The sequence below is a fragment of the Actinokineospora sp. NBRC 105648 genome (assembly GCF_030269645.1).
Taxonomy (GTDB): Bacteria; Actinomycetota; Actinomycetes; order Mycobacteriales; family Pseudonocardiaceae; genus Actinokineospora.
On sequence record NZ_BSTR01000014.1, the window covers coordinates 55,969 to 144,202 of the forward strand.

Annotated in this window: 84 protein-coding genes and 1 riboswitch (1 of these 85 cut by a window edge); of the genes, 58 read left to right on the top strand and 26 right to left on the bottom strand. The window is 72.0% G+C overall.

Annotated elements, in window-relative coordinates:
* From QSK30_RS15115 to QSK30_RS15190, 17 genes are all read left to right on the top strand, one after another.
* Nucleotides 1-233, top strand: the 3' portion of a protein-coding gene (locus QSK30_RS15115) for a phage tail protein (protein WP_285503331.1). The gene continues 229 nt to the left of window position 1, outside the view; 233 of the gene's 462 nt are visible here — the last part of the coding sequence; the start codon falls outside the window, past its left edge; the stop codon is at nucleotides 231-233.
* Entirely contained in the window at nucleotides 230-616 is a 387-nt protein-coding gene (locus QSK30_RS15120) for a phage tail assembly protein (RefSeq protein WP_285503332.1), read from the top strand. The genes QSK30_RS15115 and QSK30_RS15120 overlap by 4 nt, the downstream gene beginning before the upstream one ends.
* Nucleotides 613-777, top strand: a complete 165-nt coding sequence (locus QSK30_RS36880; RefSeq protein WP_352231578.1) for a DUF6760 family protein — start codon at nucleotides 613-615, stop codon at nucleotides 775-777. Before QSK30_RS15120 ends, QSK30_RS36880 begins: the two co-directional genes overlap by 4 nt.
* A gap of 1,427 nt (nucleotides 778-2,204) precedes the next feature.
* A complete protein-coding gene (locus QSK30_RS15125) occupies nucleotides 2,205-3,383 on the top strand; it encodes an eCIS core domain-containing protein (RefSeq protein ID WP_285503334.1) in 1,179 nt (392 codons plus the stop codon).
* Between the two features lie 8 nt (nucleotides 3,384-3,391).
* Nucleotides 3,392-3,856 carry a phage tail protein gene (locus QSK30_RS15130; RefSeq protein ID WP_285503336.1) on the top strand — a complete coding sequence of 155 codons (465 nt, stop codon included), beginning with the start codon at nucleotides 3,392-3,394 and terminating at the stop codon, nucleotides 3,854-3,856.
* Nucleotides 3,857-3,865: 9 nt separating this feature from the next.
* Nucleotides 3,866-4,324, top strand: a complete 459-nt coding sequence (locus tag QSK30_RS15135) for a phage tail protein (RefSeq protein ID WP_285503337.1) — start codon at nucleotides 3,866-3,868, stop codon at nucleotides 4,322-4,324.
* A gap of 10 nt (nucleotides 4,325-4,334) precedes the next feature.
* Nucleotides 4,335-5,117: a LysM peptidoglycan-binding domain-containing protein gene (locus QSK30_RS15140; RefSeq protein ID WP_285503340.1), complete on the top strand. Its 783-nt coding sequence runs from the start codon at nucleotides 4,335-4,337 to the stop codon at nucleotides 5,115-5,117.
* On the top strand, nucleotides 5,117-7,060 hold the full coding sequence (locus QSK30_RS15145; protein ID WP_285503342.1) for a phage baseplate assembly protein V: 1,944 nt from the start codon (nucleotides 5,117-5,119) through the stop codon (nucleotides 7,058-7,060). Before QSK30_RS15140 ends, QSK30_RS15145 begins: the two co-directional genes overlap by 1 nt.
* A 9-nt stretch (nucleotides 7,061-7,069) precedes the next feature.
* Nucleotides 7,070-7,477, top strand: coding sequence for a GPW/gp25 family protein (locus tag QSK30_RS15150; RefSeq protein WP_285503344.1), 408 nt, complete (start codon nucleotides 7,070-7,072; stop codon nucleotides 7,475-7,477).
* Nucleotides 7,477-9,438 (top strand): putative baseplate assembly protein, encoded by a 1,962-nt coding sequence (locus QSK30_RS15155; RefSeq protein ID WP_285503346.1) that lies wholly within the window; start codon nucleotides 7,477-7,479, stop codon nucleotides 9,436-9,438. The genes QSK30_RS15150 and QSK30_RS15155 overlap by 1 nt, the downstream gene beginning before the upstream one ends.
* Nucleotides 9,438-9,974 carry a phage tail protein gene (locus QSK30_RS15160; RefSeq protein WP_285503347.1) on the top strand — a complete coding sequence of 179 codons (537 nt, stop codon included), beginning with the start codon at nucleotides 9,438-9,440 and terminating at the stop codon, nucleotides 9,972-9,974. Before QSK30_RS15155 ends, QSK30_RS15160 begins: the two co-directional genes overlap by 1 nt.
* 1,367 nt (nucleotides 9,975-11,341) lie before the next feature.
* A complete protein-coding gene (locus QSK30_RS15165; RefSeq protein ID WP_285503350.1) occupies nucleotides 11,342-12,250 on the top strand; it encodes a zinc ribbon domain-containing protein in 909 nt (302 codons plus the stop codon).
* A 95-nt stretch (nucleotides 12,251-12,345) separates the two neighbouring features.
* The gene (locus tag QSK30_RS15170) at nucleotides 12,346-12,660 is read left to right on the top strand and encodes a hypothetical protein (protein WP_285503352.1); all 315 of its coding nucleotides are present in this window, start codon (nucleotides 12,346-12,348) and stop codon (nucleotides 12,658-12,660) included.
* Nucleotides 12,657-13,568: an FAD:protein FMN transferase gene (locus QSK30_RS15175; RefSeq protein WP_285503354.1), complete on the top strand. Its 912-nt coding sequence runs from the start codon at nucleotides 12,657-12,659 to the stop codon at nucleotides 13,566-13,568. The genes QSK30_RS15170 and QSK30_RS15175 overlap by 4 nt, the downstream gene beginning before the upstream one ends.
* Nucleotides 13,568-14,086, top strand: a complete 519-nt coding sequence (locus QSK30_RS15180) for a ferric reductase-like transmembrane domain-containing protein (protein ID WP_285503355.1) — start codon at nucleotides 13,568-13,570, stop codon at nucleotides 14,084-14,086. Before QSK30_RS15175 ends, QSK30_RS15180 begins: the two co-directional genes overlap by 1 nt.
* A complete protein-coding gene (locus tag QSK30_RS15185) occupies nucleotides 14,083-15,135 on the top strand; it encodes an NADH-ubiquinone oxidoreductase-F iron-sulfur binding region domain-containing protein (RefSeq protein WP_285503356.1) in 1,053 nt (350 codons plus the stop codon). Before QSK30_RS15180 ends, QSK30_RS15185 begins: the two co-directional genes overlap by 4 nt.
* Nucleotides 15,132-15,326 (top strand): ferredoxin, encoded by a 195-nt coding sequence (locus tag QSK30_RS15190; protein ID WP_285503357.1) that lies wholly within the window; start codon nucleotides 15,132-15,134, stop codon nucleotides 15,324-15,326. Before QSK30_RS15185 ends, QSK30_RS15190 begins: the two co-directional genes overlap by 4 nt.
* Here QSK30_RS15190 and QSK30_RS15195 read toward each other — a convergent pair.
* A complete protein-coding gene (locus QSK30_RS15195) occupies nucleotides 15,323-17,962 on the bottom strand; it encodes a choice-of-anchor D domain-containing protein (protein ID WP_285503358.1) in 2,640 nt (879 codons plus the stop codon). The two genes, QSK30_RS15190 and QSK30_RS15195, sit on opposite strands and share 4 nt — an antisense overlap.
* A gap of 184 nt (nucleotides 17,963-18,146) precedes the next feature.
* On the opposite strand from QSK30_RS15195, the gene QSK30_RS15200 reads away from it, so the two are divergent.
* Nucleotides 18,147-19,469: a COG1470 family protein gene (locus QSK30_RS15200; RefSeq protein ID WP_285503359.1), complete on the top strand. Its 1,323-nt coding sequence runs from the start codon at nucleotides 18,147-18,149 to the stop codon at nucleotides 19,467-19,469.
* 230 nt (nucleotides 19,470-19,699) lie between these two features.
* On the opposite strand, the gene QSK30_RS15205 is transcribed toward QSK30_RS15200, so the two are convergent.
* The 3 genes from QSK30_RS15205 to QSK30_RS15215 form a co-directional block, all read right to left on the bottom strand.
* Nucleotides 19,700-20,332, bottom strand: coding sequence for a helix-turn-helix transcriptional regulator (locus tag QSK30_RS15205; RefSeq protein ID WP_285503360.1), 633 nt, complete (start codon nucleotides 20,330-20,332; stop codon nucleotides 19,700-19,702).
* Between the two features lie 128 nt (nucleotides 20,333-20,460).
* Complete coding sequence (locus QSK30_RS15210) at nucleotides 20,461-21,105, bottom strand: response regulator (RefSeq protein ID WP_285503445.1); 645 nt, start codon at nucleotides 21,103-21,105, stop codon at nucleotides 20,461-20,463.
* 5 nt (nucleotides 21,106-21,110) lie between these two features.
* Nucleotides 21,111-23,363 carry a sensor histidine kinase gene (locus QSK30_RS15215; RefSeq protein WP_285503361.1) on the bottom strand — a complete coding sequence of 751 codons (2,253 nt, stop codon included), beginning with the start codon at nucleotides 23,361-23,363 and terminating at the stop codon, nucleotides 21,111-21,113.
* A gap of 335 nt (nucleotides 23,364-23,698) precedes the next feature.
* Here QSK30_RS15215 and QSK30_RS15220 point away from each other — a divergent pair, with 335 nt between their 5' ends.
* Nucleotides 23,699-24,172, top strand: coding sequence for an NUDIX hydrolase (locus QSK30_RS15220; protein ID WP_285503362.1), 474 nt, complete (start codon nucleotides 23,699-23,701; stop codon nucleotides 24,170-24,172).
* A gap of 40 nt (nucleotides 24,173-24,212) precedes the next feature.
* On the opposite strand, the gene QSK30_RS15225 is transcribed toward QSK30_RS15220, so the two are convergent.
* Nucleotides 24,213-25,673 carry a hypothetical protein gene (locus QSK30_RS15225; RefSeq protein ID WP_285503363.1) on the bottom strand — a complete coding sequence of 487 codons (1,461 nt, stop codon included), beginning with the start codon at nucleotides 25,671-25,673 and terminating at the stop codon, nucleotides 24,213-24,215.
* A gap of 328 nt (nucleotides 25,674-26,001) precedes the next feature.
* Nucleotides 26,002-26,631, bottom strand: coding sequence for a TetR/AcrR family transcriptional regulator (locus tag QSK30_RS15230; RefSeq protein WP_285503364.1), 630 nt, complete (start codon nucleotides 26,629-26,631; stop codon nucleotides 26,002-26,004).
* Nucleotides 26,632-26,768: 137 nt separating this feature from the next.
* Between QSK30_RS15230 and QSK30_RS15235 the strand changes: the two genes are divergently transcribed.
* From QSK30_RS15235 to QSK30_RS15255, 5 genes are all read left to right on the top strand, one after another.
* A complete protein-coding gene (locus QSK30_RS15235) occupies nucleotides 26,769-27,890 on the top strand; it encodes an acyl-CoA dehydrogenase family protein (RefSeq protein WP_285503446.1) in 1,122 nt (373 codons plus the stop codon).
* A gap of 36 nt (nucleotides 27,891-27,926) precedes the next feature.
* A complete protein-coding gene (locus QSK30_RS15240; RefSeq protein ID WP_285503366.1) occupies nucleotides 27,927-29,057 on the top strand; it encodes a CaiB/BaiF CoA transferase family protein in 1,131 nt (376 codons plus the stop codon).
* 423 nt (nucleotides 29,058-29,480) lie between these two features.
* The gene (locus QSK30_RS15245) at nucleotides 29,481-29,642 is read left to right on the top strand and encodes a hypothetical protein (protein WP_285503368.1); all 162 of its coding nucleotides are present in this window, start codon (nucleotides 29,481-29,483) and stop codon (nucleotides 29,640-29,642) included.
* A gap of 270 nt (nucleotides 29,643-29,912) precedes the next feature.
* Complete coding sequence (locus tag QSK30_RS15250; protein WP_285503369.1) at nucleotides 29,913-30,404, top strand: helix-turn-helix transcriptional regulator; 492 nt, start codon at nucleotides 29,913-29,915, stop codon at nucleotides 30,402-30,404.
* A gap of 89 nt (nucleotides 30,405-30,493) precedes the next feature.
* Nucleotides 30,494-31,309, top strand: a complete 816-nt coding sequence (locus tag QSK30_RS15255; RefSeq protein ID WP_285503371.1) for a lytic transglycosylase domain-containing protein — start codon at nucleotides 30,494-30,496, stop codon at nucleotides 31,307-31,309.
* 375 nt (nucleotides 31,310-31,684) lie between these two features.
* Here the strand turns inward: QSK30_RS15255 and QSK30_RS15260 are convergent, their stop codons facing one another.
* The gene (locus QSK30_RS15260) at nucleotides 31,685-32,491 is read right to left on the bottom strand and encodes a nitroreductase/quinone reductase family protein (protein WP_285503372.1); all 807 of its coding nucleotides are present in this window, start codon (nucleotides 32,489-32,491) and stop codon (nucleotides 31,685-31,687) included.
* A gap of 203 nt (nucleotides 32,492-32,694) precedes the next feature.
* Between QSK30_RS15260 and QSK30_RS15265 the strand changes: the two genes are divergently transcribed.
* The 3 genes from QSK30_RS15265 (at nucleotide 32,695) to QSK30_RS15275 (ending at nucleotide 34,589) form a co-directional block, all read left to right on the top strand.
* Nucleotides 32,695-33,048: a hypothetical protein gene (locus QSK30_RS15265; protein ID WP_285503373.1), complete on the top strand. Its 354-nt coding sequence runs from the start codon at nucleotides 32,695-32,697 to the stop codon at nucleotides 33,046-33,048.
* On the top strand, nucleotides 33,045-33,398 hold the full coding sequence (locus tag QSK30_RS15270) for a DUF3817 domain-containing protein (protein WP_285503374.1): 354 nt from the start codon (nucleotides 33,045-33,047) through the stop codon (nucleotides 33,396-33,398). The genes QSK30_RS15265 and QSK30_RS15270 overlap by 4 nt, the downstream gene beginning before the upstream one ends.
* Nucleotides 33,399-33,467: 69 nt before the next feature.
* Nucleotides 33,468-34,589 carry an NAD(P)/FAD-dependent oxidoreductase gene (locus QSK30_RS15275; protein ID WP_285503376.1) on the top strand — a complete coding sequence of 374 codons (1,122 nt, stop codon included), beginning with the start codon at nucleotides 33,468-33,470 and terminating at the stop codon, nucleotides 34,587-34,589.
* A gap of 56 nt (nucleotides 34,590-34,645) precedes the next feature.
* Here the strand turns inward: QSK30_RS15275 and QSK30_RS15280 are convergent, their stop codons facing one another.
* From QSK30_RS15280 to QSK30_RS15290, 3 genes are read right to left on the bottom strand one after another with little or no spacing between them, the layout of a single operon-like run.
* Nucleotides 34,646-35,500 carry a spermidine synthase gene (locus QSK30_RS15280; protein WP_285503378.1) on the bottom strand — a complete coding sequence of 285 codons (855 nt, stop codon included), beginning with the start codon at nucleotides 35,498-35,500 and terminating at the stop codon, nucleotides 34,646-34,648.
* Complete coding sequence (gene speD / locus QSK30_RS15285) at nucleotides 35,497-35,898, bottom strand: adenosylmethionine decarboxylase (protein ID WP_285503379.1); 402 nt, start codon at nucleotides 35,896-35,898, stop codon at nucleotides 35,497-35,499. The genes QSK30_RS15280 and speD overlap by 4 nt, the downstream gene beginning before the upstream one ends.
* A 23-nt stretch (nucleotides 35,899-35,921) precedes the next feature.
* Nucleotides 35,922-37,088: a type III PLP-dependent enzyme gene (locus QSK30_RS15290; RefSeq protein WP_285503380.1), complete on the bottom strand. Its 1,167-nt coding sequence runs from the start codon at nucleotides 37,086-37,088 to the stop codon at nucleotides 35,922-35,924.
* 99 nt (nucleotides 37,089-37,187) lie between these two features.
* Between QSK30_RS15290 and QSK30_RS15295 the strand changes: the two genes are divergently transcribed.
* The gene (locus QSK30_RS15295; RefSeq protein WP_285503382.1) at nucleotides 37,188-38,483 is read left to right on the top strand and encodes an MFS transporter; all 1,296 of its coding nucleotides are present in this window, start codon (nucleotides 37,188-37,190) and stop codon (nucleotides 38,481-38,483) included.
* Here the strand turns inward: QSK30_RS15295 and QSK30_RS15300 are convergent.
* Nucleotides 38,460-40,049 (bottom strand): monocarboxylic acid transporter, encoded by a 1,590-nt coding sequence (locus tag QSK30_RS15300; protein WP_285503384.1) that lies wholly within the window; start codon nucleotides 40,047-40,049, stop codon nucleotides 38,460-38,462. The genes QSK30_RS15295 and QSK30_RS15300 overlap by 24 nt on opposite strands.
* Complete coding sequence (locus tag QSK30_RS15305) at nucleotides 40,046-40,453, bottom strand: DUF485 domain-containing protein (RefSeq protein WP_285503389.1); 408 nt, start codon at nucleotides 40,451-40,453, stop codon at nucleotides 40,046-40,048. Before QSK30_RS15305 ends, QSK30_RS15300 begins: the two co-directional genes overlap by 4 nt.
* A gap of 773 nt (nucleotides 40,454-41,226) precedes the next feature.
* Here QSK30_RS15305 and QSK30_RS15310 point away from each other — a divergent pair.
* From QSK30_RS15310 to QSK30_RS15325, 4 genes are read left to right on the top strand one after another with little or no spacing between them, the layout of a single operon-like run.
* Nucleotides 41,227-44,466, top strand: coding sequence for a sensor histidine kinase (locus QSK30_RS15310; protein WP_285503390.1), 3,240 nt, complete (start codon nucleotides 41,227-41,229; stop codon nucleotides 44,464-44,466).
* 18 nt (nucleotides 44,467-44,484) lie between these two features.
* Nucleotides 44,485-44,925 carry a roadblock/LC7 domain-containing protein gene (locus tag QSK30_RS15315; RefSeq protein WP_285503391.1) on the top strand — a complete coding sequence of 147 codons (441 nt, stop codon included), beginning with the start codon at nucleotides 44,485-44,487 and terminating at the stop codon, nucleotides 44,923-44,925.
* A 7-nt stretch (nucleotides 44,926-44,932) separates the two neighbouring features.
* On the top strand, nucleotides 44,933-45,481 hold the full coding sequence (locus QSK30_RS15320; RefSeq protein WP_285503392.1) for a DUF742 domain-containing protein: 549 nt from the start codon (nucleotides 44,933-44,935) through the stop codon (nucleotides 45,479-45,481).
* Nucleotides 45,462-46,058, top strand: coding sequence for a GTP-binding protein (locus tag QSK30_RS15325; protein ID WP_285503393.1), 597 nt, complete (start codon nucleotides 45,462-45,464; stop codon nucleotides 46,056-46,058). Before QSK30_RS15320 ends, QSK30_RS15325 begins: the two co-directional genes overlap by 20 nt.
* A 14-nt stretch (nucleotides 46,059-46,072) precedes the next feature.
* On the opposite strand, the gene QSK30_RS15330 is transcribed toward QSK30_RS15325, so the two are convergent.
* Complete coding sequence (locus QSK30_RS15330; RefSeq protein ID WP_285503395.1) at nucleotides 46,073-46,492, bottom strand: hypothetical protein; 420 nt, start codon at nucleotides 46,490-46,492, stop codon at nucleotides 46,073-46,075.
* 150 nt (nucleotides 46,493-46,642) lie between these two features.
* Here QSK30_RS15330 and QSK30_RS15335 point away from each other — a divergent pair, with 150 nt between their 5' ends.
* Nucleotides 46,643-48,517 carry a hypothetical protein gene (locus QSK30_RS15335; RefSeq protein WP_285503397.1) on the top strand — a complete coding sequence of 625 codons (1,875 nt, stop codon included), beginning with the start codon at nucleotides 46,643-46,645 and terminating at the stop codon, nucleotides 48,515-48,517.
* 41 nt (nucleotides 48,518-48,558) lie between these two features.
* On the opposite strand, the gene QSK30_RS15340 is transcribed toward QSK30_RS15335, so the two are convergent.
* A complete protein-coding gene (locus tag QSK30_RS15340; protein ID WP_285503398.1) occupies nucleotides 48,559-49,185 on the bottom strand; it encodes a TetR/AcrR family transcriptional regulator in 627 nt (208 codons plus the stop codon).
* Nucleotides 49,186-49,292: 107 nt separating this feature from the next.
* Here QSK30_RS15340 and QSK30_RS15345 point away from each other — a divergent pair, with 107 nt between their 5' ends.
* The 14 genes from QSK30_RS15345 to QSK30_RS15410 all read left to right on the top strand — a co-directional run bounded on the left by QSK30_RS15345 (nucleotide 49,293) and on the right by QSK30_RS15410 (nucleotide 61,722).
* Nucleotides 49,293-50,444 (top strand): acyl-CoA dehydrogenase family protein, encoded by a 1,152-nt coding sequence (locus tag QSK30_RS15345; RefSeq protein ID WP_285503400.1) that lies wholly within the window; start codon nucleotides 49,293-49,295, stop codon nucleotides 50,442-50,444.
* A gap of 28 nt (nucleotides 50,445-50,472) precedes the next feature.
* Nucleotides 50,473-51,624 (top strand): acyl-CoA dehydrogenase family protein, encoded by a 1,152-nt coding sequence (locus QSK30_RS15350; protein WP_285503402.1) that lies wholly within the window; start codon nucleotides 50,473-50,475, stop codon nucleotides 51,622-51,624.
* Between the two features lie 27 nt (nucleotides 51,625-51,651).
* Nucleotides 51,652-52,731 carry a zinc-binding dehydrogenase gene (locus QSK30_RS15355; RefSeq protein WP_285503403.1) on the top strand — a complete coding sequence of 360 codons (1,080 nt, stop codon included), beginning with the start codon at nucleotides 51,652-51,654 and terminating at the stop codon, nucleotides 52,729-52,731.
* A 103-nt stretch (nucleotides 52,732-52,834) separates the two neighbouring features.
* Nucleotides 52,835-53,530, top strand: a complete 696-nt coding sequence (locus QSK30_RS15360) for an energy-coupling factor ABC transporter permease (RefSeq protein ID WP_285503405.1) — start codon at nucleotides 52,835-52,837, stop codon at nucleotides 53,528-53,530.
* Entirely contained in the window at nucleotides 53,527-53,874 is a 348-nt protein-coding gene (locus QSK30_RS15365) for a PDGLE domain-containing protein (protein WP_285503406.1), read from the top strand. The genes QSK30_RS15360 and QSK30_RS15365 overlap by 4 nt, the downstream gene beginning before the upstream one ends.
* Nucleotides 53,871-54,629 (top strand): cobalt ECF transporter T component CbiQ, encoded by a 759-nt coding sequence (gene cbiQ, locus QSK30_RS15370; protein WP_285503407.1) that lies wholly within the window; start codon nucleotides 53,871-53,873, stop codon nucleotides 54,627-54,629. Before QSK30_RS15365 ends, cbiQ begins: the two co-directional genes overlap by 4 nt.
* Complete coding sequence (locus QSK30_RS15375; protein ID WP_285503408.1) at nucleotides 54,629-55,390, top strand: energy-coupling factor ABC transporter ATP-binding protein; 762 nt, start codon at nucleotides 54,629-54,631, stop codon at nucleotides 55,388-55,390. Before cbiQ ends, QSK30_RS15375 begins: the two co-directional genes overlap by 1 nt.
* A gap of 31 nt (nucleotides 55,391-55,421) precedes the next feature.
* Nucleotides 55,422-55,515, top strand: a riboswitch (glycine riboswitch).
* 263 nt (nucleotides 55,516-55,778) lie between these two features.
* The gene (gene gcvT / locus QSK30_RS15380) at nucleotides 55,779-56,879 is read left to right on the top strand and encodes a glycine cleavage system aminomethyltransferase GcvT (RefSeq protein ID WP_285503410.1); all 1,101 of its coding nucleotides are present in this window, start codon (nucleotides 55,779-55,781) and stop codon (nucleotides 56,877-56,879) included.
* Nucleotides 56,880-56,898: 19 nt separating this feature from the next.
* Nucleotides 56,899-57,276: a glycine cleavage system protein GcvH gene (gcvH, locus tag QSK30_RS15385; RefSeq protein ID WP_285503411.1), complete on the top strand. Its 378-nt coding sequence runs from the start codon at nucleotides 56,899-56,901 to the stop codon at nucleotides 57,274-57,276.
* Nucleotide 57,277: 1 nt separating this feature from the next.
* Nucleotides 57,278-58,549, top strand: a complete 1,272-nt coding sequence (gene glyA / locus QSK30_RS15390; protein WP_285503413.1) for a serine hydroxymethyltransferase — start codon at nucleotides 57,278-57,280, stop codon at nucleotides 58,547-58,549.
* Between the two features lie 79 nt (nucleotides 58,550-58,628).
* The gene (locus QSK30_RS15395; RefSeq protein ID WP_285503447.1) at nucleotides 58,629-59,999 is read left to right on the top strand and encodes an L-serine ammonia-lyase; all 1,371 of its coding nucleotides are present in this window, start codon (nucleotides 58,629-58,631) and stop codon (nucleotides 59,997-59,999) included.
* A gap of 248 nt (nucleotides 60,000-60,247) precedes the next feature.
* The gene (locus QSK30_RS15400; protein ID WP_285503414.1) at nucleotides 60,248-60,688 is read left to right on the top strand and encodes a hypothetical protein; all 441 of its coding nucleotides are present in this window, start codon (nucleotides 60,248-60,250) and stop codon (nucleotides 60,686-60,688) included.
* 148 nt (nucleotides 60,689-60,836) lie between these two features.
* The gene (locus tag QSK30_RS15405; RefSeq protein ID WP_285503415.1) at nucleotides 60,837-61,262 is read left to right on the top strand and encodes a hypothetical protein; all 426 of its coding nucleotides are present in this window, start codon (nucleotides 60,837-60,839) and stop codon (nucleotides 61,260-61,262) included.
* Nucleotides 61,263-61,284: 22 nt separating this feature from the next.
* The gene (locus tag QSK30_RS15410) at nucleotides 61,285-61,722 is read left to right on the top strand and encodes a hypothetical protein (protein ID WP_285503417.1); all 438 of its coding nucleotides are present in this window, start codon (nucleotides 61,285-61,287) and stop codon (nucleotides 61,720-61,722) included.
* 4 nt (nucleotides 61,723-61,726) lie between these two features.
* Here QSK30_RS15410 and QSK30_RS15415 read toward each other — a convergent pair whose 3' ends face one another.
* Complete coding sequence (locus QSK30_RS15415; RefSeq protein ID WP_285503419.1) at nucleotides 61,727-61,933, bottom strand: hypothetical protein; 207 nt, start codon at nucleotides 61,931-61,933, stop codon at nucleotides 61,727-61,729.
* Nucleotides 61,934-62,749: 816 nt separating this feature from the next.
* On the opposite strand from QSK30_RS15415, the gene QSK30_RS15420 reads away from it, so the two are divergent.
* Entirely contained in the window at nucleotides 62,750-63,637 is an 888-nt protein-coding gene (locus QSK30_RS15420; protein ID WP_285503421.1) for a helix-turn-helix domain-containing protein, read from the top strand.
* Entirely contained in the window at nucleotides 63,634-63,903 is a 270-nt protein-coding gene (locus QSK30_RS15425; protein ID WP_285503422.1) for a DUF397 domain-containing protein, read from the top strand. The genes QSK30_RS15420 and QSK30_RS15425 overlap by 4 nt, the downstream gene beginning before the upstream one ends.
* Nucleotides 63,904-64,007: 104 nt before the next feature.
* Here QSK30_RS15425 and QSK30_RS15430 read toward each other — a convergent pair whose 3' ends face one another.
* The 5 genes from QSK30_RS15430 to QSK30_RS15450 all read right to left on the bottom strand — a co-directional run bounded on the left by QSK30_RS15430 (nucleotide 64,008) and on the right by QSK30_RS15450 (nucleotide 68,513).
* Entirely contained in the window at nucleotides 64,008-65,273 is a 1,266-nt protein-coding gene (locus QSK30_RS15430; protein WP_285503423.1) for an HNH endonuclease signature motif containing protein, read from the bottom strand.
* A 408-nt stretch (nucleotides 65,274-65,681) separates the two neighbouring features.
* Complete coding sequence (gene ku, locus QSK30_RS15435; RefSeq protein ID WP_285503449.1) at nucleotides 65,682-66,629, bottom strand: non-homologous end joining protein Ku; 948 nt, start codon at nucleotides 66,627-66,629, stop codon at nucleotides 65,682-65,684.
* A 62-nt stretch (nucleotides 66,630-66,691) separates the two neighbouring features.
* On the bottom strand, nucleotides 66,692-67,483 hold the full coding sequence (locus tag QSK30_RS15440) for a SigB/SigF/SigG family RNA polymerase sigma factor (RefSeq protein WP_285503425.1): 792 nt from the start codon (nucleotides 67,481-67,483) through the stop codon (nucleotides 66,692-66,694).
* Nucleotides 67,480-67,929 carry a hypothetical protein gene (locus QSK30_RS15445; RefSeq protein WP_285503427.1) on the bottom strand — a complete coding sequence of 150 codons (450 nt, stop codon included), beginning with the start codon at nucleotides 67,927-67,929 and terminating at the stop codon, nucleotides 67,480-67,482. The genes QSK30_RS15440 and QSK30_RS15445 overlap by 4 nt, the downstream gene beginning before the upstream one ends.
* 104 nt (nucleotides 67,930-68,033) lie before the next feature.
* A complete protein-coding gene (locus QSK30_RS15450) occupies nucleotides 68,034-68,513 on the bottom strand; it encodes an ANTAR domain-containing protein (RefSeq protein ID WP_285503429.1) in 480 nt (159 codons plus the stop codon).
* Nucleotides 68,514-68,896: 383 nt separating this feature from the next.
* On the opposite strand from QSK30_RS15450, the gene QSK30_RS15455 reads away from it, so the two are divergent.
* The 6 genes from QSK30_RS15455 to QSK30_RS15480 all read left to right on the top strand — a co-directional run bounded on the left by QSK30_RS15455 (nucleotide 68,897) and on the right by QSK30_RS15480 (nucleotide 75,602).
* A complete protein-coding gene (locus QSK30_RS15455) occupies nucleotides 68,897-69,193 on the top strand; it encodes an iron-sulfur cluster biosynthesis protein (RefSeq protein WP_285503430.1) in 297 nt (98 codons plus the stop codon).
* Between the two features lie 109 nt (nucleotides 69,194-69,302).
* Nucleotides 69,303-69,821, top strand: coding sequence for a hypothetical protein (locus tag QSK30_RS15460; RefSeq protein WP_285503431.1), 519 nt, complete (start codon nucleotides 69,303-69,305; stop codon nucleotides 69,819-69,821).
* A gap of 24 nt (nucleotides 69,822-69,845) precedes the next feature.
* Complete coding sequence (gene lpdA / locus QSK30_RS15465) at nucleotides 69,846-71,246, top strand: dihydrolipoyl dehydrogenase (protein ID WP_285503432.1); 1,401 nt, start codon at nucleotides 69,846-69,848, stop codon at nucleotides 71,244-71,246.
* A 150-nt stretch (nucleotides 71,247-71,396) separates the two neighbouring features.
* Nucleotides 71,397-71,861, top strand: a complete 465-nt coding sequence (locus QSK30_RS15470; protein ID WP_285503433.1) for a DUF7933 domain-containing protein — start codon at nucleotides 71,397-71,399, stop codon at nucleotides 71,859-71,861.
* A gap of 179 nt (nucleotides 71,862-72,040) precedes the next feature.
* A complete protein-coding gene (locus QSK30_RS15475; RefSeq protein WP_285503434.1) occupies nucleotides 72,041-73,672 on the top strand; it encodes a choice-of-anchor P family protein in 1,632 nt (543 codons plus the stop codon).
* A gap of 40 nt (nucleotides 73,673-73,712) precedes the next feature.
* Nucleotides 73,713-75,602, top strand: coding sequence for a tetratricopeptide repeat protein (locus QSK30_RS15480; RefSeq protein WP_285503450.1), 1,890 nt, complete (start codon nucleotides 73,713-73,715; stop codon nucleotides 75,600-75,602).
* Here the strand turns inward: QSK30_RS15480 and QSK30_RS15485 are convergent.
* The 3 genes from QSK30_RS15485 to gltB all read right to left on the bottom strand — a co-directional run bounded on the left by QSK30_RS15485 (nucleotide 75,596) and on the right by gltB (nucleotide 81,862).
* Nucleotides 75,596-75,766, bottom strand: a complete 171-nt coding sequence (locus tag QSK30_RS15485; RefSeq protein ID WP_285503435.1) for a hypothetical protein — start codon at nucleotides 75,764-75,766, stop codon at nucleotides 75,596-75,598. The two genes, QSK30_RS15480 and QSK30_RS15485, sit on opposite strands and share 7 nt — an antisense overlap.
* A gap of 119 nt (nucleotides 75,767-75,885) precedes the next feature.
* Entirely contained in the window at nucleotides 75,886-77,352 is a 1,467-nt protein-coding gene (locus QSK30_RS15490; protein ID WP_285503436.1) for a glutamate synthase subunit beta, read from the bottom strand.
* Nucleotides 77,345-81,862: a glutamate synthase large subunit gene (gltB, locus tag QSK30_RS15495; protein ID WP_285503437.1), complete on the bottom strand. Its 4,518-nt coding sequence runs from the start codon at nucleotides 81,860-81,862 to the stop codon at nucleotides 77,345-77,347. The genes QSK30_RS15490 and gltB overlap by 8 nt, the downstream gene beginning before the upstream one ends.
* A 487-nt stretch (nucleotides 81,863-82,349) precedes the next feature.
* Here gltB and QSK30_RS15500 point away from each other — a divergent pair, with 487 nt between their 5' ends.
* Nucleotides 82,350-82,790 carry an FxsA family protein gene (locus tag QSK30_RS15500; RefSeq protein WP_285503438.1) on the top strand — a complete coding sequence of 147 codons (441 nt, stop codon included), beginning with the start codon at nucleotides 82,350-82,352 and terminating at the stop codon, nucleotides 82,788-82,790.
* Nucleotides 82,791-82,847: 57 nt separating this feature from the next.
* Here the strand turns inward: QSK30_RS15500 and QSK30_RS15505 are convergent, their stop codons facing one another.
* Nucleotides 82,848-83,156: a hypothetical protein gene (locus QSK30_RS15505; RefSeq protein ID WP_285503439.1), complete on the bottom strand. Its 309-nt coding sequence runs from the start codon at nucleotides 83,154-83,156 to the stop codon at nucleotides 82,848-82,850.
* A 46-nt stretch (nucleotides 83,157-83,202) separates the two neighbouring features.
* Between QSK30_RS15505 and QSK30_RS15510 the strand changes: the two genes are divergently transcribed.
* Both QSK30_RS15510 and QSK30_RS15515 read left to right on the top strand, forming a co-directional pair.
* Entirely contained in the window at nucleotides 83,203-83,847 is a 645-nt protein-coding gene (locus tag QSK30_RS15510; RefSeq protein WP_285503441.1) for a TetR/AcrR family transcriptional regulator, read from the top strand.
* Nucleotides 83,848-83,952: 105 nt separating this feature from the next.
* Entirely contained in the window at nucleotides 83,953-84,489 is a 537-nt protein-coding gene (locus QSK30_RS15515) for a superoxide dismutase (protein WP_285503442.1), read from the top strand.
* 3 nt (nucleotides 84,490-84,492) lie between these two features.
* Here the strand turns inward: QSK30_RS15515 and QSK30_RS15520 are convergent, their stop codons facing one another.
* On the bottom strand, nucleotides 84,493-85,323 hold the full coding sequence (locus tag QSK30_RS15520; protein WP_285503443.1) for an NUDIX domain-containing protein: 831 nt from the start codon (nucleotides 85,321-85,323) through the stop codon (nucleotides 84,493-84,495).
* A 4-nt stretch (nucleotides 85,324-85,327) separates the two neighbouring features.
* On the bottom strand, nucleotides 85,328-87,829 hold the full coding sequence (locus QSK30_RS15525; protein WP_285503444.1) for a DEAD/DEAH box helicase: 2,502 nt from the start codon (nucleotides 87,827-87,829) through the stop codon (nucleotides 85,328-85,330).
* Nucleotides 87,830-88,234 lie beyond the last annotated feature (405 nt).

Here is an 88,234-nt window from a genome sequence, read left to right on the forward strand (position 1 = left end):
GCATGGAGCTGTGGGCCTGGCACGAGGCGGTGCTGATGGGCGACATCGTGGCGGCCCGCAAGAGCTGCTCGCTGATCATGTACGGCACCGACGGCAAACCGGTGGCGCGCTACCACCTGGAGCACGCCTGGCCGTCCAAGCTGGAGATCGGCGCGCTCAAGGCGGGCTCCAGCGAGGTGCTGATGGAGACGGTGACCATCGTCTCCGAGCGCATCCAGCGGGTGTCGGTGTGAGCGTGGACACCGGTCTGCGCACCGAGTACCCGTTCACCCTGCCCCGCGGCTACGTCGACGAGCACGGCACCGTCCACCGCACCGGCGTGATGCGCCTGGCCACCGCCCGCGACGAGATCACCACGCAGGCGGACCCGCGGTCGAAGCAGAACCCGGCCTACCTGACGGTGCTGCTGCTGGAGCGCACGGTCACCGCGCTGGGGGAGCTGGCGGCGGTGGACACCTTCGTGGTGGAGAACCTGTTCGCCTCGGACCTGGCGTTCCTGCAGGACCTGTACCGCCGGGTGAACTCGGAGGGGCACACCGAGGTGGCGGTCGGCTGCCCGCACTGCGGCAAGGAGTTCGCGGTCGACGTCGCCGGTGATGCGCCGGGGGAATCCTGAGGTACGCGACCGACCGGCTCTGGGAAGAGGTCGCGTACATCGCTTACTACCTGCACTGGACCTTCGAGTCCATCTTGGACCTGGAACACCCGGTGCGGGACCGGCTGATCACCGAGATCGGCCGGATCCACACCAGGCAGAACAACGGAGGGGACCCCTGATGCGCTGGCCGTTCCGTCACCGGCACCCCTCCGCACCCGCGACGCCCGCGGTGGGCAGTCCCGGGGTGGGCAGTCCTGCAGTGGGCAGTCCCACGGTGGACAACCCCGCGGTGAGCAGTGCCGTAGTGGACAACCCCGCGATGGGCGGTCTCGTGGCGGACAACCCTGCGGTGAACAACCCCGGGGTGGCCATCATGGCCGGGGGCGCCGCGGTCGCGGGTACCTCGACCGCGGCCGCCTCGGCAGGGAGCCCGTCGGCTGGCGCTGCCCCGACTGTCGGCGCCTCCGCGACATCCGCGAACCCTCGGCCGGATCCCGCTCCACCGGCCACTGGCGCGCCTGCGCGGCCGGGGCGGGACTGGGTCCTGGTCACCCCGCTGCGCCCGACGATCGCCGTCCGCGCCCCGCTGATCGTCCGGCGACCACCCCTGGGCCCACCCCTGCCCGGCGCCCGAACGGTGAGCCCGGCCTTGGTCGATCCAGCGGTCGGTCGGGTCGAGGGCCTGGTCACCGCTTACCCCGCCCCGAACCCCGCCGACGGCCCGGGCGACACCAGGGCAAGCGCGCCGACCCCGACCCTGCCCCCGCCGGTGACCCCGGCTCCGAACTCGACCTCGACCGCCGCCCCGCCCACGACCCCGGCTCGCACTTCCGCCTCAGCCCTGCCGCCGACCTCGGCTCCGGCTCGCACCTCTGCCCCAGCCCAGCCGCCGACCTCGACCGTGGCTGAGCCCCCACCCCGCACCGCGAGCCGATCTCCCGAGCCGCCTCAACCGTTCGTAGACCCAGTCCGGCTTACGGTCCCCAAGCCATCCGGGTCACCCGAGCGCGGCCCCGCCTCGACCCTCTCGCCCCCTGGTGCCGTCCGCCCGGTCGTCGAGCCGAGCGCTGGAGATCCCCGCACACCCACCCCGCTCACACACCCGACAGTCCCGGCGAGCTCCTCTTCACTCGCGAGCCCGCCCAGCGATGATCACCCCACCACCGCCGACCGGCCGCCGTCGATCGCGCCCACCAGTGATCACCCGGCCACCCACCCCACATCGCCCACCCCCGCAAGCGACCCCTCAGCCGATCACCCCTCAGCTGATCACCACGCCCCCAACACCCCCTCGGCGCGTCCCACCCCCGCAACCCCCAGCCCCTCGGCGGACACCGCTCCCCGCGCCACACCGCGGATTTCGACCCCCCACCCCCCTCAGGGCATCCCCCACCCTCCCTGGGGGGCGGCCCAAGCCCATCTTACCAAGGGGGACGCGCCGATCGGTCCGGCTGACAACCGCCTGTGGACAACTAAGCCACTAGTCCACAGGCCCACCAGGGAAACGGCCCCGGACCCGCGAAAGTTCACTGAGGCGAGTGACGAGTTCGTTGGGGCCGCGCGGGTCCCGGCGGAGCCGCACCGGGCGCCCGGCTGGATGCGGTACGTGCCCGAGTGGGTCACCCAGCAGCAGCCCGCCGAGCCCGCGCCGCCACCGGCTCCCATGCCCGCGCGCGGGTTCCAGCGGCCGTCGGTGGGGCAGACGCGCAAACTCGGCCTGGGCGCGCCGATCCCGCCCGACGCGGTGCCCCCGGGTCGGCCGCCGCCGGACCTGGTCGACGCCATGCGTGCCCGGCACAACATCGACGTCGCCGACGTCCCCGTGCACCGCGGTCCCCGGGTCGCCGAGGAGGCGCGGGTTCGCGGCGCCCGGGCGTTCGCTGCGGGCGGGGCGGTCTACCTCCCCGACAACGCCGCCCCCGGACTCCTTGCCCACGAACTCGTGCACGCTATCCAGCAGCGCAAGTTCGGCGCGTCCCTCCCGGCGGAGGACACGCCCGCGGGCCGCGCGCTCGAGGCCGAAGCGGTCGCCGCCGAACAACACCACCCGCACGCGGATGTCCGAACAGCACAGTCGACAGTGGACATCCAGGGCCCCGTGCAGCGCGCACCCCTGGCGCCGGAGAACTCCAAGTTCGAGCCGGCGGAGCGCGAAGAGGTCAGTCGCATCGCCGAGCACGAGGCGCGGGTCGTCGTGGAGGAGTGGACCAACCCGGTCCTCGCCCGCCAGCGCGAGGAGCAACCCCGCCAGGACCGCGACGAACGCAGGCGCGAACTGCAGGCCGAGGCACTCGATGAAGTCCGCGAGGAGAGCGCCGCCGGGGACGCGGGACCCACCGAGCTCACCGACGTCCAGCAGGAGCGCATCGAGCGCAGGCTCGACTACGAGGAGCAGACCAGGACCAGGCAGGTCCGGTCGCACTACGCGATCGCCGCCGGGTACACCAGGGCCGAGCAGGCCAGAGCAGAGCACACGGCGGCGCAAACCAGGGCCGAGGACTCCGGCAAGGACGACCGCGACGTCTTCGCCAAGATCGGCATCACCACCGCTGACTTCAAGGAGTCACTCGACCCCGACACCTGGTTCGAGCCGACCGGCCCCGACCAGATGCACGCCGACGCCGACACCCGCGCGCACGGCAGGCGCGGCGGCGGCGAGATCGACCTCGACCGGATCGACCTCGACGAGCTGTCCACCCGGCTCTACGACCGGTTGCGCAGCAGGCTCCGGCTGGAGCTCCTGATCGACCGTGAGCGGGCGGGCCTGCTCACCGACTTCCGTTAGGAGGCACCGTGCTCAGCGACAGCAGCAAGATCGGCCTGAGCAACCGGTTCGTGGTCGTCGTGCAGAACATGGAGAAGTACAACCTCGGCAGCTGGACCAAGGCCGAGGGCCTCGACGTCAGCTGGGACGTCGCCGAGTACCGCTCCGGCGACGGCGGCAACGACCGGTTCTACTTCCCCGGCAACACCAAGTACAACAACGTCAAGCTCTCCCGCGCGGTCTCCGACGAGACCACCGCGGTGCGCGACTGGCTGAACAAGAACTCCTGGGACCACAAGCTCTACGTCGGCACGATCAAGCTGCACACCTCGCTGTTCGACGACGGCGCGATCACCGAGTGGGAGCTGCGCGACGTGATCCCGGTCAAGTGGGCGATCACCACCATGGACGCGGGCGCCAGCCAGGTCGCCATCGAGACCCTCGAGCTGGCCCACCGCGGCTTCCTCGAGGACCAGCGCAGGCTCCCGGTCTAGGGCGCGGACATGGTCGCACTGCACAGCTTCGAGACGATGCTCGCCCTCACCACCCGGTTCCACGTCACCGTCGACGGGGTGGACCTCGGCGGCTGGGCCCGCTGCCAGGGGTTGCAGGTGAAGTTCAACCCGGAGGTGGTCAAGGAGGGCGGGAACTACCACTACGAGGCGATCCTGCCCGGCCAGATCCAGTACCCGAACGTCATCCTGGCCCGGGCGATGAACGCCACCGACACCGCCAAGGTGCAGGCCTGGCTGCGCGACCGCGCCGCGGAGTGGGTCGACGCGATGAGCAGCGGCGGCGGGGGGACGGCGCAGATCAAGCTGTTCGACGCGCGCGCGGGCGTGGTGGCCACCTGGTCGCTGCGCAACGTCTACCCGGCCACCTGGAAGGGCCCGGACCTCGACGCGATGACCATGGGGATCGCCACCGAGACCCTGGAGCTGGCGCACGAGGGATTCCTGTGAGGGGGACACGATGAGCATCTCCGCCGGATTCGCCGCCGGGGCGGGCGCCGACCTGGCCATCGGCGCCGGGATCGGCATCGCCGCGCTGGCCGGTGCCCGGGTCCCCGCCTCGCTGCGCTGCACGACCTTCCCGCACCTGGGTTTCGTGCCGTTCGACTTCAACCCCACCGACATCACCATCTCCCGGATGAGCCGCAGCGGCATCCGCGCCTCCCCGGGCGGCGGGCGCGGCACCACCGGGTCGACCAGCCAGACCACCAAGCAGGTCAAGGGCCCGGACATCACGCTGGCCAAGGTGATCTTCGAGGGGGCGACCACCAAGCTGCGCTGCGACACCCTGCTCGGCTGGATGTCGCCGGACGCGGGCTTCCTGGGGCAGCTGCTCGCCCTCACCGGGAACAACCTCAAGACCCAGCCGCCGCAGCTGACCTTCCAGTGGGGTCCGCCGATGATCGGCTTCATGTACACCGTGAAGCTGACCAAGTGCACGGTGAAGTACACCCGGTTCACCACCGCGGGCATCCCGGTGCGCGCCGAGGTCGGCCTCACCATGGAGGAGATCCCGACGCTGCTCGGCTCGCTGCCGCAGAACCCGACCTCCGGCGGCCAGGCGGGCAGGCGCAGGCACACGGTGGCCGCGGGGGAGACGCTGCAGTCGATCGCCACCGCCAACTACGGCAACCCCGGCGCCTGGCGGCGGATCGCCGAGGTCAACGGCATCCAAGATGCCGCGCGGGTGCGCCCCGGCACCACGGTGTACCTGCCCAACGCCCACGAGCTGAGGGGCGCCTGATGCCCGGCGGGCTGCTCGGCGGCGGCCCGACCTCCGCGCTGGTCTGGCCGGGGGTCAAGATCGGCTCGCCGATCGCGCTCCCGTTGTCCCCCCTGGTGTCGCCGTGCCTGATCCGGGCCGTGGTCGACACGCACCTGCACCTGCCGGACATGTTCGAGCTGACCTTCCACGACGAGGAGGGCACGGTCATCCCGGACGCGGGCCTCGACATCGGCACCGCCGTGGAGATCAGCGCGGGCCGCGCCGACAGCGACAGCACCACCTCGCTGATCAAGGGCGAGGTCACCTCGATCGAGGCCATCTGCCGCGACGGGCTCGTCTACTCCATCGTGCGTGGTTACGAGAAGGCGCACCGGTTGCAGCGCGCCAAGCGCACTCGCACGTTCGTCAAGATGCGCGACAGCGAGATCGCCGAGAAGGTCGCCAAGGGGGCCGGGCTGACTGTCGGCAAGGTCGACAAGACCTCCGTCGAGCACGAGCACCTGGCCCAGGTCGCGCAGACCGACTGGGAGTTCCTCACCCAGCGGGCCCGTGAGATCGGCTTCGAGACCGGTGTAGTGGGCGGGAAGTTCTTCTTCCGCAGGGCTTCCGGCCGCAAGGACGGCGGTGGCGGGATGCTCGACGCGATGGCGAGCGCGGCGGCCGGTTTCCTCGGTCTGGGCAGCGGGAAGCTCACCTTCAAGGACAACCTGCTGACGTTCCTGCCGCGGGTGTCCGCGGCGAACATCACCCCGGACGTGGAGGTCCGGGTCTGGGACCCCAAGGGCGCCCGGGTCGCGGTCGGGACCGCGGACGTGGCCACCGGCACGGCGACGATCGACGGCCAGGACCCGGCCGAGCTGGCGAACTCGTTCACCGACGGCCTGCTGCCGATCCCCAAACTCCCGGCCATACCGTCGATCCCGGGGTTGCCGAAGCTTGACTTCGGACTCCCGGCGAGCAACACCGCCTACCTCGTGGTCGACCGCCCGATCGCCGCGGGCGCCGCCGCGGACGCCGCCGCCGAGGAGGCCGCCAAGGGCTTGGCCGACCACGTCGCCAGCACGTTCGCCGAGGCCGAGGGGGACGCGCTGGGCGACCCGGCGCTGCAGGCCGGGGCCGAGGTGGAGATCGCGGGCGTGCCGGAGCGGTTCGCGGGCAAGTGGACGATCACCAACGCCCGGCACGTCTTCGACGCCGAGGAGGACGGCTACCACACCCGGTTCTGGGTCAGCGGGCGGCAGAACCGCAGTCTGCTCGGCCTCACCACCGGCGGCGCCAAGGCGCCGACGATGTCTGGGGTCGTGTGCGCGGTGGTCACCAACGTGGCGGACCCGGACAAGAAGGGCCGGGTGAAGGTCGCCCTGCCCTGGCTCGCGGCCAACTACGAGTCCGACTGGGCCCGGGTGGCCCACCCGGGCGCGGGCAGGCGCAGCGGGACGCTGTTCTCCCCCGAGGTCGGCGACGAGGTGCTGGTCGGCTTCGAGTTCGGCGACCCGCGCCGGCCGTATGTCCTGGGTGGACTGCTCAACGACAACACCTCGTTCGGGCACCTGGGTTCCGCGGTCACCGGGTCCGGTGTGGTCACCCAGCGCGGGCTCGCCACGCCCGCGGGCAACCGGTTGCTGTTCACCGACGACCTGCCGCCCGGGCCGCCGGGTGCGTTGCCGCCCACCAAGTCCACGATCGTGCTAGGCACCTCGGACGACAAGCTGGCGCTCACCATCGACCAGGTGGCGGGCACGGTCGCGCTCACCTGCAACCCGGCGCCGCCCGCGAGCCGCACCCCCGCGGGGGCGCTGACCATCGAATGCGGTGGCGCGGGCCAGATCACGATCAAGGCCGGGGTCGGCGGGATGAAGCTGGAGACCGACGGGCAGCTCGAGCTCACCGGCAAGCTCGGCGTGAAGGTGTCCAGTCCCGCGGTGACCGAGGTCAAGGGCTCGCTGCTCAAGCTCAACTAGGAGGGTCGGATGGCGCAGGACTTCGTCGGCGCGGGCTGGGCGTTCCCGCTCGGGGTCGGGCCGCAGGGCGGGATCTCCCTGGTGCGCCGGGAGGTGGAGCTGGAGCAGGCGATGCGGCTGATCCTGGCCACCTACCCCGGCGAGCGGCCGATGCGCCCGCAGTTCGGCAGCCGCATCCGCGACTTCGTGTTCCGGCCCGCCAACCTCGAGACGGTCGCCGAGCTGTCCCAGGAGGTGCGCGACGCGCTGCTGCGCTGGGAACCGCGGGTGGACGTCGAGGGGGTGCGGATCTCCCCGGACCCGGCCGACGGCAGCGTGCTCTACATCGACATCCAGTACCTGGTCAAGGACACCAACGACCGCCGCAACCTGGTGTTCCCGTTCTACACCATCCCCGAGGACGGGAGTGACTACTGATGGCCCTGCCCACGCCCAACCTCGACGACCGCCGGTTCCAGGACCTGGTCGACGACGCCAAGCGGATGGTGATGCTGCGCTGTCCGGAGTGGACCGACCACAACGTCTCCGACCCCGGCGTGACGCTGATCGAGACCTTCGCCTTCATGACCGACCAGCTGCTGTTCCGGCTCAACCAGGTGCCCGACCGGCTCTACGTCAAGTTCCTGGAGATGATCGGCCTGCGGCTGGTGCCGCCGACGCCCGCGCGGGTGCCGGTGACGTTCTGGCTGTCCGCGCCCGCGATCACGCCGGTCGGCATCGCCGCGGGCACCTCGGTGGCGACCCCGCGCGACGACACCTCGGCGGCGGTGGTGTTCAGCACCGGCGCCGACCTGCGGATCATCCCGTGCGCCCTGCGCCGGGTGGCGACCGCGCCGGTGTCGGCCGACGAGCTGGCCGACGAGGTCGTCGACCGGACCGACCAGGTCCGGATGGGGACGGCGTTCCCGGCGTTCTCGCCCGTCCCGGCGGTCGGGGAGGCCCTGCTGGTCGGGCTGACCGGCGCGGTGCCGCACTGCGTCGTGCGCGTGGACATCGCCTGCGAGGTGCGCGGCGTCGGTGTCCACCCGGAACACCCGCCGCTGGTGTGGGAGGCCTTCGACGGTGCCGACTGGCAGCCCTGCCGGGTCAGCGCTGATACGACGGGCGCGATCAACACCGACGGTCACGTGCTCGTGCACGTACCGGAGGGACACACCGCGGCGGTGCTCGGCGGTGAGAGCGCGGGCTGGCTGCGGGCGCGCGTGATCGAGGTCGACGAGGGTTTCCCGACCTACCACGAGACGCCGGTGATCACCTCGCTCGCGGCCTCGACCGTGGGCGCCACGGTGGACGCCTTCCACTGCGAGCTGGTCGAGGAGGAGGTGCTCGGTCAGTCAGAAGGTGTTCCGGGGCAACAGTTCCCGGTGGCGCAGCTGCCGGTCGTCGCCGGTGTGGACCCGGTGCTGGAGACCACCTCGGACGACGGTTGGAAGCCTTGGGAGCGGGTGTCGCACTTCGCGAACAGCCGCCCGGACGACCGGCACTACCTGCTGGACGGGGCGACCGGGACGGTCTACTTCGGACCGATCATCCGCGAGGTGGACGGCGGCCTGCGGCAGTACGGGGCGGTGCCGCCGCACCAGTGCGGGATCCGGCTCCGCCGCTACGCCGTCGGCGGCGGTCGGGTGGGCAACGTCGGCAAGGGCGCGATCCAGACGCTGCGATCGTCCATCCCGTTCGTGGCCCGGGTGGAGAACCTGGAGCCCGCGAGCGGCGGGGTCGACGGCGAGACCATCGAGCAGGCCAAGGCGCGCGGCCCGATCCTGCTGCGCACCCGCAGCCGCGCGGTCACCGCGGAGGACTACGAGGCGATCACCCGGGAGGCGGCCCCGGAGGTCGCCCGGGTGCGTTGCGTCACCGCGGGCGACGACGAGGTCGACGCCGGGTCGGTGCGGGTGCTGGTGGTGCCCTCGGCGTCCGCTGTGGACGGTCGGATCGAGTTCGCCGAGCTGGTGCCGGAGCGGGAGACGCTGGCGCGCATCAGCGACCGGCTCGACGAGGTGCGGCTGATCGGGACCCGGGTGCTGGTGTCGCCGCCGAAGTACCGCGGGGTGACGGTGGTGGCTCGGGTGATCGCCCGGCCCCGGGTCGACCGGGCGCGGGTGCGGGCCGAGGCGCTGGCGGCGCTGTACCGGCACCTGAACCCGATCAGCGGGGGAGTCGGCGGCACCGGCTGGCCGTTCGGGCGGCCGGTGCAGGCGGGCGACGTCTACGCGCTGCTGCAACGGGTTCGAGGGGTCGACATGGTCGAGGACGTGCGGTTGTTCGGCGCCAACCCGGTCACCGGTGAGCGCGGTGAGGAGACCCAGCGGCTCGAGGTGGACCGGCACAGCCTGGTGTTCTCCTACGAGCACCACGTCCGGGTGGAGGACAGCTGATGCGCGGTCTCACCCCGGGTCTGGCGACCGCGGCGCCGCTGCTGGCGATGTTGCCCGCGGTGTACCAGGAGGACCCGTTCACCGAGCGGTTCATCGCGGGCTTCGACGACGTGCTGGCACCGATCATGTCCACTTTGGACTGCATCGTGGACTACCTGGACCCGGCGCTGGCCCCGGAGGACTTCCTGGACTGGCTCGCCGGCTGGGTCGGCATCGAGCTCGACGACGGCTGGCCGGTCGAGCGGCGGCGGGCGGTGGTCGGCACGGCGGTCGAGATGTACCGGATGCGCGGCACCGTGGCGGGCCTGCGGGCGAACCTGGAGGTGCTGACCGGTGGCACCGCCGAGATAGCCGACAGCGGCGGCACGGCGTGGTCGCACGACCCCGAGGCACCGCTGCCCGGCGACGCGTACCCGCGGCTGGCGGTCCGGGTGCGGGTGGCCGACCCGGCCGCAGCGCCGCGGGACCTGGTCGAGAACGTGGTCGCCGCCGCCAAACCGGCCCACGTGGTACACCGAGTGGAGGTGGCCTCATGATCGTCTGCAAGACCTGCGCCTACCACAACGCCGACACGGACACGTTCTGCGGCAAGTGCGGCGCGTTCCTGGAGTGGACGGGGGAGAAGGTCGCCCCGGCGCCCGCGCCGGTGGTGGCGGAGGAAGAGGAGGAGCCACCGCCCAAGCGCGGGTTCCTGGCGAGGTTGCAGTCGGCGCTGTACCTGGACGTGGGCGACCGCCCCCCGGTGCAGACACCGCCGCGCCCGGGAGCCCCCGGCGCCACCCCGCCCCGCCCGGGTGCCGGGGGCCCGCCCGCGCCTCCCCGCCCCGGCGGTCCACCCGCCCCTCCAGCCCCGCCGCGTCCCGGCGGTCCACCCGCCCCTCCAGCACCACCGCGTCCCGGTGGACCTCCCGCCCCTCCGGCCCCGCCGCGCCCGGGTGGCCCACCCGCACCCCCCGCCCCGCCGCGCCCCGGTGGCTCTCCCGCCCCTCCGGCCCCGCCGCGTCCTGGTGGTGCACCGGCGCCTCCGGCCCCGCCACGCCCCGGAGGTCCACCGGCACCTCCAGCCCCGCTGCGTCCCGGTGGGCCTCCTGCCCCGCCCACGCCCCCGGCTCCGCCCGGCGCCGGTGGTCCGCCCGCACCTCCCGCTCCACCGAAGCCGCCCGCTCCGCCCAGCGCGGGTGGGCCTCCCGCCCCGCCCACACCACCGGCTCCGCCAAGCCCCGGCGGCCCGCCCGCGCCTCCTGGTCCGCCCGGCGCAGGTGGGAGCTCTGCCCCGCCGAAACCACCGGCTTCGCCTGGCGCAGGTGGAAACTCTGCCCCGCCCACACCGCCTGCTCTGCCCGGTGCCGGTGGCTCGTCCGCAGCTCCTGCCTCTTCCGCAGGTGGGCCATCTGCCCCGCCCAAGCCGCCCGCGCGACCCGGTGTTAGCGGTACACCCACATCTCCGGTTCCGCCGGGCTCGGGTGCGTCCTCGGCTCCTTCCACGTCTCCTGGACTGGTTGGCGCGGCCGGGTCTCCTGCTCCGTTCGGTGCGAGTGGCGCTCCCACGCCCCCGGCTTCTCCGCCCGGTAGCTCTGTCCCGCAGCGGCCGCCTAGCGCGGGCGGTTCCTTCGCGCCTTCGGCTCCGCCGCAGTCCCATGGCGCTGCCGCCCGACCTGTGCCGCCTGGTGCTGCCGGCTCCCTGGTTCCGCCCCAACCCTTGGCCCCGCCCGCGTTGCCGAAGCTCCCCACCTCCGGAGGGGCTGGTTCTACCCCCGCACCAGTTAGTCCTAATTCCGCACCAACTAGTTCTCCACCCGCACCCGCGGGTAACTCCGCGCCACCTAGCCTGCCCTCGGCGCAGGCGGATCGGGCCGCCTCGGGCGCCGTTCGGTCCGCTCACGCCGAGGTGCCCGCGCAGCGCGTGGCCTCGCCGGACCAGGTCGCCGCCGCGGGCGGGCTGGTGGAGGCCATCACCCCCGGACAGCCCGCGGCGGTCCTGCCGCAGGAGACGAAGCAGGCCCCGCCGGTCACCCGGAAGCGGCCGCCGACGCGCAAGCTCAAGCCCGGCGACCTCGTCTGCGGCGACTGCGGCGAGGGCAACCTGCCCACCCGCAAGTTCTGCAGCCGGTGCGGGTTCTCCCTCGCCGAGGCCGACATCGTCAAGACACCGTGGTGGCGGCGGCTGCTGCCGCGCACCGGGGCGAAGGTCCGCAAGTCGGGTGAGCGGCCCAAGGGCAGGCGCGGCAAGTCCAAGCTGGGACAGGCCGTCAGCGCGACCTTCCGGGTCCTCCGCCGAGTTGTGTCGGTGCTGCTGCTCGTGGGCGGCATCGTCTACGGCGTCTCCGGCGACTTCCGCGGCTGGGTAAACGCGCGCGCCGTCGCGGCCAAGCAGGGCGTCGAGCGGATGATCTTCCCGCAGTACACGCCCGTGTCGCCGGTGCAGGTCAGTGCCACCTCCGAGCTGCCGGACCACCCCGGCGCCCTGGCCGTCGACGGGTTGAGCAACACCTTCTGGGCCGCCCCGCGCGACGGTCCGGAGCCGACGGTCGTGCTGCGCTACGACCGGCCGGTCAGCCTCGCCCGCGCCATCGTGCGCACCGGTGCCCGGGACGAGTTCCAGACCCGGCACCGCGCCGAGCAGCTGCACCTGGTGTTCTCCACCGGCCGCACCGCCGACGTGACGCTCAAGGACAACCCCGACCCGCAGCAGGTGGACATCGAGAACGGGGCGGGCGTCGAGTGGGTGGAGATCCACGTGGTGAAGGTGTTCCAGAGCGTCAAGGGCACTGATGTCGCGGTGACCGAGATCGAGCTGTTCCAGGAGTCCTGACCCGGGGTGATCGCCCAGCCCGCGCCTACCTGGCTCACAGCGGTGCCACAGGGTCGCGGTGGACCGTTGCCGGTACGAGCTACCGGAGGGACACCATGGACGAGCGGGCACAGCGGGTGGCGTGGCGGGATCGGATGGGCAATCGGGTGGCACTGGTGACCGCCGGTGTCGCGGTCGGGGCCACGGCGCTCGCGGGCGTGGTCGGGGTCGCGATCTCGGCGAGCGCCGACTCCTCGGCTGGCACCGAGTCCTCCACCAGCGAGTCCTCCACCAGCGACAACAGCACCAGTGACAACAGCACCAGCGACTCCAGCACCACCGGCCAGGACGACACCGACTCGGGGCTGGCCGCCGACCAGGCGCCGTCGCGGGGCGGCGGGAGCGCGCACGTCGGGTCCGGTGGGTCGTGACCGCCCGGGCCGAGTTCCCCGTCTGGGGGACCACCGCCGTCGTCCTGGTCACCGACCCGGCCGACCTGCGGGTCGCCACCACCCTGCTGCGCGCCGAGTTGGCCGCGGTCGACGACGCGTGCAGCCGCTTCCGGCCCGACTCCGAGCTCGCCCGGCTGCCGCGCGGCCACGCCGTCGAGGTCAGCCCGCTGCTGGCCGAGGCGTTGGCGGTGGCCCTGCGCGCCGCCCAGCTCACCCAGGGGCTGGTCGACCCGACGGTCGGCGGCGCGCTGCACGGGCACGGCTACGACCGCGACTTCGCCGCGGTGCCCGCCGATGACCCGCGCCCGGCCGAGATCCGCCGAGTCCGCGGCTACCACCGAGTCCTACTCCAGGACCACAAGGTCCTGATCCCGCACAACGTCGAGATCGACCTGGGCGCCACCGCCAAGGCGCTCGCCGCCGACCGGGCGGCCAGGGCCATCGCGGAGCGCGTCGGGGGTGGTGTGCTCGTCTCCCTCGGCGGTGACCTGAGTGTCGCGGGGGCCGCGCCGGAGGGCGGTTGGCAGATCGCGGTCGGCGACGACCACCGCACCGCCGACCGCGCGCCGTGGGCCAGGGTCGCGCTGGGCGCCGGTGGCCTGGCCACCTCCAGCACCACCCGCCGCACCTGGCGGCGGGCCGGGCGGCAGGTGCACCACGTGATCGACCCGCGCACCGGACGCAGCGCCGAAGTGGTGTGGCGCACCGTGTCGGTGGCGGCGAAGTCCTGTGTGGACGCCAACACCGCGAGCACGGCGGCGATCGTCCTCGGTGCCCAGGCCCCCGCCTGGCTGGCCGACCGCAGGCTGCCCGCCCTGTTGGTCGCGGGCGACGGCGCGGTGCTCACCGTGGGCGACTGGCCCGCCCGGGACCGGGTGGTCGCCTGATGCTCTGGTACATCAGCCGCGCCACCGGTCTGGTGGCGCTGGGACTGCTCACCGCGACCCTGGTGCTCGGCCTGCTGACCGCGGGCAGGCTCGGCACCGTCCGCCTCCCGCGCTTCGCCGTGGGCGCCCTGCACCGCAACCTGTCCCTGCTCACCGTCGTGTTCCTCGTCGTGCACATCGCCTCGGCGGTGCTCGACGGCTACGTCGAGATCGCCTGGCTCGACGTCGTCCTGCCGTTCGCCTCGGTCTACCAGCCGTTCTGGGTCGGTCTCGGCGCGGTCGCGGTCGACCTGATGATCGCCGTGGTGGTCACCAGCCTGCTGCGCACCAGGATCCCGGCCCGCTGGTGGCGCCTGGTCCACCTCAGCGCCTACGCCCTGTGGCCGGTCGCGCTGCTGCACGGCTTCGGCATGGGCACCGCCGACACCGGCCTGGTGATCGCCTTCGACGTGGCCTGCCTGGCCGCCGTCGCGGTGGCGCTGACCTGGCGGGTCACCCGACTCCAGGGGGCACGATGACCACCCAGACCCAGACCACCCAGACCGCGGGCCGGTTGCTCACCCCGGGCCCCGACCACGCCACCCACGTGGCCGTGCACGGCGCGTTGCCAGGTCTGACCGCCGACACCGTCGAGGCCGCCGGTCTGCGCGGCCGCGGTGGCGCCGGGTTCCCGACCGCGCGCAAGCTGCGCAACCCGGCGGCGGTCGTCGTCGCGAACGGTTGCGAGGGCGATCCGGCGAGCGCCAAGGACAAGGTCCTGCTGGCCACCGCCCCGCACCTCGTGCTCGACGGTCTCCAGCTCGCCGCCGCGATGGTCGGCGCCCGCGAGGCTGTCCTGTGCGTGCACGACGCACGGACCGTCGCCAGGGCGGTCGCCGAGCACCCGTTCCCCGTGCGCGTCGTGCAGGTCCCGCCCCGCTACGTCGCCAGCGAGGAGACCGCGCTGGTCAACTTCCTGGCCACCGGGGACGCCCGCCCGACCGGCAAGCGACCGTTCGAGGGGCGCCGCAAGACGCTGGTCGACAACGTGGAGACGTTGGCCCAGCTGGCGGTCCTGGCCCGGGTCGGACCCGAGTCGTTCCGCCGGGACGAGTCCCGCCTGGTCACCGTCGACGGTCAGATCTGGGAGCTGCCCGCCGACGTGACCATCGGGGAAGCACTGCGCGCCGCGGGCCGTGACCCGAACGCACCCGCGCTCGTCGGCGGGTTCGGTGGCGAATGGCTCGCCGGCGCGGAACTGGTCCGGCTGAGCGCCGTCCCGGGCGTCGCCGCGATCCGGACACTGCGACGCGGCACGTGCGGCCTCGCCGAGACCGCCGCCATCCTGGGCTACCTGGCTGGGGAATCCGCACGGCAGTGCGGGCCATGCACGTTCGGCCTGCCCGCGATCGCCGCCGACTTCGCCGACCTGACCACCAGCCTGCCGCGCCTGCGCGCACGCCTGGGGATCATCCCCGGCCGCGGTGCGTGCGCCCACCCCGACGGCGCGACCCGGCTGGCCGAGAGCGCGCTGCGCGTCTTCGCCGCCGACGTCGCCGCCCACACGAAAGGCCGGTGCCTGGCATGACCACGCTCAAGGTGGACCCCCGAGCCTGCCGCGGGCACGGCGTCTGCGCGCAGCTGCTCCCCGAGGCCATCGACTTGGACGAGTGGGGTTACCCGATCGTCCGCGGGCCGGTACCGGACAGGCCCGCCCGCCGCACCGCCGCGGCCTGCCCCGCGCTGGCACTGCGCCTGCTGGCGGACCAACCCCGCTAGCCGCGGCCGACGAACTCGGCCGGGCTGACAGTGTTGATCACCACCAGCAACGGGCGCTCCGCGGCGATCGCCGTGGTGTCCACAGTGGCCACCACGGTCCGAGGTCCGATGGAGGCCTTGGGGAACACCAACAGCTGCGTGCTGAACCGGCCGTTCGCCCCGCTCACCACGGTGGCCGACCCCACCGTCTCGCGGAAGGTCAGCGTCACCGGTTTGCCCGGCGGGAAACCGGTTCCGGTGGCCGTGCTGACCCGTCCCGGTGAGATCACCGCGGGGTTCAGGTCCAGTGCGGGCTGCACAGCTTCCCCACGCACCGCGACCAAGTGCGGACCGCCCGGGGCCGTGCTGGTGAACGTCAGGATGCCCGGGCGGAACGACGGCGCGGCGGGAGCACTCGGTCCAGCGGGGGAGAAGCGCACCTGAACAGCGCACGTGCCCGCCGGCGGCACCGGTGCGCTCAGGCACGCGGTCGCGTCGACCGTGAAGTCAGGGGAGTCGGCGGTCGTGCCGGTCACCATCATCGGCGAACCGCCGTTGTTGCGCACGGTCAGGGGCAGCGCGGGACCGTCGGAGAGCATCAGCCTGGGGCCGAAGTCCAGCGGGTCCGGGCCCGCGGCGAACTCCGCGTTCGGCGGGATGACCGGTCGGGTGCTACCCGTGCCACTGAGGTCCACAGTGAACTCACGGCCGCCGCGGACCTTGATCACCAGTCGCGCGTCGCGGGCCCCCGCGACCGTCGGGGTGAACCGCACCGCCACCAGGCAGGTGCCGGTGACGTGCAGCACCGCGCCCGTGCAGGCGTCGGCACCGGTGCTGAAATCGTTGCCCTGCAACGATACCGACTCCACCGGGAGCGGACCGAAGCCGGTGTGGCGCACCGTGACCGTGCGGTTCACGGTGTCGCCGACGGTCGCGGTCCCGAAGGTGACCGGGTCCCCGGTCAGCCCCGGTTCGAAGGTGTGCACGAAGACGTCGTCCTCGAAGTAGGAGTCGTCGTCGGCGAGGTCGCTGGCCGAGGACTCGAACGCCACCCGGCCGCCATCGGCCGACAGCGAGGGTGCCGCCGAGTACAGCTCCGGGGTGCTGTCGCCCGGGCAGCGGTCGCCCTCCACCGGATCCACGTCGGGTGGGCAGTCGGTGTCGTGCGCCACCGAGGCCAGGGCGCCCGGCAGCCGGGCCGTTCCGCGCGCGCGGTCCACGACCAGGTCCCGCACCACGACCTGGCAGCGCACGCGGTTGTCGCGCGCATCGTCCACCGGCGGTACGGCACGCAGGCCCCCGGACGGTTGTAGGCACGAACCGTCGTATTCCGGCAGTGGCACGTCAGCGCCGTCGTGGGTGGCGGGGGCGTCGGTGACGAACGCCAGGTACCGCCCGTCGGCGGACAGCCCAGGGAGGTTCGCGTTGACCGGGTTCCCGGCGTTGTCGCGCGACACCAGCTCGGAATCCTTGGTACCAGGCGGAACCACGGCCTCGGGCCGCACGACGTAGATGTTGGGCTGATCGGTCTGCCGCGCCGCGACGAATGCGATCACCTTGCCGTCCGCGCTGATCGCGGGCCTGCGGTAGCGAACCGAGCCGTCGGTGTCGAGCACGGTGCCGTCGGCGTCGAAGTCCACCCGGGTGTTGGTGTTGGCGGCGACATCCGTGCGGATCACCGAGCGCCAGACGGTGTCCGTGTCAACGACACGGGAAACACCAGCCGAGACGACCAGCCTGCCATCAGCGGAGATGTCCGGGTCCACTTGGGACGACAGCGGAATGGTTGGGCTGTTTGGGGAAGCGGTCGAGAGCATGCGCACCGACGAGGCCACGCCATTGGTCAGGTCGGCGACGAACAGGTGTGGTCCGTAATCGCCGCTGGACGAGGTCTGCGACCACACGATCCGCGTCGCGTCCGCCGCCAGCCGGGGCCGGTCGGGCGAGGTGGGTCGGTCCTCGGGTCCCGGCACTGTCACCTGGGAGTACCGGTAGTCCATGGACCCGTCCGGTTTGCGCGCGTCGAACACGCCGTTCGGCGCCCGGTCGCACAGCAGCACGTCGTAGTGCGAGTAGGGGTCCGCCTCGATGATGTTGGTCGCCGCGGTGATGAACGCGACGAACCGGCCGTCCCGGGAGATCGTCGGCAACAGGCTCTCCCCGTCGGCCGCGGTCTCGCCGTAGACGACGGCGGGCTGCGCGAACGCGACAAGTCGTTTGCCGGCAAGGGGAATCGGCCCGGAGTCGCCCGACGGCGGCGAGGACGAGGTGGGTGGCGACGATGACGACGACGATGGCGGCGGCGACGATGATGATGGTGGCGAAGTGGGTGAGCTGCTCGGCGGGACCGTCGGCCGGGTGAGCTGCCCGCGGCTGATCAACACCGTCCGGCCGCGGGCGAGGTCGCGCACGAAGACGTTGCGCGTCTGCGGCCGGGTGGGCGAGTCCAACGGCGAGGTGCTGGTGAACACCACCGCCGTGCCGTCGAGTGACATGTCCTGGTCCGCGCCGCCGTTCGGCGACGGAGTGCCCGCGGTGTCGACGGAGGCGAGCACGGTCGACCCGGCTGCGGGAACCGCAGGCGCGGGGCCCGCCGCCACCAGTAGCGTGCCCACCCCCAGCACGGCGATCACGCTGACCACGACGGCACGGTGCACGGCGGCGACCTCCCCAACGCTGGACTTGCGCGTCCAGCCTAGGAAGCGCACCCTCGACCGGGGCCCGGCGCGCGGGTGGCGATCAGGACGCCGCCGCCCGCACGAAGGGGCAATCGGGGCTGCCCGCGCACGTACCCGTTCGCGGGGTCCGCCGGGGTGCCGGGGGCCGTGACACTGCGGTGTCATGGGAGCCACCACGTCGTTGGCAGGAAACGAGCTCGCGGTCACCCCCGGAGAGACCGCGACGACCGCTGTGCGGGTCAACAACTCCGGCACGCTCGTCGACCAGTTCACCGTGGACGTCGTCGGCGACGCCGCGGCCTGGGCGCGGGTCGAGCCCGCGGTCATCAACCTGCTACCGGGCACCGAGGCCGAGGTGTCAGTCACCTTCGCCCCACCCCGCGACGGCACGGTCCCCGCGGGCGCCGTCCCGTTCGGCGTGCGGGTGCTCTCCCGCGAGGACCCGGCGACCGGGTCGGTGGTGGAGGAGGGCGTCCTGGATGTCCTGGCCTACACCGACCTGCGCGTCGAACTGGTCCCCAAGACCCTCAAGGGCCGCTCCCGCGCGCGGGGCGAGCTGGTGGTCGACAACGCGGGCAACCACCCGCTGGCCGTGGAGATCGCGGTCGCCGACCCGGAGGACGAGCTCCGGCTGGACGTCGACCACCCGGCGCTGACCGTCGAGCCGGGCACGTCGGCGTTCCTGCGGCTGCGCGCCCGCCCGCACGACCGGTTCCTGCGCGGACCGGAACGCAGGCACCCGTTCCAGGTGACGGTCACCAGCGGCGAGGTCGCCCCGGTGACCGCCAACGGAACCGTTGTGCAGCACCAACTCCTGCCGAAGTGGCTGCTGCCCGCGCTGTTGTTCCTGCTGGCGCTGGCGATCGTCGCGGTGACGCTGTGGTTCACCGTGCTCAAACCGACGATCCAGTCGGCCGCGCGGGACTCGGCGGCCGAGGTGGTCAAGGCCGAGCAGGGCAAGCTGGAGACCAAGGCCGACAACGCGGAGAAGAAGGCGGCGGCGGCCGAACAGCGGGCCGCCTCGGCGGAGAAGAAGGTGGACGAGGGCGTCGGCGCCGGCACGGCGTCGACCACCCCGGCCCCGCCACCGGTGACCGCGGCGGGCGGGGTGGATGTCGCCAAGGGGCAAGCGTTTGACTTCCGCGTCACCACAGATCCGACCGCGACAGCCGACGGCGCCGCGTTCCCGGCGTTCAAGGCGCCCGCACCGGTGCCGGACGGCAAGACGCTGGTGATCACCGACCTGGTCCTGCAGAACCCGCGCGGTGACTCGGGAACCCTGCGCATCTTGCGCGGCGACCAGGTGCTGCTGGAGTTCGGCCTGAACAACTTCCGGGACGTCGATTACCACTACCTGGAGCCGCTCACGTTCCCGCCGGGGCAGGAGCTGAAGGTGGCGGTGAACTGCCAACTGCCCGGTGCGCCTGAACCGGCTACCGGCAAGTGCCGCCCGTCGGTGTCGTTCTCCGGTCGGATCGCCGGCTAGCCAGTTGGGAGTGGCAAGAAGCTGACCCGGCGAAGCCGCACCCGACCTCTCAACTGCTCGATGGGGTGGAGTGGCTTTGTTTGGGGAGAAAAGAGGCGCTAGCCTGGCCCAGGCGGTGGTGGGTATCCCTTTCCCACCCGCTCTACCCACGGCGCCTCTTTTCTTAGGGGCCCCAAACAAAGCCACTCCACCCCATCGAGCACACCCTCACGACCCAACGGGGCACACCGTCAGATCAAGCCCTCGCGCAGGGCGTAGGCGACGGCGTGGGAGCGGTTCCTGAGCTGGAACCTGTTGGTGACGTCGTGCAGGATCGACTTCACCGTGCGCTGCGAGTAGCACAGCTTGTCCGCTATCTCCTTTGTGGACATTCCGGAAGCCACGAGTCGCAGTACCTCGGTCTCCCGGTTGGTGATCCCGGCCAGGTGCAGTCCGCGCGGTTCCAGCACGTGCCGTTGCAGCCGGGACACCCGGTTCAGCAGTCGGCCCAGCAGGTCCGGGGGCAAGGCGCCCTCACCTGCTGACGCCGCCTTCACCAAGCGCACCAGGACGTCCGGTGTCGAGTCCGCTCGGCGGGCCACCGCGCAGACGCCGCCTTCCACGGCCGTCAGGATCTCGGTGTCCTCCAGGTCCCCCGCCACCAGCACGACCCGGGCGAACCCCCGGCACTGCAACGTCTTCAGCAACTGCCCCGCCCGGTCGTCGAAGCGGTCGGTGACCACCAGGGCCACCGCTTCCGGTGACGCGTCCTCCTCCTCGACCAGCCAGACCTCCTGCCGCGTGCGCAGTGCCATCTGGACCCCGTTCTGCAAGATCGGATCCGTCGCCCGCACCAGTACCGGCGTCCGAGTCTGTTCCAGCATTCGCCCCACCCCGCTTCCTCCACCGCGCTGTACGCGCGTCCCCACTGAGCGTCACCACTACCGTGCCCGAAGGTGCGTCCCGAGCGCATGGGACCGGTGTCCTGTCTTCGTCCACTGGGGCAGGTTCCTCACAGGTCCTCGCCGAGCCCGGCCTTGCGGGCGCGGACGATCGCCTGCGCGCGGTCGGCGACGTGCAGCTTGGTGAAGATGCTCGAGACGTGGTTGCGGACCGTCTTCGGGCTCAGGCACAGGCGGGTCGCGATCACGGTGTTGCTCACCCCATCAGCGATGAGGGCCAGCACCTCGCGCTCTCGGCCGGTCAGTTCCGGGAACACCGCGTCCGAGGGCGCCTGCTCGCTGAAGAACCCGAGCACCCGGGTCGCGATCGCCGGCCCGAAGATCGCCTCGCCCCGGCCGACCGCGTGCACCGCTCGCACGATCTCGTCCTGGCCCGAGCCCTTGAGCAGGTAGCCGCGCGCGCCCGCGCGCATCGCGGCGAAGACCGACTCGCTGTCGTTGAACATGGTCAGCACCAGCACGCCCACCGACGACCGCTCCCGCACGATCGCCCGGGCCGCGTCGATGCCGGTCATGTCCGGCAGGTGCAGGTCCATCACCACCACGTCCGGCGCCAGCTCCCTGGCCCTGGCCACCGCCTCGCCCCCGGTGGCCGCCTCACCGACCAGCTCGACCGTCGGCTCACCCGCCAGCACCGTGCACAACCCGAACCGGAACAGCGGGTGGTCGTCGACGACCAGCACCCGGGGGATCATCCGCGTCACGCCTCCTTCGGCAGCGGCAGGGTGGCCAGCACCCGGGTCCCGCCCGCGTCCTCGCCGACCACGACGCAGTCCCCGCCCAGCTCGGCGGCCCGCTCGCGCATGGACGCCAGGCCCACGCCGCCGATGGTTCGCCGGGGCAGCCCGACCCCGTCGTCGACGACCTCGATGTGCAGGTCGTCGTCCACCCACAGCCGGACCGCGCAGGACCGGGCCCGCGCGTGCCGGGTCACGTTGGTCAGCGCCTCGCAGACGATCCGGTAGGCCGCGACGTCGATCGAGGCGGGCAGCCTCGGCATGACCGTCGGCACCTCGAGCATGATCGTGACACCCGGGTCGGAGCCGTCCGGCCGGGCCGACCGGCTGGCCAGCGCCCCGGCGTACTCGCGCAGGGCCGGGACCAGCCCGATCTGGTCGAGGATCGGCGGCCGGAGCCCGTGCGCGAGCCTGCGGATCTCCGTGATCGCGCCGTGCAGCTCGTCGCGCAAACGACCGAGCAGCACTCCGGTGGCGCTACCGCTGTCCACACCGCGCACGCTCGCGTCCAGACCCAGCGCGATCGCGGCCAGTGTCGGGCCGACACCGTCGTGCAGCTCGTGCAAGATTTGTCTGCGCTCCTCCTCACGGGCCCGCACGAGCCGGTCGCGCGAGCGCCGAAGGTCGCGGGTGAGCCGTGCGGTGTGCACGGCCGTGCCGGCGTGCCGGGCGACCTCCGCGAGCGCCGCGCGGTCGCGCCCGCGCAGCACCGCGCGACCGCCGACCACGAGCGTGCCGACCCGCGCGCCCTGGAAGGTCAACGGCAGCTCGTGGGTGTCGGCGCACGGGCTGCCCGCGCTCGCCGCGATCTCGGTGCGCCCCTTGGTCTCGATCTCGATCGCCACGTACGGCAGCCGCAGCGCGTCGGCCACCGTGGCCACGATCCCCGGCAGCAGCGCGCCGGGCTCGTGCGTCTCGGCCAACCGGTTGGCCAAAGTGGACACCACGCCGTACGGGTCGTCCTTGTAGCCGAAGAACCGCTTGTTCACCTGGCCCTGCAACCACCGCCGCAGTGGTTGGACCAGGGCCGCGATCCCGGCCGCCGCCACCGCCTGCTGCCACACCTGGTCGATCGGCGGGAACAGCAGCGACAGGCAGGCCACCACCGCGACGTAGATCCCCACCACGCCCGCGCTCAGCGCCCCGTAGACCAGCGACCGGCTCAGCACGACCTCGATGTCGAGCGCCCGGTGCCGCAGCACGGCCAGCCCCACGGCGAAGGGCACCGGCAGGAACGCCAGCCCGTGGTAGCGGGTGGGCAGCAGCGGTGCGCCGGACAGCAGCGTCGGCAGCGCCCAGACCGCCAGGTACACCACCGTCCCCAGGCCCAGCGCCACCGCCAGCCACCGCAGCCCCCGGCGGGTGCCCGGGTCGGTGGAGGCGGCGTACTTGCCGATCAGGACTGCCAGGATCGCCACCGGGTAGGCGAACATCGAGGGCACCGCGGGCGAACCCGCCACGGCCAGGACCGCCAGTGGCCGGTCGAGGACGAGCACCGCGCCCAGCCAGGTGAACCCGTAGAGCACCGGCACACCGAGGTAGGCCAGCGCGACCCAGAGCCGATAACGCGAGTCCGCCGGGGGAACCGGGAACGCGAGCGCGAAGTGCAGCATCGCCGCCCACAGCACCGCGAACGCGGCCTCGCCGAGGAACCACCGCCACGCCTGGCCACCGGCCACGAGGTCGAGCGCCTCCAACGGGAAGAACGCCGCGCCCGCCGTGCACACCGCTGTCGTCCCGGCGGCCAGCACCGCGGCCCGGGCGGCGGGCTCGCCCGGGCGCAGCCGGAACATCGCCGCCGACGCCCCCGCCAGCAACGCGACCACCAGCACCGTCGGCCAGCCCTCGGCGAGCTTCTCGAACAACGGGTACGCCCGCGCCGTGACGACCAGTCGGACAGTGTCACCGCCGCGGCGCACCTCGTAGACGAGCCGGTCGCCCGCCGCCACCGCGCGACCCGGCCGCGGCCCGTCGGCCAGGCGCGCGCCGTCGATGGTCAAGACCTCGTCGCCGACCCGCAGCAGGCTGCCCGGTTCGGTGGCGGTGACCACGACCGCGCCCATGGTGACCGCGCTGTCCCCGACGTTGACCGCCGACCCGTCGCTGGGCGCGAGCGCGCGGGACAGCAGGCACCACCCGGCTACCCCGAGGAGTGCGAGCGTGAGCAGGAGGTACGTCGCGGTGACACGCCGCGCGCCCGCCGAGCCACCGGACACCGTTGGATCATCCCGCAGCACGGGGGCCAAACCCAGACCTGTCGCCTGGTCGACGCCACCGCCGTCACCTGTTCGGCCTAGCCGGGCTCCGCTTGGTGGTGGACCGTGGGAAAAGGACACTCGGCGCGACCGTGCGCGGGGCGCGCGAGACCGTCCCCTTGGGGCAGGGTCGAGCGGGCCCCCGGTGCGTGACCGTCCTTTCGCGACGATGATCCCCGCACCCGCTCCAACGAGTGCCCGCGGCCGTGGATACGCCCCTTCGGGCAGCGTCGCGAGCCCCCTCGCCCTCCTGCCCGCCGGTTCCGCCCGGCGGCGGGATCGGGCCTACTGGGCCGATGGGCGAGGTGGTGGTGGCGGGCGCGGTGATCGTGCGCGCGTTCCGGCTGTTCGTGGCCCGGCGCACCCGGCCGCAGTCGGCGGCCGGGTTCTGGGAGCTGCCGGGGGCCGAGGTCCGGCCGGGGGAGGATGACCGGATGGCCCTCGACCGGGTCTTCACCACCGAGTTCAGCATCTCGGTGCACTGCGTGGACCAGATCCTCGGCGAGCGCCTGTTGCAGTCCTGGCAGACCGAGTCGGGGGACTACTCCCCGGCGGTCCTGCGGCTGTGGCGGTGCCAGCTGCCCAGCCAGTCGACCCTCGACCTCGACCGCGGCGACCCGCTGCCCAACCACGCGGAGTACGACGAGTCGCGCTGGGCCGACGTCGACGACCCGGACGCGGTGGGCCCCTGGCGCGACGCCGACCGGCTCTCGGCGGGGGAGATCGCCGACCACTACCACGCGGACCTGGTCTGGCAGCAGGCCGACTGACCCGGCGGCCCGCCCGGTGGGACGGACCGCCGGGGTGCGGTTACTTCTCCTCGACCGGGGCCTTCTTCGCCGCGGGCTCGTCCAACTGTGCTGCGTCCGCCGGTGCGGAGTCCAACGGTGCCGCTGCCAACGGTGCTGCGTCCGCCGGAGCCTGATCCGAGGGCGTCGGTTCCGGCGCGGCCTTGTCGTCCGCGGCCGGAGCGGTGTCCTCGGTCGGGGCGTCCGCCGCGGGGGTCTCGGTCTCGGAAGCGTTGTCGGCCGGGGGTTTCGGCGTCGACACCACTGTGGTGACGGTCGTGTCCGCAGGCACGTCGGGTTCGAAGCCCGACGACAGCGCGCCGCTGATCGGGTGCGGTGAGGTGAACTGCGGGAGGGCGGGGTCCGGCTGTGCCACCCCGGCCACCTCGGTCCCCGCGGCCGGTGCGTCCGGGGTGCCGGTCGTGATCGCCTGGGCCGCCGCGGTCGTGGGCGGGGTGTGCGGGGACACCACCTGCGTCTCGCCCGGATCCGGCTGCGCGGCGGGCTGGGCCACCACGCGCGGCGACACGGCCTGCGTCACCTCGGCGTCCGAGCCGAAGGGCGAGTCCGGCGCGGCCTGCCCGGCGCCCGCTTGCACCGGCGGCACCGCCTGGACCGGCTGCACCGGCCTGCCCGCGCCCGGCTGCCGCACCGGGTGCCCGCCCGTCGTGGCCGCCGGGAACCCGCCCTGCGGACCCGGCGCGACCTGGTTGCCGTACGGCCCCGGCTGGTTGCCGTGCGGACCCGGCACGATCTGGCCACCCTGCTGACCCGGTACCGCGAGACCCTGCTGACCCGGCACCGCCTGACCGCCGTACGGCCCACTCGGCTGCCCGCCCGGGTGGGCGACCTGCGGCGCGAAGTTCCCCGGCATCCGGAACCCCATCGGCGGCGTGGCCGGTTCCACTCGGCCGCTCGGCCTGCGCAGCCAGCTCAGCACGGCCGCGACCAGCGCCAGCCCCACCCCGCCCATCACCAGGAACAGGCCGAGCTGCGCCGTCGCGGTCATCTCGTCGCCGAAGATGCCGCTCTTGAGTGCCGTGTCGGCGTAGGTGAAGACGTTGAGCGCGACCTCGGCGACCCCGCCCGCGAGGACGCCCAGGCCGACCGCCCCGCTGACCCGCAGACCGGTGACCAGGCCGGGGGAGCGGCGCAGCGCGGCGAGCAGCCCGAGCACCGCGGCCACCGCCAGCAGGCCCGCGCCCACCGCGACCGGGATGCCGCTGAGGTCGGAGTGCGACCGCAGGAAGTCGCTGACCGAGGTGCGGTCGGTGGTCGAGGCCGACCAGAGCGTCTGCTCGATGACCACCAGCTCCTCGTCCGGGCCGGGGAAGGTCAGCCGGAACACCGGGAGGAACGACCCGGTCACCGCCAGGGCCGCCGCCGCGAGGAATCCGATCGCGGAGAGTAAGCCGGTCCACCAGACCGGTTGGCGCGGTGGACGCGGGTAGCCGACCGGAACGGGCGCGTAGATAGCAGTCACGCGCAGATCTTGGCAGGTCAGCCCGGGGGCGGGTGCGGCAACTACAATGTTAGCGGAAGCAAACGTCCCGTTGGCGTCCCGAGTCCCTCATCTACAGGTGCAGTGGCCGACCCGAGCGAGGGCCGGGTCGGCCGCTGCGGGAGCACTACAGGCAGTACTGACGCAGCAGGCGGCGTCCGCGGGCCCTGCATCCCGCGGACGCCGCCTGCGGCACCCCGTGCCCAGCACCTGGTTCGACCGGCGCCGTCATCTCGATCGCGCGGGCGGCACAGCCCGCACACCTTCTCTACGTGCCCCCGACGGGATCGGTTCACTCGTCTCTCGAGAATCACGTCTCAGAAGACGAAGGGGAAGACGAAGAGGCCGCGTACCGGTCGAGGACCGTCGCCTTCCACTCGTCCAGCAGCCGTTCGCGCCGCTCGGCGCCGCCGCCGATCATCGCGTCGAGGGCCAAGCCGCGCACCAGGTTGACGCTCAGCAGCATCAGCGTCTCCACCTCGGCCTCGGGTAGTTCCCCGGCGGCCTCCCGGTAGAGCTCCAGCGTCGCGTGGCCCAGTGCCCGGTCGACCGGTTGCAGCGCCTCGCGCAGTTCCGCGTCGGTGCGCGCGGCCACCCACAGTTCGACGGCCGCGGTCGACAGCGTCCCCGAGTACGCCTGCCACAGCAGGTCGATGCCCCTGGTCACCCGCGCCCGCCCGGGCGGTAGCGCTGCTGCGAGCCCCCGCACCTCCCGGATCAACCGGGCGAACAGGTGCTCCAGCGCCGCGGTCATCAGCTCGGTCTTGGTGGTGAAGTGGTGCTGCTGGGCACCCCTGGACACCCCTGCCCGGGCGCAGATCTCCTGCACAGTCGTGCGGGCGTACCCCAGTTCCACCAGGCAGTCGATGGTGGCGTCCAGCAGGGCCTCGCGAGTCTGTTCGCTGCGCTCCTGCTGGGTGCGGTGCGTGCGCACGGACACGAGACCCTCCCAGCGGTGACAGCGGCACTTTACGGCCAGTCCGGCCAGCATGTACCTTCTCGACAGAACTTACAATCAAGCCGGAATGTTTCACCGCCGGCGAGTCCCGAGCCCGGAGGCCCCGAGTGACGCAGTGGATGGATGACGACCTGGCCGCCTTCCGCGACCTCGCCCGGACCTTCTGCGAGAAGGAGCTCAGCCCGCACACCGAGCGCTGGATCGAGAACAAGCAGGTCGACCGCGAGCTGTGGCACAAGGCGGGCGAGGTCGGCCTGCTCTGCCTGTCCATCCCCGAGGAGTACGGCGGCGGTGGCGGCACCTTCGCCCACGAGGCGATCCTGCTCGAGGAGCAGGCCCGCTCCGGCGACAGCGGCTGGGGCGTGTCGCTGCACAACGGCATCGTGGCGCACTACGTGCTCGCCTACGGCACCGAGGAGCAGAAGCTCGCCTGGCTGCCCAGGCTGGCCTCCGGCGAGTGGGTCGGCGCGATCGCGATGACCGAGCCGGGCACCGGGTCGGACCTGCAGAACATCAAGACCCGGGCGATCCGCGACGGCGACGAGTACGTGGTCAACGGCGCCAAGACCTTCATCACCAACGGCGGCCAGTGCGACTTCGTGGTCGTGGTCGCCAAGACCGACCCGGCCAAGGGCGCCGAGGGCACCTCGCTGGTGATCGTGGAGACCTCGCGCGCGGGCTTCCGCCGCGGCCGGGTGCTGGACAAGATCGGCCTCAAGGCCCAGGACACCGCCGAGCTGTTCTTCGACGACGTGCGGGTCCCGGTCGGCAACCTGCTCGGCAGCGCCGAGGGCCAGGGGTTCGTCCAGCTGATGCAGCAGCTCCCGCAGGAGCGGCTGATCATCGGCATCACCTCGGTGGTCGCGATGGAGCTCGCGCTCGCCGAGACGCTGCGCTACACCAAGGACCGGCAGGCGTTCGGCCGCCCGGTGTACCACTTCCAGAACACGAAGTTCGTGCTGGCCGAGGTCGCCACCGAGGCGCGCATCGCCCGGCTCTTCCTGGACGACTGCATCGCCAAGCACCTGCGCGGCGAGCTCGACATCCCCACCGTGGCGATGCTCAAGTGGTGGACCAGCGACCGGGCGATGAAGGCCATCGACGAGTGCCTGCAGCTGCACGGCGGCTACGGCTACATGAGCGAGTACCCGATCGCGCGGATGTACACCGACCAGCGCGTGCAGCGGATCTACGGCGGCACCAACGAGATCATGAAGGAGATCATCTCCCGCACGCTCTGACTCGCGCCCGGATCACCCGCCCGAGAGGATGGCCCGATGGGCCCGCTGACAGGTCTGCAGGTCGTCGAGCTCGCCGGCCTGGCCCCCGCCCCGTTCGCCGCCACCGTGCTGGCCGACCTGGGCGCCGACGTGGTCCGGGTGGACCGGGCCCGGCCGGGCTTCGACGTGCTCGCCTTCCCGCACGACCCGCTGACCCGGGGCCGCCGCTGGATCGGTGTGGACGTCAAGTCGCCCGAGGGCCTGGAACTGGTGCTGCGCCTGGTCGACGGGGCCGACGTGCTGGTCGAGGGGTTCCGCCCGGGGGTCGCCGAGCGGATGGGCCTGGGACCCGACGCGCTGCTGGCCCGCAACCCCCGGCTGGTCTACGGGCGGATCACCGGCTGGGGCCAGGACGGCCCGCTGGCGGCCGCGGCCGGGCACGACATCAACTACATCGCCATCGCGGGCGCGCTGCACCCGATCGGCCAGGCGGGCCACAAGCCCACCCTGCCGCTGAACCTGGTCGGCGACTTCGGCGGTGGCGGCATGGTGCTGGCCATGGGCGTGCTGGCCGCGCTGGTCGAGCGGGCGTCCTCCGGGCGCGGGCAGGTCGTGGACACGTCCATGGTCGAGGGCGCCGCCCTGCTGACCACGGGCCTGCACGGCCTGCGCAACCTCGGCCTGTGGAACGACGACCGCGGCCGGAACCTGCTCGACGGCGGCGCGCCGTTCTACGACACGTACGAGACCTCGGACGGCGAGTACGTGGCCGTGGGCGCCATCGAGGCCCGCTTCTTCGCCGACCTCGTCCGGGTGCTGGGTCTCGAGGACGTCCCGGACCACCACAACCCGGAGAACTGGCCCGCCCTGCGCGAGCTGTTCACCCGCACGTTCAAGACCCGGACCCGGGACGAGTGGGCCGCGCTCGCCGAGGGCACGGACGCCTGCCTGTCGCCGGTGCTGTCGCCGTCGGAGGCGACCAGGCACCCGCACAACGTGGCCCGGGGGAGCTTCCTGGAGCTCGACGGCAGGCCGCAGCCCGCGCCCGCGCCGAAGTTCAGCCGCACCGCCGCTGGGGTGCCGAGGCCGCCGAGCGAGGCCAGGGCCGACACCGCCGAGGTGCTCGCCGAGCTGGGCCTGTCCGCCGAGGAGATCGACCGGCTGCGCGCGGCCGCGGTCGTGGCCTGAGCCCCGGAAACCGAAAAGGGCTGTGAGGTCGCTTGTGGCGTCCTCACAGCCGCAGGTCAGCCGCTCTGGGCGGCTGTGGGGTGCCCGCCTGCTGGGCGGGTACCCGAGCCTTCCGGGCCGTCGCGCCGTCGGAGATCACTCCGCCGGTGCGCCTCAAGTTCTACCGCCACCGGCGCCCGAACCGTGTCCGTAGGCGGACATCGGCTCAAAAGTGACACTGTTTTTGGGACTGCGGAGATCGACTTCTCGGCTCGACACCGGTCGGCGTGTTCGGGGAGTGGTGATCGGTCTAGACCCGTAGGGTGATCCAAAGCGCACCGACGGGGTTGATCTCACTCTCGGTGCGATCAATCGCGAGAAAACGTCGCCAAGCCTGGTCGGTTCGGGGGATCATGGTGGCTGACGGGCGACGGAGGAGTGCCGATGAACGCGAAGAAGGTTGTTCTGCTCGCAGTGGTCGCCCTGGTGCTCTTCTACGTGATCAGCCAGCCCGCCCAGGCGGCCGCGGCGGTCCAGGGGTTGCTCAGCTGGCTGCGCGACGGCGCCGAGGCCATCATCACGTTCCTGAAGAACCTCTTCGCCTAGCCGGACCGCCGGTCCACAGCGGGGTCGTCCTCGCCCCATCGTCACCGCCGACCGGGAACTTGACCGCCAGGGTGGCTGACGCGCGCCCGGCACTCGATCACGGACCGTGATGATCTTGGTCTGCCCAGAGATCCACATTGGACCGTTCAGGTGGATCTGCGGCTCCAGGGGGCCGTTCGGCGAACTGGTCCGTTTTGCCTCTGGCGATCTGTCGGTCCCTCCCCCTACGGTTTCAGCCATCGAGTGATCATGAGACCTCCAGGAGGCAGAATGCTCGACGATCCCGGGGTCGACGCCCTGGTCCGGCAGTGGACAGCCGAGCGCGCGCAGGACGCCGACGCGGACGAGGCGCACCGCATCGCGTCCGAGTGGCTGGCCGACGCCCCTGTGGTCGCCGCGCCGGGTATTCCCGGTCAGCGCGCCCGCGCGGGCTCGTCCCGCTGGGCGGCGGTGGAGGCGGCCGACCCGCGCTACATCTCCGCCATGCGCAAGCGGCTGCCCGAGGTGCCGCACGACCTGCTCGCCGCCGCCGCCGGGTGGTGGCAGATGGTCGGCGGCGTCGCCGAGGCCGAGGAGTGGTGGGACGCGGGCATGAGCCCGCTCGACCAGCGCGCCCTCGACTACCGGGCGGCCGGTCTCGCACCGTCCGACCTGGCGCGCAGGCTGGGCCCGCTCACCGTGCTCGAGCACCTGCGCCGGGGCAGCGCCCCCGCCTGGTGCGTCGCCCGGCTGCAGCGCCAGCGCCGCGACGGCGCGGCGTAACCTACCCCCGCGTAACGCCACTGTGCTCTTGTCGTTGATGCTGTCAGCGACCGGTGCGCACCCGAGCCCCGGCTGAGGACGGGGGCACGGTGGCGGACACGAGCACCGAGACGCCCCGCCGCGGTCCGGGCATCCTGTTCCGGCTGCTGGTGGTGGTGCTCGCCCTGGTGGTCGGCGCCGCCGTGGTGTGGGTCGTCCGAGTCGCCACGGTGCCCCAGACCGGTGCCGAGGTCCCGGCCGCGCAGGTCGAGGCGGCCCCGGTCGAGCCCAACTCCGCCACCCCGGTCGAGGCCGACGCGACTGCCCCCGCCCCGCAGGCGGGCCAGTCCGGCACCGACCCGCTGCGCGCCTGGGCTGACCGGCTCGCCGGTCCCACCGGCATCCCGGCCCGCGCGCTGGTGGCCTACGGCAACGCCGAGCTCAACGTCCGCTCGACCACGCCCGGGTGCAGGCTGTCCTGGGCGACCCTCGCGGGCATCGGCCGCATCGAGTCCAACCACGGCCAGTACGGCGGCGCCACACTTGGCGCGGACGGCCGTCCGTCGATCCCGATCATCGGGGTGCCCTTGGACGGCTCGGCGGGCGTCCGGGCGATCACCGACACCGACGCGGGCCAGTTCGACGGCGACGCCACCGTGGACCGCGCGGTGGGCCCGATGCAGTTCATCCCCTCCACCTGGCGCAAGTGGGGCGCGGACGGCAACCTGGACGGCGTCGGCGACCCGCAGCAGATCGACGACGCGGCCCTGGCAGCGGGCCGCTACCTCTGCGCCAACGGCCGCGACCTGGGCACCGCCACCGGCTGGTGGCAGGGCGTCTTCTCGTACAACAACTCCGTGCCCTACGGCCAAAAGGTCTTCGGCCTGGCCGACGGCTACGCCCGCACCGCCGCCGCCCGCCGCTAGCAGTGTGGACAGTCCCACCCGGACCCAGCCGCACCGCTCCACCAAGCCACCATCCTCACCTCACCCCACCTCACCTCTCGCACCAACCCGACCCACAACCCTCCCCGCCAAGTCACTTTCCCCACCCCCACAACCCTCCCCGCCAAGTCACTTCCCCCACCCCCGCAAACCGTCTCCGGCAGCCACAACGCCCCCCGGCGACCACTCCCGCCCCTGCATCCCATACGCAGCCCAAAACACGGGCTTGGTGTCCTTGTCAAGGCATCTTTCCCGCCTTGACAAGGACACCAAGCCCGTAGTCACACTTGGCGTAGGGGAAGCAGGAACCCCCGACGGCAACGCAGGAAGAGCCGACGGCACCGCGGAGAGAGCCGGTCAATCTAGCAGCGGCAGCAGATTCGCGTCCTCGTAGTCCAGGTGCCGCTCCAACAACCCGACCAACTCCTCCACCTCAACAGCCACCGACGCCTGATCCCCGGCCAGCACCGCGCGCAGCCGCTCCAGCACCGCCGCCATCTCCACGTGCTCGGCCGACAACCGCTCCAGCAGCGGTGCCGCCTCGGGGTAGCGCGAGGCGACCCAGGGGAAGATGTTGGCGTCCTCGCCGGTGTGGTGGTTGCCCAGCCCGGCGCAGATGGTCAGGCAGTTCACCCGTAGCTGGGCCCCCAGCCGCGGGCCGGAGGCGGACACGTCCGCGCGGATGTGGGCGAGTTCGCGGCGGAAGGAGTCATGCAGCTGCTTGACCGTGGCCGAGAGCGACCCGCCGAGTCGCAGCCTGCCGGCGAGGGCCACCACGGGCAGCTCCCGCGTGGTCTTCTCCTGGTACGCCGCCCAGCCCGGGTCGGCCTCGACGGCGCGGGCCCAGACTTCCGCGCGCTCCGGGCCGGTGAGCACGGTGGCGTCGGCGTCGTAGGTGAGGATGCCGTCCTCGACCGTGGCGCTCGGGTTCGCCAGTAGGTTCCGGTACCAGTCCGGGTGCCTGGGCGAACCGCCCGCGGAGCCGATGACGATGACGCGTTCGCCGCCGTCGGGCAGGTAGCCCAGTGGGGTGGTGTGCGGGGTGCCGCTGCGGGCGCCGGTGGTGGTGAGCAGGATCAGGCGGGCGCCCTCGAAGTAGCCGCCGACGCGGCCCTGGTTGGCGCGGAACTCGGTGATGACCTGGTCGTTGAACGGGTTGGGCATGGGTCGCTTTCTGCTGGTGGGTCCAGAGGGGGATCCGAGGCACAGCAGGAGGTCGGCGGGCCCCTGGCCCGCCGCGAGGTCACCCGTTGGCCGGGTGCCTGACTCGCTCGAGGCCCAGTGGGGCCGACCCGGCAGTCACCCGGCCAACCTACCGAACCGGGCGTGACGGTGGTCTCTCAGGGTGCGCGGGTTAGCATCGCGCGGTGGGCAGGACGTCGGGAAGCGGGCGCGCACTCCTCGTCATCGGGGTGTCGGCGCTCTCGCTCGCCGTCTGCTGCGGGCTCGCCTGGTGGCAGTGGCAGCGGTTCGAATCGGCCAACGGGACGTTCCAGAACCTGGGCTACGTCCTGCAGTGGCCGCTGTTCGGCATCGCCCCGGCCTACATGTTCTGGCGGTTCCGCAAGCTCCGCGAGCGCGAGCTCCAGGCGCCGCCCCCCGAGGTCAGCCCGCGCCCGGCGCCCGTGGTGCACCCGCTCGACTCGGACGAGCCGGATGACGAGCTGACCGCCTACAACCGCTACCTTGCCCGGCTGAACGCAGACCAGGAGTCCCGATGAGCATCACCGACGAGGAGAACCCGGCCCAGGCCGTCGGGGTCCGGGGCGTGCGCGGCGCGCTCGCCCGCTACCGCGTGATGGCCTACGTCGTCGGTGTCGGCCTGCTCGCGCTGGTCGCCGCCATGGTGCTCAAGTACGCCTTCGACAACTCCACCCCGGTGGCCATCGTCGGCCCGGCGCACGGCTTCCTCTACGCGGTCTACCTGCTCGCCGCCTTCGACCTGGCGCTCAAGGCCCGCTGGTCGGTCAAGGGCACCCTGCTGGTCCTGCTGGCGGGCATGGTCCCGTTCGTCTCGTTCGTGGTCGAGCGCCGGGTCACGCACAAGACCCAGGCGGGCCAGAAGCTCTGAGTGTGACCGGCCGCACTGTCACACTCCGGCCCGCCGCGTAGTCCTCCCCGTGACGGAGGGAGAACGTCCATGACAACGCACATCGTGGTGCTGGGAGCGGGCTACTCGGGACTGGTGGCGGCCAAGCGCGCGGCGCGGCTGCCCGACACCAGGGTCACCCTGGTCAACGCGGCCGCCGAGTTCGTCGAGCGGGTCCGGCTGCACGAGGTCGCCGCCGGTCGGCCGGTCCGGTCGCACCGGATCACCGAGCTGATCGGGCGCGCGCCGGTGGAGCTGGTGGTCGACACGGTCACCGCCATCGACCCCGACCGCAAGGTCGTCACGCTGGCCAACGGCACCCTGGAGAGCAACACCCTCGACTACGACACCCTGGTCTACGCCCTGGGCAGCCGGGCCGACGTCGAGGTCGAGCACGTGCACCCGCTGGCCCTCGCGCCGGACGCCGAGCGGCTCAAGCGCGAGCTGCGCGGCACCGTCGCGGTCGTCGGCGGTGGTCTGACCGGTGTCGAGGCCGCCACCGAGTTCGCCGAGGCGGGCCACCCGGTGCGGCTGCTGACCGCGGGCCCGCTGGGTGCCGCGCTGTCGGCGAAGGGCCGGGCGCACCTGCGCCGGGTGCTCGACCGGCTCGAGGTCCAGGTGCACGACCAGGTCAAGGTCACCGGCACCGACGCCACCGGGCTCACGCTCGCCGACGGCGGCTACGTCCCGGCCGACACCGTGGTGTGGACCACCGGGTTCCGCGCGCCCGCCCTGGCCGCGGACTCCGGGTTCGCCGTGGACGACCGCGGCCGGATGGTCGTCGACGGCACCCTGCGCTCGGTGTCGCACCCGGACGTCTACGCCGTCGGCGACGCCGCCGCGGTGCGCCTGGTGAACGGTCTGGAGCTGCGGATGGCCTGCGCCACCGGGCTTCCCGCCGGGTACCACGCCGCCAAGGCGATCGGCGACCGGCTGGCGGGCCGCGAGCCGGGACCGCTGAGCTTCCGGTTCGTGAACCAGTGCGTCAGCCTCGGGCGCAAGGACGGGCTGATCCAGTTCGTCCGGGCCGACGACACCCCGGTCGAGCGCGTGCTCACCGGTCGGCTTGCCGCCTGGTACAAGGAGTTGATCGTGCGCGGCGCCCTGTTCGCCCAGCGCCACCCGGCGCTGGCGGGCGTCAGCCCGCGCGGCGGGACCAAGCCCCGACCGTAGAACGCGGCGGTGCCCGGGGACTCGCGTCCCCGGGCACCGGGTCGACCAAGGCCGGATCAGAGCGACTTGCGCACCCGGTACGGCGGGATCGTGTTGCCGCGCAAGGCGTCCGCGTCGATGGTCTTGGGCTGGTACGGCAGCGTCGCGAGCCGGTCGATCATGCGCGCGGTGGTGTCCGGGACGGTCTCGGCGAGTCCGAACAGGAACGCCCACTCGTGCTCGTCGGAGCCGTAGTAGACGGTCGTGCCGAACACCTCGTCGAACCTGCGCCAGGACCGCAGCAGGGTCTCGTTGCGCCACATGGTCTGACAGCCCGCCTGGCACACGACCACGCCGCCCTCGGCCAGCACCGAGCGGCACCGGGTGAGGAACTCCTCCTCGTACAACCGGTTGTGCTGGGCGAACTCCGGCCGCTCGTCGGGCAGGTCGACCAGCACGACGTCGTAGCGGTCGCCGCGCTCGAGCGCCTCGGCCAGGAACTGCCAGCCGTCGGCGTAGTGCACCCGGACCGGGCCCTCGTGCGCGACCGCGGCGGCCAGTTCCTCGGTGATGTAGCCGTAGGGCAGGTGCTCGGCGCACAGCTCCACGGCCTGCCGGTCGATGTCGACGTGGTCGACCACCGACGCGCCCGCGGCCACCGAGATCTGCGAGACGACGCCCTCACTGGACCCCACGACCAGCACGCGCTCGACCTGGCGCGCCACCAGCAGGGCGGGCACCAGCAGCGCCTCGTGGTAGGTGAGCTGGCTGAACTCGGTGCTCTGCCGGTCGTCGTCGCAGAACAGGCTGAGTCCCTGCTCGGTGCGGCCGATGACCAGGTGCTGGAACTCGGTCTTGGTGTCCACCAGCACCTCGGGCATGTCCCACACGCGGGTCAGGCCCGGGCCCAGCGGCTCGGTGATCGGGCTCATCGGGCGGTCTCCGACGGTACGGGGTGTCCCCTGTGGACGGTGTTGATCCGGGCGTCCAGCGCGCCCAGCCGGTCGCGCAGCAGGCCCGCTGCCAGCTCCGGGTCCGCGGTCTCGCCGCAGGTGAAGATGTCGACGAACATCGAACCGATCTCCGGGTAGGTGTGGATGGAGGCGTGCGACTCGGAGAGCAGGGCCAGCACGGTGACCCCCTGCGGCTCGAACTGCTTGGCCACCACGTCGCAGATGGTGGCCCCGGCGTCGCGCAGCGAGGACTCCAGCGCCTCGCGCAGGAAGCCCAGATCGTTGAGCAGCAACGGATCGACCCCGTCGAACTCGGCGAGCACGTGTCGGCCTGCGAAGTAGCCGACGCCCTGTTCGGGCGCGCGGTCGTACGACATCTGTCTTACCTCCTGCGAGGGAATCAGCCGACGAAGAGCGTCGGAAGGGGCGGAAAACCGTTGAACGACACCGAGGAGTAGCTCGCGGTGTACGCGCCCGCGTCGAGGATGTCGACGTGGTCGCCCGCCCGCAGCGCCGTCGGAAGACGATACGCGGTGTGCTGGTAGATCACGTCATCGCCGTCGCAGGTGGGGCCCGCGATGATGACCGGTCCGTCCGGTGTGGCCGGATGTCGGGTGCTCAGCCGGTAGGCGATGTACTCGTTCTCGGTCTCGGCCAGCCCGGAGTAGCGGCCGATGTCGAGGTAGACCCAGCGGTGCTCGTCGGCGTCGTCCTTGCGCGACACCAGGACCACCTCGGCGCGGATGACCCCGGCGGTGGCCGCGATCGCCCGACCGGGCTCGATGACCAGCTCGGGGGCGGTGTCGAAGTGCTCGGCGACCGCGGCGCGGATCGCCGCGGCGTGCACGTCGGCCGGTGGCGCCGGATCCCGGTACCCGGTGGGAAAACCACCACCGAGGTTGAGCGAGGTCGTGCGAACGCCCGCCTCGGCGAGCCCGCGCGAGATCCACGCGGCCTGGGCGATGCCCGCGGTCCAGGCCGCCGGGTCGGTGTGCTGCGAGCCGACGTGGAAGCAGGCGCCGCGCACGTCCAGGCCTAGGTCGGCGGCCCGGGCCAGCAGCCGCAGCGCCATCCGGGGCGAGCAGCCGAACTTGCGGCCGAACGGCGTACCGGAGTCCGGCGCGTCGACCAGGAACCGGCACCAGACCTGGGATCCCGGGGCGTGCTCGGCCAGGTTCGCCAGGTCGCCGTCGGAGTCGAAGGTGAACCGGCGGACGCCGCGCGCGTGGGCGTGGGCGATGTCGGCGGCCTTCTTGATGGGGTTGCCGTAGGACAGTGACTCCGGGCTCGCGCCCTGGGCCAGGCAGAGGTCGACCTCGCCGGTGCTGGCGACGTCGAACGACGAGCCCTCGGCCACCAGCGCGGCCACGACCTCGGGGGCGGGATTCGCCTTGACCGCGTAGAAGATGGCGGCCTCGGGCAGCGCCGCGCGCAACGCGCGGTAGTTGGTCCGCACCACCTCGAGGTCCACCACCAGGCACGGCGTCGCGGGCGCGCGTTCGTCGAGGAACGCGCGCAGCCGGGGGGACAAGCCCGGCGACGCCAGAGAGTCGAGCACGGCGTGCACTGTAATACCGAGTTGACCGCCGTTGGGGGCAGTGGCCGTCACCGACTCGATCACACCGGCCCGTACCATCCGCCCGACACGGCCACCGGGAGGCAGTTCATGACGCCAGGGACACGCGCGGGTTACGCACTGGGATCGCTTGCCACGGGGGCGTTCGGGACCGTCCCGGGGCTGCTCCTGCTGCCGTTCCTGACCGACCGGCTGGGGGTGCAGTCGGCGGTGGCCGGTGTCCTGGTGCTGTTGCCGAAGGCGTGGGACGTGCTGTTCAACCCGGTCGCGGGCCGGATCAGCGACCGCAGCACGCACCCGCTCGGACCGCGCAGGCCCTTCCTGCTGCGCGGCGGGCTGGCCCTGGCCGTGCTGTTCGCGCTGATGTTCCTGCCCCCGCTGGCGGGCAGCCCGCTGGGTGACGGCGCCTACGTGGCGGCGCTGTTCCTGGCGTGCGCGACCGCGTTCGCCTTCTTCCAGGTGCCCTACATGGCGATGGCCGCCGAGCTGACCGACGACTACGACGAGCGCACCCGGCTGATGTCCTGGCGGGTGGCGATGCTCGCGGTCGCCATCCTGCTCGCCGGGGCCGGTGCCCCGCTGGTCCGCGACGCGTTCGACAGCTACCGGGTGATGGGCCTGGCGGTCGCGGCGCTGATCCTGGTGGGCACGCTGGGTGTCTACCTGGGTACCCGGAACGTCCCTGTCGCGCGCGTCACATCCGCCGGTGCCCGGTTCGGCGAGCTGCTGGCCGCGGTCCGCGAGTCCCGCGCCTTCCGCACCCTGCTGCTCGCCTTCGTGATCCAGGCCGTCGGCATCGGCACCGTGCTGGCCGGGGTGGACTACCTGGCCAGGGTCGTGCTGCACGACGCGGGCCAGCAGCCGGTCCTGTTCGCCGGGTTCATCGGCCCGGCGCTGCTGGTGATGCCGGTGCTGCAGCGGGTCGGCGCCCGGTGGGGCAAGCTGCGCGGCTACCAGGGTGCGACAGTGCTCTTCGGAGTCGCCATCGCCGGTGTCGCGTTCGTGCCGCCGACCCCGGTGCTGATGGTCCTGGTGGCACTGACCGGGGTCGGCTACGCGGGCCTGCAGGTCTTCCCGATGGCGATGCTGCCGGACATCATCAGCACCGAGCAGGCCCGCACCGGTGACGCCCGCTCCGGCCTGTTCTCCGGTGTCTGGACGGCGGGGGAGACCCTGGGCCTGGCCCTCGGACCGGGCCTGTTCGGCCTGGTGCTCTCGCTCGGCGGCTACATCTCCGGTGGCACCGCCGAGCAGCCCGCGAGCGCGGCCACCGCGATCACCCTCGGCTTCACGCTGATCCCGGCCGTCCTGGTGCTGGCGGTGCTGCCGCTGCTGCGCCGCTCGGTCGTGGAGCCCGACCGCTCACCGGCCGATGCCGGTGAGTGAGCGGACCTCCATCTCCCTGGCCTTGGCCGGGTCGGCCTTGTCCCGGCTGAGCACCGTGCCCAGGTAGCCGCAGACGAACGACACCGGGATGGAGATGATCCCCGGGTTGGACAGCGGGTACAGGTGGAAGTCCACTCCGGACACGATCGAGGTCGGGCTGCCGGAGACCACCGGGGAGAAGAACACCAGCAGCAGGCAGGACGCCAGACCGCCGTACATGCCGCAGAGCGTCCCGCTGGTGTTGAACCGCTTCCAGAACAGCGAGTACAGCAGCGTGGACAGGTTCGCCGAGGCGGCGAAGGCGAACGCCAGCGCCACCAGGAACGCCACGTTCTGCCCGTTGGCCAGGATGCCGCCGACGATGGCCGCCACCCCGACCACCACCGCGGTCAGCCGGGCCACCCGGACCTCGGCGGCGGCGTCGGCCTTGCCGCCGCGCAGGATGTTGGCGTACACGTCGTGCGCGAAGGACGCCGAGGCGGTGATCGTCAGCCCGGCCACCACCGCCAGGATCGTCGCGAAGGCCACCGCGGCCACCACACCCATCAGCACCGTGCCGCCGATCTCGAACGCCAGCAGCGGCGCCGCGGCGTTCTCCCGGCCGGTGGCCGAGAGGATCTTCTCCGAGCCGACCAGCGCCGAGGCGCCGTAGCCGATGACGAGCGTGGCGAGGTAGAACACGCTCATCGTGCCCACCGCCCACACCACCGAGCGGCGCGCCTGCCGGGCGTCGGGCACGGTGTAGAAGCGCATCAGCACGTGCGGCAGGCCCGCCGCGCCCAGGATCAGCGCCAGCGACAGCGAGATGAAGTCCAGCGTGCTGATCGGCGTCTTGCCGTACTGCGCGCCCGGGTCGAGGATCTTCTCGCCCTTGGTGTTGTTGGCCGCGGCCTGGTCGAGCAGCGCGCTGAGGCTGAAGCCGAACTTGCCGAGCAGGAACACCGTCATCAGCACCACGCACAGCAGCAGGATCGCGGCCTTGATGATCTGCACCCAGGTGGTGCCCTTCATGCCGCCGACCAGCACGTAGCAGATCATGATCAGCCCGACCACGCTGATCACCAGCGCCTGCCCGCCCTTGCCGTGCACGTCGAGCAGCAGCGCCACCACCGCGCCCGCGCCCGCCATCTGGGCCAGCATGTAGAAGAACGAGATCACCAGGGTCGAGGTCGCGGCGGCGGCGCGCACCGGGCGCTGGCGCATCCGGAAGGCCAGCACGTCGCCCATGGTGAACCGGCCGGTGTTGCGCACCAGCTCGGCGATCAGCAGCAGGTTGACCAGCCAGGCCACCAGGAAGCCGATGGAGTAGAGGAAGCCGTCGTAGCCGTTGATCGCGATCGCGCCCGCGATGCCGAGGAACGAGGCGGCGGAGAGGAAGTCGCCGGAGAGCGCGATGCCGTTCTGCACACCGGTGAACGCCCCGCCCGCGGCGTAGTAGTCGGCGGTGGAGGTGTTGCGCGAGCCCGCGCGGTACACCACGTACAGGGTGATCACGACGAAGGCGCCGAACACCACGGTGTTGAGGACCGGGTCGCCGACCTGGCCGCCCTGGGCGAGCGCGCTCATCGCTCGACCCCCGCGGCCTCGCGCAGCGCGGCGACCTCGGGGTCGATCCGGCGCCGCGCCCACCGCACGTAGCCCGCGGTGATCGCGATCGTCGAGGCGAACTGCGCCACGCCGAGCAGCAGCCCGATGTTGACCGCGCCGAACACCCGGATCGCCATGAACTCCTTGGCGTAGGCGGCCAGCAGCACGTAGGCCAGGTACCAGGCCAGGAACAGCGCGGACATCGGGAAGACGAACCGGCGGAACCTGGCCCGCAGCGCGGTGAACTCGGGCCCGGCGTGGATCGCGTCGTAGTCAGGGCCGGTGTCCCCGGCGGTGCCGGGCGCGGGCCCGATGCCGCCGAAGGTGGCCGAGCGCGGCCGCGGTGGGCGGGCCGCGACCCGCGGCTGGACGACCTCGGTCATGCGTTCCTCCGAAAGGTACGACTGGCTCCGGCGATTCGGGCGCGGAAATCCGACCGCGGACCCGGTGGGTGATTGCCGCCGAAAGGGCGCGCCGCTCTCGGCGTTCCGACCGGAGTCGGCGGGCGACGTGGCGGGCGACATCGTATGCGCGCCCGCGCGGAATCTCCTAATGCGCGATCCGCGTCGCCGGGGCTACCGGATATCCGCGCGCGGATCACCGAACGGTACCGGTTCGGCCGCTTCTCGGCCCGGTCCTGACCTTCACACTTAGTGGTGAATCGATCAGAGGAAATGTGTTACCTCAGTGGCATCGGGTGGCCACCGTGTCACTCGTACCGGGCAAGTCCCCAGGTGGGCGCCGGATCGAGTCGATTTTTCCAGAATTACCCGATCGAGCGATCAAGCTGGCTCGTGTTCCGCTGAGCGTGACCGTAATTCGTACGACATCCCCCGATCTCCGCTCGCGCGCCGATCTTGACCGGTAACGGACGCCGTCTCCGCTGGTCAGCGCGGGATTTCGGGAAAGGCTTCATGATCGCCGGATTGGGGTACGCTCTGTCCTCAAGTTCTCGCCGATCTCGCCGATGTCCGGAAGGGATGTCGAGCGGTTCACAGAATCGGCCACCAGCACTTCGACACGGTTTCACGCGGTCTTCTCGTGCCCTGTCGCGTGTGCTGCGGCGAAGGCTGTCCAAGATGTTGTCGTGAAGGGAGAGCGGCGCGGTGAGGCAGTTATTCCGACGGCGACCGGGGACCGTGGCGGAGGCTCGCGCGTGAGGCAACCTCAGTCCCAGGCCGACACCGCCGCGGCCGCGGGGTCGCACCGGGCAGCCGCCGGCGGGGAAGCCGGCCGCACCCCCCGGTGGACCGCGCTGACCCGCTGGCGCGACTGGAACATCCCGATCAAGCTCGGCGCCGTCATCCTGGTGCCGGTGCTCTTCGCCGTGGTGCTCGGCGTGCTCCAGATCAGCGGCCAGATCGCGCGCGCCGACTCCTACGAGCGCGTCGACAAACTGGTCGCGGTCAACGAGAACCTGCGCAAGGTGCTCACCTGGCTGCAGCGCGAGCGCACGAAGGCCGCGGTCGCCCTCACCACCGGCTCCCGCGACGTCGCCGCCGAGCTCGCAGGCGAGCGGCAGAGCGCGGACTACGCGCGGGAGGAGCTGCTGCGCGCGGTCGCCAAGGCCAGCTTCGACACCGAGGTCACCCGCGCCCGGCTCACCGACGTCAGCACCGCCTTCGAGTCCCTGGCCAACCTCCGCCGCCCGGTCGGCACCGGCTCGGTCGACGGCGGCACCGCCCTGGCGGGCTACACCGCGATCATCCGGGCGATGCTGGAGTTCGACCGCGCCATCACCGGCGAGGTCGCCGACCCGAGCCTGTCGAGCACCGCCTCGGCGCTGCACGACCTGGAGGCGGCCAAGGAAGAGGTGTACTACCAGCAGGGCCTGGTGGGTATGGGCATCGCCCGCGGCGGGCTCAACGCCACCGAGCTCGACGCCCTGCGCGCCTCGGGCGCGCGCTACGACGAGCGCACCGGCGACTTCCGGGCCATCGCCACCGCGGCCCAGCAGCGCGCCTACGACGAGCTGATGTCCGCCCCCGGCGTGCGGACCCGCGCCGAGCTGCTGCGCCGGGCGGCGGGTGGGCGCGCGGTCAACGTGCCGCTGCCGTTCACCTCGATGGCCTGGAACGACGCCTCCGAGCTGGTCTCGGGCAAGATCAGCAACGCCAGCGGCCGACTCGGCTCGGAGATCCGGGCCCGCTCGGCCGCGCTGCAGGACCGGGCGGGCGACGCGGCGGGCATCGCCTCGGTGGTGCTGATCATCGCCCTGGTCGCCGCCGCCGCGGTGATGTTCGTGATCGGCAGGCAGCTGCTGCGCTCGCTGAGCGTGCTGCGCCGCGGCGCGCTGGAGGTCGCCACCCGGCGGCTGCCCGCCGCCGTCGCCCGGATCCGGGACGGCCGCGACGTGGTCGAGCCGGTGGTCGAACCGGTCGCGCTGCTCGCCGACGACGAGATCGGCCAGGTAGCCAGGGCCTTCGACGCGGTGCACGAGCAGGCGCTGCGGCTGGCCACCGAGCAGGCGGGCCTGCGGGCCAACTACAGCAACGTCTTCGTCAACCTCTCCCGGCGCAGCCAGGGCCTGGTGCAGCGCCAGCTGCAGCTGCTCGAGCGGCTCGAGCGCGACGAGGAGGACGCCGACCAGCTGGCCACGCTGTTCCAGCTCGACCACCTCGCCACCCGGATGCGGCGCAACAACGAGAACCTGATGGTCCTCTCCGGCAGCGACCTCGCCCGCCGCGCGTCGCAGCCGACCGCGCTGGGCGACCTGCTGCGCGCAGCGGTGTCCGAGGTCGAGCACTACCAGCGGGTGGTCATCGCGCCGCCGCCCACCGTGCTGGTGGTCGGCTACGCGGTCGGCGACCTGGTGCGGCTGGCCGCCGAGCTGCTCGACAACGCCGCCGCGTTCTCCGCGCCCACCACCCAGGTCACGATCTCCAGCCAGCTCGGCGACGGCGGCGCGGTCCGGATCGAGGTCGCCGACCGCGGCATCGGCATGACCGAGCAGGAGCTGGCCGAGGCCAACGCCCGGCTCGTCGACACCGGCACCGTCGACGCGTCCACCTCGCGGCGGATGGGCCTGTTCGTCGTCGGGCGGCTCGCGGCCCGGCTCGGCGTCCAGGTGCGGTTGCGCCCGGGGGCCCAGGCAGGCCTGCGCGCCACCATCACCGTCCCCGCCGACCTGGTCACCGCCAACGTGGTGGAGCTGCCCCGCGCCCCGCGCGCGGCGGTCGCCCCCGTGGAGACCAACGGCCACGACACCGCGGCCACCGGCCCCTACGGCCACGGCAGCGGGTCCAATGGCAGCAACGGGTCGAACGGCAGCAACGGGTCGAACGGCAGCAACGGGTCGAACGGGTCCAACGGCAGCAACGGGTCCAACGGCGCCAACGGATCCAATGGGTGCAATGGCGCCAACGGGAACGGGGTCAACGGGTACAGCGGGCTGGCCCGCAGGCTTGCCAAGGGCGGCAACGGTTCCGCGTCGAACCCGACCTGGATGTCCGGTGGCGACGGTGCCGAGCTGCCCGAGTCGCTGCCCGCCCCGCGCGACCCCGCGCCCGCCGCGGGCGCGGTCCCGCCGCTGCCGCGCCGCTCGCCCAAGCCGGTGGCCGAGCCACCGCCGCCCAGCCCGGCCGAGACCACCGCGGTGGCCCCGCCGCTGTTCACCCCGGCCATCCCGGCCACCCCCGCCGAGGACGACAGCGCCTGGTGGGACACCACCCTGGTGCACGAGTCGCTGGCCCCGCCGCGCCCGCCGGTCGAGGCGAGCGCGCTGCACGAGACCACGCCGATCTTCGACGAGATGGTCTCCGCCTGGTTCCGCCAGCTCACCGACGACCCGAACTCCACCGCCGAGGACGTCCGCCGCGGCCCCGGCTGGGACTTCGCCGCCGACCAGGGCTTCGACACCGCCCGCGCGGTGTCGGCGGCCGAACCGGCCGACTACACCACCTCCGGCCTGCCGCGCCGCACGCCGCGGCAGAACCTGGTCCCCGGCAGCGCGGGCCAGCAGGGCAAGCGGCGGGCCCCGGAGGCACCCGGCCGCGACGCCGAGGAGCTGCGCACCCGGCTCTCGAGCTACCAGCGCGGTATCCACCGCGCCCGCGGTGCCCACCACGCTGGCCCCGCGCACGGGGAGGCCGAACCGGGGTTGGACCTGCGCGGTGCCCGCTGGCGCTTCGCCGCGGACGTGGGCTGGCAGGCCGCCGAGGCGGTCAGCCAGGCCGGTCCGGCCGAGGCACCCGAGGGCGGGCTGCCCCGCCGCACGCCCCGGGAGCGGCTCGTGCCCGGCAGCCTCGGCCAGTCCGCCCCCGCCGGCCCGCCTCCGGTCGAGCGGGACGCCGAGGCGCTGCGGTCCCGGCTGGGCAGCCTGCAGCGCGGGATCGGCCGTGGCCGCAGCAGCCTCGCCCAGCGCCGTCCCGACCAGGAGAGGGAGTCCGATGCCTGAGTACGCCGAAGGAGAACGATGACGTCAACGCAGTCCAAACCGGGCCAGTTCGGGTGGCTGGTCAACGACTTCGCCGACCGGGTCTCCGGGGTGGCGCACGCGGTGGTGGTCTCCGCCGACGGCCTGCTGCTGACCTCCTCGGCCCGGTTGCCGATCGACCGGGCCGACCAGCTGGCGGCGGTCGCCTCCGGGCTGGTCAGCCTCACCCAGGGCGCGGCCCGCTGCTTCGAGGCGGGCGCGGTCAAGGAGACCGTGGTCGAGATGGAGCGCGGGATCATGTTGCTGATGGCCATCAGCGACGGGTCGTGCTTAGCGATTCTCGCGGCCCCGACCTGCGACATCGGCCAGGTGGCGTACGAGATGACGCTGCTGGTCGACCGGGTGGGCCAGATCTTGACCCCGGAACTGCGCGCGGCCCTGCAGGGCTCCGCCGGGAGGATGGTGGGCCAGCCCGCATGAGCAAGCCATGAGCGCGCGCCGGGACGCCGAGCCCGAGGCGACGATCGCCGATGTGATGAACGGCCTCTCCCTCGGCGGGGGGCGCAGGCGCAAGCGCCAGAAGTCCGAAGTGGACGACCAGGTCGCGGTGCCCGAGCAGGGGTACCCGTGGCCGGACCAGGAGCTCGGGGAGGCGGCCGCGGACTTCGCGGTGCCGGTGGAACCGGTCGAGGCCGAGACCGCCTCGATCGTGCGGCCCTACGCCTGGACCCGCGGCCGCACCCGCTCCAACTTCGAGCTGCGGCTGGAGACGATGGTCTCCACCAGCGAACGGGCCCAGGACGCGAGCGCGTTCGCCGAGTCCGAGCACCGGGCCATCGGGTCGCTGTGCCGCGACCCGCGCTCGGTCGCCGAGGTGGCGACCCTGCTCGGCGCTCCGCTCGGGGTCGCCAAGGTCCTGCTGGGCGACATGGCCCAGCTGGGGCTGGTCACCGTGCACAAGACCGCTACCGGCGGCGCCAACCGGGCGCACCTGGTGTTGATGGAAAGGGTACTGAGTGGACTCCGCCGGCTATGACGACGCCGCCACGCTGACCTCGGTCAAGATCGTGGTGGCAGGCGGCTTCGGCGCGGGCAAGACGACCTTCGTCGGCTCGGTCTCGGAGATCATGCCGCTGACCACGGAGGCGGTGATGACCAGCGCGAGCATGGGCATCGACGACACCGCGGCCACCCCGAACAAGACCACCACCACGGTGGCGATGGACTTCGGCCGGGTGTCGCTGGAGTCCGACCTGGTGCTCTACCTGTTCGGCACCCCGGGTCAGCAGCGGTTCTGGTTCATGTGGGATGACCTGGTCCGCGGCGCCATCGGCGCCGTGGTCCTGGCCGACACCCGCAGGCTGGCCGACTCGTTCTCCCCGATCGACTTCTTCGAGGAGCGCGGCCTGCCCTACGTGATCGGCCTGAACTGCTTCGACGGGGTCCTGGGCCACGGGATCGAGCAGGTCCGCGACGCCCTGGCCATCGGCCAGGAGGTGCCGATCGTCCCGTGCGACGCGCGGGACCGGCAGTCGGTCAAGAACACGCTGATCACCATGGTGGAGTACTCGATGCGCCGCTGGGTCGCGCTGCACGGCGCGGGCGTGGGCTGAGACCGGTCAGCTGGTCAGGTCTCGATGTCGACCAGGTCGAAGGTGGCCGAGGGCGTGGCGCGCCCGCACGAGCGGGCGATGTGCCAGGCCAAGTGGCCAACCCCGGCCTGGGCGGCGGGCCTGCGGGTGCGCTCGATGGCGAGGTAGCCGTCGGTGGCGGCCATGATCCGGGCGGCGTCGCCGACCACCGCGGCGATGCCGAAGCTGAGCACGTCGGCGCGCAGGTCGTCGTCGAGGTCCTCGGCCAGGCCGACCAGGCCGAACCGGGTGTCCTGCTCGTCGAAGCCGATGCCGACCGCGCCCGCGTAGCCCTCGGCGTCCTCGGCGGTGACGTCGAAGACGATGATGTGCGCCTTGTCGGCGACGTCGTAGAGCCGCCCGACCGGTGTCATCAGCTCCTCGGTCAGGAACGCGTTGTCCTCGTCCCGGTCCACCGTGGCAGTGTACGGCCGGGTGGCGGGTTCGGGTCGTCGTCGCCACCGCGTCAACGGGTCCGTACCGATGACCATGTTTCCCCCCGAACCGCGTCCCGGGCCGGCACGATGACCGCCACGTCCACCGTGACCCCGAGGATGTGAACTGACGTGCCGTACGCGGTGTGGCTGCACCTGGACGCCCCGGAGCCGATCCCGGAGGAGTTCGCCGGGCCCCGGTTGCCCCGGCTGATCGTCGAGGTGATCGAGGCCGGCTGGCCGGGTGACGGCACCGACCTGCTCGACGTGCGGGTGCTGGCGCACCCCGAGGGCGCGATCATCGGGCTGGCCCTCGACACCGAGGACATCGAGGTCTGCCTGGCCGTGGCGACCAGCCTGACCAGGCACTTGGCGGCCACCGCGCCGTTCCTGGGCTGGTCGGCCGAGGAGCTGCAGGCCAACCGGCTGCCCGAGGCGGCCGAGTCCGGTGACTGGCTGGCGCCGATCGACCACGGCGACGACAACCGGTTCCCGGTCGCCGAGCACCTGTCCGGGGCGCTGCGGGAGCTCTCCGCGCAGTTCCTGTTGGCGGGCGCGGTGCGCGACCTGTGCGACCCGGCGGGCAAGAGCCGCTACACCGCCGACGCCGTCGACGCGTTCGACCTGGTGGAGGGCGCGGTCGAGGAGCAGCCCTGGGACGCCGACCTGGTCGGCGAACTGGGCACCCTGGTGGTCGCCGCGGCCAGGGCGGAGGCCACCACCGGGGTGCGCCGCCCGCTCACCGGCTACGGCGCGGGCGACGCCGACATCGCGCGCGGCCTGCTGGAGCACGCCCGGGCCGACGCCGACCTGCCGGTGGACGCCGACGAGGGCGACCGGCTGCGCGGGCACGCGCTGCTCGAGCGGTTCATGGCCCACCACGGCCTGCGCTGGCACGACGAGACCGACGGCGACGGCACCCGGGCCGGTGACGGCGAGGGCGGCGACGGCGACGAGGACGAGGAGCACGACCAGGAGATGCTGCGCGCCCTGCTGTGGGCCGGGCTGCGCACGCTGGCCACGCTCACCCAGGACCGCACCGCCGAGGTCCGCACCCCGTGGCAGTGGCTGGCCGGGCTGGACAGCACCGACATCGACCCGGTGGTCGAGGTGTTCGCCGCGCGCGACGAGCACCGGATCGAGAACTCCGACGAGACCGACGAGGGCCAGCTGGTCGACGCCGCGCAGGCGCACATCGTCATCCGGGTGGCGCTGCGCCACCCCCGGGTGCTGGCCGGCTCGGAGATCGACTTCATGCTGTCCGACCCGGCGGTCGCCGGGTGCCTGGTGCCGTTGACCGCGCACGTGCTGCTGTCCTTCAGCGCCGAGTCGGTCGAGGACGCGGCGGAGCAGGCCGAGACGGCCGAGCGCGGGGTGATCGTGGCCGCGTTGCGGGCGCTGGAGGTCGAGGACGAGGACGCCACCGACCCGTTGAACGACCTCTACACGGTCCTGGAGCGGGTGATCCCCGCGCGCGTTGGCGACGCCGAGAGCCGCAGGCAGAGCATCCGGGAGTTCTTGGCGCTGTTCGCGCTCTTGCCCGAGGACGACGTGCCCACCGTCTCCCGCGCGCTGTTCACCAACCCGGCCCACGTCGCGTGCGTGGTGCTGTCCGGTTTCGACAGTGACGAGGAGGTCGAGCGCAAGCAGCGCGGGTTCATCCTGGCCGAGGCCGCCGCGATCGATCCCGCGCTCGCGGCCGACTTCGCCGCCGACACCCCCGCGCTGCGCGGCGCCGACCCGCGCGACGAGCCCGCGCTGCGCAACGAGATCGGTACCTGGTGGCGCTCGGTCTCCGAGGTGTTGCGCGACGGTGACCTCACCCTCGACCAGCTGCCCTGCCCGGAGCCGGGCGCGGCGCTGCTGTGCGGGCTGCTGGCCACCGACGAGCCGGTGAACCTCGACGACCTGCCGCTGGCCACCGCGATGACCGGGGTGGTCCAGGTGGTCTCGGCGGTGACGATCGCGATGGACGAGCCCGAGGTCGCGGCGCAGATCCTGCTCTGAGCCGGGCGCGCTGTATCGGGCGCTCCGTATCGGGCGCGGGGTCAGACGCGCACGCGCGCGTGCAGCTCGGCCAGGCCGCGCAGGAAGGCGTCCAGGGCCAGCTCGAAGCTGTCCGCGTCGATCTCCTCGGCGTGCTCGCGCAGCCGGTGCGCCTGGTCTAGGTGCGGGTAGCGGTCGAGGTAGACCTGCACGTCGTCCTCGAAGCCGCGGGCGAACGAGCTCATCGCGGCGCCCAGCACCAGGTACTTGGTGGAGGCGCCGATCATGGTGGCGTAGCGCGGCGGCCAGCCCGCGCCGACCAGGCCGCCGTGCACCGCGTCCGCGCGCTCCAGCGCCGCCGCGCGCCGGGCCGGGCCCGCGGCGTGCACCGGCACCAGGTTCGGGTGCGCGGCGAGTGCGGCGCGGTAGGAGCGGGCCCAGGTGCGCAGGCCGCCGACCCAGTCCGCGGCGAAGTCCCCGACGTCCACCGCGGACACGATGTCGTCGGCGACGTCGGCCAGCAGCTCGTCCTTGGTGCGGTAGTGCGAGTACAGCGAGGGCGCCTGCACGCCGAGGTCGGCGGCGAGCCTGCGCATGGACAGCCCGGCCAGGCCGTCGCGGTCCACCGCGGCCAGCGCGGCGGCGCGGATGCGGCCGCGGTCGAGCAGCGGGGTTCGGGGCCGTGGCACGCGCGTGTCTCCCAGCTCACCCCCGGCCGCGGGTTGCCGGGGTCGGTGCGCCGATCCTATCCTGAGTAAACCTAACACCGTATGGTTACTCGGACGGGAGACCAGCGATGGATCTTGCCCTCACCGGCGAGCAGCAGGCCCTATGGGACCTGGCCAGGGACTTCATCGACCGGGAGGTCGTGCCCAACGCCGCCGAGTGGGACCGCCGGGAGCAGGTGGACCGGGCGATCGTGGGCAAGCTGGGCGCGGTCGGCTTCCTGGGGATGACCATCCCCGAGGAGTACGGCGGCTCCGGCGGCGACCACCTGGCCTACTGCCTGATGATGGAGGAGCTGGGCCGGGGCGACTCGGCGATCCGCGGCATCGTCTCGGTGTCGCTGGGTCTGGTGGGCAAGTCGATCGCCGGTTACGGCTCCGAGGAGCAGAAGCGGCACTGGCTGCCGCGGATCAGCTCGGGGGAGTCGCTGGCCTGCTTCGGCCTCACCGAGCCCGACACCGGCTCCGACGCGGCCAACCTGTCGACCCGCGCCGTGCGCGATGGTGGGGACTACCTGCTGACCGGCTCGAAGATGTTCATCACCAACGGAACGTGGGCCGACCTCGCGCTGATCTTCGCCCGGACCGGCGGCCCCGGCCCGAAGGGGATCAGCGCCTTCCTGGTGCCCACCGACTCCCCCGGGTTCGAGCACCGGGAGATCAAGGGCAAGCTCGGTCTGCGCGGCCAGTCCACCGGCGAGCTGGTGCTGGACGGCGTGCGGGTGCCCGAGAGCGCCCGGTTGGGCGAGGAGGGTGTCGGCTTCAAGGTGGCGATGTCCGCTTTGGACAAGGGCCGGATGTCGGTCGCGGCCGGGTGCGTCGGGCTGGCCAAGGGCGCGCTGGAGGCCAGCGTCAAGTACTCGACCGAGCGGCTGCAGTTCGGCAAGCCGATCGCGAGTTACCAGCTGGTGCAAGAGATGCTGGCCGACATGGCGGTCAACACCGACGCCGCGCGACTGCTGGTCTGGCGGGTCGCCGACCTGATCGAGCGCGGCCTGCCCTACGGCACGGCGGCGTCGATGGCCAAGCTGTACGCCAGCGAGAACGCCGTCAGCGCGGCCAACCTGGCCATCCAGGTGTTCGGCGGCTACGGATACCTCGACGAGTACCCGGTGGCCAAGTTCCTGCGGGACGCGCGCGTGATGACCCTGTACGAGGGCACCAGCCAGATTCAGAAGCTGCTCATCGGCCGCGCTCTTACCGGGATCAACGCGTTTGTCTAAGAGGCATAAGAGGTCTGAGAGGTGACATGTGGACTTCTCACTGAGCACTGAGGAACGTGAGGTCCGCGACTGGGTGCGTACGTTCGTGCGCAAGGAGATCCAGCCGTTGGAGCAAGAGGTGCTGCGCCGCGAGCGCGACCACCGGCCGGGTCTTACCGCCGATGAGCTGAAAGCGTTGCAGCTCAAGGCAAAGGAATCGGGCTTCTGGGGTGTGCAGACGCCCGAGGAGTACGGCGGGATGGGCCTTGGGGCGGTCATGACCGCCCTCTTAGAGGTTGAGCTGGGCCGCTCGTTCGTACCGTTCAGATTCGGTGGCGCTGCCGACAACATCTTGTTCCAGGCGAACGAGGAGCAGAGACAGCGCTACCTGTTGCCCACCATCGCGGGCGACCGCAAGTCGTGCTTCGCCATCACCGAGCCGGGCGCGGGTTCCGACGCGCGCAACATCAAGGCCCGCGCCCACCGCGACGGCACCGACTGGGTCATCAACGGCGAGAAGACGTTCATCACCGGCGGCAACGAGGCCGACTTCGCCATGGTGTTCGCGGTGACCGACGAGGGCGTCACCTGCTTCCTGGCCGACCGCGCGCAGGGCTGGCGCTCCGAGCCGATCGACACCATGGGCGAGTGGGGTCCGGCGGCGCTGGTGTTCGAGGACGTGCGGGTGCCCCAGGAGAACGTGCTCGGCGAGGTCGGGCGTGGGTTCGACCTGGCTATGGCGTGGATCGGCCGCGGCCGCTACGTGCTTCCCGCCCGCGCGCTCGGCGCGTGCGAACGGTTGGTGGGTATGGCCATCGAGCACGCGAACAACCGGGTGACCTTCGGCGAGCCGATCGCCAACCGGCAGGCGATCCAGTGGATGCTGGCCGACTCCGCGGTCGAGATCGAGGCGCTGCGCTGGCTGGTGCTGCACGCGTCGTGGGTGGTCGACCAGGGCGCCGACTCGCGGCACTGGCAGTCGATCGCCAAGCTCTACGGCGGGGTGAAGGCCAACGAGATCGTCGACCGGGTGCTCCAGGTGCACGGCGGCATGGGCTACACCAGGGAGCTGCCGGTGGAGCGCTGGTACCGGGAGCTGCGGCTGCTGCGGATCTACGAGGGCACCGACGAGATCCAGCGCCGGACCATCGCGCGCAACCTGCTCAAGGGGCACGCCGGGGTGTCCGGCACACTCGGCTGAGCATCCGCTTCCGAGCTCAGGAGTGACATGGTCAGGGCCGCTGTGCTGTTCGCGCAGGGTAAGCCGCTGGAGATCACCGACATCACCCTGCCGGACCCGGGCCCGGGTCAAGTGCGGGTCCGCGTGGCGGCGTCGGGGGTGTGCCACTCGGACCTGTCGCTGGCCAACGGCACGCTGCGGCAGCCGGTCCCGGCGGTCCTCGGGCACGAGGGGGCGGGCGTCGTGGTCTCGGTCGGCACGGGCGTCACGCGCGTCGGGCCCGGCGACCACGTGCTGCTCAACTGGTCCCCGCCGTGCCGCGAGTGCTGGTTCTGCTTGGCGGGGGAGCCGTACCTGTGCGAGCGCGCGGCCGACGCGGCCCAGGTCCCGCACGCCGCGCTCGGCGACGGCACGCCGGTGTACCCGGGACTGGGCACGGGCGCGTTCGCCGAGGAGACGGTCGTGCCCGAGCGGGGCGCGGTGAAGATTCCGTCGGACGTGCCGTTGGAGTCCGCAGCGGTATTGGGCTGCGCGGTGCTCACGGGCGCGGGCGCGGTGTTCAACACCGCGAAGGTGACCGCGGGGCAGGCCGTCGTGGTGGTCGGTGTCGGCGGGGTGGGGCTGTCGGTCCTGCAGGCCGCGCGGATCGCGGGGGCGTCGCCGATCATCGCGGTGGACGTGCACGCGGCGAAGGCTGACCTGGCGCTGTCCCAGGGCGCGACGGACTTCGTGGTCTCCGATGAGAACACGGTCAAGGCCATCCGCGCGCTCACCGGTGGCCGTGGGGCCGATGTCTCCTTCGAGTGCGTCGGCATCCCCACCGCGATCCGCACGGCGTGGTCGGCGAGCAGGCGCGGTGGCCACGTGGTGGTCGTCGGGGTCGGCTCGGCCAAGGCGATGGTCGAGTTCAGCGCCCTGGAGCTGTACTGGTTCGGCCGCACCCTCACCGGCTGCAACTACGGCTCCAGCGACCCGGACATCGACGTGCCCCGCCTGCTCGACCTGCTGGCCGCGGGCGAGCTCGACGTCAGCGGCCTGGTCACCGCGCACACCGACCTCGACGGCATCGAGGCCGCCTTCGACGACATGCGCCAGGGCCGCGGCGGCCGCACCCTGGTGCGGTTCTGAATCCTGGGACCCCGCTGCGGGGGTTGGGCAGTTGCAAGAGGCTGGCGGTAACGTCCTCTTGGCAACTACGCTCAAACCCCCAGTCCCCGCAGGAGGTGCGCCGATGACGACCTCGGTCGCCATGCACATGAGCGACGGCTTGATCGATACCAAGACGTCGGTGATCTTCATCGGGGTGGCGGTCGTTGGCGTGGCGTTCGCCGCGGCCCGCGCGCGCAACGACCTCGACGACCGCACCGCGCCGATGGCGGGGCTGGTCGCGGCGTTCGTCTTCGCCACCCAGATGCTGAACTTCCCGGTGCTGTCCGGGGTCAGCGGCCACCTGCTCGGCGGCGCGCTCGCCTCGATCCTGGTCGGGCCGTGGGTCGGCGCGCTGTGCGTGTCGATCGTGCTGGTCGTGCAGGCCCTCGTCTTCTCCGACGGCGGCCTGACCGCGCTCGGCGCCAACATCACCAACATGGCCCTGATCGGCACCGCGGCCGGGTTCCTGGTGGCCACCGCGCTCAAGCGGTTCGCCGCGAGCAAACCGGGGCTGATCGCGGTCGCCTTCGTCGCGGCCCTGGTCAACACCGTGGTCGCCTCGCTGGGCTTCGTCCTGGAGTACGCGATCGGCGGCGACCCGCAGTTCCTCGGCGGGGTCACCACCACGATCGTCGGCGTGCACGTGCTCATCGGCATCGGCGAGGGCGTGATCACCGCGCTCACCGTCGGCGCGGTCGCCGCCACCCGACCCGACCTCGTCTACCTGCTGCGCGGTACCCGCCGCCCGCTCGAGCTGCGCGAGGAGAGCCCGGCATGACCACCACGACCAAGCGCAACACCGGCTTCCTGCTCGCCTTCCTGGCGGTGGCCCTGGTCCTGGCCGGTGTTGTCTCCTACTTCGCCGACCCGAACCCCGACGGCCTCGACCACGCCACCCAGACCGGGTGCCAGGTGGTCACCTCGGACCAGGGGGAGAGCCTCCAGGGCACCTGCATCGCCCAGAACGCGAAAGCCCACCCCCTCGCGGGGAGCCCGCTCGCCGACTACGCGGTAGACGGCAACGAGAGCACTACGGGCCTGGCGGGCGTTATCGGTGTCGTCGTCACCGTCACGCTGGCCGGTGGGCTCTTCTGGCTCTTGCGCAGGCGACCCACCACGTGAGCGCGGGGCACTCTCACCCGCTGCACCGGCCCGGTGACACCCCGGTGCACCGGTTGCCCGCGCAGGTCAAGATCGTCGCCGCGATCGCCACCGCGCTGTGCGTGGTGTCCACACCGCGCGACCAGTACTGGGCGTTCGGCCTCTACCTGGTCCTGCTGAGCGCGATCTGGGTGGTCGCGCGCATCCCACCCGGGTGGCTGGCCAAGCGCGCGCTCATCGAGGCGCCGTTCGTCGTCCTGACCTTCGTCCTGCCGTTCATCGCGGGGGGACCGGAGGTCCACGTGCTGGGCGTCGCGGTGTCCGAGCACGGGCTGCTGACCGGCTGGAACATCCTGGTCAAGGGCACCCTCGGTGTGCTGACCTCGCTCACCCTGGCCGCGACCACCTCCCCGGGCGAGCTGATCGTGGGCCTGCAACGCCTGCGCGTGCCCACCATGGTCGTCACCATCGCCACCCTGATGCTGCGCTACCTGGAGGTCATCGCCGCCGAGGCCCGCCGGATGCGGCTCGCCCGGATCAGCCGCGGCCACGACCCGCGCTTCCTGTGGCAGGCGGGCGCGACCGCGCGCGGGGTTGGCACGTTGTTCATCCGCAGCTACGAGCGCGGCGAGCGCGTGCACCTGGCGATGGTCTCGCGCGGCTGGGTCGGCGCGATGCCCGACCACAGCACCCCCGCGCGGGGGATCGCGTGGCTGTCCGGTCTGGCCCTGCCCGGGTTGGCCGCCGTGGTGCTGGGGGTGGCACTGTGGCCGTGATGCCGCACGCCGTCGAGATCGACACCGCCACGCCGCCGCCCGCGCTGAAGGTCGAACGCCTCGCGTTCGCCTACCCGGATGGCCACCAGGCCCTCTACGGCGTCGACCTCCAGGTGGCCGCGGGGGAGCGGGTCGCCGTTCTCGGGCCCAACGGCGCGGGTAAGACCACTCTGGTGCTGCACCTCAACGGAGTGCTGTCCGGTCAGGGCGTTGTCGAGGTCGCCGGTCTGCCGGTGGTGAAACCGAACCTGCGCGAGATCCGCCGACGGGTGGGCATCGTCTTCCAAGACCCCGACGACCAGCTCTTCATGCCCACGGTGCGTGAGGACGTCGCGTTCGGACCGGCGAACTTCGGCGTGCGCGGGTCGGATTTGGACGCCCGCGTCGCCCGCGCGCTAGCCGACGTCGGCATGGCCGAGCACGCCGACCGCTCGCCCATGCACCTCTCCGGCGGCCAGCGCCGTCGGATCGCCCTGGCCACGGTGCTCGCCTGCGACCCGGAGATCCTGGTGCTCGACGAGCCCTCGGCCAACCTGGAGCCCCGGGCCCGCCGCGAGCTGGCCGAGGTGCTGCTGACACTCGGGCGCACGATGCTGATGGTCACCCACGACCTCCCTTACGCGCTGCAACTGTGCCCGCGCTCAGTGCTCATCGACGACGGTGTCATCGTCGCCGACGGGCCCACCCGCGAGCTGCTCGCCGACGAGGAGCTGCTCGCCGCCCACCGGCTCGAACTTCCTTTCGGGTTCCGCCTCGGCTAGGGTCGGCCCCACAACCGAATATCGGGCCGCATGAGCCGGAACGGGAGAGCCCTCGACGCGGAGTCGGGGCACCGAAGGAGCAATCTCCCCGCCAATCTCTCAGGTACAGCTACCGTTCCACGCCAGGCCACTCTGGAAAGCAGGCGCGATCTCGGCGCCTCACCCACGGTGCAAGCCGCTCTGCGGTGAAGCTCTCAGGTGCCATGACAGAGGGGGAGTTCCGCGCACTGGATACGTCCATCCAGGCATTCCCAGGAGCTCCCATGATCCCTGTCCATCCACAATTCGCTCAACCATCCACCGCCCGACCGGTCACGCTGCGCCACGCGTGCCCGGCGTGTCAGGCTGCGCGAAACACGCCCAGCGCGCCGAAGGAGACCCGACTTCCATGAGCACACCCTCACCCCTGCACGCGGTGCACGAGGCCCTCGGTGCCTCGTTCACGGACTTCGCGGGCTGGGCGATGCCGCTGCGCTACGGCAGCGAGCTGGCCGAGCACAAGGCGGTGCGCACCGCGTCCGGCCTGTTCGACCTCAGCCACATGGGCGAGATCGAGCTGACCGGCCCGCAGGCCGCCGAGGCGCTGAACTTCGCGCTGGTCGGCAAGCTCTCCGCGGTCAAGCCGGGCAAGGCCCGCTATACGATGATTTGCGACGAGAGCGGCGGCGTGCTCGATGATCTGGTCGTGTACCGACTCGCGGCCGACAAGTACATGGTGGTGGCCAACGCGTCCAACGCGGCCACCGTCGCCGCCGCGCTGCGCGAGCGCGCGGCCGGTTTCGACGTCGAGGTCGCCGACCGCTCCGCCGAGTTGGCGCTGATCGCGGTCCAGGGCCCCACCTCCGCGGCGATCATCGGCGCGGTCACCGGCGCCGACCTGGAGTCGCTGGCCTACTACGCCAGCGTGCCCGCCACCCTGGCCGGGCACGAGATCCTGTTGGCGCGCACCGGCTACACCGGTGAGGACGGCTTCGAGGTCTATGTGGACGGCGCGCACGCGCCCGAGGTCTGGCGGGTCCTCACCGAGGCGGGCCAGGAGCACGGCCTGCTGCCCGCGGGCCTGGCCTGCCGCGACACGCTGCGGCTGGAGGCGGGGATGCCGCTCTACGGCAACGAGCTGACCGCCGACTTCACCCCGTTCGACGCCGGTCTGGGCCGGGTCGTCAAGTTCGACAAGCCCGGCGACTTCGTCGGCCGCGCGGCGCTGGAGCGCCGCCGCGACGCCGATGTGGAGACCAAGGTCCTGGTCGGTCTCGTCGGCAGTGGCAAGCGCGCCCCCCGACACGGGTACTCCGTGGTCGACGGCACCGGCACCGAGGTCGGTACGGTCACCAGCGGCGCCCTCTCGCCCACTCTCGGCCACCCGATCGCCATGGCGTACGTACCGGTCGCGGTGAGCGAGCCGGGCACCGCGCTGTCGGTCGACATCCGCGGCACGGTGGCCCCGGTCGAGGTCGTCAAGCTGCCCTTCTACCAGCGTCCCGCCTGATCAGGAGATCGAGAAGCAGATGAGCAACCCGGAGAACCTCGGTTACACCGCCGAGCACGAGTGGGTCGACCTCGCCGAGGGCACCGCCACGGTCGGTGTGACCAAGTACGCCGCCGACGCGCTCGGTGACGTCGTCTACGTCCAGCTCCCCGAGGTCGGCGCCAAGATCACCGCGGGCGAGCCGTGCGGCGAGATCGAGTCCACCAAGTCCGTCTCCGACCTCTACGCCCCGGCCGACGGCGAGGTCGTGGAGATCAACGAGGCGGTCGTGGACAGCCCGGAGCTGGTCAACACCGACCCGTTCGGCGACGGCTGGCTGTTCCGGTTCCGCACCGACGGCGAGCCGGAGCTGCTCGACGCGGCCGCCTACGCCGAGCTGACCAAGGAAGAGGGCTGAGATGAGCACGTTCGGACAGTCGCTCGCCGAGGTCGACCCCGAGGTCGCCGCCGCGGTCGCCGCCGAGCTGCACCGCCAGCAGTCCACCCTGGAGATGATCGCCTCGGAGAACTTCGCCCCGGTGGGCGTGCTCGAGGCGCAGGGCTCGGTGCTGACCAACAAGTACGCCGAGGGCTACCCCGGCCGCCGCTACTACGGCGGCTGCGAGCACGTCGACGTCATCGAGCAGCTGGCGATCGACCGGGTCAAGGAGCTCTTCGGCGCCGAGCACGCCAACGTGCAGCCGCACTCGGGCGCGCAGGCCAACGCCGCGGCGATGGTGTCGGTGCTCAACCCGGGCGACACGATCCTCGGGCTGGACCTGGCCCACGGCGGCCACCTCACGCACGGCATGAAGATCAATTTCTCCGGCAAGCTGTACAAGGTCGTCGCCTACCAGGTCTCCAAGGAGACCGGGATCGTCGACATGGCCGAGGTCGAGCGGCTGGCCGTGGAGCACAAGCCGAAGCTGATCATCGCGGGCTGGTCGGCCTACCCCCGCCAGCTCGACTTCGCCGAGTTCCGCCGCATCGCGGACGCGGTGGACGCGCTGCTGATGGTCGACATGGCGCACTTCGCGGGCCTGGTGGCCGCGGGGCTGCACCCGAACCCGGTGCCGCACGCGCACCTGGTCACCACCACCACGCACAAGACCCTCGGCGGTCCGCGCGGCGGTGTCATCCTGAGCACCAAGGCGCTGGCCAAGAAGGTCAACTCGGCGGTGTTCCCGGGTCAGCAGGGCGGTCCGCTCGAGCACGTGATCGCCGCCAAGGCGGTCGCGTTCAAGATCGCCGCCACCGAGGAGTTCGCCGAGCGGCAGCGGCGGGTCCTCGAGGGCGCCCGGGTCCTGGCCGACCGGTTGTCGGCGCCGGACTGCGCCGAGGCCGGGGTGAAGGTCGCCAGCGGTGGCACCGACGTGCACCTGGTGCTGGTCGACCTGGTCGGTTCCGAGCTCGACGGCCAGCAGGCCGAGGACCGGCTGCACTCGGTGGGCATCACGGTCAACCGCAACGCGGTCCCGTTCGACCCGCGCCCGCCGATGGTCACCTCCGGGCTGCGCATCGGCACCCCCGCCCTGGCCACCCGGGGCTTCGACGTCGAGGACTTCGCCGAGGTCGCCGACATCATCGCGGTCGCGCTCCGGCGCGACTTCGACGAGCAGACCAGTGCCGCGCTGCGCGATCGCGTGGCGGCCCTGGTCGAGCGCCGCCCGCTCTACCCGGAGCTGGGCTAGCCGACTGGTCGTCGGCCGCCGCGCCGGGATCCGGCGCGGCGGCCCGGCGGCCGGTCACCTGCGGAAAGTGAGGTACGTCGTGGCGGTCAGCGTCTTCGACCTGTTCAGCATCGGCATCGGCCCGTCCAGCTCGCACACGGTGGGCCCGATGCGCGCCGCCCTGATGTTCGTCGAAGGGCTGCGCGAACGCGGCCTGCTGGACACCACGGCGCGGGTGCGCGCGGAGCTGTTCGGCTCGCTCGGCGCCACCGGCCACGGGCACGGCAGCGACAAGGCGGTGCTGCTCGGGCTGGCGGGGGAGCGGCCCGAGGACGTCGACACCGACACCGTGCCCCAGCGGGTCGCCGACATCCGCGCCTCGCACCGCCTCCGGGTGCTCGGCTCGCACGAGATCGCCTTCAACGAGGACGACGACCTCGTGATGCACCGCCGCAAGTCGTTGCCGTTGCACCCCAACGGCATGACCTTCACCGCCTGGGACGCCGAGGGCGTGGAACTGGCCCACCGCACGTACTACTCGGTCGGCGGCGGCTTCGTCCTCGACGAGAACTCCACCGACGGCCCGGTCATCTCCGCGGACACCACCCCGGTCCCGTTCCCGTTCCGCACCGCCACGGACCTGTTGGCGCACTGCGAGTCCAGCGGCCTGAACATCGCCGAGGTCATGCTGCGCAACGAGTTGGTGTGGCGCACCGAGCCCGAGATCCGCGCGGGCCTGCTGGCGATCTGGCAGGTCATGCAGGACTGCGTCGCCCGCGGCTGCGAGCAGGACGGCATCCTGCCCGGCGGCCTCAAGGTCCCCCGCCGCGCGAAGTCCTTGCACGAGAAGCTCTTGGCCGAGGACGGCGCCGACGACCCGCTGTACGTGATGGACTGGGTCAGCCTCTACGCCCTGGCCGTCAACGAGGAGAACGCCTCCGGTGGCCGCGTCGTCACAGCGCCGACCAACGGCGCCGCGGGCATCATCCCGGCCGTGCTGCACTACTACACACGTTTCCTCAAGGGCACCGAGGACGGCGTCATCGAGTTCATGCTGACCGCGGCCGCCATCGGCGTGGTGCTGAAGGAAACCGGCTCCATCTCCGGCGCCGAGGTCGGCTGCCAGGGCGAGGTCGGCTCCGCCTGCGCCATGGCCGCCGCAGGCCTGACGGCGGTGCGCGGCGGCACCGTCGCGCAGGTGGAGAACGCCGCCGAGATCGGCCTGGAGCACCACCTCGGCCTGACGTGTGACCCCGTCGGCGGCCTGGTCCAGATCCCCTGCATCGAGCGCAACGCCGTGGGCAGCACCAAGGCCATCAACGCCTCCCGAATCGCCCTGCGCGGCGACGGCACCCACGTGGTCCACCTCGACAAGGTCATCAAGACCATGCGCGAAACCGGCGCCGACATGCACACCAAGTACAAGGAAACCGCCCGTGGCGGCCTAGCCCTCAACGTCATCGAGTGCTGATCCGGCAAGCGGGTCCCGCCGCCCGCTCGGGGACCACCCGCTCAGCCGTTTCGACACCGCGACATCCCGGCGAGCACCCCGCGCCGGGCCGCGGCGCCGTGGTCTCCTGATCACCGCACGGCCGAACGGCCGTCACACCGGCAGCCGATTCTGTTGCGCGGCAACGTCTCCTACGCTGAGCGAACGTGATTCGCCCTGGGGCGACCCAACGGCGAGGACAAGCGGCGGACTCGGTGAGGGGACAACTGATGCGGACAACCATGAAGGCGGCGGCAGCGGCGGCGGCGTGCGCGGCGCTGGTGATCGCGAGCGCGCCCACGGCTTCGGCGGCCACCGCCGTGCTCAGCAACTCCTGCTACGGCGGCTGGTTCGCCTTCGACATCGTCGCGGTCGGCGGTCCGATCCCGGCGGGCAGCCAGTGGACCTCGTCCTACTCCGGCTCGATGATGTGGGGCGACCAGTACGACGTCCGCCCGGTGCCCGGGATCGTCCAGGTGACCAAGACCTCGCACAAGGCGACCGTCACCCTGACCAACCCGGCCGCGATCCCCGCGGGCAGCGGGGTCACCCTCACCCTCAGCGGCTACCCGCTCAGCGGCCCGTCGGGTCTCAGCCTGCAGCTCAACGGCTACGGCGGCTACACCAGCGCCCACTTCGACGTCGAGAACGGCGACTGGCCGCAGTGCTGAGCGCCGACGGGACCAGCGCGCTCCGCTGATCGGCCGACGCCTGGTTTCCCTTGAGCGCCAAGGAAAACCAGGCGTCACCCCGTCGGCCGATTCCCGCGCCCGGTTTCCCGCTTAGGCTCAGGGAAATCACCTCGGGGGAGGACGAAAGATGCGCTACACCAGCAGAACCGCGCTCGCCGTGGCCGCTTGCGCCGCGATCACCTGCGCCACCGCACCCGCGGCGGCGGCCGACAACGCCGTCCTCGGCAGCACCTGCTACCACGGCTGGTACTCCTTCACCGTGACCGCCACCGGTGGCGACATCCCGGCGGGCAGCCAGTGGACCTCGGGCTGGTCGGCCGCGACCCAGTTCCCCGAGCAGTACGGCATCGTGTCCGACCCGCCGTTGTTCACCTACACGCGGCTCGCCGTCGCCAAGGTCAGCGTGACCAACCCCAACCCGATCCCCGCGGGCACCCGCGTCGTGATCGAACCGCGCGGATACCCGCTCACCAACAAGAGCCTGCTGCGCCTCTACCTCCAGGGCTACGGCGGCAGCGTGGGCCGCGCCTTCGACGACTGGCCCACCTGCTGATGACCACAAAGGACAGCCTGACGTGAGAAACCACCGCGTGCGAACGATCTGCGCGATCGCGGCCACCACCCTGGCGCTGACCTGTGCCGTGTCGGCTTCGGCTTCGGCCGACACGGCGGTGCTGAAGCCCGTGTGCGCCAACAGCAACCCTACGTTCACGATCACCGCGACCGGCGGCGACATCCCCGCGGGCAGCACCTGGACCTCCTCGTGGGCCGCCGCGTCACCGATCAACCCGCAGTACGCGGTCTCGGCGACTCCCGCCGTGATCCAGTCGACACCCATCAACACCCACAAAGTGGCGTTGACGAACCCCGCCCCCATCCCTGCGGGCACCAGGGTGACCCTCAACCTCAGCGGCTACCCCCTGACCACAAGAGGCCCGCTCACCCTGATCCTCAACGGCTACGGCGGCTCAACCTCGTTCTGGTCCGAGAACGGCAGCGTCCCGTTCTGCTGACCCGCTAGCCCGCGATGCTCAGTGGATCGCCCGGGTTCTCGGCGATCCACCGGCACGCGTCCGCGCTGAGCGTGCAGGCCCGCCGGAACCGCTCGACCGCCTCGTGGGTCAACGTCCCCGTGCGCGCCTGCTCCTGCAGGGTGCGCGCGTAGACGACCACGTCCACCAGGTTTCCCAGCACGAACGCGGTCTCCGGCGGTGGCCCGCTCATCGGCCACCGCCGGGCTGCGGGAACGGCTGCGGGAACGCCACGTTGACGAACCCCAGTGCGCACTCCGGGCACAACACCCCGACCGGCCTCCTGTCATCCACGCGGTCCAACGGCATCCCACAGAACCCCACCGACATCCCCTGCGGCGTCAGGTGAACACGCCTGCGGTAGTAACTGCTCCGACCCCACCTGATCTGAACGGCGGTCGCCGCGGCGCCCGGGCTCACCACGCGCCACGCCCCCGGTCGAGCACGCGTCTGACCGTGCCCACGACCGCCGCCCACGGCGGCAAATCCCGCGCGTGCCGCGGGACATCGCGCCACCGCAACCCATCCGGGTTCGTTTCGGCGCTCAACCCCGGTAGCACTACCGTGCTGTGCCGCGGCACCACCCGCACACCGGCCAAGCGGACGTCATCGCGAAGCTGCAAACTGTCTGAAAGGGACAGAGTGGTGACCGCGACCACCGGCCCACGCCCAGTGTCAAGGCAGGGCAGCCGCAACAACGCAAGCGCTAGCTCTACCTGGACTGGTTGGTGCAACGAACGCGGTAGCACCAACATGTCCAGGTCAGCGCCGACGTCAACGACCAACCGCGCGCCGTCGACACGCACGGACCACCCGAACCGCTTCGCGTAAGCGTCTCGATCGCGGGTGAGCAGGTAAGAGCCCGAGCCGATGGCCGGGCAGGATGTGACCATGATGCCTCCCATGGGCTAAATTTGACCCGTGGATTCAACAGTGTCAAGATGAAACCATCCCCCCGATGGGGTGATTCCATCCCACGAAGCGCTGCGAATCCGAGAGGGTGTGTCCCGTGAACGACGTCGAACTCCCCAGGTCCCTGCAAGCAGGCAGCCCCACGCTGTTCAAGCGCATGATCAACCTCTCGCTCAGGCGCTGGCGCGACGAGGCTGGCCTCAAGCAGGGCGAGGCCGCCACCCGGTTGCGCCGGACCACCGCCCACATCAGCAACATCGAGACCGACCGACTGCCACCAGCGCCGGACCTGGAGCTCCTGCTCGACTTCTACGGCAAGGGCGACCGCATCCCGTTCATGATGGAGATGCTGGAGGCCGCCAGGAAGGCCAACTGGTGGAAGGCCCTGTCCGGGAAGGTCCCGGCCTGGTTCGACCTGTTCCTGGGCCTGGAGGAGGGCGCCATCGAACTGGCCAGCTTCGACAGCGTGGTCGTGCGCGGCCTCTTCCAAACCCGCGACTACGCCGAAGCGGTGATCCGAGGCAATCCAGACCTGACTGATGAACAGGTGCAGGCGCTGGTCGACATCCGCATGCAGCGGCAGCACATCCTCGACCGCCGGGCTAATCCCGTCCACGTCTCGACCGTGATGGACGAGTCTGTCCTCTACCGGCAGCGTGGTAGCTCGGACACCATGCGCGCCCAGCTCCAACACCTACTGGACCTCTCGCAGCGGCCCAGGATCGACATCCAGATTCTCCCGTTCAGCGCGGGATCGACTCCTGCGCAAGACGGCAGCACCTTCACGATGATGAAGTTCCCTCCGGGCATGGATGAGGATCTGGGAGTCGTCTTCGTCGAGCTGCTGACCGGTGGCAAGTACTTCGAGAAGGCCAGCGAGATCGTCGAGTACAGGCGGGCCTTGACCAGGCTGCACTCCATGGCGGCTGACCCCAAGGCCACCCGTGCGATCATCAGGAAGGCGATGAAGGAGGTGAAACCATGACCAACGAAAGTCAGACTGCCTGGGCTGACGCGGACTTCCGCAAGTCCAGCTTCAGCGGCGGCCAGAATGGCGCCTGCGTCGAACTGGCTTGGCGCAAGTCCAGCTTCAGCGGCGGCGAGAACGGTGCCTGCGTCGAGATCGCGCACGCCGAGGACCTCTTCGGCGTGCGGGACTCGAAGAACACCACGGGACCCGTGCTGGAGCTGTCGGCATCCCAGGGCCACGCCTTCCTGACCGCGATCCGCACCAGTCAGCTCACGGCGTAGCACGTGTGGCTCGTGAGGTGCCCCGGCCCAGTCCCAGCGGACCGGGGCACCCACGCGCCGACACCCACCCGAAATCATCCCGTCCCGGCCAAGCTGGGCGAGTGTCACCCGGCAGCTGCGGCCGGGGGTGGTGGGTGCGATGAGGGTGGATGTCGGTGGTGGGCAAGGTAGGCGGGTGCGGTGAACTCCGGTCTGCCGCTTGTGGTGATCCGGACTTGCCACTCACTGTTGTGGATCAGTCGGTGATGTCTCGGGCAGAGCAGGACCAGGTTGCCGAGCGCCGTCGGGCCGCCGCGTGCCCAGTGTTGGACGTGGTGGGCGGCGCAGGCCCGGGGACGGCGGTCGCAGTCGGGGAACGCGCAACCGCGATCCCGCAGGATCAGCGCCCGCCGCAGGTGTGGCGGCACTGTGTACCGCGCCCGTCCCACGTCGAGCGGCAGGCCCGCGCCGCCGAGGACGTGCGGGATGATCTTCGCGTCGCAGGCCAGCAACCGGGCCTGCGAGGCGGTCAACGTGCCGCCGTGGTCGATCAGCGCGCGCCGGAGTCCGGATTCGAGATCGGCCAGGGCGACGGTGACCGCGAGGTGCGGCCGTTCCCCGGCCTCGGTGGGCAGGTCGGGCGCGGACAGCGCCAGGTCGATGACCTCGGCAAGGGCGTCCCCGGCCCGCTCGGTCTGGCTGCGGAGGTCAGTGGTGCCGTCGCTGGTCCGGGGTGCGGCCAGGGGACCGATCAGGGCTTCGAACCGGGCACCGTCGACCGGGCACAGCTCGAACCGCCCCTGCACCCGCCCGTCACGGCGCCGCCGCCACGACAGGTAGTTGGGCTGCTCGGGCAGGGGAGCGTCGCCGGGCTGTGGACCGTCTTGGTCGAGCACCATCAGCATCCGCTCCGCACGCACCCGGAGCTCGACCGGCGTGGCACCGCGGGCATGCCCGGCAAGCGCGGCTTCGAACTCCGCTCGCGCCACCGAATCAACCCAGTGCGGCAAGGCACCGATCGCGCGGACGATGACCTCGACGTGCTCCCCGTCGATCGCCGCGTCCGCGAGTGCCGCAGCCGTGCCAGGCAACGTCGGCGGCGTCACGTGCCCAGTGGGCGTGACGCCAGAGGACACCGCCTCGGCCTGCACCACCCACCGCTTGGCCTGCTTCGGACTGACCCTGGTGACCGCCGAGACCAGCGCCGCGGGCGAGGAATACCCCGCCAGCCGGTGGATGCTGGCCCGATCAGCCTCAGCCACCAACTCCAACATCCGCGCGTGATCAGCACGCATGCGCGCCACGACCGCGGCCATCTCCTCAACCAGCCGCGGCCCAACCGACCCCCAGAACCGACTGGGGTCGTTGTGGTGGATCTCGAACTCGGACACACGCCCATCGTCCAGGCCCCCACCGACAATTCCGGCCCCGCAAGCCTTCCCAGCCCACCCGGTCACCTGATCGTGTGAAGGCTAGCTGTACCTACTGCGGCGGTTCGGCGTTCCCTGAGCCTGGACTGGCCTGCGGCGCAGCAGCGGAACAGCCCCGCTCGCGCGGGGAGTACACTTCTTGACAAGCGGCTTTGCCGCGAGGTGTGGGCTGACTCATTCACTTTTACGAACATGCGAGCCATCCGTTAAGAGGCTACGCCGCGACGCGGCGGATCGGGCGGCCTACCTCGATCACCAGGGTGTGGATGAGCGGTGACGGGTCCGTGCAGTCGGGGTCGGTGCACTCGGGCAGGTCCACCAGCAAAGTGCCATGGCAGTGGTAGAGGCCATCCCGGCAGTCGGGGCACATCAGGAGGCTTTGCTGGGGCGGGCGGCGGCGGACACGGCCTTCTCCAGTTCGTCGCGGGTCATCTTGGAGCGGCCCTTGACGTCCAACTCCCGCGCCATCTTGTCCAGGTCCGCCTTGGAGAGGCTCGACAGGTCCTGCTCCTGCTCGGGAGCCGAGGAGCGGCGCTTCTTGCGGCTCTCCACGCTCTTGCTCAGGGCGTCGAACAGGTCGACCACCTTGGTCGGGGTGCTGGGCTCCTCGCCCGCCACGACCTCGCGGCCTTCCTTCTTGTCCTCGATCAGCTGCTCGACCCGCTGGGTGTAGGTGTCGTGGTAGTCCGAGGGGTTCCAGTCCTCGACCATGGAGTCGATGAGGCTCACGGCCATGTCGAGCTCCTTGCCGCGGGCCGGGGTGATCTCCGGGAGTGACTTGAGCTCCTTGGCCGGGTCGCGGATGTCCTCGGCGAACAGCATCGTCGTGAGGATCAGCAGGTCGTCGTCGCCCGCCCGCACCGCGGTGAGGTATTCCTTGCCGCGCATCACGAACGTGGCGATGCCCGCGCGGTTGGTCTTCCGCATCGCTTGCAGGAGCAGGCCGTAGGCCTTGCCGTACTCCTCCTTCGACGGGGCCAGCCAGTACGTCTTCTGGAAGTGGATCGGGTCGATCTCGTCGAGGCCCACGAACGACGAGATGTCGATCGTGCGGGAGCGGCCGGGGGCGATCTCGTCCAGCTCCTCCGGCTCGATGATCACGTACTCGCCACCGCCGATCTCGGCGCCCTTGACGATGTCGGAGTACGCCACCTCTTCGCCGGTGCGCTCGTTGACCCGCTTGTAGCGGATCCGGTCGGAGGTGCCCCGCTCGAACTGGCGGAAGCTGATGGTGTGGTCCTCGGTGGCCCCGAACATGTCCACCGGCACCGTCACGAGGCCGAAGTTGATCGCTCCGTGCCAGATCGGTCGCGCCACGTCGTCCTCCCGGGTGCCGTCGTCGGCTCCAGTGTGGACCATCCGACCCAGTTGGGCGCTGTTCAGCTGTCCTCGGTGACCAAACCCGCACGCAGCGTCTCCAGGGTGCGGGCCAGCAGCCTGGACACGTGCATCTGCGAGACGCCGATCTTCTCGGCGATCTGGGTCTGGGTCATGTTCTTGAAGAACCGCAGCATCAGGATGCGCCGCTCGCGCTCCGGGAGCCGCTCGATCAGCGGGCGCAGCGACTCGTGGTCCTCGATGCCCAGCAGCGCCGAGTCGTCCTCACCCAGGGTGTCGGCCAGCTGGTCGGAGTCGGGGTCACCCGAGGACAGCGCCTCGTCCAGGGACACCGACTGGTACACCTGCCCGGCCTCCAAGCCCTCGTAGACCTCCTCCCGGCTCATGTCCAGGTGGGTGGCGATCTCGCTCGGCGTCGGCGCCCGCCCCAGCCGCTGGGACAGCTCGTTGCTGGCGGCGCTAATGGTGAGGTGCAGCTCTTTGAGCCTGCGCGGCACCCGCACCGACCAGGCCGTGTCGCGGAAGTACCGGCGGACCTCACCCATGATGGTGGGGACGGCGAAAGACAGGAAGTCGATACCACGGGAGGGGTCGAACCGGTCGACGGCGTGGATCAGCCCGACCGTGGCCACCTGGGACAGGTCCTCCCTGGCCACGCCGCGGTGGGCGAAGCGCATGGCGATGTGCTCGGCCAGCGGCAGGTGGCCGGTGACCAGCTTGTCCCGCACGGCCTCGCGCCGCCCGTCGTCCTCGGGCAGCCCGACCAGCTCGACGAAGAGCGGTGCCAGGTGGCTGTACTCGTGCCCGGATGTCGTCTGCGCGCCCGTGCTCACCCGGTGCCCGCCGTCCGGCCGCGCACGATCGAGATGCACACGCTGTGACTGCCCCCCGGCCCCGGCCGGACCTCGCAGCCCACGTGCTGGGTCAGCGTCGTGAGGACCTGCCAACCGAACGAGCTCGTGTCCGGCACCGCCCCCGGGCGGGCGTCCACCGACGCCTCGAACGAGACCCGCGGACCACCGACGCCGAACACGCAGTCCACCGTCGCGCCCGGTACCGCCAGCCCGATCAGCGTCGAGCACACCTCGTCCACCGCCAGGATGAGGTCGGAGACGGCGTCGAGGTCCTGGTCGAGCAGCGTGGCGAGGGTGCCCGCCACCGACCGCACGACCGGCAGGTTCGCCAGACTGGCGGGGACCCGGAGCTCGACGCGCTCGCCGACGGGCGGGAAGTCGGGGGCGTGCTCGCCCCCGGTACCGAGGTCGTCGCTCTCGGTCATCGGCGCGGGGTTCCGGTCATGCCCACCACGTACCCCGGATCGGCCCGCCGGACACCTGCGCGTTCGGGTGGCTCCCATCTCACGCCTCCTCTCGCCTGGCCCGGCTACCGCGGGCGCTGCCCGTCCGCGATCGGTCCGAGCACCTCGTACGGCGGCACCCAGCCCTGTTCGACCAGGACCCGGTACAGGTCGTACACCGCCCGTTCGAGCTCCGCCGGTTCACCCTCCGCCGCGGCCAGCGCGCGCGCCGCGTCGAGCAGCGCCTCGTCCAGCCGCATCGGCTCGGCGCCCGGGTCGCCGTCGTGCTCCTCGGCCGCGGTGTTGCGCCGCAGGTAGGCGTCCAGCGGCTCAACGGCGGGTTCGGTGAACATGCCGACCACCAGGTGCGCCACCCGGTGGAGCTTGGTGTTGTACTGCTGCGACAGTCGCACGAGCGCGTCGAAGGCCTCCTTCGGCGAGCAGCGCCGCAGCACCACGAGCACACCCATCGCCTGCTCGATGGTGGCACGGGTGCGCAGCGCGCGCCGCAGACCATCCAACTCGGACTGCAACTTGGCGACCCGCGGGTTCGGGTCCAGGCTCACCGGCGCCCTCCGGCCCGCCCCGGCGGTCTCCGCACCGCGCTGCCCATGACGGTTCCTCCCGGTCCGCGTCCAACTCGTCGGCCCCCTGAAACGAGATCCGGGGGGTGTCCGCGCTGGCGAGGAGGACGCGAGAGCAACCGCGCCGTCATCCGGCGGGGTAGGGCAGCACGCAGCCTCCTCGCTTCCCGCGAGTGCCGGGCGGTGACAGGTGGTGTCGCCCCCGGCGTGCTGCGGCTGCTTGCTCAACCGCTACCGGAGCACTCTAAAGATCACGCCGGCGGCACCACAAGGCAGGGTCCGCCTCCCACCCGGCGGGGCGTGCGCACGGCCCCTACGGTGGACGCGCAAGCCGCACGGGCAGGTGACACGGAAAGGGGCCGGACATGCTGGCGGTGACTGAGGCGGCGGCCGACGCGATCAGCGCGCTCACGGCGCAGGACGGGATCTCCGAGCAGGGCGGGCTGCGGTTCACCCTGGTGACCCCGGAGGTGTCGGACACCCCGCTCGCGGTGGCGCTGGCGCCCGAGCCGGTCGACGGCGACGAGGTCGTCACGGCGAGCGCGGGCGCCCAGGTGTTCCTCGAGCCGGGCGCGGCGGAGCTGTTGTCGGACAAGGTGCTCGACGTGGCGCAGGACGCCGACGGGCAGCTGAACTTCGCGGTGCTGGAGCAGGGCGACTGACAGCGTTGGAGCGCGGCGACTGACAGTGGTGTGATCTGCGCCAACGAGTGATTGAAACCACCTGACCCGGGTATCCCCCTCTGGGGCGAATTGGACTCGGGAGGCGGATGTGCGACAGCTGAGCCGAATCACGGTGACCGCGGCGCCATTGTGGCGGGGACTCGACTACGGGCCCGCCGTCGTGGTGTTGGCGCCCTCGGAAACCAGACCGGCCGAGTTGCCCATCGCCTGGCAGCCGCTGGAGCAGTGCTACCAAATCGCCTGGTGCGCCGTGCCCGATGGCGTGGAGTCCCTCGACCGGGTCGAGGACGTGCTGGAGACGTTGGCGGACCGCAACATCCGCACCCACCTGGTCGCGCACACCTCATTGCGGGACGTGGCGGCGCGGATCGTGGCCGAGTTCCCCGACATCGTGCGCTCGCTGGTCCTGGTGGGCCCGGGCCGGGTGTCCGAGCCGACCGGGGTCCGCACCCGCCGGGTCACCGCTGGCGAGCTGACCAGCCCCGAGGCGGTGCGCGAGATCGCCGCCGTGGTGGAGCGCGGGGAGACCGCGAACGTGCGGCTGAGCCTTCCCGGTGACGACCGGATCACCCTCGGCAGGCTCCGGGTGGAGGTCGGCCGGCGCTGACCCGGCGCAACTATCGTGGGGGCCATGAGCACACACTTCGACGTCGTGGTCCTCGGCGCCGGTCCGGGCGGGTACGTCGCCGCGATCCGGGCGGCCCAGCTCGGCAAGTCGGTCGCGGTCATCGAGGAGCGCTACTGGGGCGGTGTTTGCCTCAACGTGGGCTGCATCCCGTCCAAGGCGCTCCTGCGCAACGCCGAGCTGGCGCACATCCTCACCCACGAGACCAAGACGTTCGGCATCCAGGTCGACGGCTCGATCAGCCTCGACTACGGGATCGCCTACCAGCGCAGCCGCACCGTGGCCGAGGGCCGCGTCAAGGGTGTGCACTACCTGATGAAGAAGAACGGCATCACCCAGCTCAACGGGTGGGGCAAGTTCACCGACGCGAACACCCTCGAGGTCGCGCTGACCGACGGCGGCACCGAGACCGTCACCTTCGACAACGCGATCATCGCCGCGGGCGCGACCACTCGGCTGCTGCCGGGCACCTCGCTGTCCGAGCGCGTGGTCACCTACGAGGAGCAGATCCTCTCCGACGAGCTGCCGGAGAGCATCGTGATCGCCGGGGCGGGCGCCATCGGCGTCGAGTTCGCCTACGTGCTGCACAACTACGGCGTCAAGGTCACCATCGTCGAGTTCCTCGACCGGATCGTGCCGCTGGAGGACGAAGAGGTCTCCAAGGAGCTGGCCCGCCGGTACAAGCGGCTGGGCGTCGAGGTGCGCACCGGGACCCGCGTGGAGTCGATCGATGACTCCGGCGCCAAGGTGAGGGTCACCGTGTCCAAGGGTGACCAGCAGGAGGTCATCGAGACCGACAAGGTGCTGCAGGCGATCGGCTTCGCGCCCCGGGTGGAGGGCTACGGCCTGGAGAACACCGGCGTCCGGCTCACCGAGCGCGGCGCGATCGACATCGACGGCCGCTGCCGCACCTCGGTCGAGCACATCTACGCCATCGGCGACGTCACCGCCAAGCTGATGCTGGCGCACGCCGCGGAGTCGATGGGCGTCATCGCGGCCGAGACGCTCGCGGGCGCGGAGACCATGGAGCTGGACTACGCGATGATCCCGCGGGCGACCTACTGCCAGCCGCAGATCGCCAGCTTCGGCTACACCGAGGCGCAGGCGCGGGAGAAGGGCTACGACGTCCAGGTCGCGAAGTTCCCGTTCACCGCCAACGCCAAGGCGCACGGGCTGGGCGACCCGGTCGGCTTCGTGAAGCTGATCAGCGACAAGGAGCACGGCGAGCTGGTCGGCGGGCACCTGATCGGGCCCGAGGTCACCGAGCTGCTGCCCGAGCTGACCCTGGCCCAGCAGTGGGACCTGACGGTGCACGAGCTGGCGCGCAACGTGCACGCGCACCCGACGCTCGGCGAGGCGGTCAAGGAGGCCCTGCACGGGCTGGCCGGGCACATGATCAACATGTGAGCACGGGGGTCTGTCGTCGCTCGAACGGGTGACGACAGACCCTCCACTGTTGGGTGAAATCGCAGGTCATTGTCGGTCTGAGACGAACATTGTACGGCGTGCGGCGTTACCGTGGGGCGGTCCCGGACACCCACTGAGGGGATTTCTCCCATGCGCAAGCTCCTCGCCGTCGCCGCCGTGGCCGCCGCGCTCACCGCGGCCACCGCCGTTCCCGCCGCGGCCGCCGTGGACCCCGGCCTCGGCGTCGCCTACGGCGCCGCCCTGGTCCCGGTGAACACCCGGCAGTCGCTGGTCTTCACCGCCACGAACTCCGATACCCTGGGCGCGGTGGCGTTCACCTTCAGCCTGAACGTGCCCGCCAACGTCCGGCTCACCGACACCCCGGCCAGCACCACCTGCCCCGGCGGTACGGTCACCGCGGTGGCCAACACCCGGGCCGTCACCGCCAGCGGCAACCTGGACCCGGGCCAGGTCGCGTGCACGGTGACCGTGTCGGTGACCAGCTCGGTCGCGGGCCGGTACACGACCTGCGCGGCCGACTTCTCCAACCTGGTCGGGCTGACCCCGCCCGCGACCTGCGCGTCGATCCGCTTCGCGGGCGGCGGCGGTTCCTGAAGCCGCTGATCGAGTGACCCGACCCAGCGGTGCGCGCACCGCTGGGTCGCGCGCGTTCACCGGCGGGGTGAACCTGTGCGGCCGACCGGTCAGAGTCGGGCACGGTCGGTGAACGCGACACCGGTCCTCCGCGATGCTCCCCCTGGCCCGAGTCCCGGGCCGCTGAGGAGGAGCTTCGCATGCGCAGACTCTCCGCACTGCTCCCGGTCGTCGCGATCGCCGGGGCGTCCCTGGTCGTGATGGGTCAACCCGCCGCCGCCGCGCCCGGCGTGCCGCGCGACCCGGTGGCGGTGTTCGCCGAGGACTTCGAGAACGGCCAAGGTGCCACCCCGGTCCTGGTCGACGCCTACACCGGCGCCCCGCCGGTGAGCCAGACCTACACCGCCGACCCGGCCTGGCTCACCGCGTGCAACGGCTACCTGGCCGCGCGGCAGCAGGTTACGGCGCCGTCCGGGTGCGCGGCCTCGCTGTGGCCCACGATGCGGAACCTGGCGGCGGCGCTGGGCCAGTTCGCGGGCGCCGACCCGGAGGCCAACCACGCCGTCACCGCCTACACCGCGGGCAACCCGGGGGCGAACAAGACCGAGCTGCGCTCGCTGGCGCCGATCCCGTTGGCCACCGGCAACCGGTTCCTGACCTTCGGCGTCGACACCGCCGCGATCAGCTGCCAGGTCGCCCACCCGCTGCTCCAGTTCTACCTCCTCGACGGCGTGACCCGGGTTCCCACGTTCAGCTCGGCCATCGACCCGTGCAACCAGTACGACACGACCATCGGCGGTGCCCGGGTCGGTCGCGCGGAGAGCGACGCGCCGGTGCTGTTCGCCGGGTCTGCGGTGGGTCTGGAGCTGGTGAACGCCCAGGGCAGCGGCACCGGCAACGACTTCGCCCTCGACAAGGTGCGGTTGCTCGACGTCACCCCGGCGTTGGACCTGGTGGCCACCGCCTCGCCCGTGCCGGTCGGGTCGACCGCGACGCTGACGTTCACGGTCACCAACACCACCGAGCTGGCGGTCAAGAACGGCTGGTCCTTCACCGCCGCGCTGCCCGCGGGGCTCACCGCCACGGCACCGGCGACCACCGACTGCGCCGGGACCGTGGCAGGTCTGACCGTCACCGGTTCGCTCACCGCGGGCCAGGTGTCGTGCTCGGTGACGATCCCGGTCACCGCCGCCACGGCGGGCACCTACCGCACCTGCGTGCCCACGGTGCTGGGCCTGGACGCTCCCGCGTGCGCGGCCGTCAGGTTCGTCCCGCCCGCCTACGTCTTCGACGCGCACGCCTACGGCGCCAAGGTGATCACCGTCGGCCCGCTCGGGGCCTCGGACGTGACGTGCTCCGCCGCTCCGGCGACGGACACCGACGCGCTGCTCGACACCCCGGTCCCGACCGGCACGTTGGGCGTGCTGACGACCAGCGCGTCCGGTGTCGAGGACGCCCTCGGTCGCCGCACGGCGTCGGCCTCGGCCCGGACGACCGGCGTCTCGCTGCTCAGTGGCCTGATCACCGCGGACCTCATTGAGGCGACGGCGGTAACGGCCTCGTCCGGAACGGGCGCGGTGACCGCCACCGGCACGGCGACGATCGGGGCGCTGCGGGTCGCGGGCGTGCCGGTGGTGAACCCGCCGCCGAACCTGGCGATCACCATCCCGCTGGTGGCGAGCGTGGTGGTCAACGAGCAGGTGCCCTACGGGACCGGGATCCGGGTGAACGCCCTGCACGTGCGGCTGCTGACCGGGGTGGACATCGTGATCAGCTCGGCGCGGTCGGCGCTGACGCCGCCGGGCGGGACCTGCCCGGGTGGGGGTTCGTAGCGCTGGTCGACAATGTCGCCGGGCGAGGTGAGGGGTGCGGATGGCCCGGTGGGCGTTGGCAGCGGTGGCGGCGGTGCTCGCGGGCGCCGCCGCCGTCGTGAAGGTGGCGGGGTACGAGCACTGGACCTGGCTGGCGGTGTCGGCGGCGGTGGTCGGGCTGGTCGCGGCCATCCCGGCGAAGCTGCTGATGGGTCAGCTGGAACGGGCGGACAAGCGGCGCGACGACCGCCGGGTGGAGATCGCCGCGGCGGCGGTGCGGGTGCGGGTCGAGTCGATCACCGACCCGACGGTGCTCGGCGTGCACCGGGCGCTGGGTTCGCAGCCGGACGGGGTGCCCACCTACGTGCCCCGGGACCGGCACGAGGACGTGGTCGCGGCGTTGCGGCCCGGTGGTTTCGTGTTGGTGGTGGGGGATTCCGCGGCGGGCAAGTCGCGGCTGGCGTTCGAGGCGATCGCCCAGGTGTTGGCCAGGCACACGCTGCTGCACCCCGAGCCCGCCGGGCTCGCCGTGGCCGTCGAGGAGATGGCCGAGACGCGGGACGCGGTGCTGTGGCTGGACGACCTGGAGCGGTTCCTGGGCGCGCTGACCCCGACCGCGGTCACCCGGCTGCTCGGTGGTGACGGTCATCGCCGGGTGATCGTCGCGACGGTGCGGCTCCAGGAGCTCAACGCGCTCGACGCGGAGTCGGACCGGACGCAGCTTGAGGGGCGCCGCCGGTTGCTGGCGATGGCCACGAGGATCAGGGTGGAGCGGGCGTTCAGCCCGGGGGAGTTGGAGCGCGCCCGCAACCGGGCGCAGGACTCCCGGATCGCCGAGGCGTTGGAGCACGTCGAGGACTACGGGGTGGCGGAGTACCTGGCCGCCGGGCCGCAGTTGTTGCAGCGCTGGGAAGACGGCCACGCCGCCGGTACGCATGCCCGGGGCGCGGCCCTCGTCGCGGCGGCCATCGACTGCCGCCGGGCGGGCTACCGCTCAGCCCTGCCGGTGGCGCTGCTGAACGACCTGCATGAGCGCTACCTGTTGCCCGCGCGGCAGTCCCGGCCTGAGGAGCTGGAAGCGGCTTGGACGTGGGCGACCACGCCGTGGCGGGACACCGTGGCGCTGCTGGAACTCGACTCGGGCGCGGTGACGGTGTTCGACTACCTCGTCGACCACGTCCAGCGCACCAAGCCACCGGACGCCCTCCCGGCTGAGGAGGTCTTGCGGATCGCCGTGGCGCACGCGGATGCCGCCGACTGCACCTCGGTCGGCACCGCTGCCTACGAGGCGGGCAGGTTGTCCCTGGCCCACGACGCCTTCGTGCGCGCGACCGCGCTGCACACCGCCACGGCCGGTCCGGACCACCTGACCACCTTGATCAGCCGGAACAGCGTGGCGATGACCCTGCGCCGCCTCGACCGCCTGCCGGAGGCGGACCAGGAGAACCGCGCGGTACTCGAGGCGTTCACCCGACTGCTCGGCGCCGAGCACCTGTACACGTTGACCAGCCGGAACAACCTGGCCTTGGTGCTGATCGCCCAGGGGCGCTCGGCGGAGGCCGAACAGGAACTCCGCGCGGTGCTCGCGGTCCAGGTCCGCAAGTGGGGACCGGGGCACCCGAACGCGTTGGGCAGCCGCAACAACCTCGCCGCCGCGCTGCGCGGCCTCGGGCGGTTCGAGGAGGCCGTGCGCGAACACCGGGCGGGGTGGGAGGAGTGCGTGCGGGTGCTCGGCGCCGAGGACCCGTACACGCTGGTCGCCCGCAGCAACGTGGCGCTGGTGCTGACCGACCTCGGTCGGCTGGAAGAGGCCGAGCAGGAGTACCTGGCCGTCGAGGCGGCCCGGGTGCGTGTGCTCGGTGCCGGGCACCCCGACACCCAGACGACCCGGAGCAGGCTGGCCGAGCTGCGGGAGGCGATCGCCGAGGACCGCCCGCCGGACCCTCAGTAGCCCTCGTGCCGGTCGCGGGCGTCGTAGGCGAGGTCGGCGTAGTCGTGGGCGGGCTCGGTCTCCTTGAGCTCGACCAGGTCCGCCGGGAGGACCCGGGCGGGCAGCTCGCCGAAGCGCGCGTGGCGGAGGAAGGCGAGCTCCTCGTCGGTGAAGTTCTCGGGCATGCCGCCAGTGTGCGGGGTGGATCGGGTAGCTGACAAGGAAAGGCAGCTGACGGGAGAAGAACGGCCCGCGAGCGCCATTGCTCGCGGGCCGTTGCCTGTGGTGTTGCCGCTGGGGAGCCCTAGACCAGCGGTCGGTCCGTGGGCTCGATCGGGCGGGGGAGTGACTCCACGCCAGTCAGGTAGGCGTCGACGCCCGCGGCGGCCGAGCGGCCCTCGGCGATCGCCCACACGATCAAGGACTGGCCGCGGCCCATGTCGCCCGCCACGAAGACGCCCTCGACCGTGGTCTGGAAGTCGCGGGTGCGGGTGACGTTGCCGCGCTGGTCGAGGTCGACGCCCAGGTCCGCCAGCAGCCCGGCGCGCTCCGGGCCGACGAAGCCCATCGCCAGGGTGACCAGGTCGGCCGGGATCTCCCGGTCCGAGCCGGGGACCGGCTGGAAGCGGCCGTCCACCAGCGCCACCTCGGCCAGCCGCAGCGCCCGCACGTTCCCGGCGCCGTCGCCGAGGAACTCCGTGGTGGACACCGAGTACACCCGGGAGCCGCCCTCCTCGTGCGCCGAGGTGACCCGGTAGAGCATCGGGTACGTCGGCCACGGGTTGGCCTCCGCCCGCGCCTGCGGCGGCCGGGGCATGATCTCCAGCTGGGTGACCGACGCCGCGCCCTGGCGGTGGGCGGTGCCCACGCAGTCCGCGCCGGTGTCGCCGCCGCCGATGACCACGACGTGCTTGCCCTCGGCGTGGATGGGGGAGCGGTCGAGCTCGCCCGCGGCCACCTTGTTCGCGGGCGGCAGGTACTCCATCGCCTGGTACACCCCCGCCAGCTCGCGGCCGGGGATCGGCAGGTCGCGCCACGCCGTGGCACCGCCCGCGAGCACCACCGCGTCGTAGGAGGCGCGCAGCGAGTCCGCCGTGACGTCCACGCCGACGTGCACGCCGGTGCGGAACTCGGTGCCCTCGGCCCGCATCTGGTCGAGGCGGCGGTCCAGCCGGGCCTTCTCCATCTTGAACTCGGGGATGCCGTAGCGCAGCAGCCCGCCGATCGCGTCGGCGCGCTCGAGCACCACCACGTCGTGGCCCGCGCGGGTCAGCTGCTGGGCCGCGGCCAGCCCGGCCGGGCCGGACCCGACCACGGCGACCTTCTTGCCGGTGCGCACCGCGGGGACCTGCGGGGCGATCCAGCCCTCGGCCCAGGCGCGGTCGACGATCGAGATCTCCACCCGCTTGATCGACACCGGGTCGTCGTTGATGCCCAGCACGCAGGCCGACTCGCAGGGCGCCGGGCACAGCGTGCCGGTGAACTCCGGGAAGTTGTTGGTCGCGTGCAGCCGCTCGGCCGCCCGCCGCCAGTCGTCCCGCCACACCAGCGTGTTCCACTCCGGCACCAGGTTGCCCAGCGGACAACCCTGGTGGCAGAACGGGATCCCGCAGTCCATGCAGCGGCCCGCCTGCTCCCTGCCCTTCCCGGCGCGGAACTCGGCGGTGCTGTCCTCCTCGTAGACCTCGCGCCAGTCCTTGAGGCGCAAGAAGACCGGGCGGGTCGGCGCGTTCTCGCGCCGGGTGGTCAGAAAGCCCTTGGGGTCAGCCATGTGCGGCCTCCATGATCGCCTGGTCGATGTCGCGGCCCTCGGCCTCGGCGGCCGCCTGGGCGGCGAGCACCCGCTTGTAGTCGGTGGGCATCACCTTGGTGAAGCGGCCGACCTGGTCGTCCCAGTCGGCCAGCAGCGCGCGGGCCACCGCGGAGTCGGTCTCGGTCAGGTGCCGGGTGACGACCTCGCGCAGGAAGTCGCCGTCGGCCGCGGTGAGCGGGTCGAGGTCGACCATCTCCGGGTTGACCCGGGCCCGCGCCAGGTCGAGCACGTAGGCGATGCCGCCGGACATGCCCGCGGCGAAGTTGCGCCCGGTCGGGCCGAGCACGACGACCCGGCCGCCGGTCATGTACTCGCAGGCGTGGTCGCCCACGCCCTCGACGACGGCCAGCGCGCCGGAGTTGCGCACGCAGAACCGCTCGCCGACCTTGCCGCGCAGGAAGACCTCGCCCGAGGTCGCGCCGTAGGCGATGACGTTGCCCGCGATGACGTGCTGCTCGGCGGCGAACCGCGCCCCCGGGTGCGGCCGCACCGTGACCCGGCCGCCGGAGAGGCCCTTGGCCACGTAGTCGTTGCCGTCGCCGACCAGCCGCAGGGTGATGCCGCGCGGCAGGAACGCGCCGAACGACTGGCCCGCGGTGCCGGTGAAGGTCACGTCGATGGTGTCGTCGGGCAGGCCCTCGCCGCCCCAGCGCCGGGTCACCTCGGAGCCGAGCATGGTGCCCACGGTCCGGTTGACGTTGCGCACCGGCAGTTCCAGCCGCACCTTGTCGCCCGCGGCGAGCGCGCCCTCGGCGAGCTGGATCAGCGTGTTGTCCAGCGCCTTGGCGAGCCCGTGGTCCTGCGCGACGGCCTGGTGGCGCACCGCGCGCGGGGCCAGCTCGGGCACGTGGAAGATCGGCGTGAGGTCGAGCCCGGCCGCCTTCCAGTGGTCGACCGCGGCGCGGGTGTCGAGCAGCTCGGCGTGGCCGACGGCCTCCTGGATCGAGCGGAAGCCCAGTGCGGCCAGGTACTCGCGCACCTCCTGGGCGAGGAACTCGAAGAAGTTGACGACGTACTCGGCCTTGCCGCTGAACTTGGCGCGCAGCACCGGGTTCTGCGTGGCGACGCCGACCGGGCAGGTGTCGAGGTGGCAGACGCGCATCATCACGCAGCCCGACACCACCAGCGGCGCGGTCGCGAAGCCGAACTCCTCGGCGCCCAGCAGCATGGCCACCACGACGTCGCGGCCGGTCTTGAGCTGGCCGTCGGCCTGCACCACGATCCGGTCGCGCAGCCGGTTGGCCAGCAGCGTCTGCTGCGTCTCGGCCAGACCCAGCTCCCACGGGCCACCCGCGTGCTTGATCGAGGACAGCGGGGAGGCGCCGGTGCCGCCGTCGTGCCCGGAGATCAGCACCACGTCGGCGTGCGCCTTGGACACCCCGGCCGCGACCGTGCCGACACCGCTCTCGGAGACCAGCTTCACGTGGATGCGGGCCGCCGGGTTGGCGTTCTTCAGGTCGTGGATCAGCTGGGCGAGGTCCTCGATGGAGTAGATGTCGTGGTGCGGCGGCGGGGAGATGAGCCCCACGCCCGGGGTGGAGTGCCGGGTGCGGGCGATCCACGGGTACACCTTCGTGCCCGGGAGCTGCCCGCCCTCGCCGGGCTTGGCGCCCTGGGCCATCTTGATCTGGATGTCGTCGGCGTTGACCAGGTACTCGCTGGTGACGCCGAACCGACCGCTGGCGACCTGCTTGATCGCCGACCGGCGGGTCGGGTCGTAGAGCCGCTCGGGGTCCTCGCCGCCCTCGCCGGTGTTGGACTTCGCGCCCAGCCGGTTCATCGCGATCGCCAGCGTCTCGTGCATCTCCTGGGAGATCGAGCCGTAGGAGATGGCGCCGGTGCCGAACCGCTTGACGATCTCGCTGACCGGCTCGACCTCCTCGATCGGCACCGGCGGGCGCACGCCCTCCTTGAAGGCGAAGAGCCCGCGCAGCGTCTTGAGCGAGGTCGACTGGTCGTCGACCGAGCGGGTGTACTCCTTGAAGACCTCGTACTTGCCCGCCCGGGTGGAGTGCTGCAGCTTGAACACCGTCTGCGGGCTGAACAGGTGCGGCTCGCCCTCGCGGCGCCACTGGTAGTCGCCGCCGACCGCGAGCTCGCGGTGGCTCGGGTGCACGCCGTCGGCCGGGAACGCGGTGGCGTGCCGCTGCCGGACCTCCTCGGCCAGCACGTCGAAGCCGACCCCGCCCAGCCGCGACGTCGTGCCGGTGAAGCAGGCGTCGACCACCTCGGCGCCCAGGCCGAGCGCCTCGAAGATCTGCGCACCGTGGTAGGAGGCCACAGTGGACACACCCATCTTGGACATGGTCTTGCGCACGCCCTTGTTCAGCGCCTTGATCAGGTTGCGGGCGGCGGACTTCGCGTCCGCGCCCTTGACCAGACCGCGCTCGGCGAGCTCCTCGACGGTGGCCATCGCCAGGTACGGGTTGACCGCCGAGGCGCCGTAGCCGATCAGCAGCGCCACGTGGTGCACCTCGCGCGCGTCGCCGGACTCGGCGATCAGGCTGACCTGGCTGCGCGTCTTCTCGCGCACCAGGTGCTGGTGCACCGCGCCGACGAGCAGCAGCGACGGGATCGGCGCCAGCTGGTCGTCCACGCCCCGGTCCGACAGCACGATGATCCGGGCGCCGTGCCCGATCGCCCAGGACACCTCGGCGCGGATCTCGTCGAGCTGCTCGCGCAGCGCGTCACCGCCGCCGCGCACGTCGAAGCGGCCGTGCACGGTGACCGACTGGAACTCGGGCAGGTCGCCGTCGTCGTTGGCGTGCACGACCTTGGCGAGCTCGTCGTTGTCCAGCACCGGGTAGGGCAGGGTGATCCGGCGGCACGAGTCGGCGGTGCCCGCCAGCAGGTTCGGCTCGGCGCCCAGGTGGGTGCCCAGCGAGGTCACCAGCTCCTCGCGGATGGCGTCCAGCGGCGGGTTGGTGACCTGGGCGAAGAGCTGGCTGAAGTAGTCGAACACCGGCCGCTGCCGGGTGGACAGCGGCGCCAGCGGGGCGTCGTTGCCCATCGACCCGATCGGCTCCGCGCCGGTGCGGGCCATCGGCTCGAGCAGCAGCGCCAGCTCCTCCTCGGTGTAGCCGAACGCCTGCTGCCTGCGCACGAGCGAGGCGTGCGTGGGCACCTCCCGCTCGCGCGGGGGCAGCGCGGCCAGCGGCAGCAGACCCTTGGCGACCCAGTCGCCGTAGGGGTGCTCGGTGGCCAGCTCGCCCTTGATCTCGTCGTCGTCGATGATCCGCCCCTCGGCGGTGTCGACCAGGAACATCCGGCCCGGCTCCAACCGTCCCTTGCGGACGATCGTGGTCGGGTCGATGTCCAGCACGCCGACCTCGCTGGCGAGCACGACCAGGCCGTCCTCGGTGACCCAGTAGCGCGCCGGGCGCAGGCCGTTGCGGTCGAGCACGGCGCCGATCCGCGTGCCGTCGGTGAAGGCGACCAGCGCGGGCCCGTCCCACGGCTCCATCAGCGTGGAGTGGAACTCGTAGAACGCCCGGCGGGCCGGGTCCATCTCGGTGTGGTTCTCCCACGCCTCCGGGATCATCATCAGCACCGCGTGCGGCAGCGACCGCCCGCCCAGGTGCAGCAGCTCGAGCACCTCGTCGAACGAGGCCGAGTCGCTGGCGCCGCGGGTGATCACCGGGTAGATCCGCTTGAGGTCGCCGGGGACCAGGTCGCTGGCGAGCATCGACTCGCGCGCGTCCATCCAGTTCCGGTTGCCGCGCAGGGTGTTGATCTCACCGTTGTGCGCGACGTAGCGGTACGGGTGGGCCAGCGGCCAGGACGGGAAGGTGTTCGTGGAGAACCGGGAGTGCACCAGGCCGATCGAGCTGGTGACCCGCTCGTCGGACAGGTCGGGGAAGAACAGCTCCACCTGGGGCTCGGTGAGCATTCCCTTGTAGACGATCGTGCGGGCGGAAAGGGAGGCGAAGTAGAGGTCGGCGGCGTGCTCGGCGCGCTTGCGCACGCAGAACGCCAGGCGCTCCAACGCGAGCCCGGACACGCCGTCGGCGGCGGCCAGGAACAGCTGGGCGAAATACGGCATCACCTCGGCGGCCGAGGCACCCGCGTGCTCGCGGGCGACCGGCAGCTCGCGCCAGCCCAGCACGATGGCGCCCTCCTCGGCGGCCACGGCCTCGACGGTCGCGATGGTCTCGGCGCGCTCGGCCTCGTCGACCGGCAGGAAGGCGGTGCCGACCGCGTACGCGCCGGGGTCGGGGAGGGCGAACCCGGTGACGGCGCGGTAGAACGCGTCCGGCACCTGGATCAGGATGCCCGCGCCGTCGCCGGTGTCCGGCTCGGCGCCGCGGGCGCCGCGGTGTTCCAGGTTGCGCAGGGCGACGAGTGCTTTGGCGACGATGCCGTGGTCTCTGCGGCCCGCGAGGTCGGCCACGAAGGCCACCCCGCACGCGTCGTGCTCGTACTGCTCGTCGTAGAGACCACCCTTGAGGCGGTCTTGGCGGGTCGTCACAGCTAGCGGCCCTCCCCTTGCTCTGGAAGCGCGCACACGGGCGTGGCTCTGCGGAGCGGCTGGGCGGGCGTCGGCGCACGGCCCCAGCCACTCGGCCCGGTGCCGCGCGTTCGAAACGGTGCGGCGATCAATGCGGAACTACGCCCGGGCTCGGGCGGTTGAGCGCACCTCGTCGTGCGGAAAGCGGCAGCGCACCTCGTCGTGCGGCCTGATCGCGGGCGGTCCGGCCGGTGCTCCGGTGTGGAGCGGCCGTCACCCGCGCGTGGCGTTCTCCCGGGGTCATCCGGGGGTTCTCATGACAATAGTGTGAACTCGGCGTATCCGGGATAGGCCAAGAGTGCCCCGTGGTGAACACCACGTGGTGTTGACGCCGGGTCAGTGGCCGTCAGTGTAGCCCTGAGCTGGGAAAACACGAGCCCGGGAGCGAATCGGGGGGCTCGCGCGTTGTCAGGACATCCAACGAATTACCGGATCTAGGAGCGCCGCCGTGCCTGTCCTGCTGGTCCTGCTGCTGGCGATGGTCGCCGAGATCACCGTGCTGGTGACGGTGGGCAACCTCATCGGCGTCCTGCCCACCATCCTCTTGCTCATCGCGGCCACCCTCGCCGGGACGGCGCTGCTGCGCCGCGAGGGCGTCCGCACGCTCACCGCGCTGCAACAGGCGGTGTTCTCCCGCCGGGTCCCGCAGGCCGAGGTGGTCGACGGGATGCTGATCGCCGCCGCGGGCGTGCTGGTCGTGGTGCCGGGGTTCATCAGCGACGTCCTGGCCCTGTTCCTGCTGCTCCCGCCGACCCGGGCCCTGGTCCGCAAGCGGATCATCCGGCGCGCCGAGGCGGCCCGACCGGTGATCGTGGTCGACTCGGTCGTGGTGGAGCCGGAGCCGGTCCGCGAGCGCCCGGTGATCGTGATCCCCGAGGCCCGCGACTAGCCCCCTGCGCCATGGGTGGCACGGCCGGATGTCGTGCCACACGATCAGCCCGTCGGCCTAGGCCCGCTCGAGCAGCGCGCCGGTGGCGTGCAGGACCTCCAGGTGTTCGACGGTGGGCTCGCCCGGGCGCGAACCGCCGAACGCCCGGTCGACGGCGGGGTGGATCCGGTCGTCGAACGCCGTGGCGCACGCCTCCCGGGACTCCCACACGTCGATGTAGCGCAGGCCGCCGTCCGGGCGGCGCACGCACAGGTGCACCAGCTGACCGGCCAGCGGCTCCGCGCCGAGCGCGTCGATGATCTTGCGGTAGAGCGCCTCATCGATCGGGACGTCCTGGGTGTAGGCGTAGACCACGGTGGGCTCCATATTCGTCCGAACTGGATTCTGGTGAATATGGGTAAGGTTGACCCCGATGAGCGAGAACGTCAAGCGCCGCTACGACGCACCGCGACGCGCCGAGCGCGCGGCGGCCACCCGACGTGCGGTGCTGGCCGCCGCTCGGGCGCTGTTCACCGAGCGCGGGTACGCCAAGACCTCCGTCAGCGACATCGCGGAGTTGGCGGGCACCTCCGTCGACACGGTGTACGGCTCGGTCGGCCGCAAGCCGGTGCTGCTGCGGGAATTGGTGGAGTCGGCGCTGTCGGGCACCGATCACGCGGTGCCCGCGGCTGAGCGCGACTACGTGGTCCAGGTGCGCGCGGCGCGCACCGGCCGGGAGAAGATCGACCTCTACGCGGCGGCGGTCACCGGCATCCACACCCGGTTGGCGCCGGTGTTCCTCGCGCTCCGCGACGCCGCCGCGGCCGATCCGGCGTGCGCGGCCCTGTGGCGGACGATCGCCGAGCGGCGGGCGCGCAACATGCTGGACTTCGCGGCCGACCTGCGCGCCACCGGCCACCTTCGGCCGGACCTGACCGACGACGAGGTCGCGGACATCGTGTGGAGCATGAACGCGGTGGAGTACTGGGTCCTGCTGGTGCACGAACGCGGTTGGTCGCCGGACCGCTTCCGGGGGTGGATCGCCGATGCCTGGGCGCGGTCGCTGCTGGTGAGCTGAACAACTGTTGATCCGGTTGGTGGTCCAGACCAATGGTTCACCTCTTGGTGTGATCTCCTTACCAGTCGGCCGGGCGGTTGGCCGGCAACGGTCAGGATCGGCCGCATGCGAATACTCCTGAGCGTCGTCGCCGCCGTCGCGCTGACCGCGGGCGCGGTGACCCCCGCCTCGGCAGCCGGGCGGGGCGTCTTCGAGACCTACCGGCCCGGCGCGAACGCGGTCACCTACGACCCCGCCAAGGTCCCGGTCGGCGCGCGCGCCGCCGTCGCGCCGTTCGTGGCCGGCCGCAACACGGTGGTGATCCTGCTGGTGCACGGTCTGCTGCCGAACCGCCACTACGGCGCGCACGTGCACGTCAAGCCGTGCGGCGCGCTGCCTGCCGACGCGGGGCCGCACTTCCAGAACGTCGCCGACCCGGTCCAGCCCTCGGTCGACCCCGCCTACGCCAACCCGCGCAACGAGGTCTGGATCGACTTCGCCACCGACGCCAAGGGCGCGGCCATCTCGGTCACCAAGGTGCCGTGGCGCTTCGGCAAGCGGCCAGCGGCCTCGGTGATCATCCACAACGAGCACACGCACACCGGTCCCGGTGAGGCCGGCACGGCTGGTCCGCGGCTGGCGTGCCTGAACTCGACCTTCTGACCGTTAGCGCCCGAACTGGTCGAGCAGCCAGCTCGGCCCGATGACGTCCGCCCCCACCGCGGCGCACCGCGCGCGCAGCTCGCGATCCGCCGTCACGACCAGGCACGCCTGGTCGGCGAACCCGGCCGCGACCTCGACGATCGTGTCGTCGCCGCTGCCGGGCGCGGGCACCACCTCGACCCCGTCGACCGGCTCGGTGCGCCGGGTCTGGCCCTCGGTCACCAGCACGACGCGCGGGTAAGCCACGTCGAACGGCGCGAAGCCGGTGAACCCGCGCACCCGCGCGAGCGAGTCGCGGATGCGCACCGCCGCGCCCGCCCGGTCGCGCCACCAGCCGTCCGGGCGGGAGCCCATCACGTTCGCGCAGTCGACGACCAGCACCGGCTCGCGCAGGCACCCGGTCAGCCGCGGCCACGCCGCCGCGAACGGGCCGAACAGGGCCCGGCCCGCCACCTCGTCGACCGGCATCCACGCGGCGGCGTCGGTCTCCTCGTTCGCCGGGCCCACCTCGGGGGTGGACGTCATCGCGGCGATCACCGTCTCGTACACCCAGCCGCCGTGGTCCTCGCGGACCACACCGAAGGGGCGCGCCAGCGAGACGTCGAGCGTGCTCTCCTCGGCGGTCTCCCGCAGGGCCGCGGCGACGGCGTCCTCGTCGCTGTCGCGGGCGCCGCCGAACAGGCCCCACGTGTTGCCGCCCGGGGTCCACCAGCCCCGCTGCTGCAGCAGCACCTGCCCGTCGCACACCGGCAGCAGCCCCGCCGCCCCGAACCGCCCCCAGTGCGTGTGCCCGAGCCCGCACTCGACGAGCTCGTCGCCGTCGCCGCGCGCCACCGGGCTACAGCTCCCCGACCGAGGTGATGTAGACGACCGCGGTGCCCGCCTCGTCGGAGGCGGACAGGTCGATCTCGGCGGTGAAGCCCCAGTCGTGGTCGCCCGCGGGGTCCTCGAAGACCTGCCGGGCCAGCCAGCGCTCGGACTCCTGCTCGATGGTGAGCAGCGCCGGGCCGCGCGCGTCGGGACCCATGCCGATCTGGCTGTGCATGGCGAAGTACGGCTCCAGCGCGTCCTCCCAGGCGCCCGCGTCCCAGCCCGAGTCGCCGTCGAGGACGCCGAGGTCGTGGTAGGCGCGGCGGGCCGCCAGCTGCACCCGCTGGAACAGCGCGTTGCGGACCAGCACGCGGAAGGCGCGCGGGTTGCTGGTGACCGCGGGCGGGACGTCGTCGATCGGGTCGGTGGTCTCGCCGGTCTCCGGGTTGGTGAGCTTCTCCCACTCGTCGAGCAGGCTGGAGTCGACCTGGCGGACCAGCTCGCCGAGCCACTCGATCAGGTCGGTGAGCTCCTCGGTCTTGGCCTCGTCGGGGACGGTCTGGCGGACCGCGCGGTAGGCGTCGGCCAGGTAGCGCAGGACCAGGCCCTCGGACCGGGCCAGCGCGTAGAACGAGACGTACTCGGTGAAGGTCATCGCGCGCTCGTACATGTCGCGCACCACCGACTTGGGCGAGAGCTGGTGGTCGCCCACCCAGGGGTGCCCGCGCCGGTAGGTCTCGAACGCCCCGCCCAGCAGCTCCACCAGCGGCTTGGGGTGGGTGACCTGCTCGAGCAGCTCCATCCGCTGGTCGTACTCGATGCCCTCGGCCTTCATCGCCTGCACGGCCTCGCCGCGCGCCTTGTGCGCCTGCGCGGAGAGCACCTGGCGCGGGTCGTCCAAAGTGGACTCCACCACGGACAGCACGTCCAGCGGGTAGCTGGGCGACTCCCGGTCCAGCAGCTCCAGCGCGGCCAGCGCGAACGGCGAGAGCGGCTGGTTGAGGGCGAAGTCGAACTGCAGGTCCATGGTCAGCCGCACCCGGCGCCCCTGCTCGTCGGGCTCGTCGAGCTTCTCCACCACCCCGGCCGCGAGCAGCCCCCGGTAGATCGCGATCGCCCGCCGGATGTGCCGCCGCTGCGCGGGCCGGTCCTCGTGGTTGTCCTCGAGCAGGTGGCGCATCGCCGCGAAGGCGTCCCCCGGCCTGCCGATCACGTTGAGCAGCATCGAGTGGCTGACCTGGAAACTGGAGGTCAACGGCTCCGGCTCGGCGTCGCGCAGCCGCTCGAAGGTCGGCAGCCCCCAGGAGACCATCCCCTCCGGCGGCTTCCGGCGGACGAACTTGCGCCGCTTCTTCGGGTCGTCGCCGATCTTGGCCAGCGACTTCTCGTTCTCGATCACGTGCTCGGGCGCCTGCACCAGGACGGTGCCCAGCGTGTCGTAGCCCGCCCGACCCGCCCGCCCGGCGATCTGGTGGAACTCGCGCGCCTTGAGCAGCCGGGTCCGCACACCGTCGTACTTGGACAGCGCGGTGAACACGACTGTCCGGATGGGCACGTTGATGCCGACCCCGAGGGTGTCGGTACCGCACACGATCTTCATCAGCCCGGCCTGCGCCAACCGCTCGACCAGCCTGCGGTACTTGGGCAGCATGCCCGCGTGGTGCACCCCGATCCCGTGCCGCACCAGCCGGGAGAGCGTCTTGCCGAACCCCGACGAGAACCGGAAGTCCCCGATCAGCGCGGCGATCTTGTCCTTCTCCTCGCGGGTGCACACGTTGATGCTCATCAACGCCTGCGCCCGTTCCAGCGCGGCGGCCTGGGTGAAGTGCACGACGTAGACGGGGGACTGGTTGGTGGTGAGCAACTCCTCCAACGCCTCGGTCAGCGGCGTGAGCCCGAACGAGTAGAACAACGGCACCGGCCGCTCCGCCGAGGTCACCACAGCGGTGTCCCGCCCGGTCCGGCGGGTGAGGTCGTCCTTGAACCGGGCGACGTCACCGAGCGTGGCCGACATCAGCACGAACTGCACCCTGGGCAGTTCGATGATCGGGATCTGCCAGGCCCACCCGCGATCGGGCTCGGCGTAGAAGTGGAACTCGTCCATGACCACCTGGCCGACATCGGCCTCGGCACCGTCGCGCAGGGCGATGTTGGCCAGGATCTCGGCGGTGCAGCAGATGATCGGCGCACCACCGTTGACACTGGAGTCACCGGTCATCATGCCGACGTTCTCCGCACCGAACGTCTCGCACAGGGCGAAGAACTTCTCCGACACCAGCGCCTTGATGGGAGCGGTGTAGAAGCTCCGCACCCCCTGCGCCAACGCCGCGAAGTGCGCACCGGCGGCCACCAGGCTCTTCCCCGACCCGGTCGGGGTGCTGAGGATGACGTTCGCCCCCGACACGATCTCCATCAGCGCCTCTTCTTGCGCGGGATAGAGGCTGAGCCCCTGATCGGCGGCCCAGGTGGCGAAGGCGTCGAAGAGGGCGTCGGGGGAGGGGTCGGCAGGCAGCCGTGCGGTGAGCGTCATGGTGCTTCGAATCGTGCCAGGTCGACGGCGGAGGTGTGTGCTGGGCTGGCCGAGAACTGGGTGGAGGGACGGAGGGCCGTGGGGGAGGAGGGAGGTGGGAGAAGGAGAGATGCAGGGAGAAGGAGATGCGGGGAGAGTGGGATGCGTGTGGAAGGGTGCAGGGCAGGATCCCGACCCCCGCTGGCACCGCAGCGGATAGACCGACCCCGCCGGAAAGCGGCAGAATCCCGCCCCCGCTGGTACCGCAGCGGATAGACCGACCCCGCTGGAAAGCAACGCCCGTTACGGATGCTCGATCTAGTGGACTCGCTTCGTGTGGGGGGAGAGTGCCGCTAAACTTGCCGTGGGTGGGGATGCCCTTACCTGCCCTTTTCTCTCCACCGCGGTGCTCTAGGGGCCCCGCAC

Bases quoted from the DNA above. Each gene is read 5' to 3' on its own strand.
- gcvT (WP_285503410.1), top strand. From the start codon at position 55,779: ATGAGCACACCCTCACCCCTGCACGCGGTGCACGAGGCCCTCGGTGCC.
- QSK30_RS15180 (WP_285503355.1), top strand. From the start codon at position 13,568: ATGCTCTGGTACATCAGCCGCGCCACCGGTCTGGTGGCGCTGGGACTG.
- QSK30_RS15295 (WP_285503382.1), top strand. From the start codon at position 37,188: ATGACGCCAGGGACACGCGCGGGTTACGCACTGGGATCGCTTGCCACG.
- QSK30_RS15160 (WP_285503347.1), top strand. From the start codon at position 9,438: ATGCGCGGTCTCACCCCGGGTCTGGCGACCGCGGCGCCGCTGCTGGCG.
- QSK30_RS15360 (WP_285503405.1), top strand. From the start codon at position 52,835: ATGACGACCTCGGTCGCCATGCACATGAGCGACGGCTTGATCGATACC.
- QSK30_RS15505 (WP_285503439.1), bottom strand. From the start codon at position 83,156: ATGGAGCCCACCGTGGTCTACGCCTACACCCAGGACGTCCCGATCGAT.
- QSK30_RS15185 (WP_285503356.1), top strand. From the start codon at position 14,083: ATGACCACCCAGACCCAGACCACCCAGACCGCGGGCCGGTTGCTCACC.
- lpdA (WP_285503432.1), top strand. From the start codon at position 69,846: ATGAGCACACACTTCGACGTCGTGGTCCTCGGCGCCGGTCCGGGCGGG.
- QSK30_RS15150 (WP_285503344.1), top strand. From the start codon at position 7,070: ATGGCGCAGGACTTCGTCGGCGCGGGCTGGGCGTTCCCGCTCGGGGTC.
- QSK30_RS15275 (WP_285503376.1), top strand. From the start codon at position 33,468: ATGACAACGCACATCGTGGTGCTGGGAGCGGGCTACTCGGGACTGGTG.
- QSK30_RS15320 (WP_285503392.1), top strand. From the start codon at position 44,933: ATGAGCGCGCGCCGGGACGCCGAGCCCGAGGCGACGATCGCCGATGTG.
- QSK30_RS15345 (WP_285503400.1), top strand. From the start codon at position 49,293: ATGGATCTTGCCCTCACCGGCGAGCAGCAGGCCCTATGGGACCTGGCC.
- QSK30_RS15270 (WP_285503374.1), top strand. From the start codon at position 33,045: ATGAGCATCACCGACGAGGAGAACCCGGCCCAGGCCGTCGGGGTCCGG.
- QSK30_RS15140 (WP_285503340.1), top strand. From the start codon at position 4,335: ATGAGCATCTCCGCCGGATTCGCCGCCGGGGCGGGCGCCGACCTGGCC.
- QSK30_RS15415 (WP_285503419.1), bottom strand. From the start codon at position 61,933: ATGAGCGGGCCACCGCCGGAGACCGCGTTCGTGCTGGGAAACCTGGTG.
- QSK30_RS15470 (WP_285503433.1), top strand. From the start codon at position 71,397: ATGCGCAAGCTCCTCGCCGTCGCCGCCGTGGCCGCCGCGCTCACCGCG.
- QSK30_RS15490 (WP_285503436.1), bottom strand. From the start codon at position 77,352: ATGGCTGACCCCAAGGGCTTTCTGACCACCCGGCGCGAGAACGCGCCG.
- QSK30_RS15280 (WP_285503378.1), bottom strand. From the start codon at position 35,500: ATGAGCCCGATCACCGAGCCGCTGGGCCCGGGCCTGACCCGCGTGTGG.
- QSK30_RS15300 (WP_285503384.1), bottom strand. From the start codon at position 40,049: ATGAGCGCGCTCGCCCAGGGCGGCCAGGTCGGCGACCCGGTCCTCAAC.
- QSK30_RS15375 (WP_285503408.1), top strand. From the start codon at position 54,629: ATGCCGCACGCCGTCGAGATCGACACCGCCACGCCGCCGCCCGCGCTG.
- QSK30_RS15305 (WP_285503389.1), bottom strand. From the start codon at position 40,453: ATGACCGAGGTCGTCCAGCCGCGGGTCGCGGCCCGCCCACCGCGGCCG.
- QSK30_RS15485 (WP_285503435.1), bottom strand. From the start codon at position 75,766: ATGCCCGAGAACTTCACCGACGAGGAGCTCGCCTTCCTCCGCCACGCG.
- gcvH (WP_285503411.1), top strand. From the start codon at position 56,899: ATGAGCAACCCGGAGAACCTCGGTTACACCGCCGAGCACGAGTGGGTC.
- QSK30_RS15400 (WP_285503414.1), top strand. From the start codon at position 60,248: ATGCGGACAACCATGAAGGCGGCGGCAGCGGCGGCGGCGTGCGCGGCG.
- QSK30_RS15480 (WP_285503450.1), top strand. From the start codon at position 73,713: ATGGCCCGGTGGGCGTTGGCAGCGGTGGCGGCGGTGCTCGCGGGCGCC.
- QSK30_RS15210 (WP_285503445.1), bottom strand. From the start codon at position 21,105: ATGATCCCCCGGGTGCTGGTCGTCGACGACCACCCGCTGTTCCGGTTC.
- QSK30_RS15235 (WP_285503446.1), top strand. From the start codon at position 26,769: ATGGATGACGACCTGGCCGCCTTCCGCGACCTCGCCCGGACCTTCTGC.
- QSK30_RS15365 (WP_285503406.1), top strand. From the start codon at position 53,527: ATGACCACCACGACCAAGCGCAACACCGGCTTCCTGCTCGCCTTCCTG.
- glyA (WP_285503413.1), top strand. From the start codon at position 57,278: ATGAGCACGTTCGGACAGTCGCTCGCCGAGGTCGACCCCGAGGTCGCC.
- QSK30_RS15475 (WP_285503434.1), top strand. From the start codon at position 72,041: ATGCGCAGACTCTCCGCACTGCTCCCGGTCGTCGCGATCGCCGGGGCG.
- QSK30_RS15245 (WP_285503368.1), top strand. From the start codon at position 29,481: ATGAACGCGAAGAAGGTTGTTCTGCTCGCAGTGGTCGCCCTGGTGCTC.
- QSK30_RS15250 (WP_285503369.1), top strand. From the start codon at position 29,913: ATGCTCGACGATCCCGGGGTCGACGCCCTGGTCCGGCAGTGGACAGCC.
- QSK30_RS15260 (WP_285503372.1), bottom strand. From the start codon at position 32,491: ATGCCCAACCCGTTCAACGACCAGGTCATCACCGAGTTCCGCGCCAAC.
- QSK30_RS15205 (WP_285503360.1), bottom strand. From the start codon at position 20,332: ATGCTGGAACAGACTCGGACGCCGGTACTGGTGCGGGCGACGGATCCG.
- QSK30_RS15515 (WP_285503442.1), top strand. From the start codon at position 83,953: ATGCGAATACTCCTGAGCGTCGTCGCCGCCGTCGCGCTGACCGCGGGC.
- QSK30_RS15525 (WP_285503444.1), bottom strand. From the start codon at position 87,829: ATGACGCTCACCGCACGGCTGCCTGCCGACCCCTCCCCCGACGCCCTC.
- QSK30_RS15405 (WP_285503415.1), top strand. From the start codon at position 60,837: ATGCGCTACACCAGCAGAACCGCGCTCGCCGTGGCCGCTTGCGCCGCG.
- QSK30_RS15155 (WP_285503346.1), top strand. From the start codon at position 7,477: ATGGCCCTGCCCACGCCCAACCTCGACGACCGCCGGTTCCAGGACCTG.
- QSK30_RS15240 (WP_285503366.1), top strand. From the start codon at position 27,927: ATGGGCCCGCTGACAGGTCTGCAGGTCGTCGAGCTCGCCGGCCTGGCC.
- QSK30_RS15145 (WP_285503342.1), top strand. From the start codon at position 5,117: ATGCCCGGCGGGCTGCTCGGCGGCGGCCCGACCTCCGCGCTGGTCTGG.
- QSK30_RS15355 (WP_285503403.1), top strand. From the start codon at position 51,652: ATGGTCAGGGCCGCTGTGCTGTTCGCGCAGGGTAAGCCGCTGGAGATC.
- QSK30_RS15200 (WP_285503359.1), top strand. From the start codon at position 18,147: ATGGGAGCCACCACGTCGTTGGCAGGAAACGAGCTCGCGGTCACCCCC.
- QSK30_RS15190 (WP_285503357.1), top strand. From the start codon at position 15,132: ATGACCACGCTCAAGGTGGACCCCCGAGCCTGCCGCGGGCACGGCGTC.
- speD (WP_285503379.1), bottom strand. From the start codon at position 35,898: ATGTCGTACGACCGCGCGCCCGAACAGGGCGTCGGCTACTTCGCAGGC.
- QSK30_RS15135 (WP_285503337.1), top strand. From the start codon at position 3,866: ATGGTCGCACTGCACAGCTTCGAGACGATGCTCGCCCTCACCACCCGG.
- QSK30_RS15445 (WP_285503427.1), bottom strand. From the start codon at position 67,929: ATGACCGAGAGCGACGACCTCGGTACCGGGGGCGAGCACGCCCCCGAC.
- QSK30_RS15170 (WP_285503352.1), top strand. From the start codon at position 12,346: ATGGACGAGCGGGCACAGCGGGTGGCGTGGCGGGATCGGATGGGCAAT.
- QSK30_RS15315 (WP_285503391.1), top strand. From the start codon at position 44,485: ATGACGTCAACGCAGTCCAAACCGGGCCAGTTCGGGTGGCTGGTCAAC.
- QSK30_RS15455 (WP_285503430.1), top strand. From the start codon at position 68,897: ATGCTGGCGGTGACTGAGGCGGCGGCCGACGCGATCAGCGCGCTCACG.
- QSK30_RS15510 (WP_285503441.1), top strand. From the start codon at position 83,203: ATGAGCGAGAACGTCAAGCGCCGCTACGACGCACCGCGACGCGCCGAG.
- QSK30_RS15220 (WP_285503362.1), top strand. From the start codon at position 23,699: ATGGGCGAGGTGGTGGTGGCGGGCGCGGTGATCGTGCGCGCGTTCCGG.
- QSK30_RS15425 (WP_285503422.1), top strand. From the start codon at position 63,634: ATGACCAACGAAAGTCAGACTGCCTGGGCTGACGCGGACTTCCGCAAG.